This window comes from Mycobacterium sp. 852002-51971_SCH5477799-a (assembly GCF_001667145.1).
GTDB lineage: Bacteria > Actinomycetota > Actinomycetes > Mycobacteriales > Mycobacteriaceae > Mycobacterium.
The window spans coordinates 1-87,298 of sequence record NZ_LZIF01000102.1 but is presented as its reverse complement, the minus strand read 5'-3'; the positions used below and the strand labels follow the sequence as shown (position 1 = coordinate 87,298).

Here is an 87,298-nt window from a genome sequence, read left to right as displayed (position 1 = left end):
CTCGTCCTCAACGGTCTGGGCGTGCACCTCGAAGCGGCCCGCCATCGCCCGCATCTCGTGCGGGTCGGTCATAAAATGAGTAGGCACTGTATTCTCCGATCTCGAGTTGAGCTACTTTCACGGACAGGTCACTGATATTTGGCTGACTGAAATAGCCTTGTATGCAACGATGTTAGGTTGGAGTCGCTCCCGGCGACATGCGCTAACCGGCCACAATTGCGTTCGCGGCCTCGGTGGCCGCATATGATGCGGCGCTGGTACCCAGCGTGTTCACAAACATCTCATGCACCGCGGCGGCCTGAGCGACAATCGCCTGATACAACTGGGCATGCGCGGCGAAGTGCGTTGCTGTTAGGGCCGATACCTCATCGGCGGCCGCCGGGACGATACCGGTGGTCGGGGCCGCCGCCGCGGCATTCTGGGCGGACATGACAGCTCCGATGCCGCGCAGATTGCCGGCCGTCTCGGCCAGAACTTCCGGTTGGGTAGTGACGAAGGACATTTGGTTCTTCTTCCTCTGTTGGTTTCACCTATGTCGACTGTGGGTTCCGCGGTATGAGCTTGGGATTTGCGTTTTTCACGTGCACTGCGTGGGTGCCCGGTTTCTTTCGCAGCTCTGCGAGCAAGCCATCGAGGTTGTCAGGATCGGTATGCCAGTGCTGAACGCTGTCCGGATTTTTCGCCATGTCGGCCACAACACGTTGCAGGCTTTCGGGCGAATCGCTGTCTTTGAGGTTCGTTCCCCGGTTGCCTCTGACACCGCGCCCCTTGGCACCACCACCGGATACGGCGCGAGGGAGCGCGGCACCGAGCGCTCCGCCGGCCATACCTGCCATGGCCGATCCGCCGTAGAAGCTTCCCGCGCTTACGGCGGCAGCCCCAATAGCGTCCTCCGAGGTGCCCGACAGTACTGCGGCGGCGGTCCTGATCGCCGGGGTGGCCACGGCCCAACTAGGTGGAACCGCCAACCCGCCTACAAAACCGGCCTGGCCGACACTGGCTGCGACCGCAGATCCCGCGGCGCGTGCGCCCGAACCGAGCCCCGCCGCAAGGCTGGATGCCCCGGCCTTGACCGCGGCCGTCATATCGCCAAGATGCCGTCCTCCAATCACGAGCCCCATGATGGTGCTGATCAAGACATCATTAGCCGGCAGAATCATTTTCGGAACCAGCTCCACGTTCCCGGCAATCTTTGCCAGCGAAGATGAATTCAGATTGCTGAGAAAGCTCGCCAGCGATGAGCCCGACGCCGACGGATTTGCAGCGGCCGGTGCTGCCAGGCTTTGCAGAGTGCCTGGTGTTGCGGAGGTCAGCCGCGCCAATGCCGACTGGGTGCTCGCGCCCGTCGACGTTCCGGCGGCACGGGCGACCGAGGCAGCTTGTCCGGCCGAACCAGCCGGGTTGGTGTTTTGTGTAGGGGGCGCAAACGGCGTCACCGCGGCGGCGGCTGCCGACTGGCCGGCATAGCCGTACATCGCCGCCGAATCCTGGGCCCACATTCCCGCGTATCGGGCTTCATTGGCCGCGATTGCCGCGGTGTTCTGACCGAAAACGTTGGTGGAAGTCAGCGACGCCAGTTCCGCACGGTTCGCTTCGATCACCGTCGGGGGCACCGTGGCAGCAAATGCGGCCTCATAGGCGGCCGCCGCCGATCTGGCCTGGTTGCCGGTCTGCTCGGCCTGCGCCGCGGTGGTGTGGAGCCATGCCGCATACGGCGCGGCCGCTGCCGCCATGTTCGCCGATGAGGGACCCAGCCATGCTGTGGTCAGCCCCGAGATCAACGAGGAATAAGAGGCGGCGGTCGAACGCAGTTCGGCGGCCAGCGCATCCCATGCCGCACCGGCGGCCAGCATCGATCCCGACCCCGCGCCGGCATACATGCGAGCGGAATTTATCTCCGGAGGCATCGCGCCGTAATCCATTGCTAGGCTCCTCGATTGATTGCGCGGGCGTTGGCAGTTCCGATAGGCGACGATGGCGTGCCGGCGCCGGTCATTCGTCGGCCTCGGGTAGCAGACCCTCGGGTATCACAAAGATGTTGGCTGTGGTGGCTTCTCGCGCATCGGCAGCGCCGCCTGTACCCGTCGCTCGAGCAGCGGCACCACCGGTCCTGCCCATAGCGCGTCCGGCCAAGCCAGACAGCGCCATATTGCCGACAAGGCTTCCAGGTCGATCGGCCGCGAGTGCCACTGGAGCGGCGCTCAGGCTGCTCTCCGGCAATGTCGCTGCCATCGTCTTGATCGCCGGAGCGCTCGAAGCCCAGCCTTGCGGCACGGACAATCCCCCGACGACGCCCGCGCGGCCGATGCCCGCCGATACCGGTGCGCTGACTATCCGTGGGACGCCTGCGGTGGTCGCTTTGGCCAGCGCTTTGGAGTAATTCTCGGATGCGGTCGTCAAGTTCGCCGCGGCTTGAGGCGCTAGGTAACTCTGTATACCGAGAAGATAAGGGACACCCGGGATGGTGAACAACGACGCCGGCGATAGCGGCCCCGTGATGAAGCTGTCGAGCGACGACAGAAGCGACGGTGAAGCGGCGGCCGCGGCGGGCGGATCAGCGGCGGCCATGGGCGTGGCGAGGCTTTGCAATGCCTGCGGCGTCGCGGAGATTGTCTGCGGCAACATCTGAACGGGCGCGCCGGCCGCCATGCTGGTGGCCTGGGTCACCGCCGCAGCTTGACCCGCTGACCCGGCGGGATTTGTAGTCTGCGGAGCAGGGGTGAACGGCGTCACCTCCGATGCGGCCGCCGAGGAACCGGCATAGCCGTACATTGCCGCCGCATCCTGGGCCCACATCTCCATGTACTGCGCTTGAGTAGCCATGATTGCCGGGGTGTTTTGGCCAAACAGATTCGTCGCGATCAATGCCATCAATTGCGTCCGATTGGCCGCCACCACCGGCGGCGGAACGGTTCCCGCGAACGCGGTCTCATAGGCAGCTACGGCCGCCTTTGCCTGTAGGGCAGTCTGTTCGGCCTGCGCAGCGGTTGCGGTCATCCACGCCAGATATGGGGACGCTGCCGCCGCCATCGACGCCGACGATGGACCTTGCCATCCGAACGTCAGGTCGGAGATGACCGAAGAGTAGGACGCGGCGCTCGAGTGCAATTGCGCGGCCAGCTCATCCCATGCCGCTGCAGCAGCCAGCATCGGTCCCGGCCCAGGACCGGTGTACATGCGACCTGAGTTGATCTCGGGCGCAAGCAGTCCAAAGTCCATCTACCACCTCTTTTCTCGCTGGACCTCCGTTCGTGTTATTTCCCTGGGCTCGCTGGCTGAGTACGTGGAGAAAGCTGTCAGGACGCTGTCTACGGCTCGCGCTGGAGCAGCTGCCAATTCGCACTTCTCGTAAGTGCGCTTTCGGTGAACCCACGATGAGCCCCCTGGGCGCTGCCCTCCGTAGAGTCGAGATGCGTTTCCGCGCGGATCATTTCATCCGCGGTCGGCGTGGCAGCGCGAACGAGTCTCCAGCATCACCGGACAGTGCCGGACGTCAGGCATAGCCGCGCCACGGTCGAGATCATGAAGCAGGCGTAACGATCGGTGGCGAGCGCGTCTGCGCCCGTGGCGAATTGATGATCGGAGATTGTGGCTGTGGGATTGGTGGCCACAGGTGTGTTTAACGGGACCCTTTCCGTGATCGCCGACGCGGCACCCATGCTGGTCCCTCGATCGCGTCAGCGTTGAGCCAGAGCATTAAACCGGTGTTATACGCCACGAGCAACGCATATAGCAGCATGTCCCGGAGATCGAACCCGAGTGGACCTGGTACATGGTGAGTTGCGGCAACCGCGCATGTGATCGTCATCGCGAACCAGAGGGTGATCGCAAGAGCGGTAAACCACAGCGCGGCACGACGAGACATGCTCGCCAAACATGCGAGCATTGCGTATCCGAGCAACATGGCGCCGTGCAGCAGGCTGAATCGCAAGCCCAGCAGAGGTATTCGAGTCGGCTCGGCGAGAGGGCTAGCGATCGCCCAGCCCAGCGCGGCTGCGCCGAGGATTCCAGTCAGCACGCCTTGCAAAAGCAGAAAAATGCGACCTGATCGCCAATGCGAAGGATTGAGGCTGATTTTCTTCAGGTCCCCGGTCTCACCCGGAACCCGCCCCCTGGTGTAGCGGGCCATCATCAGCCGCTTCGACCCGATGTAGCCACAGTCGCCGCATCAAACTCGCTGCTGATTGGTGGCTCGATAAACACTCGCCGCCAGCGTCGAAACCCGCTACACCCGAAAGTCATTCGACATACCGCGATCTGGACAATAGAGCTCCCAGAGTCATGCGCTGAAAGCCGGCGCCGAACTGGAAGAGAAGGCGCATCCGACTTCCTGCTCGTCGCATCTGGTCATCCAGCGGTGCGAAGGCCCTCTCGTAATCTGCCGCCACTACCGTGCCGGTGGCCTCCAACGCTCGTATACCGGCGGGCATTCCCGAAATGTCGTTCAGCACAACGGCTCACTTCCCACTATCGACGAAGAATTCGACTCGCTGTGCGGTAGCCGGAGCCTTGTCAGATTACAGTTCCTACTGCAACTATTGCATAGTGCTATAGTTATTGCCAACTGACCTGCGGAGCGGCCCGCCCGGATGCACTCGTTCTTGTCAGGTGTAGGTCTCTCAGATCCGGTGTCATATCGCGACGCGTTAACCTCGCGATTGGACCCGTCTCACAGACTGTCATCTGACATCTGTCTCAAATTCGCGTCATTTTCCCAAACCACTCTGACGGCGGCTTCTGGGCCACCGTTGCTAGCGACCGACGAGTCCTACCTTGATACGTCACGCGACACGGACATTACTTCGTGGCGAAGTATTGAAAACGACTGGGACGTTGAGCGGTCCGCGGATGGCTGGCGTGTCTCGCCAGGTGGCGGGGGCGATGAGTTGCGGGCTGCGGCTTAGGATCTCGCGCAGCCGGTCGGGTTTCCAGTCGTGCCGGGGCCGCACCGAGGCAGTAGTGCGCTCCGTAGCCGAATGCCAGCGGTGCGGGGCCGTCGCGTCGTGGGTGAAGTTGGTTTGGTTGATCGAAAGACGGTCGGGTCGCGGTTGGCGGCCGCGAGTGACAACAAGGGCCTGGTGGCCGGCGGCGATCTGGAGTGGTCCCACTGCACCTCGGCCCGCGACGGAGAACACCGAATCGGTCGACTAGGGCGGCGGGGAGGTCGATCGCTGCTCACAGTAACGCATCTCGGTCATCATTGCGGCTAGGCCAACGCGGTGGCGTGGCGCTCACATCGGCCGCCACGGCGTCCGTCACGTCACTTGCTTGGTACCAGCGCTCTTAGCTGCGTCTGGGATGCTGTGCAGGTGTTGCGACGTCTGGAGGTGGCGGTCGAGGAATGACAGCAGGGTGTGCATTGTCTGTTCTGTGCTGTCGAGGAACCCCGCGTAGTGCCCGCCCGGGATGCGGGCCAGCTCGCCGAGTGGGGCTCGTTGTGCAGCGCGGATCGCGGGTCCGGGTGGGGCAACGCCGTCGTTGTCGTAAGCGACGACGAGCAGCGGGCAGGTGATGTGCGCGGCGATTCTGGCCGGACGGTAAAAGCCCACGCGCAGCGCTGATCGGGCGGCCACGGCCTGCTCCCATTGGGGATAGCGGTTCGCCGGGTTGAGCGCCCTGACGTAGTTTCGCGAGTCCGGTGTGGTCAGCGCTGCGACGGTGCCGCGTGCGCCGGCCAACGGAACGAGCAGCGGCTGGCGGCCGAGCCTGCCGCCGATAGCGTCTGCGGCCGCGCGGCTGACCGTGCGGGCGAACGACAGTGCGGTCATGTGCCGAAGCGCGTTGCGCATGGCATCAAGGCCGTCGGCGGCTGGGGCGTGCGCGATGGCTGCGGCGAGGTGAGGGTTGCGCGCGGCGAGGGTGAAGACGTGGCCACCAGAGATAGAGAAGCCCCAGATGGCGAGTTTGTCCACACCGGGCAGCGTTGAGGCGAAGTCGATCGCGGCTTGGAAGTCGTCGAGCTGGTCGCCAATCGTTACCAGTTGTCGTGGGCTGCCCTTGCTTTCGCCGAGACGGCGGTAGTCGAAAGCCAGGACGTTGTAACCCGCGGCGTGCAGTCGGTGTGCGATCGGGTCGGTGCCGGCTTCTTTGATCACCGCCAATCCGGCGGCCATGATGACGCACGCGCCGCCGGTGGCTGGATAGAACCACGCGGCGCACTGGCTGCCACCGCTGGTGAAGCTGACCTTCTGGCGTTGAGCGCTGCTCGGCATCTCTGTCTTCCCTTCTCTGCGTGCCCATTCATAACCGGCAGCTACCGGCGGGGCCTGCTCGCTGCGCTGTCGAGGTCTGACCGGTCGATACTGGTGGAACTCCGGACGCTGTAACTTACGTACATATCGTACGCATTAGCATACATACAGTATGTATGAAGGACAAGGAATGATGACTGCCGCTCGCCGCACGCAAGCCGAAAGAGCCGCCGTAACACGCACGGCGCTGATCGATGCGGCACGGCCATTGTTCGCCAACCACGGCTTCAGCGATGTCGCGCTGGAATCGATCGTGCGCGCGGCCGGCGTGACACGCGGGGCGCTATATCACCACTTCGCCGACAAGACCGAACTGTTCGCCGCGGTGTTCGAGCAAGTGGAACAGGAAGTGGCCAGCCGCATGGGCGAAGCGATCGCCGCCTCCCAAGCGAGTGACCCGGTAGAGATCATGCTGCTGGGAGCGAACTTCTGGCTCGACGCCTGCGCCGATCCGGAGATCCAGCGAATCGTGTTGGTCGATGCCCCGGCGGTTTTGGGTTGGACACGGTGGACCGAGATAGGAAATCGCTACAACATCGGATTGGTGCGCGCGCTGCTCACCAACGCGATCGACACCGGTCGCATCCCGCCGCAACCGGTGGAGGCCACCGCCCTGACGATGCTGGGCGCCATGCGTGAAGCCACCATCTTCGTGTCAAAAGCCCAAGACCATGACCGCGCCCGCCAAGAGGCAGGCAGGGTCATCAACCGGCTGATCCGCGCTCTCGAATAGCACAAACCGTCTCGGAGTCGTTCGCGGCGTCGGTCACTGGCCGCCAGGCGGCGACGAACGCTCGGCGGCGCTAGCTGCCACGGCAGCCTGCTGGAGACGTCGACGAAACGCGGCCCAACACTCGGCATCGCAGTCGGGAAGCCCTCTCCGATCAGGATGTAACCCCGCATCGCCGTCGACGAGTTCGCGCACGATGTCGGCGTGACCGGCGTGCCGTGAGGTTTCGGCGAGCATGTGCACGAGAATTTGATGCAGCGTCACCGAGCGCCTGCCGGGGGGCCAGGTAGGAACCATTCCGCGGTGTTGGAGTTCGAGGCTTTCGATCGTGGTGTCGGAATGTGCGCAGGCCCTTCGATACAGCTGGGTGATGTCGTGGCGGCTCTCATCGGCGGTGGCCCACATGTCCCCCATGGGCTCTGCTGGCTGGGTAAGCCACGGAGGCGGGTCAAGGAACGGCCTGTTGAAGACGTAGCCGAAATAGCCCATCTCACAACCGGTCAGGTGTTTCACCAAACCCAACAAGTTCGTGCCGTGTGGTGTCATCGGCTGGCGCGCCTGGTACTCGGACAAGCCGTCGAGCTTCCACAACAAGACCGCGCGGGCGTCGCGGAGATTACGGTGCAAGTCGTCTTTCAAGGCGTCACCACTCACAATCAACAACCTACGGAGCGAGCCGACGCGCTGCCTGCACCATCGAGCACCAAAAGCGTGTCGGCCAGCGGATCAAAGACATCGTCGATCCGTTCACCGCGACGGGGGTGCGGGAGACGGGCGATCACGTGTGGAGACGGGCCGGGGTTTCGCACCTAGCACGCCCGATTGGCTTGCCGTTCGATGTTGACACTGTACCGTTCCTGAATGAAACTAGAACGACACAGTTCCTGAAGGGCAGGCGTCATGACCATCGGCAAAGTGGTACTTGTGACCGGTGCCGGCAGCGGCATCGGCGCCAGTACCGCCGATGCGCTCGCTCGACGCGGCGCCAGGCTGATCCTGGTGGATATCGACGCGTCCTCGCTTACCGACGTGTCGAACCGCTTGGACGCCGATAAGTGCGTGGCTGTGCGAGGGGATGTCCGCGACTTCGACGCGATGCAGGCGGCCGTCGATACCGGCGTCGGCCGGTTGGGTCGTATCGATGCGGTGGTGGCCAACGCCGGTATCGGCTCGTGGGTTTCCGTTACAGCCATGGAGCCAGCCGAGTTCCGCCGGGTTGTCGACGTCAACCTGACGGGGCTGTTCCATACCGTGCGCGCGGCTGCGCCCGCACTGATTGATTCTCGCGGCTACGTGCTGGTCGTCGCGTCCGTCGCGTCCTACGTGGCCGCGCCGGGGTTAGCCGCCTACTGTGCCAGCAAGGCAGGCGCTGAGCAGTTCGCCCATGCCTTGCGACTCGAAGTCGCCTCACATGGTGTCGACGTCGGATGTGCTCACCTGTCGTGGGTCGACACTCCCCTACTGCAGCGGGCACTTTCGGAGTCCAGCGGCTTCGCCGCCATGCTCGACGCACTGCCGCGACCGCTGCGCCGTGTGCTCTCAGCCGACGATTGCGGCGAAAAGCTTGCGGCCGCAGTGGATCGGCGCGCCACGCGCATCGCCATGCCCGGATGGGTCGGACTCGCGCGCTGGGCCAAACCGCTGCTGTCGATGCCACCGGCCGAACACCACTTGCGCGCACGGATCGCGCGCGTTACGGAAAGCCAACCATGAACATTCGCCCGAGAGACCGAGCAGACAACGCCCCGGTTGCCGTTTCAGACGCGACGCGCGTCGACCATTCGCGGGTGCGAGCGCGGGCGGCGGTCGGCCACTACGCCGCGTTGCTGCACCCCGACGCCCTGTCTGCGGCACGCCTCCCGCTGCACCGCGACATCCGAGCACGCGTCAACCAACTCGTCGACGTCACACGATCGTCCCGTAAGCCCGGGTGCCGCCGCATGCGCGGCCTGATCGCCTCGCCGGGCGGCAAGCTGGGCTGGCGATCCATCCCGGCCCCGCAACGTCCCGGCCCACGCGCAGCGCTGGTGCGGCCCATCGCGGTCGCCACCTGTGACGTCGACAGGGCCATGATGCTAGGCCGCACCCCGTTCCCGCTCCCCCTGCATCTGGGCCACGAATGTGTCGCCGAGGTCACCGAAGTCGGCGACCAGGTCACCACTGTGCGCGCGGGCGACCGCGTGGTCGTGCCGTTTCAGATCAGCTGCGGGCAGTGCGCGGCGTGCCGGCGCGGCCACACCGCCAGCTGCCTCTCCGTCCCGCCGGCGTCGATGTACGGATTCGGCATCTCCGGCGGTCTGTGGGGTGGTGCCCTGGCCGACCTGATGGCCGTGCCCTACGCCGACGCCATGCTGGTGGCACTGCCTGAGGATGTCGACCCAGTGGCGGCAGCGGGTGTCGGCGACAACACCTGCGACGCGTACCGCCAAGTCGCCCCGCACCTTCCGGCGCTCCTGACCGCCGACCCCGACGCCGAGGTGCTCATCGTCGGACGCATGGGCAGCCGCGAGCCGATGACCTCGAGCACCCTGCTGTGCACCGCGCTGATCGCCCAAGCCCTGGGCGCGCGCCGAATCTATGTGGCCGACGGGCGTGAGGTCGTTCGTCAGCGCGCCGAGAGCTTAGGCTTTCACCCGCTCGATCCCCGGCGCCCGCGAGACTGGCCGACTGCGCCTTTGACCGTCGATGCCACCGGAACCCCGGCCGGACTACGGCACGTGTTGCGTCACACTGCGCCCGACGGCATCTGCACGTGCGTGTGGTCGCTGCACCGGCGGGCCAACATTCCGTTGGCAGCGTGCTACGTGCGCAACGTAACCCTGCACATCGGGCGTACCCACGTCCGCACCGTCATGCCGGACGTTCTGGCATTGATGGCAGCCGGCAAGCTGCGTCCGGAGTTGGTGCTCAGCTGCGTCGCACCATTCGACGAAGCTCCCGCCGCGTTGCGGGAACACTGCAACGACGACGCCCTCAAAACCGTTCTCACCGCCTGACATGACGACCAGCGCAGCGGCCCGCCGCCACGTCACCGCTCACCGCACCAGGACACGACGCGAGGACCCCGAGTCAGGAACCGGGGTGTGTCAATATCGGCTAATGCAACTGTCGCGAACGTATCGCGGGGCGACCCCGACCCAACGGGTAGAGCAGCGCCACACCCGGCTCGTCGACGCGGCCATCGACGTGTTCGGCACCGTCGGATACCGCGCTGCGACGGTCGACGACATCTGCACCGCCGCAGGACTGTCGAAACGCTACTTCTACGAATCATTTCCTGACAGCGAAGCGCTGCTGCTGGCCACCTACCAACGCTGCGCTGAAGAAATCCACGACGCGATGGTGATGGCAGTCGCCGAAGCCCCAGACACCATCCCGGCCCAACTGCGCGCCGCGCTCAAGGGATACTTCGAGGCCATCGACGCCGACCAGAAACGCGCCCGGATCACGCTGCTGGAGATCCTCGGCGTGAGCCTGGCCGTGGATTTGGCGTGGGTGGAACAAACGGAACGATTCGCCAGCTCGGTGGAAACCCTTGCCGGCGAGGCGTTCAGCAGCAGCACGTTGCCCACCGCGCAGCGGCACATCATCGCCGAGGGCATCATCGGCGCCATCACGACCGCGGCCACGCTGTGGCTTCTGCAAGACCTGCGTCGCCCTCGCAAACAACTCATCGACGCCATGCATGTCCATGTGCTGGCCGTCCTCGAAAGGTTGCCGCGCACCTAATGCGTACCGGGGTCTTGCGCTGTGGCACCGCCAGCTGCTTCACTGCAAGTAAGTACTTACTTCAGGAGCTGGCAGTGGTTGTGACCTCGCGACAGCGCATCATCGCGGAAGCGCTGCGGCTGTTCGGTGAGCGTGGCTTCGCAGCCACCACCATCGCCCAGATCGAGGAGGCCGCCGGCCTGTCCCCTGGTTCGGGGGCGCTGTATCGGCACTTCCCCTCCAAAGACCAACTGCTCTACGAGGCCGTCGGTGAGACCCTGGCCGACCGCGACCAATGGGCCCCCTACTACGAACCCGACTTCTCCGTCGTGGCGATGCTGGAGGACGCCGCGCCCGACGCCGACCTGATCGAGCGGTTGGTGCTCCTGTGCCAGGTCGGTCTGGGCCGGCTTGACCACAACCGCGACGTCACCCGCATCTTGATGCGAGACAGCTCAGCATCAGCCGAGGTGATGGAGGTCTTCCGCCGCAACGAGTACCTGCAGGTGCTATCGGTGATCTCCCGCGGCCTGGCCGAACTCGCCGGCCCCGACCACCCCGGCGACGACTGGGACGCCGCGGCGGTCGTCGTACTCAGTGCCGTGGCCCATTACTGGCTGATCCGCGACACCTTCGGTGGTCAACATCCCGCAGCCATCGACGAACAGCGTTATCTGCGCTCCACCGCCGAAATGCTCGCGGCCCGCTTGCAATGGCACCGACCACCACCCAACACCTCGGAAAGGAAACACGATGGCTGACCACATCAACGTCATCGGCGGTGGCCTCGGCGGTCTCACCGCCGCCATCGCCTGCGCTGAAAACGGTGCCGCAGTGCGCCTATTCGAAGCGCACGATCGCCTGGGCGGCCGGGGACGCGCCACTGCCCCTCCCTACGTCGCCCATGAAGGCGCACACGTTTTCTATGCCGACGGCCCGCACTACAAGTGGCTGAAAAAGCGCGGATTCGTCAAAGGGCTCGGCTGGCCGGGTCCCATCGCGATGGCCACCCTGCTGCACTTTCGAGTCGACGGACGCATCCGTGCCCTCCCACCAATGCGGATGCTGCGCGCCCAAGCACGCAAAGGACTCACCGCACCGATCGACATCGACTTTCACACCTGGGCATCGCAGCGGTGGGGCGAACAGACCGCCCGCCACATGGCCAACGCCATCAGCGTCGTCACCTACGACGCCGAGACCGGCCGTCTGTCCGCCGCGTTCGTGTGGGACCTTTTCCAACGCGTTCTGGGGCCCAACCCGCCCGCGATCCGCTGGGTAAGCGGTGGCTGGCAGACCGTCGTCAACCGAATGGTTGCCCGCGCAACAGAACTCGGCGTCCAGATAACCACCCGAGCGCGCATCGATTCCCTGCCCACCGACGGGCCGGTCATCGTGGCCACAGACATCGCCGCAGCCCGCCAACTCCTCAACGACACGGACCTGACCTGGACCAGCGGGCACGCCGCGCTCCTCGACATCGCCGTCACACGCGACCGCAAAGACACCAACCTGGTCTTCGACCTCGATGACGGCGGCTTCCACGAGAGCTATACCATGCAAGACGCCACCATCGCCCCCAAAGGCGAGTCGCTCTACCAACTGCAAATGCCCGTGCGGGCCAGCGAACCGCACGCCCAGGCCCACCGCCGGCTGGAATCCCTCGCCGACCAAGCGGTGCCGAATTGGCGCGACCGCACCACCTTTCACCGCACCGCGGTCGCCAAAGACCGCACCGGCGCACTGGACCTGCCCGGCTTGAGCTGGCGCGACCGGCCCGCCATCGAACGCGGAGACGACGTCTATCTCGTCGGCGACATGGTCGCCGCACCGGGCATGCGCGCAGAAATCTCCATCAACAGCGCCCTGACCGCCGCAGCGGCTGCCACCGCGGCGCTGCAAGCCACCCACACCTCGCGATGAAAACCGCCGTCATCACCGGTGCAAACCGCGGTCTCGGATTACACTGCGCCCGAATGCTTCTCGCCAGCGACGACGCATGGCATGTGGTGTTGGCCGTGCGCGACCCCGAACGCGGACAAGCCGCCGCGCAACACACCGGCCACCCAAAACGCTGCTCGGTGATCGAGCTCGACCTGGCGTCGCTGCAATCAGCGCGCGCGTTCCGCGCCCGGCTCACCGACGCTGCGCTGCCCCCGCTGCGCGCCCTGGTGTGCAACGCCGGCGTCCAAATCGTGTCAGGAACCAAGGTCTCGGCCGACGGCATCGAAATGACGTTCGCGGTCAACCACCTCGGCCACTTCGCCCTCGTCCACGACCTGCTGCACGAATTCGCCCGGCCCGCACGAATTGTCGTCGTCAGCAGCGGCACACACAATCCTGCCAAACACACCGGCATGCCCCACCCCCGCTACAGCTGCGCCGGCGAGTTGGCACATCCACCAGCCGCAGAAGGGGACTCGCGACTGGGGCGCCGCCGCTACACCACCTCCAAGCTGTGCAACGTGCTGTTCAGCTACGAACTGGACCGACGACTGCACCACGGCGCCAACGGCATCACTGTGAACGCCTTCGATCCCGGCATGATGCCAGGATCAGACTTGGCCCGGGACTACCCACCGCTGCAGCAGTTCGCGTGGCGGTTCCTGCTGCCAGCCCTTCGGATCTTGCCCGGCGTCCGTAGCACCCGTACCTCCGGTAAGGCGCTTGCCGCACTGGTCGCCGATTCACGCTTCGATGAGGTGTCCGGCCGCTATTTCGACGGGGCCAAGGCGGCTCAGTCTTCTCGTGACTCCTACGACCGGGCCAAGGCGCTCGACCTGTGGCAGACCAGCGAGCGGCTCGCCGGCATCACCAACAGCTGAGCACGCCACTGCCCAGTCGTGTGGCCCTGTGTCGCCGCCGCGCCGCCGACGATGTGGTGTGCAGTACTGCGATGATGTTGCGGTGGAGCAGCCGCTGACCGGATTCAACTACAGCTACTGGTTTGAATGCCCAGGCTGCCGGACACGGGTTAGCGTGGCCGCGTACCTCTACGAACTCCAAACAACAGCAACTGCGACCAGACGCCAAGCCGACTTCTCCCGATGCGGGAATTGTGACGCCGAGATCGATGTGACCGACCTACGCCCAGTTCTGCGCAACCTCAATGATGTTGCGCTGCGGCGGTAAGGACGTCGATCTGGTCGGCGGTCATGGCGACGATCCCCGATGTGAAATCGATTGGGAAATTGTGCCATTGTGCTGCGGCGTCACCCGTATGCGGATGGTTCCATCGTCGTCGGCGTCCACCGGGTAAGCGGTTGCGGCCGCACCGCCGTTGGTTACCTCGCATCCAGTTACCAGGTCGTAGGTGAAGCCGTGCAGCGGGCAGATGACGACCCGGTCATCCGCCAGTCCGTCCGCCAATGGGCCGCCTCGGTGCGGGCACATGGCGTCCAAGGCCCGCAGTGAGCCGTCCCGTAACCGGAACACTGCGACCTGCCGACCTTCGACGGCATAGGCGCGAGCCTCGCCTACCGGGATGTCGTCAATGGGGCCAAGCGGGTAGTGACTCATCGGCCGGGCACCTGCGGCAAGGCGATCAGCGGTAGGGATGTCTGGAATTGGCTGGGCGTGACCGGGTTTTGGCACTTGTCCCACGGGTCATGATATGCATCAACCGATTTCTGCATGTGGGCATCGAGATCGTCGGCAATGCCGTCGCTGTCCTCGACCACGATCTCGCGGATCCGATCGATGCCCACCCGCGGCACGAATGCGTACGTGCGCTCGAGCCAGTTCGCGTTTTCCCGGTAGTACTGCAGGAAACGGCCGGTCAAGGTGATCACCTCGGCAGTGGTGTCGACGGTGGCCAGCAGATCGCCTTTGCGTACATGCGCCCCGGCGGCGCCACCGACATAGATCTGCCAGGCGCCACCCTCGATCGCGACAACGCCGAGGTCCTTGCACAGCGCCTCGGCGCAGTTACGCGGACACCCGGTCACCGCCAGCTTCATCTTGGCGGGGCTGGCCAAGCCCTGATACCGCTCCTCTATCGCGATTCCCAGTGCGGTCGAGTCGCCCAGTCCGTAGCGGCAAAAGTCAGTTCCCACACACGTTTTCACGGTGCGGAAGCTCTTGCCGTACGCGTAACCGGACGGCATCCCGAGGTCGGACCACACTGCAGGGAGGTCCTCTTTGCGCACACCGAGCAGATCGATCCGCTGACCGCCGGTCAGCTTGATCATCGGGATCTCGTACTTGTCGGCGACGTCAGCGATCTTGCGTAGTTGCTCGGAGTTCGTGACCCCGCCCTTGACTTGCGGGATCACCGAGAAGGTGCCGTCTCGCTGGATGTTGGCATGTACTCGGTCGTTGATGAAACGGCTGTCGCGCTCATCCACGAACTCATTACCCCACATCATCTCCAGCAACGAGGCCAGCGCCATCTTCGAGCGAGCATCTTCTTTTCCATTCGGTGCAAGCGCGGCGAACACCGATGACACCGAATGCAATTCGAGCTCTCGCACCAGCCGCATCAGTTCTGGCTTCCCGTACGGGATGGCGGGCACATACCAGCCAGCTGCCGCGTCTTCAGAGACCTCGGCGCCGCCTTCTGATGCGGCCCACTCGACGATCTGGGTAACCAGGCCCTTGCACGATCCGCAGCCCTTGCCGGCGCGGGTCGCGTCCATCACGCCAGCGACCGAGGTCTGCCCGCTGTTGACGCAGCCGACGATGGCGGCCTTGGTCACCCCGTTGCAGTTGCACACCTGCGCGTCATCGGACAACTCGGCCGAACCCGTTGCCACGTCCGGTGTTCCGATGTCGAACATTAGCGCGATCCGTTCCGGCGGCAGCGGAAGTCCCCGGTCAAAGGCTTGCATCAGGAACGCCACCTTGCCGATATCACCGACCAGTGTGGCTCCGATCAGCTTGTCGTCGCGCACCACGACGGTCTTGTAGACACCGCGCTTGGGTTCGCTGAATTGGACGAATTCGTCGTCGTCACGTTCGGGCGCCTTTACCCCCATCGCCGCGACATCCACACCAGCAACTTTGAGTTTGGTCGCCGTGCGTGAACCGTGGTATGCGGCGCGAGGGTTGATGCCGGTCAGGTGGTCGGCGAGCACGGTGGTCTGCTCCCAGAGCGGGGCGACAAGGCCGTAGACCTGTCCGCGGTGCTGCGCGCATTCGCCCACCACGTAGATGTCGTCGTCGTCCACCGACCGCATCTGGTCATCGACGACGATGGCGCGTTCCACGGTGAGACCCGCGCGTTGGGCCAGACCGACGTTGGGTCGGATGCCGGCCGCCATCACCACCATGTCGCAGGTCACGCTGGAGCCGTCGGAGAATTCGATGGCCGAGGGCAGACCGTCCTGGGTGAGCATTCTGGTGGTCTGCTTGCCCGTGCACACCTCGATGCCCAGGGCCTCGACTGATCGGCGCAAGATCGCGCTGGCCTGGTCGTCGAGTTGGGTGTTCATCAGGGTGGGTCCGCCCTGAATGACTGTTGTCTGAAGTCCGCGATTCTGCAGTCCCCTGGCGGCCTCTAAGCCGAGCAGCCCGCCTCCGATGACGACGGCCTTCGATCGGTCTTTGGCGAACTCGATCATGGCGTCGCAGTCGTCGAGTGTCCGGAATCCGAATACACCTCGGGCGAGGGTCTTGTCGTCTTGCCAGATGCCTTCGACCGGCGGGAAGAACGACCTGCTGCCAGTGGCCACAATCAGCTTGTCGTAGTGCACGGTGGTGCCGTCGTCTGCATGCACCAGGTGCGCAAAGGGATCGATGCGCACGACCCGTACACCGGCGCGCAACTCAATGTTGTTGTCCGCGTACCAATCGAGCGGGTTGAGGTAAATCTCACGAGCGTCGTCGGACCCGGCCAGCACGTTGGACAGCAAGATCCGGTTGTAGTTCCCGTACGGTTCGTCACCGAAGACGGTGAGGGCGAACCGCTCGCCACCGCCGCGGGCCAGGATGTCTTCGACCGCTCGCGCGCCTGCCATGCCGTTACCGACCACCACCAGCCGTGCCAGCGTGGCCGGATTGTGGCCGTTTGTTTCGGGTTTGGCCAGTAAACTCATCGTTTCTCCCGCGCGGCTAGATTTCGACCAGGCCGATGTCGATGAACACCGTGCCGTTAACCCCATCGGGGGCGGCGATGAACACCTCGAGAACCGTGTCGGCGATCAGGTCCTCCACCACCCGAAGGGGCACATGCACGGCGTCTTTAGCGCCGATCGGGAAGTACCGCATGGGGGCACCGTCGCGCATCACCACCACCGCGATCAGCTCGTCGGTGCTGTTACCGCCGCGCAGGTAAACCGGCTGGCCTATCGTCCCGGCGGGCACCACGTAACGCAGCGACGAGTCGAGCAAAAACGGTGAATCGTAACCTTTTCCGTCGAACACGAACGCACCCTGCAGGAATCGGGGCTTGCTGTCGTCACCCATGCCTCAGATCTCCTTCCAGACAGTTAGCGTCATCGGCTGTCTTTGGTACATCGACGCGCGATACGGCGACCGCGCAGACCTTGAACGACGGCATCTTTGAATGCGGGTCCAACGCGGGGCTGGTCAGCCGGTTGATGCTGGCTGCACCACCCCAATGAAACGGCGCGAAGACGGTGTCCTGGCGGATACCGGTGACCGTGCGTGCCGTCATAACGACCTCCCCGCGGCGGGTCCGAAGCCGGATCTTGTCCCCGGCTTGCACACCGATGCGCTTGGCCAGCAACGGGTGCAGCTCGGCCACAGGCTCCGGCTGGTCTCCGGCAAGCCGGGCGACCCTTCGGGTTTGCGTGCCGGACTGGTATTGCTGCAGCACACGGCCAGTCGTGAGGTAGTACGGGAATTCATCATCGGGCACTTCGGCGGCGCGAGGTTGCTCGACAGGGTGGAAGTGTGCTCGCCGATCGGGTGTGGGAAAGTCCTCAGCAAACATTCGCGGGGTGTCGGGATAAAGAGGGGACGGGCAGGGCCAGAACACCCCTTTTTCGGCCGCGATCCGCTGATACGTGATCCCCCGGTAGTCGGCTTTGCCGCCGGCGCTGGCGCGGGTCAGCTCGCCGAACACCTCCTCGGGGTCGGCGGAAAACCCGTGTACCCCTAGGCGCTTTGCCAAGTCGGCCGTCACATCGAGATCGCTGCGGACTTCGCCGGGAGCTGTGATTGCCGCCCGCCGCAGAACCACTCGTCCTTCCAGGTTGGTCATCGTCCCTGACTCTTCGGCCCACTGTGTAGTGGGTAACACCACGTCGGCCAGCGCGGCCGTCTCGGATAGGAAGATGTCGGAGACCACCAGGAAGTCGAGGTCGCTGAGCCGCTCGGCGATATGCAGCGAGTTCGGCGCCGACACCGCGATGTTGGATGCCATCACCCACAACGCGTGCACTCCGTTGGGAGTCCCTATACCGGAAAGCATTTCGTACGCTGAGCGCCCAGCCATCGGTAGGTCGTCGGGGTCGATCCCCCAGACCTGCGCGACGTGCGCGCGAGCCGCGGGATCGTCAAGTTTGCGATAGCCCGGCAGCTGATCGCATTTGAGACCGTGCTCGCGACCACCTTGGCCGTTGCCCTGACCGGTAATCGTCGCGTAACCACAGTACGGGCGACCCGGTAACCCCAGCGCCAGAGCAAGATTGATGTAGGCCTGCACCGTGTCGGTTCCCCAGGCGTGCTGCTCTGCACCGCGGGCAGTCAAGATCATCGCGCGCTTGGCACCGGCCAGCAAGCGGGCCGCGGCCACAACGTCGGGTTCAGGCACACCGCAGATACGTTCAACACGGTCCGGCCAGTACAGTCGCACCGCGCGCCGCACCGCCTCGAAGCCCGTTGTTCGCTCGGCGACATATCGCCCGTCCGTAAGCCCCTCGCGGACAACCACGTTGAGCAGACCATTAGCCAACGCAAGATCCGTGCCCGGCACTGGCTGCAGGTGAATCTCGGCGCGGGCCGCCGTACCGGTGCGTCGCGGATCCACGACGATATGCTTGGCGCCGCGGGCACGGCCCTCGTCGAAATACTGCATCGCGGGGGGTTGCGTATCGGCCGGGTTGGCGCCCACGATCAGGATGACGTCGGCCTGCGCGAGATCGGCCAGCGGAAAAGGCATCCCGCGGTCTACTCCGAACGATCGGATCGACGCCGCGGCGGCCGAGGACATGCAGAAGCGCCCGTTGTAATCGATCGCTGATGTCCGCAGTGCCACCCGTGCGAATTTGCCCAACTGGTAGGCCTTCTCATTCGTCAACCCACCGCCGCCAAAACAACCCACCGAGTCTCTGCCATGTTCGCGTTGCGCCCTCTGGAATGCCGCGACAATCCGTTCGAGCGCCTCGTTCCAAGTCGCCGGACGCAACCGTTCGTCACGTCTGTCACGGATCAACGGCCGCGTCAGCCGGTCGGGGTGGCTGAGCAGATCCGCGGCAGTCCAACCCTTAGCACACAAGCCACCGCGGTTGGTCGGAAAGTCACTCTGCGGTGCAAGCGCAACCGAACCCCCGGACACCTCAAGGGTGATCCCGCATTGCAGCGAACAATACGGGCAATGTGTATTCGTCGGCACCGCCGCCATTGGCGATCACCGATCGGCTGATAAGCCGCCGGCCCTTCGGCCGGCTCGCCTGAATGAACCTCCCACTGACGCCTCCCGAGTGCCTCTCTCTTAAGGCCAAGCTACGGTCCGCGTGTTTCAGTGCTATTGCGATCCGTTATCCGGGCCACTACCACGCCCTCACGGCCCACCAGTCGGCGTGGGAGCGCAGGTGACACCGGACGGTGCCGAACGACCACGTTCCCAGCCTGCGGCGAGTCACAGGGCTTCCTCGGAAGAATTCGACAGCCCGCTGCTTCGGGCACGGCCGCCATCGACCACACGGGTGGGCGCACATCAACACCTCCCCGCCAGCGGCGGATCCAACCAACTTTGAGAACATGTTTGCCCGAAAAAGCGGCCCCGGCAGCCGCTTCATGACCACCAGGGTCAAGCGCATCGGCGGCCCCGGCGTCCGGCCCTAACACGCAAACGCCTCGCTGAACTCGCGCCCTCGCCCGGTAGCTTGTCCAGCGCGAACGCTGCTTTTCAAGAGGTTCGACGCAACCGTCGAACGTCGTGTTCGACGCAACCAACGCGATCGGCGGCCTCGGCGACCGATAACGCCGGGTTAAGCAGGACCCGCATCTCGTCAGCAGTGAATGTCGGTTCGACGTCCCAGGGCGCCTCATCCCACCCGGCTTCACTGAAGCCGTAGAATAATTCGTCACGCATAACTATCCTCACGAAAGATGAAGTAGGAGTGAATATTTCGGCGGGCAAGCGTGAAAGAATCAACCCCGACTCTCCGTGAGCTCGTCGCCCTGCCGGAATGATCGCTTGGGTCGATGGTAGCGGTGCCGCAGTCCGATTGCAGTCTTCCCACCGAGGTGAGACAGGATCGATTACTCCTTGTAACCGAGCGCTGCTGCCGTTAACCCAGCGCTACTGCCGCGTTTACAGGTTGCGTCTCGTCGACCAGGCCCTCCGGCCTGGCGCACCATCGCGATGCCATTCAGGCAGAGTTTGATTCCTGGACTTCGAACTCATCGACAACCGTGGCCGGTCATTGCATTTGGCTTTCAGCACCACTCGCGAGCGCGGGCACGAGATGGTCAAGGAAGCGATGTGGGAAGTCGACATCGTAGGGTCAACCGCATCCCCCGCTCGCAACAAAAGCTGCCATTGACCAATGTCACCATTTGGTGTTGACTGCGTTGTATGACGGACGGCGTTCCGGCTCGCGGGTCGTTGCGATCCCGCGGCGCGGCAGCGGTAAGTACGTACACCCTTCGGCCGATCACCAGCATGATCCCGCCCGAACGGGCTTGGGGTCTGTGGTTATCGCGCCAGATCGTCGCCCGGATCATGGGGACGTTCGGGCCCTCGCTCGCTGGTACCCGTGTCGACTCGGTGGACGTCTGGCTCCCCGACGGCCGGCGTGTCAAGGGCGAATGGGTCTATGGACCGCGAACACCGACAAGCGAGACTGAACGGTCCTCAATCAGCGATGGTGCGATCTACTATGTCCACGGCAGCGGATACGCCGTGTGTTCGCCAAAGACGCACCGGCGGTTGACATCCTGGCTATCGGCCCTGACCGGCCTCCCGGTGTTCTGCATCGATTACCGACTTGCACCGCGTCATCGCTTCCCCACCGCGGCCGACGACGTCCGCGCGGGCTGGGATTGGCTGGTCAACAGCTGCGGCGTGCCACCGAAACAGATTGTGATCGCCGGAGATTCGGCAGGCGGTCACCTGTCGGTGGACTTGCTGCTGCACCCGGAGGTAGAGCACCCCGCCGCCATGGTGCTGTTGTCTCCCCTGTACGACCTCACGTTCGAACTGGCACTGGCTCGTGAGCGCATTCGTCCCGATCCCGCCACCCGCGCTGCGAACGCGGTCCGCCTCGTCGGGCTTTACCACACCGGCATCGAGCTGACCCATGAACGGCTCACGCTCGACGTCGCCGGCGGCCGCGCGCTCCCTCCGACTCTGATCCAGGCGGGCGGAGCCGAGATGCTGCAGGAGGATGCGCGCCAGCTCGCCGCCGACATCCGCACCGCCGGTGGCAGATGCGAGCTGCAGATCTGGCCGCACCAGGTGCACGTTTTTCAGGCGTTGCCGCGCATGACACCGGAGGCCGCTAAGGCCATGGCGTACGTCGCGCGATTCATCGCTCATGCCCTGCAGGATGCGCGCGCCGTCACAGAGGAGGTCCACTGACCATGTCCGGCCCCCTGGACAGACTGCTCGACCGGTCGAAAACCAGTCGCGGCGCCTCGGCGGTGGTGACCGGCGCCGGAAGCGGCATCGGTGCCGCTTTCGCCCTCGAACTGGGCAAGCGCAGCGGCGCGGTGGTGTGCAGTGACATAGACGAGGCGGCCGCGCAGCGGACGGCCGACACGATCACGGAGCGCGGCGCGAAGGCCGTTGCAATCCGTTGCGACGTATCGCGATTCGAGGACGTACAAACGTTGGCCGAACAGTCGCAGTCCTGGTTCGCGGCGTCACCCACTCTGGTGATCAACAACGCCGGCGTCGGCGCGGGCGGTGCCGCCATCGGCGAAGCGCCGCTGGACGACTGGCTGTGGACCTTGGGCATCAACCTGTGGGGTCCCATTCACGGCTGCCACGTGTTCACGCCGATCCTGCGCGAGGCCGAACCGACGCACGCGCCGCGGGGCATCATCAACGTGGCCTCGGCGGCGGCATTCGGTGCGGCGCCTGGCATGGCCGCCTATAACGTCAGCAAGGCCGGTGTGCTCTCACTCTCGGAGACCCTCGCCGCCGAGTTGGCCGGCACCCCAGTGCGAGTCACCGTGTTGTGCCCGACCTTCGTCAAGACCAACATCCTCGAGTCCGGCCGCATTAGTGAGCAATCCAGCGAGCTGGCTGGAAAACTGATGCGCTGGACCGGATTATCCGCCGAAAAGGTCGCACGCGCCTGCTTGGACGCCCACGACCGCGGTGAGCTGTATTGCATGCCGCAGTTCGACGCGAAGATCGGCTGGAACATCAAACGCCTGGCCCCACAGACCTATACGCGTGCGGCCGGCCTGATTTCCCGAATCAACCTACCCTGATCACCGACGCAAAGGAGCGCTTGATGACCATCGACATGGAAGCCATGCTCGCCAAAATCAAGGATCGACAGTGGGCGCTCGCCGATATCGATTGGAATGCACCGGGTGCCGACACGATCAGCGATGAACAGCGGCCACAGCTCAAGGCGTTTATGGCCGACCTGTGCTGGATTGAGAACATCGGCGCCAGGGGCTTCGCGGCACTGGCGAAGAAGGCGCCCACACCGACCATCGCCGAGATCTACCGCTACTTCCACGCCGAGGAACAGCGCCACGCCAACGCTGAACTGGCGCTGATGAAGCGCTGGGGCATGCTCACCGACGGCGAGATCCCCGAGCCGAACGTGAACATCCGACTGGCGATCGACTGGTTGGACCGCTGGGCCGACGACATGCCGCTGTCTCTGCTCGGCACCGTCATTCCGATGCTCGAAGTCGCACTGGACGGCGCCCTGTTGAAATTCCTCCTCGACGAGGTGCACGACCCCGTATGCCACCAGGTTTTCGAGAAAATCAACAACGACGAATCACGCCATCTGGTCGTCGATTTCGAAGTGCTCGACATGATCGGACACGCGAAGATCCGACGACTGTTGATCGACTTCATCGGTCACAATGCCACTCCGGGTCTCATCATCGGTGCGATCATGGGCGCCCCGCTGATCAACAGGATCCGCAACGAAATCATCGCCATGGGTATGGAGCCAGAACGGCTTTACCGGGCTGTGAAACGCTTCAAAGAGCTTGGTGATCGCGGGGCACGTACCAAGCGGGTACCGACGTATCGTTTCCTGCGACGCTACGCCGGAGTGGTCACGAATCCACGCCACCCGTACCACTTGCTGGCGAATTCGATGGTGTGGCTTTCCGACCGATATCCGCGGCCCCTGCTTCCGTCGGTACCGACTTGGGTTGGCGAACTCACCCACGAGCCGGCGGCGTGACCATGGCGAACAACCGTGCCCATGCGGCGCTCATCATCGGGGCCGGCTTCACCGGGCTGGGGGCGGCAATCCGCCTGGCCGAAGCCGGCGTCGACGACATCGTCATGCTCGAGCGCGCCGACCGGGTCGGCGGAACTTGGCGCGACACAACGTATCCGGGCGCCAGCTGCGACGTCCCGTCGCTGCTGTACTCATACTCGTTCGTCAAGAACCCGACGTGGTCGCGCACCTATTCGCCCGCACCGGAGATCTGCCGGCATCTCGAGGACATGGCGAACAGGTTCGACATCCGCAGCCGAATCAAGTTCGGCCACGAAGTCAAGGACCTGACCTTCGACGAGGAAGCCGGCGTCTGGACGGCCTCCACCACGAACCGCAAGAAGTTTCGCGCCCGCACTGTCGTGCTGGCCTCCGGACCGCTGTCCGACGTCAGCTTCCCCGACATCCGCGGCCTGGACAGCTACCGTGGACACAAGATCCACAGCGCACGCTGGGACCATGATTACGACTTCACCGGCAAGCGCGTCGCGGTCATCGGAACCGGCGCCAGCGCCATCCAGATCATCCCCGAGCTGGTCCAGCAGGCCGGGTTCGTGAAGGTATTTCAGCGCACGCCGTGCTGGGTGCTGCCACGACTGGACGTCGCCACCCCGCCGGCGGTGCAATCCCTATTCACCAAAGTCCCTGCCACCCAACAGCTTGCGCGCCAGGCGCTGTATTGGGGCCACGAAGCCAGCGCCACGGCGCTGGTCTGGGACACGCCGCTGACGTCGCTGGTTGCCCGGCTCGGGCGAGTGCACCTGTGCGCTCAGGTGAAAGATCCATGGTTACGGCGTCAGCTGACGCCCGACTTCCGGCCGGGGTGTAAGCGCATGCTGGTCTCCAGCGACTATTACCCCGCGCTGCAACGCGACAACTGCAAGCTCATCGACTGGCCCATCGCCACGCTGAGCCCGGCCGGCATTCGCACCAGCGACGGCATCGAACACCACCTCGATTGCATCGTGTTCGCCACCGGTTACGACGTGCACCTGACCGGTCCACCCTTCCCGGTCACCGGACTCGGCGGCCGTTCGCTGGCCGCCGAATGGGCCAGCGGCGCACAGGCTTACAAGAGCATCAACGTTCACGGCTATCCCAACCTGTTCGTCATGACCGGTCCCAACTCCGGTCCCGGACACAATTCCCTGTTGGTTTACATCGAAGGCCAGTTGGACTACGCGGTGCGCGGGATCACGGCCGTCCTCAACAACGACCTGCGTTACCTCGATGTGCGCGAAGAGGTACAGCGCCGCCACAACGAGGGCCTGCAACGCCGGCTCACGAGGACGACTTGGATGTCGGGCTGCCGCAGTTGGTACCTCACCAAGGACGGATTCAACGGGTCGATGTACCCCGGCTTCGCCACGCAGTATCTTCGCCAGATGAGGGATTTCCGGTACGAGGACTATCGGGCGGTGGCACATCACGCCAAGACCCAGGCCATCGCGTCGGCCTGAGATGCCGCTCTGACATGGCAACCGAACGCGCCACGCGGCCCGAACCCGGCACCATCGCCAGTGTGCTGCACAACGTGCGGCGCGCACCGAAGCGGGTTCGGCGCCAATCGCGGGAATACCGCCAACTCATCGAGGGGGCGGTGTCACAGCTCTTCGATGCGGCCGCCCGGCATCCACACGGCACGGCGAACTCCGGCGAATACCGGATCGACGAGCTGGCCCGGCTGGCCGGTACCACCACCCGCAACATCCGCGTCTACCGCGATCGCGGACTACTGCCGCCTCCACTGCGGGTGGGCCGAATCGCGTTGTTCAACGACACCCACCTGACCCGGCTGCGGCTCATCACCTCGATGCTCGACCGCGGTTACAACATCGCACACGTGCGAGAAATGCTCAGCGCGTGGGAGGAAGGCAAGAACCTCGGCGACGTGCTGGGCCTCGAAACCGCCATCGTCGGCACCTGGACCACCGAAAAGCCGGAAACGATGACGCTGGCCGACGCCCAGCGACTGGTCGACGATGCCGACGCGTTCGAGCGCCTGGTGGCACTGCAGGTGATCCGTATCGATGGGACGCAAGCCACCATCACCCGACCGAAACTCATCGAAGCCTTCAACGAAATCCGCGACTACGGCGTCGAACTCGACAAGCTCATCGACCTCCACGAGCAGATCGTCCCGGAGATCGACAAGATCAGCGACATGCTGGTGCGTGCCGGAGCCGAACACGTGCTGGATCGCATCAAGCCCGGCGAACCGCTGCCGCCGGACGCCGAAATCGCCGAGCTGATCACCATGCTGGTGCGCTTCCGAACGCAAGCGGTGGCGACCGTCACCGCCACGCTCGCCTCTTCGATCGAGTCCAGTATCGAATCGCTCGTTGGCCGCATATTGGCCGACTACCTGGAATCGAGCGCTTCGGCCTGATCCAGGGAAACAGGCGGCAGAAATAGCGATCAAAACCTATTGGCGCGCAATCAGGTACGGCGCGAGCGTGGACAGCTTTTCGCAGGTCTCTTCGAACTCACGGTCGGGTGTGGACTCTTCGATGATGCCCGCGCCGGCCCGCAGCCAAGTCTTGCCGTCGCGTTCGTAGGCGGCCCGCAGCGTCAGCGCCGCATCGAGTCCGCCGTCGGCTGAAATCATTACTACCGCACCCGAATACAACCCGCGAGGCCCCTCGTCTAGGCGCATGATCGCTTCAACCCCATTCGCTTTCGGAATGCCCGACGCGGTGACGGCCGGAAATAGCGCTTCGAGCGCATCCATCCGGTCATATCCCGTACCCAGCCGACCGCTGACCGTGGAGCCGAGGTGCTGCACGCTTCCCCGTTCCCGCACCGTCATGAAATCGGTGACGACGGCGGTGCCTGGCTCGGCGATCTCGGCCATTTCGCCCAGCGAGCTTCGCACAGAAATCGCATGCTCGACAATTTCTTTGGAATTCGACTCCAAGTCTTCGCGGGCTTGACGGTCTCGGACCTGGCCACGGCCCAGCGCGCGGGTGCCCGCCAGCGGTTCGGTCACCACGAGACCGTCGTGCCGGACGGCCGCGACCAGTTCGGGGCTATACCCCACGGCGCGAATGCCGCCCAGCCACAGCAGGAACGATCTCACCGGGGTGTTGTGTCGACGGGCCAGCCGATAGGTGGACGGGAAATCCAGCGCGAAAGGCACTTCAAGAGAACGGGAAAGGATCACCTTGTGGTAGCGGCCCGCGGCGATCTCACCGACGGCCGACGCCACGCGATCGGGATAGTCGGACGGGTCAGCGACCACGTCAACCGCCGAGGCCTCGCGCACGTCGGGCACACCGGTTCCCAAGACGTCCAGGACTTCGTCCCGATCGCCCGCCGATGTACCGAACAGCCGGACTTCGTCCCGCGTCACCACGATGCGGCCATGCGGCCAAAACACCCGGGCCAGTGCGGTTCCCGGTGCCAGGCGCTGCTGCAGCCCGTAGCGGTACACGCCGAACTCAAAGGCGATCCAGCCAAAGAGCTGCTCGGTTTCCAGGAGCAGCCGATCGATGGCTTCACCGAGGACCGGCCCGGGCCTGCCCGACCACGGTTGACTTCGGGTCACGCCGTCGCGGCTCACCCGCAGCTCGTCGCTGTCCAGCTCGATCATCGCGCGCACACCCGTCGCCAGCACCCATTCACCGCCGCGCTCGTAGAGCAGATACTCGTCCCCGGCGCGCTCGGACAGCCTTACGACCAGCTCGGCCGCCAGGTCGGCCGGCTCGATACCCATGGGGAGCGGAATCGACGGCGACTCGGAGCCGGCGGAACTCGTCTCGACGCTGACCTCGGTCACGGTTAGTAAATGTAGCCTAACCTATGTAGTCACGCGCAACCATCCCGACGAACGGTGCACTCGATCCCCGCATCCAGCTGAAACTCCCGCGGAGTCAACGCGCCCAAGCCGGCGCAATCACGCGGAATGTTTCCCAACGTTTACGTCGCGGCCGCACAACGACCAACTCCGGCAGCCAGACTCTTGCTGACGGCGCGCTGATCCCGTATTTGCTCCACAGTAAAGACACAGCAGTTTCGCACCAAACTCGTGGCATCACCGGTGCGGATGCAGAACCTGATTTCGCAATGAAAATCCTACCTTCAGCAGCTGTTTTGCCCCTGGCGCCCGGCTTGTGAAGCGTCGGCTTCCCTGTGTGTTTTCAAGTGGCGGCGAGCCAGTGCCGGGGATAAGTTCTTGACGGTCGTCGGGATGTTTCATGGTTGCTCCGCTTGCGGACGGCGCTTCCCCAGATCAGCGCGCTAACCAACGGAGGCATCGATGCTGCAAGAGTTCTGGCACAACTTCACCCATAACTTGTTCAAACCGCTCCTGCTGTTCTTTTACTTCGGGTTCCTGATTCCCATTCTCAAGGTGCGGTTCGAATTTCCTTACGTCATCTATCAGGGACTGACCATGTACCTGTTGCTGGCCATCGGCTGGCATGGCGGGGAAGAACTCGCACAGGTCAGTGCGTCGAGCGTCGGGCCCATCGTCGGCTTCATGGTCCTGGGCTTCGTGCTGAACTGTCTGATCGGCGGCCTGGCCTACCTAGGTCTCAGCCGCCTCAAATCCCTTCGGAAAGTCGACCGCGCGACCATCGCCGGCTACTACGGATCGGACTCGGCGGGAACCTTTGCCACCTGCGTGGCCGTGCTGGCCGCGGTGAACGTCGCTTTCAATGCCTACATGCCGGTGATGCTGGCGGTGATGGAGATCCCGGGCTGCCTGGTGGCGCTGTATTTCGTTGCCCGACTGCGTCATCGGGGCATGGACTCCGCCGGCTACATGCCCGACGAGGGCGGCTACACGCCACCCGTCAAGGTCGGGGTCGGACCCGGTACCGCCGCGCGTCCTCCGCAGGGCCAGAGTCTCGAGAGCCAGGAGGAAGCCGCCATCAAGGAGGAGCTGGAGCTCTCGCTCGAAAAGCTGGACCACCCGGATTGGCAACCGGACCCGAGGCCCGCGCGCACCGCGCACAAGAGGGCGGCCATTTTCTCCAGGGAACTCTTCCAGGAGGTCTTCCTCAATCCCGGCCTTGTCCTGTTGATGGGCGGCATCATCATCGGCCTCGTCAGTGGGTTGCAGGGCCAGAAGGTCGTCGCCGACGACGACAAATTCTTCGTGCTGGCCTTCCAGGGTGTGCTGTGTCTGTTCCTGCTGGAAATGGGAATGACGGCGTCGCGCAAGCTGAAGGACCTTCGCACCGCCGGTCCCGGTTTCATCGTATTCGGCCTGGTGGCGCCGAATGTCTTTGCGACACTGGGCATCATCGTTGCCTGCAGCTACGCATCACTGACACACACCGACTTCAAGACCGGAACCTATGTGTTGTTCGCTGTGCTGTGTGGTGCAGCTTCTTACATCGCCGTCCCCGCGGTGCAGCGGCTGGCGATCCCCGAGGCGAGCCCGACCCTGCCGCTGGCCGCGTCTCTGGGCCTGACGTTCTCCTACAACGTCACCGTGGGGATCCCGCTCTACATCGAGATCGCCCGCGCCTTCGAGCATTGGTTCGGCGTCTGATCGTGCCGACAACGCCGCTATCCCAACAGCGTTCGCACCACCCCGTCGGCCAATAGCCGTCCGCGCGGAGTCAGGACAAGACTGTCTCCCTCGGGCACCAATAACCCGTCGGCAATAACGCCCCGAGCGCGGTCGCGCTCGGCAACGCTCAACAGATCAGCTGGAAGCCCCTGGCGCAGCCGGGTTTTCAGCAGCACGTCCTCGGTGTGCAAGGCGTCGGCATCAAGCTGCTCGAACCCGGCCGCCGGCAGCGCCGCGGCGCTCAACCTCTCCGCGTAAGCGTTGGGGTGCTTGACATTCCACCAGCGAGTCGCACCGACGTACCCGTGCGCACCCGGCCCCGCGCCCCACCACTGGCCACCATCCCAGTAACCGAGATTGTGCCGGCACTCACCGCCGGGCCGCGACCAGTTGGACACCTCGTACCAGGACAAGCCCGCCTGCGACAGCCGCGCATCGACCAATTCGTAGCGATGGGCCAACACGTCGTCATCGGGTGCGGCTAGTTCACCGCGTCGCACTCGCCGGGCCAGCGCGGTGCCTGCCTCAACCACCAGCGCGTAGGCGGACACGTGATCCACACCGGTCTCGATGGCGGTGTCGACCGAGCACAACAGGTCGTCGTCGGACTCCCCCGGAGTTCCGTAGATCAAATCGAGGCTGACGTGTTCGAAGCCGGCAGCCAACGCCTCGCGCGCCGAGGCCGCGGACCTGTTCGGCGTGTGGATGCGGTCGAGGACACCCAGCACCTTCGGCGCCACTGACTGCATCCCCAGTGATACCCGGGTATAGCCGGCAGCTCGGATGGCGTCGAAGAAATCAGGCCATGCCGACTCGGGGTTGGCCTCGGTGGTGACCTCGGCATCGGGGGCCAGCGTGAAATGCTGGCGCACCATGCCTAGCAGCGTCGCCATCCGCGGCCCCCCGAGCAGCGAGGGCGTCCCACCACCGACGAAGACGGTGTTCACCGGCGGCGCCTGCAACCTCGCGGCGGCCAGTTCCAGTTCCGACCCCAGCGCGTTGAGCCAGGCATCCGGATTGACGCCACCCAGCTCGGCCGGAGTGTAGGTGTTGAAATCGCAGTAGCCGCAACGCGTTATGCAAAAGGGCACGTGCACGTAGATGCCAAACGGCTGGCCGGCGACCACCCCGAAGTCGGGCAGGTCGACCGGTTCCTCACGAATGGCCATGCCAAATGATCCCACGACAAACGGGACGGCCCCGGGTCGTCGATTCGGCCGCGACGCCCGCTCGCGCACAGCGAGGGTCCCGCTGCACCGTATATGGGTTTGCGAGTGCGATTTACCGGAATTGCCCGGTATTTTTAATCACCGTGAGCCGAGATTTGACCTGCTCGCATGGCTCTTCGGCAGTCATGGCACAATGGTGGCGTGACTGTCGCCCAGCCCAGCCCGCACGTGGTGCTCGTGGCGCGACGGCACATTGACCTCAAGCGCGTTTGCAGCTGTATCTGTCTGCCTTGACGTGGTAGACCCAGCCCCCTGTGTCTCCAGCTGGCCGAGGTTCCGCGCCGCCCAAAAGTGCCGGTGAACTGTGCTGGCCGCGCTGGCGATCTTGTTGAAGGAGAGAACTTCCGATGACCACCGCCCGACCCGCGAAGCCCCGTAACGAGGGCCAATGGGCACTGGGAAATCGTGAGCCGCTGAATCCGAACGAAGAGATGAAGCAGGCCGGCGCCCCGCTGGACGTCCGGGAGCGCATCGAGACCATCTACGCGCGCGACGGCTTCGACAGCATCGACAAGAGCGACCTGCGAGGGCGCTTCCGCTGGTGGGGCCTGTACACCCAGCGCGAACAGGGCTACGACGGCACGTTCACCGGCGACGACAACGCGGAGTTGCTCGAAGCCAAGTACTTCATGATGCGGGTGCGCTGCGACGGCGGCGCGCTCTCGGCGGCCGCGCTGCGCACCGTGGGCCAGATTTCCACCGAATTCGCCCGCGACACCGCCGACGTCACCGACCGCGAGAATGTGCAGTACCACTGGATCGAGGTGGAGAACGTCCCCGAAATCTGGCGGCGGCTGGCCGAGGTCGGGCTGCAGACCGCCGAAGCCTGCGGTGACTGCCCCCGTGTGATCTTGGGCTCACCGCTGGCCGGGGAGTCGCTCGACGAGGTGCTCGACCCCAGCTGGGCGATCGAGGAGATCGCGCGCCGCTATATCGGTCAGCCCGACTTCGCCGACCTGCCGCGCAAGTACAAGACTGCGATCTCGGGCCTGCAGGACGTGGTGCACGAGGTCAATGACATCGCGTTCATCGGCGTCAACCACCCCGAGCATGGCCCCGGGCTGGACCTGTGGGTCGGTGGCGGGTTGTCGACCAACCCGATGCTGGCCCAGCGGGTGGGCGCCTGGGTGCCGCTCGAAGAGGTGCCCGAGGTGTGGAACGCGGTGACCTCGATCTTCCGCGATTACGGCTACCGACGGCTGCGGTCCAAGGCGCGGCTGAAGTTCCTCATCAAGGACTGGGGCGTCGAGAAATTCCGCGAAGTCCTGGAAACCGAATACCTCAAGCGTCCGCTGATCGACGGCCCGGCTCCCGAGCCGCTGAAGCGCCCGATCGACCACGTGGGCGTGCAGCGGCTCAAGAACGGACTCAACGCGGTGGGCGTCGCCTCGATCGCGGGACGGGTGTCGGGCACCATCCTCACCGCCGTGGCCGACCTCGCCGAGCGGGCCGGCTCGGACCGGATCCGGCTCACCCCCTACCAGAAGCTGGTCATCCTCGACGTGCCCGACGACAAGCTCGACGAGTTGATCGCCGGCCTCGAGGCGCTCGGCCTGCACACTCAGCCATCACATTGGCGCCGGAATGTGATGGCTTGCACAGGGATTGAGTTCTGCAAGCTTTCATTTGCCGAAACCCGGGTCAAGGCGCAGTCTTTGGTGCCCGACCTGGAACGCCGCCTTGCGGACGTCAACGAGCAACTCGACGTGCCGATCACCGTCAACCTCAACGGCTGTCCCAATTCATGCGCGCGCATTCAGGTCGCCGACATTGGACTGAAGGGTCAGATGGTCGACGACGGACAGGGCGGCTCGGTCGAGGCTTTCCAGGTTCATTTGGGCGGCAGCCTGGGCCTGGACAGCGGATTCGGTCGAAAGTTGCGTCAGCACAAGGTCACCAGCGACGAGCTCGGCGACTACATCGAGCGGGTCACACGCAACTTCCTGAAATATCGCGGCGAGGGTGAACGTTTCGCACAGTGGGCTATGAGGGCAGACGAGGACGATTTGCGATGAGCGAACGAACAACCAGACTCCCGGAAGCCGAACTGCGCGCGCTTGCCGCCCGCGGAGCGGCCGAGCTGGAGGGCGCCAGCGCCGCGGACGTGTTGCGGTGGACCGATAAAACATTCGGCGGCGTCAACGGGCCGCGCGGCTGGGCCACCTGCAACTACGTGGTGGCCTCCAGCATGCAGGAGGCCGTGTTGATCGATCTGGCGGCGAAGGCGCGCCCGGGTGTGCCGGTAGTGTTCCTGGACACCGGTTATCACTTCGTGGAAACCATCGGCACCCGGGACGCGATCGAGTCCGTGTATGACATCCGGGTGCTCAATGTCACTCCAGAGCAGAGCGTCGCCGAGCAGGACAAACTGTTGGGCAAGGACCTTTTTTCGCGCGACCCGGGAGAATGCTGCCGGTTGCGCAAGGTCGAGCCGCTCGGCAAGACGCTGCGCGGATACTCGGCGTGGGTGACCGGGCTGCGCCGGTCGGAGACGGCTACGCGCGCCAACGCGCCGGTGGTGGGGTTCGACGAGGGCTTCAAGCTGGTGAAAGTCAACCCGATGGCGACGTGGACCGACGAAGACGTGCAGAACTACATCGACGATCACGGTGTTCTGGTCAATCCGCTTATCTACGAAGGATATTCATCGATCGGCTGCGAGCCCTGCACGGCGAAGCCGCTGGCGGGCGCCGACCCGCGCAGCGGACGCTGGCAGGGGCGGGCCAAGACGGAATGCGGATTGCACGCCTCTTAGCGACGGCGCTAACTGACGAACCCGGCCGTCAGGCCGACGTCAACGTGTTTTCGTCCTCGTCGGCCCCGTCCGCGCGTCCGGCGTCGGTTGAATGCAGGGCGATCGGCGGAACGCGGGTGGCACGTACGTAGACGGTGTCGCCTTCGCGCAGGGCCAGCGCCTCGGCGTCGCCGCGGGTGATCTGGGCGGTGAAGAAGCCGCCGGTGGCGGCGCTGGTCAGCTCGACCCGTACCTCGAATCCCAGCGTGACCACCCGTTCGACGACGGCGCGCACCACACCGACGGAATCGGCGGTGCCGTCCCCGCCGGCGATCGCCATCTGGGGGTTGCGCCCCACCCGGATGTCGTGCGGGCGCACCAGGGTGCCGTTCAGGGTGGACACCGCACCGAGGAACGACATCACGAACGCGTTCGCTGGGGTGTCATAGACGTCGGTAGGGGAACCGATCTGCTCGATGCGGCCCTGGTTGAGCACCGCGATGCGGTCGGCGACGTCCAATGCCTCGGCCTGGTCGTGGGTGACCAGCACCGTGGTCACGTGCACCTCGTCGTGCAGGCGCCGCAGCCACGCTCGCAGATCCTCACGCACCTTGGCGTCCAGCGCGCCGAACGGCTCGTCGAGCAGCAGCACCTGCGGATCGACGGCCAGCGCCCGCGCCAATGCCATCCGCTGCCGTTGACCGCCGGACAGCTGGTTGGGGTAGCGGGCCGCAAGCCCGCTCAGGCCCACCACCTCCAGCAGATTGTCGACTTTCGCCTTGACCTCGGCTTTGGGCCGCTTGCGGACCTTGAGCCCATAGGCCACGTTGTCGCGGACAGTCAAGTGCTTGAACGCCGCATAGTGCTGAAACACGAAGCCGATGCCCCGGCGCTGCGGTGGCACCCGCGTCACGTCACGGCCGTAGATCGTGACGGTTCCGGTGTCGGGTTGGTCGAGGCCCGCGATGGCACGCAGCAGGGTCGATTTGCCCGACCCACTGGGACCCAGCAACGCCGTCAGCGAGCCGGTGGGCACCACGAAGTCCACATGGTCCAGGGCGACGTAATCGCCATAGCGTTTGTTGGCGTCGCGCACAATGATGGCAAGGTCGTCGCGGTTGGCGCCGTCGTCGGTCACGGTCATTCCCCTCGTCAGGCCTGTCTGGCCGCTCGTGCGCGGCGCGCGTCGAGCACCACCTGGAAAACCAACACCAGCACGGCAACTCCCATCAGCAGCGTGGACAGCGCATAGGCGCCGTACTCCGCGCCCCGGTTGTAGCGGTCGGAGACGAGCAATGTCAGTGTCTGCGACTTCCCGGGCAGGTTCGACGACACCATGAGCACGGCGCCGTATTCCCCCAGGGTACGTGCGATCGTCAACACGATGCCGTAGGTCAGACCCCACCGGATGGACGGCAAGGTGATCCGCCAGAAGGTCTGCCACCAGCCCGAACCCAGGGTGGCCGCCGCCTCCTCCTGGTCGGTTCCCAGCTCGTGCAGCACCGGCTCCACTTCGCGAACCACGAAAGGAAGCGTGACGAAGATGCTGGCAAGCACAATTCCCGGCAGGCCGAAGATGATCTTGAACCCTAGGTCCTGCTCCACGAAACCGAGCGCACCGGCCGACCCCCACAAAACGATCAACGCGACGCCCACGATAACGGGCGAGACGGCGAACGGAAGGTCGATGACGGCCTGCAGCACGCCCTTGCCACGAAACCTGTTGCGCGCGAGCACCAATGCCGTGGGAATACCAAAGACAACGTTGAGGGGCACCACGATGGCCACCACCAGCAGCGTCAGATTCAGCGCCGATATCGCGGCGGGGGTGCTCACCCAGGCGTAGAACTGGCCGAGCCCAGGTTCAAATGTCCGCCACAGGATCAGCGCGACCGGGACGACCAGCAGAACGAAAATGTATCCGAGCGCGATGAACCGCAGCCAATAGCGCACTCCCGCAGACGATGTCATGCGGACAGCTCCTCACGCTTGGCCGCGTGCCCGCCCACGATTCGCAGGATGAGCAGCACGACAAACGAAATGGCCAACAGCACAATCGATATTGCGGCCGCGCCGGTGCGGTCGTCGTTTTCGATCAGGGTGCGTATCCACTGCGATGACACTTCGGTCTTGCCCGGCACCGCACCCCCGATGAGCACCACGGATCCGAACTCGCCGATCGCCCGTGAGAACGCCAGGCCCGCACCGGATAACAACGCGGGCAGCAGCGACGGCAGCACCACGGAGGTGAAGATCTTCGGGCCGCTGGCACCCAGCGACGCCGCGGCCTCCTCGGTTTCACGATCCAATTCCAGGAGCACCGGCTGGACGGCGCGCACCACGAACGGCAACGTTACGAAGGCCAGCGCCACCGTCACACCCCATGACGTGTGCTGCAGATGCAGGCCGATGGGGCTGTGGTTGCCGTACAACGCCAGCATCACCAGGCTGGCGACGATCGTGGGCAACGCGAACGGCAGATCGATGATCGCGTCGACCAGCCGCTTGCCCGGAAAGTCATCACGCACCAGCACCCACGCGATCACCAGGCCGAAAACCAAGTTGAGCACCGTGACCCCGGCCGAGATCGTCAGGGTCACCCGGAACGACTGGACCGCGGCATTCGAGGAGACGGCCAGCCAGAACGCGTGCCAGCCGCCACCGGCGGATTGCCAGGCGATTGCCGCCAGCGGCAGCAGGACGATCACCGACAGCCACACCGTGGCCGCTCCGACCCGAAGGGCGGTGGTCCCGCGGCCGCTTCCGCCCAGCGGTCCCGGTGGTGCGTTACCGCTGAGCTCGGGCCGGATCGCCAGCGGGTCCGGCGTGATGGCCGTCATCCGGTGGCATTCGTGTAGATCTTGGTGATGCTGCCGGTGGTCTTGTCGAAGAGCTGCGGGTCCGCCGTGGCCCAACCACCGAGGTCGGCGATGGTCCACAGTTTCGCCGGTACCGGGTACTGGCTTCGGAAATCGGCGGCGACGGCCGGATCGACCGGACGGAAACCGGCCTGCGCCCAAACCTTTTGGGCCGCGGCCGTGTATTGGAAGTTCTTGAAGGCGACCGCGGCATCCAGGTGCGGGCTGGTGTTGACCACGGCCACCGGATTGTCGATCTTGAAGGTCTGCGGCAAATTGATGTGTTCGACCGGCTTTCCTGCCCGCTCGGTGGCGATCGCCTCGTTCTCGTAGCTGATCAACACATCACCGCTGCCCTGGACGAAGACATCGGTGGCTTCCCGCCCCGATCCGGGGCGCAGTTTGACGTGTTCGGTCACCAACTTCTTGATGAAATCCACTCCCGCATCACTATGGGCGCCGCCTTCACTCTTGACCGCGTACGGCGCGAGCAGATTCCACTTGGCCGACCCAGAACTCAGGGGGCTGGGGGTGATGACCTCGACACCAGGCCGCAACAGGTCATCCCAATCCTTGATGTTCTTCGGATTGCCCTTTCGCACCACGAGGGTGACCACCGAACCGAACGGAATTCCCTTGGTGGCGTCGACATTCCAGTCCTTGGAAACCTTGCCGGCCTTCACCAGACGAGCGATGTCGGGTTCGACGGAGAAATTCACGACGTCGGCCGGCTTGCCGTCGACGACGCCGCGGGACTGGTCACCGGATGCCCCATAGGAGGTGACGACTTGCACGTCCTTGCCCTCATCGGAGGCATTGAACGCCGGAATTATCTTGCTCCACCCCGGTTCTGGGACCGAGTACGCGACCAGGGTGATGCTGGTGCGCGCGTTGGCCAGCCCACCGCCACCGACGGCATCACTGGCACCGCCGTGGCAGCCGGCGATGACGCCGGCTATCAAAGCAAGGGCGAGGACGGGCCGCCACTGTGTTGCGGTCCTGATGTCCATTGAGGGCCTTCCGATGCAAAAACGTAGGGGATTCGGTCCCGATTCTGCGGATAGGCATAGAACTTGAGGAGAATTCGAAAACTCCAGACCAGACCGCGCACGGGGTTGGGAGTCAGCGACAACAATGCACGAAGGCATAGCAGCCCGGAAAGCCGATTGCCACGCGCATGGCGGGAAGCCTAACAGGAATTGACGTTGCCGCCAGCGCAACGGGGGGCGGGCAAACGCGCCATGCCCACTAGTGGTGGTGCATCAGGTGGGTTGCCAACCACGTGACGAGAACCAGCGCCACCAGGATGGCGAGAACCAGCGTCACGTGCGATCGAGGCATGGGCGTTACTCAGGAGTCCCGTCGGCGTGGCGGGCACGGCGCATCAGCTCGATGCCCCTACCGAGCAGGCCATCCAACACGCCCGCCGCGGCATAGGCCACCGCGAGCACGATCGGCATCACCACCATGGCCTGCAATACGAAAGGCAGCCCCGAAAGCCAAAGCTCGTTGCCGTCCCACCAATTGAGGAACGCGTTCACGCGGCCCACCCTATTCGGCCTGGCCGCCGAAAACCAATGCGTGGACATCGGCGCGTGACTGCCCGGGGCGCGCGCCACGCCACCTCCGCGAAACGTTGGACGCGCGATCGCTGAGCAGCGATGATGTCCAGATGGTTCTGCATGCCCAACCCGAAGACCAGCCGGCCGACGCCGCGCCCGAGGAAGCGTTTCCCGCGGCTGCCGCGGCGGCGATTTCTTCGTCCATCGACTTGCGCACGGCCGGCCCGCTCGCTCCCAGCGCGGCCCTGCGGAATCCATTTCCGCCGATCGCCGACTATGCGTTTCTGTCGGACTGGGAAACCACCTGCCTGATTTCGCCGGCCGGGTCGGTGGAATGGCTGTGCGTGCCGCGACCGGACTCGCCCAGCGTGTTCGGCGCGATCCTGGACCGCAGCGCCGGCCACTTCCGGCTGGGACCGTACGGCGTCTCGGTGCCCTCGGCCCGCCGGTACCTCCCCGGCAGCCTCATCATGGAGACCACCTGGCAGACCCACACCGGGTGGCTGATCGTGCGTGACGCGCTGGTCATGGGGCCCTGGCACGACCTGGAGCGGCGGTCGCGGACGCATCGCCGCACACCGATGGACTGGGATGCCGAGCACATTCTGCTGCGCACCGTTCGTTGCGTCAGCGGCACCGTCGAATTGATGATGAGCTGCGAGCCGGCGTTCGACTACCACCGCGTCGGCGCCGCCTGGGAGTACTCCGCCAACGCGTACGGCGAGACCGTCGCCCGCGCCACCAGGGACCCCGATGCCCACCCGACGCTGCGGCTCACCAGCAACCTGCGTATCGGGCTCGAAGGCCGGGAGGCACGCGCGCGCACCCGGATGAAAGAAGGCGACGACGTGTTCGTCGCGCTGAGCTGGACCAAGCACCCGGCGCCGCAGACGTACCAAGAGGCCGCCGACAAGATGTGGCAGACCACCGAGTGTTGGCGGCAGTGGATCAACATCGGCAACTTCCCCGACCACCCGTGGCGGGCGTACCTGCAGCGCAGCGCGCTGACTTTGAAGGGCCTGACCTACTCGCCTACCGGTGCGCTGCTCGCGGCCAGCACCACGTCGCTGCCGGAAACGCCTCAGGGCGAACGCAATTGGGATTACCGCTACGCCTGGGTGCGCGACTCGACGTTCGCGCTGTGGGGTCTGTACACGCTGGGGCTGGACCGTGAGGCCGACGATTTCTTCGCCTTTATCGCCGACGTGTCCGGCGCCAACCACAACGAGCGCCACCCGCTGCAGGTCATGTACGGCGTGGGCGGCGAGCGCAGCCTGGTCGAAGAAGAGCTGCATCACCTGTCCGGCTATGACCACGCCCGACCGGTGCGAATCGGCAACGGCGCCTACGACCAGATCCAGCACGACATCTGGGGCTCCATCCTGGATTCCTTCTACCTGCATGCCAAGTCGCGCGAGCAAGTGCCGGAGACGTTGTGGCCGGTGCTGAAGAAGCAGGTGGAGGAGGCGATCAAGCACTGGCGCGAACCGGACCGCGGCATCTGGGAGGTGCGCGGCGAACCGCAGCATTTCACGTCGTCGAAGGTGATGTGCTGGGTGGCGCTGGACCGCGGAGCCAAGCTCGCCGAGCGGCAGGGCGAGAAGAGCTATGCCCAGCAGTGGCGGTCGATCGCCGAGGAGATCAAGAACGACATCCTGCAGCACGGCGTGGACTCGCGCGGGGTGTTCACCCAGCGCTACGGCCATGACGCGCTGGACGCCTCGCTGCTGTTGGTGGTGCTGACGCGGTTCCTGCCCCCGGATGACCCGCGGGTGCGAAACACCGTCCTGGCGATCGCCGACGAACTCACCCAGGAAGGCCTGGTGCTGCGCTACCGGGTCGAGGAGACCGACGACGGGCTGTCCGGCGAGGAGGGCACCTTCACGATCTGCTCGTTCTGGTTGGTGTCGGCGCTGGTCGAAATCGGTGAGGTGCGGCGCGCCAAACGCCTGTGTGAGCGGCTGCTGTCCTACGCCAGCCCGCTGCATCTCTACGCCGAGGAGATCGAGCCGCGCACCGGCCGGCAGCTGGGCAACTTCCCGCAAGCGTTCACCCACCTGGCGCTGATCAACGCGGTGGTGCACGTCATTCGCGCCGAGGAGGAAGCCGACGGCTCCGGGATGTTCCAGCCGGCGAACGCGCCGATGTGACGTGGCGATCGCGAGCGCGGCGTAGCCGGGCGAAGCGGGTCGCCACCATCAGGTAGTGGCGATCGCGAGCGCGGCGTAGCCGGGCGAAGCGGGTCGAAGCGGGGACGCGGGTCGCGACCATGAGGCGCGGCGTCAGCCCAGAGCGCTGACCTTGTCCATCAGGGCATGCGCGACATCGATTGCGCTGGAGTCAATGTCCGCCGATCCCGGGTCGGAGGACCGTCGGCCCCCGAAGAACACCACCTGAACCTCGACGAGGCAATTCGACCGGATGCCGATGGCGCGCGCCTGCGGGGTGGGCCGCAGCGGCGGCATGTTGGGCAGTATCGATGTCGCGGTCTTGGTGGCCGCGAGTGTGGAATCGGTGGCGCGGACATCACTGATCACGTTCGTGGTGCTGATCGGACCGGACTGTTCGGACGTCGTCATCCCGTTGCACTGCTGCCACTGCTGGGAGAACTGCGCGAACAGCGCCTTGGCCTGCGTGGCCGACGGAAGCGCGACCACGCCTTCCTCGACCACGATCACCTGCGCCGGTTCGCCGTTGTTCCACCACGATTCCGACGCAACGTCTTTCACGTCAGCCGACCGGTACACGCCCTGCTGCAACATCGCCGTCACGCCCAGGCAGCCGGCCTGCGACGTCGATCGCTTGACCTGATAAAGCTTTTCGGGCCCGCCGAATGCGGCCGGATCACGCGCCACAAAGGTCTGGTTGAGCATCCGCGACAGCGTCGCACCATCGAGAAGCACCTGCTTGACCGTCGGGCCGCTGAGCGGTCCCGGCTTCAGGTTCGGCGCCGGCTTCGCCGTGCCCGCCACTACCCCACCGCAGCCCGTCGCCGCCGCGGCGACCGCCAGCAGCGCCGTCGCGATCCCCCGCATTCGCATGGCTATTTCTTGCCCTTGTCCCCCGCGGCGTCGGCGGACAGCGCCGCGACGAACGCCTCCTGCGGCACATCGACGCGCCCGATGGTCTTCATCCGCTTCTTGCCTTCCTTCTGCTTTTCGAGAAGCTTGCGTTTACGAGTGATGTCGCCGCCGTAGCACTTGGACAACACGTCCTTGCGGATCGCGCGAATGTTCTCGCGCGCAATGATTTTCGATCCGATGGCGGCCTGGATGGGCACCTCGAACTGCTGGCGCGGGATGAGCTCTTTGAGCTTGGTGGTCATCTTGTTGCCGTAGGCCGATGCCCCGTCCCTATGGACGATCGCGCTGAACGCGTCGACCGCCTCGCCTTGCAACAGGATGTCGACCTTGACCAGTTGAGCCTCCTGCTCGCCGGCCTCCTCGTAGTCGAGGCTGGCGTAGCCACGGGTACGTGACTTCAGCGAATCGAAGAAGTCGAAGATGATCTCGCCCAGCGGCATGGTGTAACGCAACTCGACCCGTTCGGGTGACAGGTAATCCATGCCGCCCAGCTCGCCGCGACGCGACTGGCACAGCTCCATGATGGTGCCGATGAATTCGCTCGGCGCGATGATCGTGGTCTTGACCACCGGCTCGTAGACCTCGCGGATCTTGCCCTCCGGCCAGTCCGACGGGTTGGTCACCCGGATCTCTGTGTTGTCTTCCTTGATCACGCGATAGACCACGTTGGGCGAGGTTGAGATCAGGTCCAGATTGAACTCGCGCTCCAGGCGCTCGCGGGTGATCTCCATGTGCAGCAAACCCAAGAAGCCGCAACGGAATCCGAAGCCCAGCGCCACCGACGTCTCCGGCTCGTAGGTCAGGGCGGCGTCGTTGAGTTGCAGGCGGTCCAGGGCGTCGCGCAGAACCGGGTAGTCCGAACCGTCCACGGGATACAGACCCGAATAGACCATCGGCTTGGGTTCGCGGTATCCGGTCAGCGCTTCGGCGGCACCGCGGCGTGCCGTCGTCACGGTGTCACCCACCTTGGATTGGCGGACGTCCTTGACGCCGGTGATCAGGTAGCCCACCTCCCCCACGCCCAGGCCGTCGCTGGCCTTCGGCTCCGGCGAGACGATGCCGACCTCGAGCAGTTCGTGGGTGGCGCCGGTGGACATCATCGCGATGCGCTCGCGTGGGGTGATCTTGCCGTCGACCACCCGCACGTAGGTCACCACGCCGCGGTAGATGTCGTAGACCGAGTCGAAGATCATCGCCCGCAGCGGCGCGTCGGCCTCGCCCTGTGGGGGCGGCACCTCGCGCACCACGTGATCGAGCAGGTCCGCGACGCCGTCTCCGGTCTTGCCGGAGACCCGCAGCACGTCGCCCGGCTCGCAACCGATGATGTGGGCTATCTCGGCGGCGTAGCGATCCGGGTCGGCGGCGGGCAGGTCGATCTTGTTAAGCACCGGGATGATGTGCAGGTCGCGGTCCAGCGCCAGGTAGAGGTTGGCCAGGGTCTGCGCCTCGATGCCCTGCGCGGCGTCGACCAGCAGCACCGCGCCCTCGCAGGCCTCCAGTGCGCGCGACACCTCATAGGTGAAGTCGACGTGGCCCGGGGTGTCGATCAGGTGCAGCACGTATTCGGTGTCGCCGACTTTCCACGGCAGGCGCACGTTCTGGGCCTTAATGGTGATCCCGCGCTCGCGCTCGATGTCCATCCGGTCCAGGTACTGGGCGCGCATCGAGCGCTCGTCGACGACGCCGGTGAACTGGAGCATCCGGTCGGCCAGCGTGGACTTGCCGTGGTCGATGTGGGCGATGATGCAGAAGTTCCGAATCTGCGCCGGCGCAGTGAAGGTCTTGTCGGCGAAACTGCTGATGGGAATCTCCTGGTGCGTGCAAGTTTGACGGATGCTCCGCCGCCGTTCCTGGGGCGGTTCGCGGGTATGTCCAGCGTATCCAGACAGTGCCGACGTGACCTACTTGGACACAATCGCGCCCCGCCCCTCGCGTCTATGCTGCGAATATGGCGTCCCCCCGGAAATCCCAGTGGAAGACGTTTCAGCGGTTTGCCGAGAATTTGGTGTTCAACAACGCCCCTCGCCTGGTCCGCCAGGTGCAGAATTCCCAGACCGTACTGCGTGAGCTGCAGCAGGCGGTGAGGATCACCGCGAACGTCATCGCCGCAGTGGCACCGCCACCCGCCGACGCGCCCGTCTCCGGCCGGCCGGTGACCAGCGGCAGCCTGCCGACGGCGCAGCGGGCCCGCAAGCTGGTGTACGCGCCGACCCTGGACGGCCGGGCCGACCCCGGCGAGATCGTCTGGACGTGGGTGGTCTACGAGGACGACCCCACCCGGGGCAAGGACCGTCCCGTCCTGGTCGTGGGACGGGAGCGCAGCGTCCTGCTGGGGTTGATGGTGTCCAGTCAGGAGCGCCACGCCGCGGATCGCGACTGGATCGGGATCGGTTCGGGCCCTTGGGATTACGAGGGCAGGCCGAGCTGGGTCCGGCTGGATCGGGTGCTCGACGTGCCCGAAGAGGGCATTCGCCGCGAAGGCGCCATCCTGGATCGCGAGATCTTCGACGTGGTGGCCGCGCGGCTGCGCGCCGAGTACTCCTGGCGCTAGTGCGCCGCCGAACGTGCATTCAGAGCGAGAAAACGCCGCCGACTTTTACGCCGTGAGTGCCCGTTCGGCGAGCGAAGCCGGGCGAATGCCCGCGCTCAGCCCTGGGTGATGTAGGACTGCAGCTGCCGCTGCCCGGCCTCGAGTTCTTCCAGCCGGGTTTTCACCACGTCACCGATGCTGACGATGCCGATCAGTTTCTTGCCGTCCAGCACCGGCACATGTCGCACCCGGTTTTTCGTCATCAAGACGCTGATGGCGTCGACCTCGTCGGTCTTGGTGCACGTGGCCAGCATCGACGTCATGATCTTGGACACCGGGCGAGACAGCACACTGGCGCCGTGCGTATGCAGCTGGCGCACCACATCGCGCTCCGACACGATGCCGACCACACCCTCGTCGCCGACCACGACCATGGCGCCGATGTTTTGGTCGCTCAGACCCGCAAGCAGCTCGCGAACAGTCGCGTCCGGGTTGATGGTCACCACCGCCGCGCCCTTGTTCCGCAAGACGTCCGCTATCCGCATCGAGGCCTCCAGCCGGGTTGTGATCCGCTTCACATCAGGCTACGGCTTCCTTGCGCGCCGGAAAAGCCACCAAGAGAACCTGCAAACAGATCGTGTCCAAATCGGTCAAAGCCCCCGGTGATCGGCCGATCGGACCACTGCAGGCCCCGCGGGCTTGCAAGATGGGGCCATGATCGAGGTCACGCTGCTGGGCACCGGAAGTCCGATCCCCGATCCGAACCGCGCCGGGCCGTCAACCCTGGTGCGTGCCGGCGGGCAAGTGTTCCTGGTCGATTGCGGGCGTGGCGTGCTCCAGCGCGCGGCCGCGGTAGGGGTGGGCGCGGCCGGATTGTCGGCGTTGCTGCTCACCCACCTGCACAGCGACCACATCGCAGACCTCGGCGATGTCCTGATCACCCGGTGGATCAGCACCTTCACCCCCGATGCCGCGCCGCTACCGATCATCGGACCGCCCGGGACCGCCGCGGCGGTCGCGGCGACGCTGAACGCGTTCCGCCACGACATCGGCTATCGAATAGCCCATCACGCCGACCTCAATGAGCCGCCGGCGGTGGACGTCCACGAATACACCGACGGCCCAGTCTGGGACCGCGACGGCGTATCCATCCAGGCGGCCCCCACCGACCACCGGCCGGTGGCCCCGACCATCGGGTTCCGGGTCGATTACCACGACGCCTCGGTGGTGCTCGCCGGTGACACCGTCCCGTGCGCCGGCCTGGACGGGCTGGCGGCCGGCGCCGACGCGCTGGTGCACACGGTAATCCGCAAGGACATTGTGGCCACGATCCCCCAGCAGCGGCTGCAGGACATCTGCGACTACCACTCGTCGGTGGAGGAGGCGGCGGCCACCGCGGCCCGCGCGGGGGTGGCCACCCTTGTCATGACGCATTACGTGCCGGCACTGGTGCCCGGCCAGGAAGAACAGTGGCGGGCGCTGGCGGCCACGCAGTTCAACGGGCGCATCGAACTCGGTGACGATCTGCATCGGGTCCAGATCGACACACGCATCTGACGGCGCTGTTTATCGGGCCGCCGAACCTCGTTGCGCCGCAGGCGATAAAGCAATGCTCGCCACCATCAGCCAGGTCAGCGCCAGGACCCGCGCGACCGGGAGGATGACGCCCAGCGCCGGCCAGATCAGCACCACCGCCGCCGCTTCGGCGAGGACGGCCGTCGCCAGACCGATCCAGGCGACCGGTCTGGGCAGCACTGTCGTGCCGGACGCCGCAATCGCGCCGACCAGCAGCCCCAACGCCACAATGTGCCCCGGGCCGCCGGTGAGGAACACCAGCAAGTAGAGCGCCCTGACCAACGCCGCGTTCGCGCCGACGTCCGGTATCGACAACGTCCAGCCCAGCAGCCCGGCCAGGCCGAGCGCACCGGCGGCCAGGGCGCCGCCGGCCAGCGCGACCGAGGCGGACCCGGACCTCGTCTCGAGTCGCCGCAATTGGGCAGCCGCGATTGCCGCGTAGAGGGCCAGCGGCACCGAGGACGCAAAGGTCGCGACGGCGATGATCCGCACGGCCACCGGCTGGGCGCGGACGTAGCTCGTGACGGCGCTTGCCGGGCCGTATGGCAACGGCATGACGCCGCCCATGGCGACCCCGATGGCGATGCCGCCGACGAGCAGCCCTATGCAGGCCAGGGACAGCGGCGCCAGGGGCCACCCGGCACGCCGGGGTCGATTCCCGTCGCGCCGAGCCGCGCCTCCGGCTGAATCGTTCATTCCCGCAACGGTATCCCGGCGTCTGGTCTATTGCCTCGGCTATGCGAGCCGGGTCACCTCCACGATCACGTCGAGGTCGGTGGCGCCCTCCCCGGAGTAAATGCCCTTCAGCGGGGAAACGTCGGCGTAGTCGCGGCCCGCGCCGACGCCGACGTACTGCTCGGTGATCTCGGTGTCGTTGGTGGGGTCATAGCTCCACCAGGCACCCGTCCACGCCTCGATCCAGGCGTGGCTTCGCCCGTCAACGGTGTCCCCCACTACGGCGTCGCGTTTGGGATGCAGGTAGCCCGAGACATAGTGTGCCGGAATTCCCATGCTGCGCAACAACATCAGCGATAAATGCACGAAATCCTGGCAGACGCCCGTGCCCGCTTTCAACGCGTCCAGCCCTGACGAGTGCACGCTGGTGGTCCCCGGAAGGTATTCCAATTCGTTGCGTACCCAATCGGCTGCCGCCACAACGGCTTCGGCCGGCTTGCGGGTCTTGCTGATCTTCCTTGCCACCGAGGCCACCCGCTTGCTGGCCGGGGCATGCTCGGTGGGGCGAAGCAGGTCATCGTAGCGATCGATCACCGCCTCCGATTGCAGGTCGCTCCAGTCCACCTCCGTCGAGAGTGGCTCGGCCCGCTCGGTTTCGACGACCGATGATGACATCACCGTGAGATCGGTGTGCGGCGCATGCAGATCGAACGCGGTGACCGCGGTGCCCCAGTAGTCGATGTAGCGGTAGGACCGGGTCGCCGGGATGGTTTCGACGCGGTTGAGGATGACGTTCTGTCGGTTGTTCGACCGCGGGGTCAGCCGGGCCTCGTTGTAGGAGGCGGTCACCGGCGACTGGTAGGCGTATCCCGTGGTGTGCACCACCCGCAGCCGCCACATCAGCCGTCGCCCTTCCTGCTGACCAGGCGGCCACGCTGGCCCGCGTCCGACCACGCCACCCAGGGCGTCACGTGAAAGTACTGCAGCGCCAATGCTTCTCCGACGTCATGGCAGGTCCGCTGTAGCCCGGCCAGCCGGCTTTCCAATGATTCCAGCAGGACGCCGGGCTGAACGAACTCCAATTCGCTGCGCGCCTGGCCGAGTAGCCGCTGCGCCTCGGCGGTGGCCCCGATCCGGCTCTGCCGGTTGCGGACCAGTTCGTCCAGGTTGTGTTCGGCCAATCGCAGCGAGTAGAACACCGAACGCGGAAACAGCCGGTCCAGCAACATGAATTCGACCACCCGGCCGGCGTCCAGCACGCCACGGTAGGTGCGCAGGTAGGTGTCGTGGGCGCCCGCCGATCGCAACAGCGTCACCCACGCCGGGGATGAGGCGCTGTCACCGACCCGCGACAGCAACAGCCGCACCGTCATGTCGACCCGTTCGATCGCCCTACCCAGCACCATGAACCGGTAGCCGTCGTCGCGGGACAGCGTTGAGTCGGCCAGCCCGGCGAACATCGCCGCGCGACGCTCGATGAACGACAAGAAGTCGTGCGGCCCAAGGCGTTTGGCGGATCGTTCCCGCTCGGGCAGGGCGTGATAGGTGGTGTTGAGGCACTCCCAAATCTCGATGGAGGTCACTTCGCGCGCCGATTTCGCGTTTTCTCGTGCCGAGGTGATGGCGTCGACGATCGAGCAGCCACCCTGGGCGTTGGCGCTGTAGGCCACTAGGTCGGTCAACGACCACACGTCCAGGTGGTGATCCGGCGGGTCGATGCCGAGCACCCGCAGCAGCAGGCGCGAGGCCTGGTCCGGGTCGACGCTGGAATCCTCGAGCAACTGGTGCAGCGCCACATCCAGGATGCGGGCAGTGTCGTCGGCGCGCTCGACGTAGCGGCCGATCCAGTACAGCGCCTCGGCGTTACGTGCCAGCATCGCGCACCGCCCTCTGTTGCTGCTGTTGTTTGGGTTTCTCGCGCTGAGGCTGGTCGGTGGGCTGCGGCTGCTGAGAGGTCTGCGACGTCAGCCGCTGCGCGTCTTCCAACGGGTCGGGCATCGAGGTGGGCAACGAGCGCACCACCTCCGCCGCCTCGAGCTCATGGTCACCGGCCGCCGCACGCGACGCCAACACCCAGGTGTCCTTAGAGCCCCCACCCTGGCTGGAGTTGACTACCCGGGACCCCTCGACCAGGGCCACCCGGCTCAGCCCGCCGGGCAGCACCCACACGTCGTTGCCGTCGTTGACCGCGAACGGTCGCAGATCCACATAGCGGGGCGCCAGGGTGTTGCCGATCTGCGTCGGGACCGTCGACAGCTCCATCATCGGCTGCGCGATCCAGCTTCGGGGATCGTCGCGCACCTTCTTGGCGGTGGCGGCCAACTCCTTCTCCGAGGCCTCCGGGCCGAACACGATGCCGTAACCCCCGGACCCCTCCACCGGCTTGAGCACCAACTCGTCGATGCGGTCCAGCACCTCTTCACGCTCGTCGTCGAGCCAGCAGCGCAACGTCTCCACGTTGGCCAGCAAGGGTTTTTCGCCCAGGTAGTACTCGATCATCGTAGGGACGTAGGTGTAGACGAGTTTGTCGTCGCCGACGCCGTTGCCGATGGCGCTGGAGATGGAGACGTTGCCGGCGCGGGCGGCGTTGACCAGGCCGGCCACGCCCAGCACCGAGTCGGCGCGGAATTGCAGTGGATCCAGGAAGGCGTCGTCGATGCGCCGATAGATGACGTCGACGTGACGCTCGCCATCGGTGGTGCGCATGTACACCTGGTTGTCGCGGCAGAACAGGTCGCGCCCTTCGACCAGCTCGACACCCATCTGGCGGGCCAGCAGCGAATGCTCGAAATAGGCCGAGTTGTAGACACCCGGGGTCAGCACCACCACGGTCGGGTCCGCCTCGTTGGTGGCGGCGGAGTTGCGCAGGGCCCGTAGCAGGTGCGAGGCGTAGTCGTCGACCGCGCGCACCCGGTGGGTGGCGAACAGGTTAGGAAAGACGCGCGCCATGGTGCGCCGGTTCTCCATGACGTAGGAGACACCGGACGGCGAGCGCAGGTTGTCCTCGAGAACCCGCCAAATGCCCTTTTCATCGCGGATTAGATCGATGCCGGCGACGTGGATCCGCACCCCGTTGGGCGGGACGATGCCCATCGCCTGGCGGTGGAAATGTTCGCAGGAGGTGATCAGCCGGCGCGGGATGACTCCGTCATTCAAGATTTCCTGGTCACCGTAAATGTCATCGAGGTACTTCTCGAGCGCCTTGACCCGTTGGGTGATGCCGCGCTCCAGGCGCATCCACTCGGCCGCCGAGATGACCCGCGGCACGAGGTCCAGGGGAAACGGCCGCTCCTGGCCCGATAGCGAGAAGGTGATGCCCTGGTCGAGGAAGGCGCGGGAGAGCGCCTCAGCGCGAGCCTTGAGCTCCGAGGCGTCCGACGGCGCAAGCTCGGCGTAAATGCCTTTGTAGGGGCCGCGGACGGCGCCCTGGGCATCGAACATCTCGTCAAACGCCAGCTCGTAGGCGTCCGAAGACCCGTTGTATCCACCGAAAATGCGCTCAGAACGGGCAGCGCGAAAACCCCGCTTGGTGTCGTCAAGCTGGTTCGTAAGACTCACTGTTCAGATGCTGCCTCAAGTCGACGTTCTGGCAGCCCACGTGTTCCCGTTTTGGGAGAAAACGTAACTCACTGATAACCTGGGCAATCGCTGTGGTGATATCCGGCGCCCCACAAAACGTCTAATCGAAGAAGGAACTCCAGCGTGGCCAACATCAAGTCGCAGCAGAAGCGCAACAAGACCAACGAGCGCGCTCGGCTGCGCAACAAGTCGGTCAAGTCGTCGCTGCGTACCGCTGTCCGCGCTTTCCGCGAGGCCGCCGGCGCCGGTGACAAAGAGAAGGCCGCCGAGCTGTTGGTGTCGACCAACCGCAAGCTGGACAAGGCCGCCAGCAAGGGCGTGATCCACAAGAACCAGGCCGCGAACAAGAAGTCGGCGCTGGCGCAGGCCCTCAACAAGATCTGAGGTTCGCCCGGTCGAGACGCCCTCCCCCTCTAGCGGCCGCGTTGGGCGGCTAGTTCGGCCACCTGTCTGACGGCGGATTCCAGGGCGTAGTCGGCGTCCACCACCGCCCCCTTGACGTTCGCGTTGAGCGCCGCCACCACTTTCATCGCCGAGGCCACCGAGTCCCGCGACCAACGCCGGGCCTGTTTCTGGGCCTTCTGCACTCGCCAGGGCGGCATCCCGAGCTGTGACGCGAGCCGGTAGGGATCACCCGAGAGGGGGCCTATCCGGCCGATCGTGTGGATCGCCTCGGCCAGCGCATCGGCCAGCACCACCAGCGGCTCCCCCCGCATCATCGCCCACCGCAACGCCTCGGCGGCGCCCTCGACGTCGCCGGCCACCGCCTTGTCCGCGATGTCGAATCCCTTCACCTCGGCCTTGCCGCTGTGATAGCGGCGCACCGCGGCGGCGTCGACCGCCCCGCCGGTGTCGGCCACCAACTGGGAGCAGGCAGAGGCCAACTCCCGCAGATCGGAACCGACCGAATCCAGCATCGCGGTCACCGTCTGCTCGTCGGCCCTGACCCGCAGGGCGCGAAACTCGTTGCGGATGAAGTCGATGCGCTCGCTGGGCTTGGTGATCCGCGCGCAGGCATGCACCTCGGCGCCGAGGGCCTGCAGCTCGGTGGCCAGCGCCTTGGCTCGCCCACCACCCGAGTGCACCACGACCAGCACCACACCCGTCGGCATGTCACTCGCGGCCGAAACAATCACCGCCGCAGCATCTTTGCCGGCTTCCCCGGCGGCCTCCAGCACGACAATGCGCTCGTCGGCGAACAATGACGGACTCAGCAGCTCGGCGAGCTCATAAGTGCTGACGTCGCCGGCACGCATCCGGTTGACCGGAACGTCGTCGGTCCCGGCGCGCTTCCGCGCCGACCGGAGGACGTTGGCTACCGCTCGCTCGACGAGCAGTTCCTCGTCTCCCAGGACCAGGTGCAACGGCGAAAGCTCGCTCACCCCTCGATCGTGTCACGCCCCACCGACGGCGCCGCCCTGGACCCATCGGCTCGGCAACCGGTCCTACCCCAGCCCGGACACCGCCCAAGCCAGCCCGGCCAGCGCCGCGACTCCCCCCGCGACGCGGAACGGCCGCCATCGCCACAACACCACCGCCACCACCGTGGCACCGCCGACGATCAGGGTGCCGGGCATACCCTGCGGGACCGGCAGGGTCGCGCCCGGCATGTTGGCCGCCCAGCGGGCCACACCGTCCACCCACCACAACTCGGGACCGGTGAACCGGATCAGCAGCCGCGCCGCGGCCGGCCATATCCCGCAGAGCGCGGCCGCCGCGGTGCCCGCCACCGTGATCGGCGCGATGACGGCCGCCACGACGAGGTTCGCAAGCGCGGCGACCACACTGAATCGGCCCGAGATCGCCGCCACCAGAGGCGCGGTCACCACCTGAGCGGCCCAGGCGACGGCCAGCGCGTCGGCCAGCGGCTTGGGCCATCCCTTCTCAACCAGGCGCCGCGACCACACCGGCGCGATGACGATCAGGGCGGCGGTGGCGACCACCGACAGCGCGAAGCCCACGTCGACGGCCAGCGCGGGGGCGATGGCCAGCAGCACCAGCACCGTGGCGGCCAGGGCCGGAATGGCTTGGCGCCGACGCGAAGACAACATGGCCGCCAGTGCGATGGCACTCATCACCGCCGCCCGCAACACACTCGCCGTCGGCTGCACGACGATGACGAAGGCCACCAGCGCCAGCGCCGCAAGCGCGACGGCCGCCCGGGGGCCGATCAACCGCGCCGAGAACAGCACGGCGGCACACACGATCATCACGTTGGCCCCCGACACGGCCATCAGGTGCGTCATGCCGGCCGCGCGAAAGTCGCGGCTGACGTCGCCGGGCACCGCCGAGGTGTCGCCCAGCACCAGCGCGGGCAGCATCACTGCCTGCTCGCCGGGCAGCGCGTCGCGGGCGGCGGCGGCGAATCGGCTGCGTACCCCGTGCGCAGCCCGCTGCACGGCGCTTGCGGTGCCCATGGTCGGCCGTCCCGACGCGTTGAGCACCGCGACCGTCAGGTCCCGGCGGGCCGGCCGGGTGATGCGCGCGGTGAACTGCACCGGCTGGCCCACCATCACGGCGCCGAAGTCCGCGGCGCGCGCGAAAACGACCACCGGGCCGGATGTTTGGGCGGCGCGCAACCGTTGCAGGGTGGCCCGAAACATCAACCGGCTGCTACCCAGCGACACCGTGCTTTCGGTGGGGGTGACCGTGACCGGAGCGCTGCTGCCGAAGGCCGCGGTGATGGGGTGGTGAACGACAGCGTCGGTGCGCAGCGCGATGGCGAAGCCGTACCCCGTCCCCACCACGCCGACCGCCGCGAGGGTGGCGCTGATCGCACGGAGTCGCGTGTTTCCACCGGGCCGGTGCAGCGCACGCCACGCCAGCGCGCCGGACGCGGCGATCAACGCGACGCAGCACCAGGCGAGGATCGGGCCGGCCTGCCACCAGATCCCGCCGGCCGTCACCGCCCAGCAGGTCAACGCGGCCGGCACCAGGCGCACATCGACATGCCCGGAAGGCGAGCCATCCGGCCCGGGATGAACCACCGGGGTCAGACACGGACCAGGGCGCGCAACTTCTCCAACCGCGCCGGCCCGATGCCCTCGACGTCGGCAAGCTGGTCGACGCTGGTGAATTTGCCGTTGGATTGCCGCCACGCCACGATCGCTGCCGCCGTGACCGGGCCGACGCCGGGGAGAGCGTCGAGCTCCTGAACGGTCGCGGTGTTCAGGTCGACGGCCTGGCCAGGCTTCGGCTTGACCGATCCAGGCGCGGGTAGCGGGGCCTTCGATGTGGTGGTCGTTCCGCTGGCCACCGAGCTGCCCAGCGCGGTCGGCTGCCCGGGCGCGGGGGCGAGACCCACCACGATCTGTTCGCCGTCACCGAGCGGCCGGGCCATGTTCAATCCGATGGTATCCGCGCCGTTCACCGCGCCGCCGGCGGCCGACAGCGCATCGGCGATGCGCGCGCCCGGTGCCAGGGTCACCAGACCGGGCGAGTGCACCAGGCCGACCACGCTGACCACCACCGGGCGGTCGGGACTCGGCGGCGATGCGGCACCCGGGCTAGCCGATGACCTGGGGCCGGCCGTCGACACCTTCTCCACCGGTGGCAGCTTGGCCGACATCACCGGCGCCGGCCGGTCGCGCAGCAACGTGAACACCGTGACCAGCACGGCCAGCGCCGCGACGATGGCCAACCCGATGGCGCCGGCTCGTCCGGGGTCGGCACGCACCCTGGCCACCCAGCCGCGGTCCTGCGACGCGTCGGGAAGCCACCGCGGTAACAGCGAATTCTGGTCGTCATCCCGGGTGTCCTCCGTCGATGCTGAGGCTGAGTCCTCGGGCTCGGCGTGCGCATCGGGCTCCGGTTCCGCGTTGAGCCGTCGCTGCAGGCGCTCCGCCGGAAGTTCTGTTCGCATGGGCCGACGGTAGGTCCGCGCACCACCGCGATGGCGTCGCTCAACGGCGCCGCCGGGCCGATCTGTGGATTAACCCGAGGCTGTGCACAGGGTCCGCGAGGGATGGGTCAAGATGGAAGTCGAGCGAACGACCGGCATCGCCAGGAAACAGCTCGGGGCGCTGCGTGGTCACGGTCACCCAAAAACGACAGGAGGCTGCCAATGCAACTGGCGCTGACACCCGAGGAAGCCGCGTTCCGCGACGAGCTTCGCAACATCTACACGACCAAGATTCCGGAGGAGCTGCGCGAGCGGGTGCGCCAGGGCTCGGCGGCAGTGATCCACGACGACATCGTCACCAGCCACAAGATCTTGCACGAGCACGGCTTGGCGGTACCGAACTGGCCGGTCGAGTGGGGCGGCAAGGACTGGACGCCGACCCAGCACCAGATCTGGGCCGACGAGATGCAGCTGGCGTGCGTCCCCGAGCCGCTGAACTTCAACACCAAAATGGTGGGCCCGGTGATCGCCGAATTCGGTTCGGAAGAGGTCAAACAACGCTTCCTGCCCCCGACGGCCAGCCTCGACATCTGGTGGTGCCAGGGCTTCTCGGAGCCCGAGGCCGGCTCCGACCTGGCGTCCCTTCGCACCACCGCGGTCCGCGACGGCGACAACTACGTCGTCAACGGCCAGAAGACCTGGACCACGCTCGGCCAGTACGCGGACTGGATCTTCTGCCTGGTCCGCACCGATCCTCAGGCGCCCAAGCGCCAGGCCGGCATCTCCTTCCTGCTGTTCGACATGGATACGCCGGGCATCACGCTGCGGCCGATCAAAACGATCGACGGCGGGCAAGAGATCAACGAAGTTTTCTTCGAGGACGTCCGGGTGCCGGCCAATCAGCTTGTCGGAGAAGAGAATCAGGGCTGGACATACGCGAAGTTCCTGCTGGGCAACGAGCGCACCGGCATCGCCGGCGTGGGGCGGACCAAGGTGCGCCTCGCCGAGGTGAAGAAGCACGCCGAGGCAACCGGGGTGCTCAACGACCCACTGTTCGCGGCGCGGCTGACCGAGGCCGAAAACGAGCTGCTGGCACTGGAACTCACGCAGTCGCGAGTGGTGACTGACTCCACGGACGGGCAGCCCAACCCGGCGTCGTCGGTGCTCAAGCTGCGCGGCAGCCAACTGCAACAGGTTGCAACCGAACTCCTGGTCGAGGTGGCCGGCCCGGATGCGCTGCCGGCCGACGGCGAAGACATCTCATCGCCGCCCTGGGCGCAACACAGTGCGCCGCACTACCTCAACTACCGCAAGACCTCGATCTACGGCGGTAGCAGTGAGGTGCAGCGCAACATCATCGCGTCGACGATTCTGGGATTGTGAGGCAGCCATGGACTTTCAGTTGAGCGACGAGCAAGCCCTGCTCCGCGACACCACCCGCGACTTGTTGTCGCGCACCTATGACCCGGAAACCCGCAACAAGGTTCTCGGCTCCGATCTCGGCTGGAGCCGCGAGGTCTGGAGTCAGCTCGCCGACACCGGAATTCTCGGTCTCGGCTTCGAGCCCGAGGAGTCCGGCCAGATCGAGATCATGGTGGTGCTTCACGAGATCGGGCGCCGGCTGGCCCCCGAACCGGTGCTGCATGCCGCGCTGGGGCCCGGTGCGCTGATCGCCGAGCTGGGCAGCGCCGAGCAGAAGCAACTGCTCGACGAGGTCGCGGGCGGACAGCGGCTGCTGGCGTTCGCCCACCTCGAGCCGGGCCAGCGTAAGCCGTCCGCCGAGGTGAGCACGAAGGCTGCGCAGCAAGGTGATTCGTGGGCGCTGACCGGTCGGAAGAACCCGGTTCTCGCCGGGGACTGCGCCGACACGTTGGTGGTCAGCGCAAGCTTGCCGAACGGCGGCACCGGGCTCTTTCTGGTCGATGCGGCATCGGTGAGCAGATCTCCGTACCGGACGTTCGACGGGCAGCGCGGCGCCCAGATCGAACTCGATTCCACTGCCGCCGAACCCCTGGGCGAGGCGGACGACGCATCGGGCGCCATCCGCGACGCCGTCGTGCGCATCCAGTCGGCGCTGTGCGCCGAAGCGCTTGGGGCGATGGAGGAATCGCTGCGCCTGACCACCGATTACCTCAAGACCCGCAAGCAGTTCGGCGTCACGCTCAACAAGTTCCAGGCGCTCACGCAGCGCGCGGCGGACATGTACGTGTCGCTGGAAATGGCGCGCAGCATGACGCTGTACGCGGCCATGTCGATCGCCGACGGCAACATCGACCCGTTGATCGCCTCGCGGGCCAAGCTGCAGATCGGCCGCTCGGGCCGGCACATCGCGCAAGAGTCGGTCCAGATGCACGGCGGCATCGGCGTGACGGCGGAATACCCGGTCAGCCACTACGCCGCCCGGCTCACCGCGATCGAAAACACCCTGGGCACCTCGGGCGAGCACCTGCACAACCTGATTGACCACGTCGGCGACTACGACCTGGCCCGTCTTTAAGGCATGGCCGAACCCGCGGAACTGAGCCGAAAGGTCATCGAGTTCCTCTCGGCCGGCACCCGGACCGGGATGCTGGGCTACGTCGCCGCCGACGGGCGACCGCTGGTCGCGCCGGTGTGGTTCGTGGTCGACGTCGGCCGAGACGGCGCTCGACTGGCGTTTAACACCGGGCGCGACACATCGAAAGGCCGTGCCCTGGCCAGGGATCCGCGAGTGGTGATCTGCGTCGACGACCCTCATCCGCCGTACTCGTTCGTACAGGTGCAGGGCGTGGCCACGATCAGCGAGGATGCGCACGACGTGCTCGACATCGCCACCCGCACCGGTCGCCGCTACATGGGCGCCGACCGCGCCGACGAATTCGGCCGTCGCAACGCCGTTCCCGGTGAGTTGGTGGTGTGGGTGCGCCCAACCAAGGTCAACGCGGGATTCGATATCAGCAACTAGGTTCGCCCACGGCAAAGGAGCCGCGATGAGCAAGGCAAGCACACACCGTCCGCTGCGGGTGATCCAGTGGACGACCGGGAACATCGGCCGCCGTTCGCTGCACGCCATCATCGGGCGGCCTGACTTGGAACTGGCCGGGGTGTATGCGCATGGCGCCGACAAGGTCGGCGTCGATGCCGCCGACCTGGCGGGCTGGCCGGACCCGACCGGTGTGCACGCGACCAATGACATCGACGCGCTGCTGGCACTGGGCGCCGACGCGTGTTGCTATAACCCGTTGTGGCCCAGCGTCGATGAGTTGGTGCGGCTGCTGGAATCGGGAGTCAACGTGTGCACCAGCGCCGCGTGGATCACCGGTGGCAAGCAGACGCCGCAGGACCGTAAACGCATCGAAAATGCCTGCCAGAAGGGCAATTCGACGATCTTCGGCAGCGGCGCGCACCCGGGCATGACGAACATGGTGGGCATGGTGCTGTCCGCCTCGTGCGAGCGCGTCGACGAGATCCGGATCACCGAGTCGGTCGACTGCTCGACCTACGAGTCGGCGGAAACCCAGACGGCCATGGGGTTTTCGCAAGATCCCGATACCCCAGGGCTGGCCGAAAACGTCCGGCGGGAAAGCGAGGTCTTCGCGGAATCGGCGGCGATGATGGCCGACGCGATCGGGGCCCAGCTGGACAAGATGACCTTCGACGTCACCTTCACCGCGGCCACCGATGACTCCGATCTGGGCTTCATGAAGATTCCCGCCGGAACGGTCGGCAGCGTCTACGGGTACCACCGCGGCTGGGTCGGCGATCGCAACGTCATCAGCGTCGGGTTCAACTGGACCATGGGCAGCCACGTGGTGCCCCCCAAGCCGCTCGAGCACGGCCACGTCATTCAAGTCTTCGGTTTGCCCAACATGCGCACCGTATTGCACTGCCTGCCGCCCAAGGATTGGACGGAGCCAGGGTTCATGGGACTGGGAATGATTTACACCGCGATGCCGGTTACCAATGCCGTCCCGGCGGTGGTGGCCGCCCCGCCCGGGATCGTGACACTGGCTGATTTGCCACCGGTCACCGGTCGGCTGGCCCATTAGCGGTTATGCCGTTCGCCACAACTGGCGGCCCCCGGGAGGAACGCTTGCGTGCACTAAGGTTAGTATCCCTAACTGAGCAAATGGTCCGTTGACAGTGGTGTCGTCGGCGACGGTTGGTGAGCTTTGCGGAAGGTGGTCAGGTGGTGACTAGTCCAGACTCGGATTCCCGCCCCGGCCTCTTGACCCGCGCGCTGAGGCGCGGGTGGATCCCGCTGGTGCTGGTGGTCGTTCTGGCGACCTCGGCGCTGATCGTGTCGCGGCTGCACAGAATCTTCGGTTCGGAGGATCTGAACGCGAACGCCGGCAAGGGGATCGACATCGTGCAGTTCAACCCAAAGGTCGTCGTTTACGAGATCTCCGGCTCCCCGGGTACGACGGCCAACATCAACTACTGGGACGAAAACGCCAACACGCACCAGGTCAACAACGCCCCGCTGCCGTGGTCGACCACGATCTCGACGACGCTGCCGTCGGTGAGCGCCAACATCATGGCGCAAAGCGACGGCAGCACGATCAGCTGCAAGATCACCGTGGACGGCGTTGTCCGAGACAACCAGAACTCCGATGGCCATAACGCCCAGACCTTCTGCCTGGTGAAGTCCGCATGAGCGATGTGAACAGCAAGACCGAGCCCGACCTGAGCGCCGCAGACACCGGCCCGATCAAGACGGGTGGCCTGTCTAAGGCCGAGCGGGGCCACCGGCCTTACCTGCCCCATGCGATCCGTATCTTCGCGATACCGATCATCCTTGGGTGGGTGGCGGTCACCGTATTGGTGAACGTCATCGTTCCCACCCTGGAGAAGGTCGGCGAGGCCCACTCGGCGCCGATGACGCCGCTGGATGCGCCGTCGATGAAGGCGATGATGCGCCTGGGCCACAACTTCCACGAGTTCGACTCCAACAGCACCGTCATGATCGTCCTGGAGGGTCAGCACCCGCTCGGCCCGGACGCGCACCAGTACTACGACAAGCTGATTCGGCAACTCCGCCAAGACCCCAAGCACATTCAGCACATCCAGGACTTCTGGGGCGACCGGCTCACCGCCGCCGGCGCTCAGAGCGCCGATGCCAAGAGTGCCTATGTGCAGGTGAACCTCGCCGGTAACCAGGGCACGACCCTGGCCAACGAGTCCGTGGACGCCGTCCGCAAGGTCATCGACGAGAACAAGGCGCCACCTGGCGTCAAGGCCTACGTCACCGGTCCCGCCGCATTGTCCGACGACATGCACATCATCGGCAACGCCAGCCTGGCCACGATCACGCTGTTCACCCTGGGCGCCATCGCGATCATGTTGCTGCTGGTCTATCGCTCCATCGTCACCACCCTCGTTCAGCTTTTCATGACCTTTGTGGCACTGGCCTGTTCGCGCGGAGTCGTCGCTGTTCTCGCGTATCACAACGCATTCGGGCTCACGACCTTCGCCGCCAACATCCTCACCATGCTGGCGATCGCCGCTGGAACCGACTACGGCATCTTCCTCGTCGGCCGCTATCAGGAGGCGTTGGCCGCGGGCGAGGACCGAGAAACCGCGTACTACACCACATTCAAGGGCGTCGCCCCGGTCGTGTTGGGATCGGGCCTGACGATCGCGGGCGCGACCTATTGCCTGAGTTTTTCGCGGCTGCCGTGGTTCAACACCATGGGCGCGCCCGTCGCCATCGGCATGCTGGTGGTGGTGCTGGCCGGCATCACGCTGGGCCCCGCGGTGGTCTTCGTCGGAAGTCGCTTCCACCTCTTCGAACGGCAGGCCAAGCGTGGTCGGCTGTGGCGACGGGTCGGCACCGCCGTAGTGCGTTGGCCCGCACCGATTTTGGCCGTCAGCGCCGCGATCGTGCTGGTCGGCATGATCGCCCTGCCGAGCTTCCACACGAGCTACAACGACCGCCATTACCTGCCGTTGTCAGCCCCGTCCAATCAGGGGCAGGAGGCCGCGAATCGGCATTTCTCCGAGGCACGGATGAACCCCGACCTGTTGATGGTCGAGTCTGACCATGACATGCGTAACCCGGCGGACATGCTGGTGTTGGACCGGGTGGCCAAGAACGAGATGCGCACGCTCGGCATCGCCATGGTCCAGGACATCACGCGGCCACTGGGGATCCCGATCCAGCACAGTTCCATCCCATTCCAGAACAGCGTCCAAAGCCAGACCACGATGCAGAACATGGGCTTTCTCAAGGAGCGCATGAACGACATCCTTAAGATGGCCGACGACCTGCAGACCCAGATCGACACCACACAACGCCAATACGAGGTGTCGCTCGATCTGGCCAATGCCGCCGACGACAGCGCAAAGACCACGGCGGTGACGGCCCAGATCACCGACAGCCTGCGCGACCACATCGCCGATTTCGATGACACCTTCCGGCCCGTGCGCACGTACTTCTACTGGGAGAAGCACTGCTACGACATTCCCGTGTGCATCGGGCTGCGGTCCCTGTTCGACACGTTCGACGGGTTCGACCAACTGGCCGAGCAATTCCACTATCTGACAACCGACATCGCGCACACCGCCAAAGCGTCACGCGACCTGACCGCGCTGTTCCCCACGTTGATCACCACGCTGAAGACGACCCGGGGCATCACGCTGACGCTCTACCAGACATTCAAGGCGATGATCGACCAGATGGAGGCGATGAGCAACACCTCCATCGTGATGGGCCAGAGCTTCGACAACTCCAAGAACGACGACTTCTTCTACCTCCCGCCGGAAGCCTTCGATAACCCGGACTTTCAAACGGGTCTTCGCATGTTCCTGTCGCCGGACGGCAAGTCGGCGCGGTTCTTCATCACCCATCAGGGCGACCCGATGTCGCCGGAAGGCATCGCGCGCGTCGACGCCGAACGCACCGCCGCGCAGGAGGGTTTGAAGCAGTCCTCGTTGTCGGATGCCCGGGTGTATCTCGGCGGAACCGCCGCAACCTTCAAGGACATGGCCGACGGCGAGAAGTACGACCTGATGATCGCCGTGGTGTCGGCCCTGACCCTGATCTTCATGATCATGCTGCTGCTGACTCGAAGTGTGGTGGCCGCGCTGGTGATCGTCGGCACGGCGGCCAGCTCGATCGCGGCGTCGTTCGGTCTGTCCGTGTTGATTTGGCAGGACTTGTTCGGCATCCGGATCCACTGGATCGTGATGGCGCTGTCGGTCATCATCCTGCTGGCCGTCGGGTCCGACTACAACCTGCTACTGGTTTCCCGGTTCCGCGAAGAAATCCATCGCGGGCTCAAAACGGGAATCATCCGGTCGATGGCCGGCACCGGCGGCGTCGTGACTGCGGCGGGTCTGGTGTTCGCCTTCACCATGGCGTCCATGCTGGGCAGCGATCTGCGCGTGCTCGGTCAGTTCGGGTCGACGGTGTGCATCGGTCTGTTGCTCGACACGCTGATCGTGCGCACGCTGCTGATGCCCTCGATCGCCACCCTGCTCGGACGGTGGTTCTGGTGGCCGCAAGTCGTGCACCCGCGCGGTGACAACGCGCGACGGCCGGTGAACGCTTAAGCCGTTGGCGCGAGCGCCACGCTGACCGCGACGGCGCCCGCGCCCACGTGCAGCGCGAGCACCGGCCCCAGTTCGGTGATGATCGCCGGCTCGCACGCCGGCAGCCGTTCGCCCAGCGCCGTCGCCACCTCGCGTGCCCCGTCCGGATTGTTGACGTGGTGCACCGCCAGTGCGGCGCCATGGTCGCCGACGACCTGGCAGACCCGCTCGATCATCGTCTCCGTCGCATGGCTCACAGTGCGCACCCGTTGGGCCAGAACAAGTTTGCCGTCATCCATACGCAACAGGGGCTTGAGCGCAAGCGCGGTGCCCAGCCAGGCCTTCGCCCCGCCGATGCGCCCGCTGCGGCGCAAGTTGTCCAGCCGGTGCACCACGATGAAGGCATGCCCGCGGTCCACGGCCGCGCGCGCCGCGGCCGCGACGGTGTCGACGTCCCCGCCGTCGGCCGCGGCCCGCGCCGCGGCCAGCGCGACGAACCCGGTGCCCATCGCGGCCGATTTGGAGTCGACGACGCGCACGTTCGGATCGAGATCGGCCGCGGTGCGTTCGGCGGCGCGACACGTTCCCGACAGCGCCGACGAAATGTGCACGGCCACTACGCCGTCGGCGCCGCTGTCGGCCAGCGCCTGCTGGTAGGCGTCGGCGAGTTCGGCGGGGGTGGCCGCCGCGGTGGTAGCCGCGAGTTTGTAGATGTCGTCGGGAACGTCGTCCACACCGTCACGCAGATCGCCGCCGTCGAGCAAGATGTGCAGCGGGACAACGCGTATCCCCCACTTTTCGAGCAGGTCGGCCGGCAGACGTGCCGACGAGTCGGTCACCACCACGACGGTCACGAGCGCTACCCGCGGGGCTTCTCGTTCGGCACCCCGGCCTCGGCGAGCGCCTTGAGCATCAACTCAGCGACCGCCTGGTGAGCCTCGAAATTCCAGTGAATCCCGTCGGGGTTTCCCCGTCCGCTCATCACCTGTTCGGCGACAGCGGCTTTGAGATCGACCAGGGGCACGTTGTGGTCTTGCGCCCATCCGGTGATGGCGGCCACCGTCCCCGCGCGGCCGTGGTGGGCGCGGCCGTAGGTGTCTGCGATGTGCACGGATGGCAGCGAGGCCACGATCGGGATGCCGGGGCGGTTGAAATCGATTGCGCCACGGGTCTGTTCGAGGTAGTCGGCGCTGAGCCGCGGAGGCAGGGCCGGCCTGGCGATCGGTGAGAACCTGGGCTGCAGCCAGCCATAGCCGTCACGTACCCAGCGGCGCAGCCACGGCGGCCGGACATAACGGATCAGCTCGCGCAGCGCGGTGGGCAGCACAGACGGCAGCGAATCCATGCCGCCGGTGGCGAAGATGACCGCTCCTGCCCGCGGGAGCGCCGCCCAGGCCCGTGGGTCCTGGGTCGCAGCCCACCAGATGTCGCGGCACGTCCAACCGATGCGACCGATCAGCTCAACATCCCAACCTAGTTGGGCGGCAACAATGTTCGGCCAGATGCGGGGATCGTCTGCGGGAAGGCCCCCGGTGGGCCCGTAATAAGCCAACGAGTCTGCGAAGATCAGCAGTGTGGGCTTCGGCCGCTGCTCAGAGGACATCGTTGGACACCTGCGCCGAAGCGTTCCACACGTCGAGACGCCAACGGATGCTGTCGAATTCGTCGGCGGGATCGTCGTTGTGTCCCGACAGTTGCACCCAGCTGGCATTGCCCATGCCGCCCAGAATCGGCCAGTTGGCGACCGGAAGATTCAGCAGCGCCGCCGACAGCGCGGCGATCAGGCCGCCGTGGGCCACCAGCACCACGGGGCGGTCCGGGCCGTCGGGATCACCCCATTCCGGCTCGCCGGACACCAATTCGGCAACCAACGGCACGCTGCGCGCCGCGACGTCGACCCTGCTCTCGCCACCATGCGGCGCCCAGGTGGCGTTTTCGCGCCAGGCTAGGCGCGCCCCCGGGGCCTGCGCGTCGACTTCGCTGTGGGTCAACCCCTGCCAGTCGCCGAGATGGGTTTCGCGCAACCGTTGGTCCACCCGGATCGGCACCCCGGTAACCTCCCCCAGCCTGATCGCGGTGTCGTAGGCGCGATGCAGATCCGACGACACGATCAGCAACGGCTGCAGCTTGCCCAGCACCTCGGCGGCCGCAACCGCCTGCGCCCGCCCGAGTTCGCTGAGTTCGGAATCCAGCTGGCCCTGCATTCGGCTACCGGCGTTGAACTCGGTTTGCCCGTGCCGCAACATGATCAGGCGACGTATTCTCATTGCGCGCCCGGCTCTTCGGAGTTCTCACGGCCCTCGTCGAGGTCTACCGGCACCACCGGGCAGTCGCCCCACAATCTGTCCAGGGCATAGAAGTCCCGGTCTTCCTGGTGCTGGATGTGGACGACGATGTCGCGATAGTCCAGCAGCGTCCAGCGGCCTTCCCGGGCGCCCTCACGACGGGCCGGCTTGTAGCCGGCCTTGCGCATCTTCTCCTCGACCTCGTCGACGATGGCGTTGACCTGCCGCTCGTTGGACGCCGAGGCGATCACAAAGCAGTCGGTGATGGCGAGCTGTGCCGAGACGTCGATGACGATTACGTCGTCGGCCAGCTTCGCGGCGGCGGCGCCGGCGGCCACGGTCGCCATGTCGATAGCCTCGTCTGTGGCGCTCATGGGAATTCCCCTGTGGTCAGGCGTGTTTCGTTCACGATCACTGGCGGCCCCTCGTCGCGGTAGAGCCGGCGTTTGGAGACGTACTGCACGACGCCGTCGGGCATCAGGTACCACAGCGGCCGGCGCTGCGCCGCGCGGCGACGGCAATCGGTCGAAGAGATGGCCAGCGCCGGAATCTCGACCAGGGTCAGTGCGTGATCTGGCAGCTCGCCCAGCACGCCGGTGATGTGTTCGCGCCGCAGCTCGTAACCGGGCCGGCTGACGCCGATGAAGCGCGCCAGCTCGAACGCCGTCTCCCAGCCCTGCCACGACAGGATGGAGGCCAGCGCGTCGGCACCGGTGATGAAGTACAACTCGGAGTCCGGGTTGAGGGCGTGCAGGTCGCGCAGAGTGTCCTTGGTGTAGGTGGGGCCGGCGCGGTCGATGTCGACCCGGCTGACCGAGAAGCGGGGGTTGGACGCCGTGGCAATCACCGTCATCAGATAGCGGTCCTCGGCAGGAGAAACGTGGCGCTCCTTCTGCCAGGGCTGGCCGCTGGGCACGAACACCACTTGATCGAGGTCGAACAGGTCGGCGACCTCACTGGCGGCAACCAGGTGGCCGTAATGGATGGGGTCGAAAGTCCCACCCATCACTCCTAACCTGCGAAGCTGCTTTTGCACGATTTGCCAGCTTACTTGAGCCGGCGTTACGGCTGGATTTCCCAGGCGATGGTCACATGGGTCACACCAGCCTCTGCTTCGGGCGGCAGGTGTTGTGCCCGCCTCACAGCGACAAATGCCGCCGTGGCACCCCCCGTGACCAGGTTGTCGCTGCGAGGTGGGCACGAACGGCATAGCCGCCGATCCGGACGGCTGGGGCGGATGTGAAACGACAGGCAAATGTGAAACGGGCGTGCGCCCGCAACCCCTACACCGGCAGCAGCTGGTCGATCACCGCGGCCAACTGCTTGGCCGACCTGCACTCGTGCATCGGGATGACGTCTTGGTAGCGCGGCACCGCAGAGTCGCCGCTGCCCCACAGATGCTTGGGCTCGGGATTCAGCCAGTGCGCGTGCCTGCTGGCGGTCACCATGTGGGACAGCAGCTCGGTCTCCGGGTTGCGGTAATTGGTGCGGCCGTCCCCGAGCACCAGCAGCGAGGTACGCGGTGACAGCACATTGGGGAACGCCTGAATGAACGACGCGAACGCGTTGCCGTAATCGGAATGGCCGTCGCGACTGTAAACGCCCGACTCCCGGGTGATCCGCTGGATGGCCACCGCCAGGTCGGCTTCCGGGCCGAACATGTGGGTCACCTCGTCGGTGGTGTCGATGAAGGCGAACACGCGAACGCGCGAGAACTGTTGGCGCAGAGCATGTACCAGGAGCAGGGTGAAGTGGCTGAACCCGGCGACCGAGCCGGACACGTCGCACAGCACCACCAGTTCCGGCCGTGCCGGACGCGGCTTGGCCAGCACGACGTCGATCGGGACCCCACCGGTGGACATCGACTTGCGCAGCGTCTTGCGCATATCGATCGACCCGGCCCGGGCGCGTCGCCGGCGGGCCGCCAGCCGGGTCGCCAGAGTTCGCGCCAGCGGGGCCACCACGCGGCGCATCTGGCGCAGCTGCTCACCGGAGGCGCGCAGGAATTCCACGTTCTCGGAAAGCTGTGGTATGCCGTACATCTGGACGTGATCGCGACCCAGCTGCTCCGCGGTGCGCCGTTTGGTCTCGGAATCGACCATCTTGCGTAATTGGGTGATCCGCTGCGCAGCAAGCGCTTTGGCGATCTCCTCCTGGCTGGGAGTGGGCTCGTCGCCGTACGAGGCGAGCAGCCCGGCCAGCAGCTTGCCCTCGAGCTCATCGAGCGCCATCGCCTTGAGCGCCTGGTACGACGAAAAGGACGGGCCGCGACTGGAGTTGTATTTGCCGTAGGCCTCGACGATCCGGGCGATCATCGCGACCAGGCGCTCGTCCATGTCGGCGAGGTCGGGGTTCTCGGTCAGCAGGTCGACCAGCATCTGGCGCATCGCCTCGACGTCGTCGGGCGGCAACGCGCTGTCGTCTGGCGAGTCGTTGGCCTCGTCGTCGGTGACCACCGCGCGCGTGCCCAGCGCGGCGGGGAACCATAAGTCGAACAGGGCGTCATAGGTCTCGCGGTGATCGGATCGGCGCAACACGGCGCAGGCCAAGCCCTCCCGCAGCACCTTCCGGTCACCCAGGCCGAGCGTCGCCATCACCCGTCCGGCATCCACCGTCTCCGACGGACCGACCGAAATCCCTGCCCCGCGAAGCGCTTCCACGAAGCCCACCAAATGGCCTGGCAGCCCGTGCGGGGCGAGCGGCCGGGAGGGTCGGGTGCGGCGGGTGGCCATCAGTCGTCCTAATTCAGCCGCAGCTCGCCGGTTGCGCGCTGCTGGTCGGACTGATGTTTGAGCACCACGCCGAGCGTGGCTGCGACGACCGCGTCGTCGATGGTGTCCAGGCCCAGCGCGAGCAGCGTGCGGCCCCAGTCGATGGTCTCGGCGATGGATGGCACTTTCTTGAGTTGCATCCCGCGCAGCACGCCGATGATGCGAACGAGCTCCTCGGCCAGATGCGCGGGCAACTCCGGGACGCGGGACAACAAGATGCGGCGTTCCAGGTCGGGACTGGGAAAGTCGATGTGCAGGTACAGGCAGCGACGCTTGAGCGCCTCGGACAACTCACGGGTGGCGTTCGAGGTCAGCACCACCAGCGGCGTCCGCTCGGCGGTGATGGTGCCCAGTTCGGGAACGGTCACCGCGAAGTCGGACAGCACCTCCAGCAGCAGGCCCTCGATTTCGATATCGGCCTTGTCGGTCTCGTCGATGAGCAGCACCGTTGGCTCGGTGCGCCGGATGGCGGTCAGCAACGGACGCTGCAGCAAGAACTCCTCGCTGAACACGTCGTCCTTGGTCTGATCCCAGTCCCCCGACCCGGCCTGGATGCGCAGGATCTGCTTGGCGTGGTTCCACTCGTAGAGCGCACGAGCCTCGTCGACGCCCTCGTAGCACTGCAAGCGCACCAGTCCCGAGCCGGTGGCCTGCGCGACGGCGCGGGCCAGCTCGGTCTTGCCGACGCCGGCCGGGCCTTCCACCAACAGCGGCTTACCGAGCCGATCGGCCAAGAACACGGCCGTCGCGGTGGCGGTGTCCGGCAGGTAGCCGGTCTCGGCCAGCCGCCGCGACACGTCGTCGATGTCGTCGAACAACGGCTTGGACCGGGCGGGCACACTCACAATCGGTTCTCCTAAAACGCTTACGCCACGCGGGTATCAGGCCGGACGAGTTTGTCCGTCTCCCCACGCAATCCATTTGGTCGAGGTCAATTCGGGCAGCCCCATCGGACCGCGGGCATGCAGTTTCTGGGTAGAGATCCCGATTTCGGCCCCGAAGCCGAACTGCTCACCGTCGGTGAATGCCGTCGACGCGTTGACCATCACCGCGGCCGCGTCCACACCATCTGTAAACTTCTGCGCCGCAGCCATATTGGTGGTCACGATGGCCTCGGTGTGCCCGGTGCCGTACTCGTTGATGTGAGCGATCGCGGCGTCGATACCGTCGACCACCGCCACCGCGATGTCCATCGACAGGTACTCGCGACGCAGGTCGTCCTCGTGCGCATCCTTGGAAAAGCCGCCGTGCACGGTCACACCGGCGTCTTGCAGGGCGGTGACCAGCCGGGGCAGCGCGTCTTCGGCGATCGCGACGTCGACCAGCAGTGTCTCGGCGGCATTGCAGACGCTGGGCCGACGGGTCTTGGAATTCAGCAGGATTCGCTCCGCCACATCCAGGTCGGCGCCTTCGTGCACATAGACGTGACAGTTGCCGACGCCGGTCTCGATGGCGGGCACCTGCGCGTCGCGGACCACCGCGTTGATCAGGCTTGCCCCGCCACGCGGAATCACCACGTCGACCAAACCCCGGGCCTGGATCAGATGCGTCACCGTGGAGCGGTCATCTGCCGAAAGCAGTTGCACCGCATCGGCCGGCAGGTCCTCGCTGACCAGCGACGCCCGCAGCACCTGGACCAGCGCCTGATTGGACCGCGTCGCCGACGAACTTCCGCGCAGCAGTACGGCATTGCCGGACTTGAGCGCGAGCCCGAACGCGTCAACGGTCACGTTGGGCCGTCCCTCGTAGATCATGCCGACGACGCCCAGCGGCACCCGCTGCTGACGCAGCTGCAGCCCGTTGGGCAACGTGTAACCGCGCAGCACCTCCCCGACCGGGTCGGGCAGCCCGGCGACCTGACGCAGGCCGGCGGCGATGCCCTCAACACGTTTGGAGTCCAACGCCAACCGGTCGAGCATCGCTGACGGCGTGCCGCCGGCCCGGGCGGCGTCGAGGTCTTCGGCATTGGCCGACAGGATCAGCTCGCTGTGGGCGGCTATCGCGTCAGCCGCAGATCGCAGTGCTTGGTCCTTGGCAACCGTCGGCAACAATGCCAGGACACGTGACGCAACGCGGGCGCGACGAGCCGCGTTGTGCACCTCCTGGCGCAAGTCAGGAAGCGATGGTGCTTGCAGACTCATCAAACCAGGGTATCGGGCGGCAAAACCGCGGGTTAGGCGGCCCGATCGCCGCTACCCCGATGGCGGCGACCCACTTCGCCCGGCACCGCCGCGCTCGCGATCGCCACTACCCCGATGGCGGCGACCCACTTCGCTATTCGGTGTTTGTCATGAAGCGATTCGGCGTCGAAAGTGCCGTCCCCGTGGTGTGCTTTGCCATCCCGTCACGACTAACGTCGCCGTCATGGCGGGCGTCTGTGTTGTGGGCAGTGTGAATCTCGATCTATCCCTGAGTGTCGATGCCCTTCCGCGGCCCGGCGAAACGGTTTTGGCGTCATCGTTGACGCATGCCCCCGGTGGCAAGGGCGGCAATCAGGCGGTTGCGGCGGCGCGCGCGGGCGCGCAGGTGCAATTCGTCGGAGCGGTGGGCGATGACGCGGCCGCCGGACAACTGCGCGCGCACCTCGAAGCCAACGGCGTCAGGTTGGATGGAGCCATTGAAATCCCCGGCCTCAGCGGCACGGCGATCGTGGTGGTCGATGCGAAGGCCGAGAACACGATCGTGGTCGCGCCGGGTGCCAACGGTCGTTTCACGCTGACCGACGACCGGGCCCGCACGGTTGTCGCAAACTGCGATGTGCTGTTGACGCAGTTAGAGATTCCGGTGGCCACCGCGGTCGCGGCGGCCCAACACGCGCGTTCGGCCGGAGCGGTCGTCGTTGTGAACGCATCGCCGGCCGGTCAGGACCCCGGATCGTTGGGCGACTTGGCGGCCGCCGCGGACGTGGTGATCACCAACGAAGAGGAAGCCGACGAATGGCCGTGGCGCCCGGAGCATTTGGTGGTGACTTTGGGCGCGAACGGCGCCCGTTACGTTGGCGCGGACGGCGAGTACACCGTGCCGGCCCCGGCGGTGGATCCGGTGGACACCACCGGCGCAGGCGACGTCTTCGCCGGTGTGCTGGCCGCGAATTGGCCACTCAATCCCGGCTCGCCGGATCAGCGGCGCCTCGCGTTGCGGCGTGCCTGCGCGGCGGGTGCGCTGGCGACATTGGTGGCCGGTGCGGGCGATTGCGCACCGGACGCCACAGCGATCGACAAGGCGCTGCGAGAGGCTTCCTAGCCGCTGCGCCCACCGGGGCATGCTGACCGGATCCTACGAGCGGTGACGGACGGGCCACCGCGCTGACCTGCGGTTGGCAGTGTTTGGCAGCGGCTGGCGTCGATCTGGCAGTGGTTTGTGAGCAGCGTCGGTGGTGATCGCAGTCCGCCACGAGAAAGGAACATCATGTCCGCTATCACGATCGACCGCACGGGCACGCGGGACGGCTTGCTTCGCCTTGCCATGCGCGCCGACGCCGGCATCAGCGCGCTGGTCGGCCTGGCCGGTATTCCGGTGGCCGGCTGGCTCGCCGACCTCTCTGGCACCACGAAAGGGTTCGAGTACGGCATGGCCGCGTTCTTGATCGCGTACGGCGTGGTGGTGTTCGGGCTGGCTGCCTTGCCGTCGGTGCGCCGCGCCGGCATGACCGTCATCATCGCGAACGTGGCATACACGGTGGCCGCAATAGTTCTTGTGCTCGCCGACATCTTCCCGTTGACGTCGACGGGCGTGGTGCTCAACCTGGCGGCGGGCGTTTACACGCTGGTGTTCGCCGAGTTGCAGTACCAGGGCTGGCGCCGCGCGAGGGTTTGAGCCCGAATTGCTCAGGGCCCGTCCGGTGCTGCCGGGCGGGCCCCCGAGTGTGGGAACTAGTCCTCCGGGATTTCGCGTTCGATCTCGTCGAGCCAGATGCGCGCCGACATATCGGACGGGGCGCGCCAATCCCCCCGCGGCGACAGTGAACCTCCGTGCGACACCTTGGGCCCGTTGGGCAACGCCGAGCGCTTGAACTGGCTGAATGAGTAGAACCGCTGCACGAAAACCTGCAGCCAGTGCCGAATTTCCTTCAGCGAGTACGACGGCCGTTTGTCCTCGGGGAAGCCGGGCGGCCAGATGCCGTGATCGGGATCGCTCCACGCGTGCCAGGCCAGGAAAGCGATTTTCGATGGCCGGAATCCGAAGCGCAGCACGTGGAACAGCGAAAAGTCCTGCAGCGCAAACGGACCCACTTTCGCCTCGCTGCTCTGCAGCTCTTCCTCCTCGCCGCTGGGAACCAGCTCCGGGGTGATCTCGGTGTCGAGCACCGACTGCAACACCTCGCTGACCTCCGGCTCGAACTGTTCCGACGAGATCACCCAGCGGATCAGGTGCTGGACCAGCGTTTTGGGCACGCCCGCATTGACGTTGTAATGCGACATCTGATCGCCGACACCGTATGTCGACCAACCCAGCCCGAGCTCGGACAAGTCACCGGTGCCCAGCACTATCCCGCCACGCTGATTTGCCAGCCGGAACAGGTAGTCGGTGCGCAAACCGGCCTGGACGTTTTCGAAGGTGACGTCATACACCTTCTCGCCGCGCGCGAACGGGTGGTCCATCTCCTTGAGCATCAGTTCGGCGCTCTGACGAATATCGATTTCGGCGAACGTCACGCCCAGCGTGCGGCACAGCTCGGCCGCGTTGCGCTTGGTGCGGTCGCCGGTCGCGAAGCCGGGCAGCGTGAACGCCAAAATGTCACTGCGCGGGCGTTGTTCGCGATCCATCGCGCGTGCGGCAACGATCAGCGCATGCGTCGAGTCCAGCCCACCGGAGATGCCGATGACGATTTTCGGGAAATCCAGCGCGCGCAGCCGTTGCTCGAGACCGGCAACCTGGATGTTGTAACCCTCGAAGCAATCCTGTTCCAGCCGTGCCGGATCGGCGGGAACGAAGGGAAAACGCTCGACCTCACGCCGCAGTCCGATGTCGCCGCCCGGCGGATCCAGCCGGAACTCGATGCGCCGGTAGGTGTCCGTCGTCGTCCGGTGGTGGCGCCGGTTGTCGTCGAACGTGCCCATCCGGAGCCGTTCAGAGCGAAGCAGTTCGATGTCGACGTCGGCGACGCTGAGCCGCTCCCCCTTGGGGAAGCGCTCGGACTGAGCCAGCATCACGCCGTTCTCGAACACCATGGTTTGACCGTCCCACGCCAGGTCGGTCGTCGATTCGCCTTCCCCGGCAGCCGAATACACGTAGGCGGCCAGGCATCGCGACGAGGCCGAGCGGGCCAGCAGGCAGCGGTCCTCGGCGCGGCCGATCGTGATCGGACTGCCGGACAGGTTGGCCAGCACCGTCGCGCCCGCGAGCGCGGCCTCCGCGCTGGGCGGAATCGGCACGAACATGTCCTCGCAGATCTCCACGTGCAGCACCAAGCCGGGGACGTCGGACGCCTCGAAAAGCAGGTCGGGGCCGAACGGCACCTCGACGCCGGCGACGCGGATGGTGCCGCGCTCGTCGTCGCCCGGTGCGATCTGGCGGCGCTCGTAGAACTCCCGATAGGTGGGCAGGTAAGACTTCGGCGCCACCCCGAGCACCTCGCCGCGGTGGATGACCACGGCGGCGTTGTAGATCCGGTGCCGATGACGCAGGGGGGCACCCACGACGAGCACTGGCAACAACTCGGCCGAGGCCGCGACGATCTCCGCGACGGCCTTGTCGACATCGTCAAGCAACAGGTCCTGCAGCACGATATCTTCGATGGAGTACCCGGACAGCGTCAGTTCCGGGAAGACGGCCAGTGCGACGGCATCGTCGTGGCACTCCCGGGCCATTCGCAGGACTGATTCGGCATTCGCGGCCGGGTCGCCGATGACCGTGCCGTGCGTGCATGCGGCGACGCGGGCAAAGCCTTGGCTGTAAGCGTTGTAAAAATCCATCGCTCTTCCATTGTCGTCCCGTGCGTGTCAACTCGGGGTCGCCGGGTATTCCCGACTCCATGAGCGACACGGCTGTCTTGGTGGTCGACATGATGAACACGTATCAGCATCCCGACGCTGAGAATCTAATACCCAATGTCGAGAAGATCATCGAGCCTTTGGCCGATTTGGTTCGCCGGGCACGTGTGCGCGACGGCGTCGACCTGGTGTACGTCAACGACAACTATGGCGATTTCACAGCGCAGTTCTCCGACATCGTCCGTGCTGCATCCGACGGGGCCCGGCCTGACCTGGTGAAGCCGATCCTGCCAACCGGGGAGTGCCGCGTGATGACGAAGGTCCGGCACAGCGCGTTTTACGCGACGGCGCTGGCGTATCTGCTCAACCGTTTGGAGACCAAACGGTTGATCATCACCGGTCAGGTCACCGAGCAGTGCATCCTGTACACGGCCCTGGATGCCTACGTGCGGCACTTTCCCGTCGTGATTCCGACCGATGCCGTCGCACACATCGACCCCGACCTGGGCGAGGCGGCGTGCAAGATGATGCACCAGAACATGTCTGCCGAGCTCACGACGGCGGCCGACTGCCTGGGCTGATCTCCTACTCTGGATACGTGACCGTCGGCTGTGCAGAATCGCCTGAACTGGTCACTGTGCTGGCCGACCGCCGGGTCGCGGTGCTCACGGGCGCGGGCATCTCCACCGATTCGGGCATCCCCGACTACCGCGGGCCCGATTCACCGCCGAGCAACCCCATGACGATCCGCCAGTTCACCAGCGATCCGGTTTTTCGGCAGCGGTACTGGGCGCGCAACCACGTCGGTTGGCGGCACATGGAGGACACGCTGCCCAATGCGGGCCACCGGGCACTCGCCGCGCTCGAGGCCGCATCGGTGGTCACCGGCGTGATCACCCAGAACGTTGATCTGCTGCACACCAAGGCCGGCAGCCGAAACGTCATCAACCTGCACGGCACCTACGCGCAGGTGACTTGCCTGGACTGCGGATCAACCATGACGCGGGCCGCGTTGGCCGAGCGGCTGGAGGCGCTCAACCCCGGCTTCATCGAGCGCGCCGAAGCGATAGGTGGTCTGGCGGTGGCTCCCGACGCCGATGCCGTGGTCGCCGATACCGCGTCGTTCCATTACCTGGATTGCGAGTGCTGCGGCGGGATGCTGAAGCCAGACATCGTCTACTTCGGCGAAAGCGTCCCCAAAGAGGTTGTGGCGGAAGCGTATACGCTGGTGGACGGGGCGGATGTGCTGCTGGTCGCCGGCTCGTCGCTGACCGTATTCTCCGGCTACCGGTTCGTGCGGCACGCCGCGGCGCGGGGCATTCCTGTGGCCATCGTCAACCGTGGCAGTACCCGCGGCGACGACCTGGCCACCGTCAAGGTCGACGGCGGGTGCTCGGAGTTGCTGGCGCTGCTCGCCGACGAGTTGGCGCCCCTGTCAACGCGTTAGAAGGTGCACGGCATGCAGCGACGGCGTGCACGAAATCGCCGGCCAAGTAGGTGGGCTCGCCCGCACGTCGGGCAGCTACGAAACAGCTCGCCGAAGATGGCCGGCAGCTGGGCGCGGGCATGGCCGCCATGCTGGCCGAAATCGTCTGGCGCGCACTGTATTTCAAGCCGACATCGGAGCGCTGACCCGACCGTCGCACATGCGCCGACTCGTTCGGGAAGGTCGTAATGGTCCCACGGCGCATCCGCTGGGAACCTCCTACACCGCCACCAGGTCGTCGGCGTGCACTGCGGGCCTGCGCAACTCGCCGGGCAGCTCAGAGGTCGAGCGGCCCATCATGGTGGTCAGCTCCGTCGCGTCGTAAGCGACCACGCCACGGGCCACCATCACCGCGTCCGGGCCGCGCAATTCGACGACATCGCCGGCGTAAAATCGCCCGGCCACCGCGGTGATCCCGGCGGGCAGTAGCGAGCGACGCTGCCGCACCACCGCGCGCACGGCTCCGTCGTCCAGGGCCAGCGCGCCGGCCGCCTCGGCGGCGTAACGCACCCAGAACCGGCGTGCCGACATCCGCACCGGACGTGCCGCGAACACCGTGCCCACCGAGGCGTCGGTGAGCGCGGTCGCGGCGTCGGCGGCGGCCGACAGCAGCACCGGCACACCGGCGTCGGCGGCCAGCAGTGCCGAGGACATTTTCGAGGTCATCCCACCGGTACCCAAATCGCTTCCAGGCCCGGCGATTACACCGATCAGATCGGCGGAGCTGGACACCTCCGGGATGAACCTCGCGCCTTCGGTCTTTCGGGGATCCGAGTCGTAGAGTCCGTCGATGTCGGACAGCAGCACCAGGGCCTCGGCGCCGACCAGGTGAGCCACCAGCGCCGAAAGCCGGTCGTTGTCACCGAACCGGATCTCGTTGGTGGCCACCGTATCGTTTTCGTTGACGATCGCCACCGCATGCAGGGCGCGCAGCCGATCCAGCGTGCGCTGGGCGTTGGTGTGCTGGGCCCGCATCGAGATGTCGTGCGCGGTCAGCAGCACCTGGCCGACCGTGCGGCCATAGCGGGCGAACGCGGCGCTCCACGAATTCACCAACGCGACCTGACCGACGCTGGCCGCGGCCTGCTTGGTCGCTAAATCCCTAGGGCGACGGGATAATCCGAGCGGCTCGATGCCGGCCGCGATGGCTCCCGACGACACGATGACGACGTCTGTACCCGCCTTCATCCGCGCCTCGATAGCGTCGGCGAGCCCGGCCAGCCGGCCGGCGTCGAACACCCCCGCCGGTGTGGTCAGCGCGTTGGTCCCCACCTTGACCACCAGGCTGCGCGCGTTGCGGATGACGTCGCGGTGCTCGCTCACGACTCCTCACCGCGTTCGCGCCGCTGGCGCCGGGCGGCCTTGCGTTCGGCGGCGCCGACGCGCTCGGTGCGTTCCAACCGCGCATCGGTTCCGCGACCCGACATCGGGGCCTTCATCGCAACCTGTTGGCCGGCGGGCGTTTGCGGCTCCCAATCAAAGGTCATGTCTCCGATGGTCACTTCGCAACCCGGCCGAGCACCCAGCCGCAGCAACTCCTCTTCGACACCGAGGCGCGCCAGCCGGTCGGCGAGATATCCCACGGCCTCGTCGTTGTCGAAGTTGGTCTGTCGGATCCACCGTTCGGGGCGCGCGCCGCTGACCACGAAGGCGCCCGGCTGCCCCGGATCGGGCTCGACGCTGAAACCGCTGTCATCGACGGGGACCGGACGGATCACCGGACGGCGCGGCACGATCGCCGGCTGTGCGGCTTTGTACTCCGAGATCACTTTCCACAACCCAAAGATCAACGGCTGCAGACCTTCTCGCGCAACCGTCGAGACCAGGAACACCGGCCAGCCACGCTGGGCGATCTCATCACAGACGAACTCGGCGAGCTCGCGCGCCTCGGGGACGTCGATCTTGTTGAGTACCACCGCGCGGGGCCGCTCGGTGAGATCACCCAGCGTCGCATCCCCTTGCAGGGTGGGCGTATACGCGGCGAGCTCGGCCTCCAACGCGTCGATGTCGGAGATCGGATCACGGCCGGGTTCCGCCGTGGCGCAGTCGATGACGTGCACCAGCACGGCGCATCGCTCGATATGCCGGAGGAAGTCCAGCCCCAGGCCGCGGCCCTGTGATGCACCCGGGATCAGGCCCGGCACATCGGCGACAGTGAACGTGTGCTCACCCGCCGACACCACGCCGAGGTTGGGCACCAGCGTGGTGAACGGGTAGTCGGCGATCTTGGGCTTGGCCGCCGAGATGGTCGACACCAGTGAGGACTTGCCGGCCGACGGGAAGCCGATCAAGCCGGCGTCGGCGACGGTCTTGAGTTCCAGCGTCAGGTCGCGTGTTTGGCCCTGCTCGCCCAGCAGCGCGAAACCGGGAGCCTTGCGCGCACGCGACGCGAGAGCGGCGTTGCCCAGCCCGCCGCGACCGCCCGCGGCGGCTTCAAAGCGGGTGCCGGCGCCGACCAGGTCGGCCAGCAGCCGCCCGTTTTCGTCGAGGACGACGGTGCCGTCGGGCACTTTAACTTCCAGGTCGGCGCCCGCGGCGCCGTCACGGTTGTTGCCCATCCCCTGCTTGCCCGAAGGCGCGGTGACGTGCGGATGGAAATGGAAGTCGAGCAGGGTGTGCACCTGCGGATCGACGACGAAGACGATGCTGCCGCCGCGGCCGCCGTTGCCACCGTCGGGGCCGCCGAGCGGCTTGAACTTCTCGCGATGGACCGAGGCACAGCCGTTACCCCCAGCACCGGCGCGCGCATGGATGACGACGCGGTCGACGAACCGAGGCATCGTGGGTCCTCTCACCTACCACCGGGCCGCCGAAATCACCGGGCTGGGCCCGGAAACGCACCTCAGTCGGTGGCTTGTCCGGCGGCCACGATGTTGATGGTCTTGCGGCCGCGCTTGATGCCGAATTCGACGGCGCCGGCTTCCTTGGCGAACAGCGTGTCGTCCCCGCCGCGACCGACTCCCACGCCCGGGTGGAACTTGGTGCCGCGCTGCCGAACGATGATCTCGCCCGCCTTGACTACCTGGCCGCCGAATCGCTTCACGCCCAGCCGCTGCGCGGCGGAGTCGCGACCGTTGCGCGAGCTGGAAGCGCCCTTCTTGTGTGCCATGTCTGTCGCCTCTGCTATTTGATTCCGGTGACCTTCAGGACCGTCAGCTGCTGACGGTGACCCTGACGCTTGTGGTAGCCGGTCTTGTTCCTGAACTTGTGGATACGGATCTTGGGGCCCTTGGTGTGCTCGAGCACCTCGCCGGTCACCGTGACCTTGGCCAGCGCGGCCGCATCGGTGGTCACCTTGGCGCCGTCCACCACCAGGGCGACGGGCAGCGACACGTTCGAGCCGGGCTCGGATTCGAGCTTCTCGACCTTGACCACGTCCCCGACGGCGACCTTGTATTGCTTGCCGCCCGTCTTCACGATTGCGTAGGTCGCCATCGTTGCTGTTGCTCCTTCTTCTAACCGCTGCTCTGCGCGCCGCGCGCGAACCAACCGCGGTGCACGTGGTGGGTCTGGGTTGCGGGCCTGCGCCGATTCCCGGGAGTCCCGCTGCCGCCGGCCGAAGTTTCTCGCCCGGCCTGACGACAACTGTCTAAGGGTACGTGACCAGCGGCTACAGGGTCAAACCGGACACGACCGGCGCCTTCGGCGTCAGCCGGCTCAGTCCGCGTGGATGGGCGGTCCGGCCGGCCTCCCCGCAGCGCGCCTGCGCCGGGGCCGTCCGGCGCCGGCCTGGTCGGCTTCAGCGGAGCCCGACCCGCTGTCATCGGAGTCGTCGTCCTCGGTGTCCAGGTCGTCGTCCTCGAGCTCGAGATCCTCGTCATCGTCGGCGAGGTCATCTTCGTCGTCGATGTCTTCGTCATCGTCGTCCAGGTCGTCGTCATCGTCCGAATCGTCGTCCTCGTCGGAATCGTCGTCATCGTCCGAATCGTCGTCCGAGTCCTCGTCGTCGTCCGAGTCCTCGTCGTCGGTGTCGTCGAAGTCCCCGGCGTCGGTGCCCTCGCCGGCGCGGCCCGCCTGCTCCTGGTCGAGCTCGTCGATGGTGTCTTCGCTGACCTCATCGGAGTCGTCGTCCTCGGACTGCGCGGAGGAGCCGGCGGCCATCGCCTTGAACATCGGGTGCTCGCCGGGAGCGTGGGCGGGCACCTTCGCCACCACCTGCTCTTCGGCTTTGTTCTTCTTGCGCCTGCCCCGGCGACCACCACCGCCGGAGTCGGACTTGCGCCCGTTCGACGAGGCCGAATCCACCGGGTCGTTGTGCAGCAGGATTCCGCGCCCGCCGCAGTTCGAGCACGACGTGGAGAACGCCTCGATCAGGCCGGTGCCCAACTTCTTGCGGGTCAGCTGGACCAAACCGAGCGACGTCACCTCGGACACCTGATGACGGGTGCGGTCGCGGGCCAGCGCTTCGGTCAGCCGCCGCAGCACCAGATCGCGGTTGGACTCCAGCACCATGTCGATGAAGTCGATGACCACGATCCCGCCGATGTCGCGCAGCCGCAGCTGGCGCACGATCTCCTCGGCAGCCTCGAGGTTGTTCTTAGTCACCGTCTGCTCGAGGTTGCCCCCGGACCCGGTGAACTTGCCGGTGTTGACATCGACCACCGTCATGGCCTCGGTCCGGTCGATCACCAGCGTGCCGCCCGACGGCAGCCACACCTTGCGCTCCATGGCCTTGGCGAGCTGCTCATCGATGCGATGCACCGCGAACACATCCGGCCCGGCCTGCCCTTCCGGACCGGCGGGCGCCTCGTACTTGGTCAGCTTCGAAACCAGATCGGGGGCAACCGAATTCACGTAGTCGTTGATGGTGGCCCAGGCCTCGTCACCCGAGACGATGAGGCCGGCGAAGTCCTCGTTGAACAGGTCGCGGATGACCTTGACCAGCACGTCGGGCTCTTCGTAGAGGGCCACCGCGGCGCCGGCGGCCTTCTCCTTGATCTCGATCGCCTTGGCCTCGATCTGTTTCCAGCGCTCCTGCAGCCGGGTGACATCGCTGCGGATGTCCTCTTCTTTCACGCCCTCGGACGCGGTACGGATGATCACCCCGGCGTCCGACGGCACCACTTCCCGCAGGATCTCTTTGAGCCGCTGGCGTTCGGTGTCGGGCAGCTTGCGGCTGATCCCGGTCGACGACGCCCCCGGCACGTAGACCAGGTAGCGACCCGCCAGCGACACCTGGGTGGTGAGCCGCGCTCCCTTGTGCCCGACGGGGTCCTTGCTGACCTGGACGACGACGTAGTCGCCGGGTTTGAGCGCCTGTTCGATCTTGCGATCCGATCCGCCGAGCCCGGCGGCCTCCCAGTTGACCTCGCCGGCGTAGAGCACACCGTTGCGGCCGCGGCCGATGTCGACGAACGCCGCCTCCATCGACGGCAGCACGTTTTGCACGATGCCTAGGTAGATGTTGCCCACCAAGGAGGCCGACGCGGCCGAGGTGACGAAGTGCTCGACGACGATGCCGTCCTCGAGCACCGCGATCTGGGTGTAGCGCGAGCCCTGATGCGGCTGCTCGGTGCGGACCCGGTCGCGCACCACCATCATCCGCTCAACGGCCTCGCGGCGGGCCAGGAATTCGGCCTCGGTCAGCACCGGGGGCCGGCGCCGGCCGGCGTCGCGGCCGTCCCGGCGGCGTTGCCGCTTGGCCTCCAGTCGAGTGGAGCCGTTGATGCCCTTGATCTCGTTGTTCGAGCCGGCGGAGTCATCTCCGCCGCCCTTGCCGTTCCGGGGCGACCGCTCGTGCACCACCGTGTTGGGCGGGTCATCCGGCGAAGACCCCTCGTCGTCGCCGTCGCTCGATCCGGATTTGCGCCGCCGCCGCCGGCGCCGGCGGCGATTACCGCCGTCTGCCGAACCGTCGTCACCGTTGTCCGAGTCGTCGGAGTCATCGGAGTCGTCCGAATCCTGACCGTCGGAGTCCTCGGAGTCGGCCGAGTCCGCTTGACCGCCCTTCTTGCCCCGCGGTGGCCCCTCGTCGTCATCGCCGTCGTCGCCCTGGCCGTCGGGTCCGCCCTGCTCACCGCGCCCGCGGCCGCGACCACGACGGCCGCGACGCCGCCGCCGGTTCGACGGCCGGTCGACCTCCTCGTCGTCGTCGCTGTCGGACTCGTCGGAGTCCGCACTGTCGTCCGTGTCGGCCTCTTCCTCGCGGGCATCGATCGGCTGCGGCGCGACGAACAGCGGCATGTAATGCGGCCGCTCGGCGGCCATGTCCGGGCTCTCGAGCAGCAGGCGGGATTCGGGTTCGTCGGCGGCGCTTGCTTCGGCGGACGGCGTGCCGACCTCGTCCTCCGCGCTTGCCGGGGGCTCCGCGGACGCCAGCAGGTCCCGTACCCGGACGGCGTCATCGCGGTCCACGGTGGAATGTGCACTGCGGATCCGCCCGTCCAGTTCGCTCAGTGCGTCCAGCACCCGCTTGCTGGTGGTTCCCAGCGTTCGGGCCAGCGAATGAACTCTCAAGCGGTCCGGCAGTTCGCCCGGCCGAGTCGATTCTTCTGATGGGTCTGCAGTCGGTGCACCGTCTACCACGTATTCTCCTCAAGCCCCCGGGCGCGTCATTGCGACGCGGCCACGCGAGGGCTTCGCTATGGACCCGGGTCACTTCACCCGGGCTTGTGATGGTCTCGCCCCGAGCGGCCCAGGATCGCAGACCCACTCGGCGCCGTGCTGAATGACGGCCTGACATGCAGCGAACCAAGGCGACGGGGCTATGGTCGCGCTTGTCTAAGTCTTCATTCGGGTGTCCGACGCCGGTCCGGCGACGTTCACCCGAGACCAGTATCCCACATCACGTCGCCGCCCCAGCCACACATGATGCAGCGGCTTGCGCAAAGTTGCCCAGGACCATGCCGCGACCGCTATCGCCGCAGGTCTAACCCTCGGGAAACCAGAGCGCGATCTCACGCTTCGCGGACTCGGCCGAATCCGACCCGTGCACCAGGTTGAACTGGGTCTCCAGCCCGAAATCGCCGCGGATGGTGCCGGGGATCGCCTTCTCCACCGGATCGGTACCGCCTGCGAGCTGCCGGAATGCGGCGACAGCCCGGGGCCCCTCCACGATGGCCGCCACCACCGGTCCCGACGTGATGAACTCCAGCAGCGACTCGAAGAAGGGCTTGCCGTCGTGTTCCGCGTAGTGCTGGGCGGCGAGGTCGCGGCCGACGGGCCGAAGCTTCAGCGCGGCGATGGTGAGGCCTTTGCGCTCGATGCGGCCGATGATCTCCCCCACCAGCTGGCGCTGCACGGCGTCGGGCTTGATCAGTACCAATGTCCGTTCGGTCACGGCGGACAGCGTACATAATCGGTCGCCGCGGGGCCGGGTGACCGCAGTGGGGGCTGCTCGGGCCGTCTACGCCGCCCTGACTGCCGCCCTACCCCTGCCTGCGTCGGACCTCGGCGCGGAAGTAGGCGATCAGCCCCCACAGCCCGGTGAACAGCACGCCGATGAAACCCACCCCGGGGTAGACCGCGAAGCCGGCGAGCAGGATCACCTGCACGCCGAGGTTGGCCCAAATCGCCCAGGGCTTGCGCTGCACACCGGCCATCAGGATCAGCAGGACGGCCAGCCCGATCAGGTAGACCAGCGACGCCGTCGTCAGTCCGCCGCCGACCGCGCCCACCACCGGGATCGCGAGCAGCACCACGATCGCTTCCAGAAACAGGGTCAAGGCCATCACCGCGCCGAAGCTCCGCCACGGGTCGGCCTGCGGCACCGGGGCCTGCTCCTCGGGGTTCTCGGGCACGTCGGTCATTGCGGATCACGACCGAACAGCGTGCGCGCTGCGCCGGCGGTGACCACCGAGCCGGTGATGACGATGCCGGTGCCGGCGAAGGCTTCCGCCGGTCCGTGCGCCGCGGCGTCATCCACCAGCGCCGTCGCGACGTCGATGGCATCGCGCAGGTTTCCCGCGGTGCTCACCCGGTCGGGCCCGAACCGCTCGCGCGCCGCCAAGGCCAGCGACTCGACGTCGACGGCCCGCGGGGATCCGTTGTGGGTCACCACGACAGCGTCGAAGACCGGTTGCAGGGCGGCCAGGATGCCGTCGACGTCCTTGTCGGCGAGCACGCTGAGCACCCCGACCAGATAGCGGAAGTCGAATTCACCGGCCAGGGTCTGCGCGAGCGCGGCCGCACCGGCGGGATTGTGCGCGGCGTCGATGAACACCGTGGGCGCGCTGCGCATCCGCTCCAGCCGGCCGGGGCTGGAGACGGCGGCGAAACCGGCGCGAACCGCCTCGACGTCGAGCTGACGTTGCGCCCCGGCACCGAAGAACGCCTCAACCGCGGCGAGGGCCAGCGCGGCGTTGTGCGCCTGATGTTCGCCATGCAGCGGCAAATAGACATCCGAATACACCCCGCCCAGACCCTGCAGCTGCAGCACCTGCCCGCCGATCGCGACCTGACGGCCGAGGACGGCGAACTCCGAATCCTCCCGGGCCACCGCGGCATCGGCTTGGACGGTCTGGGCCAACAGCACTTCCATCGCCTCCGGGGCCTGACGCGCGATGACCGCGACGGTATCGGGCGCGCCTTCGGGCGCGCGGGTGATGATGCCGGCCTTTTCCCCTGCGATGCCGGCGAGATCGTCGCCGAGGTATTCGACATGGTCGATGGAGACCGGGGTGATGACCGCGACCGGGGCGTTGATCACGTTGGTGGCATCCCAGCGCCCGCCCATCCCCACCTCGACCACCGCGACGTCGACGGGGGCGTCCGCGAACGCGGCGAACGCCATCGCGGTCAGCACCTCGAACTTGCTCATCGCGGGGCCGCCGTCGGCCTGAGATTGCGCGTCGACCATTTGCACGAACGGCTCGATCTCGCGATACGTGGCCACGTACTGCGCCGGAGTGATCGGCTTGGAGTCGATCGAGATGCGTTCCACGGCCGATTGCAGGTGCGGGCTGGTGGTGCGCCCGGTGCGCCGGTGCAGCGCGGTGATCAGTGCATCGATCATCCGCGCCACCGAGGTCTTGCCGTTGGTGCCCGCCACATGGATTGACGGGTAGGCCAGTTGCGGCGAGCCCAGCAGATCTAGCAGCGCGCTGATCCGCGTCAGGCTCGGCTCGATCTTGGTCTCCGGCCAGCGTTGGTCCAGCAGGTGCTCGACCTGTAACAGCGATGCGATCTCGTCGGGCGTGGGGGCCGGGTCGGGAATCTCGCTCGGACCCTCGTCCCGCGGCCAACCGGGCTCAGTCATCGGGCGCTCATTGCAGTCCGGCTAGCCGCGCGTTGATCCGCTCGGTTTCCTCCTGGGCCAGGCGCTGACGGTCCCGGATCTTGGTGACGACCTGTTCGGGCGCTTTGGCCAAAAAGTCCGCGTTGCCCAATTTGGCTGCGGTGGAGGCCAATTCCTTCTGCGCCGCGGCCAGGTCCTTTTCCAACCGGCGACGTTCGGCGGCGACGTCGATGGTGCCCGACGTGTCGAGCTCGACGACGACGGTGCCGCCACTGAGCCGCACCTCGACCGACGCCGACGGGCGAAAGTCCGGGCCGGCGGCGGTGAGCCACGCCAGCGACGTCACCGCACTCACCTGGGTGCCCAGATCGGATTCGTCGACACCGGTCAGCCGGGCCGGCACCTTCTGGCGGTCCGCCAGGCCCTGATCGCTGCGGAACCGCCGCACCTCGGTCACCAGCTTCTGTATGTCGGTAATCCGCTGCGCGGCAACGGGATTCGGGCTGATTCCGGACGGCTGCGGCCAATCCGCGATCACCAGCGACTCGTGGTGGGCCGCGTCGCCGGTCAGCGCCTGCCACAAGGCCTCGGTGATGAATGGGATCACCGGGTGCAGCAACCGCAGCAGGGTGTCCAGCGTGGCCGCCAACACGGCCGTGGTGTGGATGATCCCTTCAGCCAGTTGCGTCTTGGCCAATTCGACGTACCAGTCGCAGAATTCGTCCCACGCGAAGTGATAGAGCGCCTCGCAAGCGCGACTGAACTCGTAGCTGTCGAACGCCGAGTCGACCTCCGCGCGAACCTCTTCCAATCGCCCGAGAATCCATCGGTCGGCATCGGTGAGCTCGGCCGGCTCGGGCACCGGGGCCAGCTTCGCGCCGTTGAGCAGCGCGTAGCGGGTGGCATTGAACAGCTTGGTACAGAAGTTGCGCGACGACCGGACGTGGTCCTCACCGATCGCCAGGTCACCACCAGGACTGGCGCCGCGGGCCAGGGTGAACCGCAAGGCGTCGGCCCCGAAGACTTCCACCCACTCCAGCGGGTCGATGACATTGCCCTTGGACTTGCTCATTTTGCGACCGGACTCGTCGCGGATCAGCCCGTGCAGGAAGACATCAGTGAACGGCACCTGCGGACCGCGGCGGCCGTCCAGCGTGATGGACTCGTCGTCACCGACAAAGGTGCCGAACATCATCATCCTGGCTACCCAGAAAAACAGGATGTCATAACCGGTAACGAGAACGCTTGTGGGATAGAACTTTTCGATTTCTGGAGTCTTTTCCGGCCAGCCCAGCGTGGAAAACGGCCACAGGCCCGAGGAGAACCACGTGTCCAGCACATCGGGGTCCTGCTCCCAACCTTCCGGTGGGGTTTCGTCGGGGCCAACGCAACGCTGTTCGCCGTTGGGGCCGTACCAGATCGGGATGCGGTGACCCCACCACAGCTGGCGCGAGATGCACCAGTCGTGCATGTCATCGACCCAGCCGAACCACCGCGGCTCCAGACTGGCGGGGTGAATCACGGTGTCCCCGCTGCGCACCGCGTCGCCTGCGGCCTTGGCAAGCGATTCCACCCGGACCCACCACTGCAGGGAAAGGCGTGGTTCGATCGGCTCGCCGCTGCGCTCGGAGTGCCCGACACTGTGTAGGTACGGCCGCTTCTCCTCAACGATCCGGCCCTCGTCCGCCAGCGCCTCGCGCACCGCAACCCTGGCCTGAAATCTGTCCATGCCGTCGAATTGCGTTCCGGTGTCGGCGATTCGGCCCTTCGTGTCCATGATCGAAATCATCGGCAGCTGATGCCGCAGGCCGATCTCGAAGTCATTGGGGTCGTGCGCGGGCGTGACTTTGACTGCGCCGGTGCCGAATTCGGGGTCCACATGCTCGTCGGCGACCACCAACAGCTGGCGATCCACGAAAGGATGCGGCAGGCTGGTGCCGACCAGGTGTCGGTAGCGCTCGTCGTCGGGATGCACCGCGATCGCGGAGTCACCGAGCATCGTTTCCATCCGGGTGGTGGCCACCACGATGTGCGGCTGCGAGTCGTCCATCGACCCGTACCGGAACGACACCAGCTCGCCTTCGACTTCTTGATAGTCGACCTCGATATCCGAGATCGCTGTCTGCAGCACCGGCGACCAATTGACCAGCCGCTCGGCCCGATAGATCAGTCCGGCGTCGTAGAGGCGCTTGAAGATCGCCCGGACCGCCCGCGACAGACCCTCGTCCATGGTGAAGCGTTCGCGGCTCCAGTCCACGCCGTCGCCGAGGCGGCGCATCTGGGCGCCGATGGCGCCGCCGGACTCACGCTTCCAGTCCCAGACCTTTTCGATGAACAGTTCTCGGCCGAAGTCCTCTTTGGTCTTGCCGTCGACCGACAGCTGCTTTTCCACCACGCTCTGCGTCGCGATGCCGGCGTGATCCATTCCCGGCTGCCACAGGACCTCGTAACCCTGCATCCGCTTGCGGCGGGTCAAGGCGTCCATCATCGTGTGTTCGAGTGCGTGGCCCATGTGCAGGCTGCCGGTCACGTTCGGCGGCGGCAGCACAATCGAATACCCGGGCTTGGCGCTGTTCGGGTCGGCGACGAAGTACCCCGCGTCCACCCATTTCTGGTAGATGGCGCTTTCGGCCGCAGCCGGATCCCACGACTTGGGCAGGTCGGTGGCGGGGCTGCGGCTGGCGGTCACCCGTCAATTCTAGGGAGCGGTGTTTGCTCTCATGTAAGCGCCCAAATGCGCAGGCGGGGGGGTCTGTTGTTCAGCTATCGGGGAATCGTGAGTACCTGGCCGGGCTGAATCAGGTCCGGATTGGAGATGCCGCTGGCGTCGGCGATCGCCTGATATCTGTTGCCGTCGCCGTAGAAGCGCTCGGCAATCGCCCACAGAGTGTCGCCGGATTCGACGGTGTAGGTCCGGGCGGCCGGCCCCGGCTCGGGCTCAGCGTCCGCCGCTGCGGCGGGCTCCGCGACGGCTTCCTCGACGGGGGCCTCGGGTTCTTCGGCAGCGGGCTCTTCGGCAGCGGGGTCCGCGGCGGCCTCAGGTGGCGGCGGGTTGTCGGTCTCGGTGTGCGTCGACCATGCCGGTCCGTCGGCGGCATAGAGCACCAGGTTGCGGTCGTCTTGAAGTACGAGCTTGACGTCCTTCTTGCCCTTGGTGTCGGTGTGCCAGACCGGTTTGTCCGCCGTGTACAGGACGAAGTTCCCGTCGGGCTGCACTTCGGCGCGCACCACATCCTGACCGACGGTCGACGTGGACCAGAGGGCCTGGCCGCGCGAGGCGAGCACCAGGTTGCCGTCGTCTTGCAGGGTCAGGGTGTAGGCCCCGTTGTTGGAGGCGAGGGATTCCCCGCGCCAGCTCCTGACCACCAGTAAGCGTGTCTGACATGGCATTACCTCTCTCGTACTTCTTTGATCAGCGTCCGGCCCGGCCGGGGTCGAACGTCGCCTATGCCCACTGCGGGCGGGCCCGTACTTTTTGATTTTCGTCAGCTCCGGACATCCCTCCCTCGACGCAATCAAAACCGATCGAGAACTGCTGATGAAAACTCCGCGCGAGGTGCGGCGCCGGGTTATTTTTTGCCGCTGAGCAGGCCGCCGAGGATGTCGCCCAGCGCACCGCCCTTGCCGCCCAACACATTTCCGAGGATGCCGCCAAGGGACTTGTCGCCGGAGCCCGCCCCAAGAATGCTGCCCAACACCTAGCCCAGGGCGCCACCGGAGGTGGCTTGCGTTGTCCGAGGGGCCGTTTCCGGCGACCCCGCACCGGAGTTCAACTGTCTTCCGATGTATGCCAACACGATCGGTACCAAGACCGGCAGCAACTGCTTCAGCAAGTCGCTGTTGCCGGCGCCTCCCTTGGCCAGCGCCGAGGCAACCTGATCGGCGTCATTGACGCCGAAGATCGTAGCGATCGCCTGGTGCCCGTCCGTCACGCCAACCTGGTCGACACCCCACCGGCGTCGAGCAGACCACTGGCGGCGTGACTGGTGGCGGCGGACTCGATCCTGTCGGCCCCCTGCGGATCCTGCGCGTTCTGGTGAATGCCGCTCAGCAGCACCGGCACCAGCGTGTGAACCGCGCTTACGACTTCGTCTTCGTCTACGCCGAGCTTTACCGCGATTTCGGACGTCGGAATCTGTCCGTAAAGATCATCGAGACCGGCCATCGGGGTGCCCGCCTTTGCGGATGGGAAGTTTCAGGCGCGTCAGTTACGACACTAGACTCATGCGGCCCCCGGCAACACCCCCTGCGGGCGCGGTCCGACAGTTCGATCAGGCCAGTCGTTCAGTTTCCAACGAGACACCCGCGGCGGGGAATCGGTCCAGCAGCGCGTCACCCATCGCGGCCGCCGGAGTGAGAACGCCATGCAGATCTGGGAGCTTGTCGCGGTCCAGCGCGAGAGCGAGGCCACACTCCCCCAACAGCACCGACGTCGCCTTGTAGCCCGGGTCGCCGCGCTGCTCCATGCGCGCCACGTATCGCGCGCCGGTGGTCGTAGTGGTAAAGGTCTCGATCCGGTAGTAGCCGCGTTCCCGGGCGGCGTCACTCGGGCCGGTTCCGGGCTTGGGCACGATGCGCTCCACCAGTTTGCGCGGCAGCAGCCGGAAATACCGGCTGCCCAATCCGAAGGTCGCCGCGCCGACCCCGCCCACCACAGCGGATGCCACCGGCGCCAGCGGCGACGAGCCCAGGCTCATGCTTTCGGTGTAACGCAACTGGCGTCCGTAGGCCCAGTCCAGCAATGCATTGCTGCGCCGCACGATTCGGGTGTTATAGGGCGCCATCAAGAAGCCCGACGTCCATAAACCGGTCAGCTCCGGCGCGATCTGACGCCCCCGACGCCATGGCAGATCGGGCTGCGGGCCGATTTCGGGTTCGGCCCCGCGGTCCGTGGTCAGCGTGTACGGGTCGGCGAGCTGGCGGCGGGCGTCCGGATCGCGGGAGGCGGTATCGAGCACTTCCAGCATCGACGCGACCGTCCCCCCGGACACGCCACCGGAGAAGGACCGGACCACCAGATCGGTGTCACCGAGTTCTCCGGCGCCATCGTCCCGCGCCGCCCGGTAGAGCGCATAGACGCTGAGGTCCGAAGGGACCGAATCAAATCCGCAGGCGTGCACGATTCGGGCGCCGGTGTCCGCGGCCTGCTTGTGGTACAGGTCGATGCTTTCGCGGACGAACATCGCCTCGCCGGTCAGGTCGGCGTAGTCGGTGCCCGCGGCGGCGCATGCGGCCACCAGTGGCAGCCCGTAGCGGGTGTAGGGGCCGACCGTGGTGATGACGACCTGGGTACGGGCCGCCATCTCATCGAGTGTCGAGGGCGACGAGGCGTCGGCGTTCAGAATGGCCCACGACTGCGCGGCGTCGCCCAGCGTGTCGCGGACGGCGCGCAACTTGTCCGTCGATCTGCCGGCGAGCGCGATCCGCTGGTCCGGTGCCGAGCTGGCCAGGTATTCGGCGGTGAGCTTCCCGACGAAGCCGGTCGCCCCGTACAACACAATGTCGAATTCGCGCGGCGTTGCGGTCACGGGCCCGACGGTACCCGACGGTATCGGCCACAGCCCCCGAAGATAAGAAGTGCCGGGCCCAAGGCCCGGCCGTGGTTTATGTTAGCCCGCGCAGCCGGGGGGTGCCGGGCTGCGGCCTAGCCGCGGCGTCCGCAGACCGGCCAGCGCCGCGGCCCGGGGGGGGGGGCCCGGTGTCGGG

At 66.1% G+C, this 87,298-nt stretch carries 76 protein-coding genes and 4 pseudogenes; 30 read left to right on the top strand and 50 right to left on the bottom strand.

The annotated features are described in order from the left end of the window. From A5753_RS23900 to A5753_RS14740, 6 genes and pseudogenes are all read right to left on the bottom strand, one after another. Positions 1-87, bottom strand: a pseudogene (locus A5753_RS23900) (WXG100 family type VII secretion target); the annotation flags it as partial. 115 nt (positions 88-202) lie between these two features. Next, positions 203-502, bottom strand: a complete 300-nt coding sequence (locus A5753_RS14765; protein WP_067129221.1) for a PE family protein — start codon at positions 500-502, stop codon at positions 203-205. A 28-nt stretch (positions 503-530) separates the two neighbouring features. After that, positions 531-1,922, bottom strand: coding sequence for a PPE family protein (locus A5753_RS14760; RefSeq protein WP_067129218.1), 1,392 nt, complete (start codon positions 1,920-1,922; stop codon positions 531-533). A gap of 70 nt (positions 1,923-1,992) precedes the next feature. Next, positions 1,993-3,219, bottom strand: a complete 1,227-nt coding sequence (locus A5753_RS14755; protein ID WP_067129215.1) for a PPE family protein — start codon at positions 3,217-3,219, stop codon at positions 1,993-1,995. A 400-nt stretch (positions 3,220-3,619) separates the two neighbouring features. Beyond that, entirely contained in the window at positions 3,620-4,129 is a 510-nt protein-coding gene (locus tag A5753_RS14750; protein WP_067129241.1) for a hypothetical protein, read from the bottom strand. 1,126 nt (positions 4,130-5,255) lie between these two features. Further along, positions 5,256-6,281, bottom strand: a pseudogene (locus tag A5753_RS14740) (alpha/beta hydrolase); the annotation flags it as partial. Positions 6,282-6,381: 100 nt separating this feature from the next. Here A5753_RS14740 and A5753_RS14735 point away from each other — a divergent pair. Continuing rightward, positions 6,382-6,984, top strand: a complete 603-nt coding sequence (locus tag A5753_RS14735) for a TetR/AcrR family transcriptional regulator (RefSeq protein ID WP_067129206.1) — start codon at positions 6,382-6,384, stop codon at positions 6,982-6,984. A gap of 33 nt (positions 6,985-7,017) precedes the next feature. Here the strand turns inward: A5753_RS14735 and A5753_RS14730 are convergent, their stop codons facing one another. After that, the gene (locus A5753_RS14730; protein WP_067129204.1) at positions 7,018-7,635 is read right to left on the bottom strand and encodes a DinB family protein; all 618 of its coding nucleotides are present in this window, start codon (positions 7,633-7,635) and stop codon (positions 7,018-7,020) included. 246 nt (positions 7,636-7,881) lie between these two features. Between A5753_RS14730 and A5753_RS14725 the strand changes: the two genes are divergently transcribed. The 6 genes from A5753_RS14725 to A5753_RS14700 all read left to right on the top strand — a co-directional run bounded on the left by A5753_RS14725 (position 7,882) and on the right by A5753_RS14700 (position 13,514). Then, positions 7,882-8,694 (top strand): SDR family oxidoreductase, encoded by an 813-nt coding sequence (locus tag A5753_RS14725; RefSeq protein WP_067129201.1) that lies wholly within the window; start codon positions 7,882-7,884, stop codon positions 8,692-8,694. A 74-nt stretch (positions 8,695-8,768) separates the two neighbouring features. Next, positions 8,769-9,977, top strand: coding sequence for a zinc-binding dehydrogenase (locus tag A5753_RS14720; protein ID WP_197694696.1), 1,209 nt, complete (start codon positions 8,769-8,771; stop codon positions 9,975-9,977). A 103-nt stretch (positions 9,978-10,080) separates the two neighbouring features. Then, a complete protein-coding gene (locus A5753_RS14715) occupies positions 10,081-10,710 on the top strand; it encodes a TetR/AcrR family transcriptional regulator (RefSeq protein WP_067129199.1) in 630 nt (209 codons plus the stop codon). Positions 10,711-10,784: 74 nt separating this feature from the next. Next, a complete protein-coding gene (locus A5753_RS14710; RefSeq protein ID WP_067129196.1) occupies positions 10,785-11,450 on the top strand; it encodes a TetR/AcrR family transcriptional regulator in 666 nt (221 codons plus the stop codon). Next, complete coding sequence (locus A5753_RS14705; protein WP_067129193.1) at positions 11,443-12,612, top strand: NAD(P)-binding protein; 1,170 nt, start codon at positions 11,443-11,445, stop codon at positions 12,610-12,612. Before A5753_RS14710 ends, A5753_RS14705 begins: the two co-directional genes overlap by 8 nt. Further along, positions 12,609-13,514, top strand: coding sequence for an SDR family NAD(P)-dependent oxidoreductase (locus A5753_RS14700; RefSeq protein ID WP_067129190.1), 906 nt, complete (start codon positions 12,609-12,611; stop codon positions 13,512-13,514). Before A5753_RS14705 ends, A5753_RS14700 begins: the two co-directional genes overlap by 4 nt. Before the next feature lie 328 nt (positions 13,515-13,842). Here the strand turns inward: A5753_RS14700 and A5753_RS14695 are convergent, their stop codons facing one another. The 5 genes from A5753_RS14695 to A5753_RS24880 form a co-directional block, all read right to left on the bottom strand. After that, entirely contained in the window at positions 13,843-14,208 is a 366-nt protein-coding gene (locus A5753_RS14695) for a Rieske (2Fe-2S) protein (RefSeq protein WP_067129188.1), read from the bottom strand. Beyond that, positions 14,205-16,724, bottom strand: coding sequence for a nitrite reductase large subunit NirB (gene nirB, locus A5753_RS14690; protein ID WP_067129185.1), 2,520 nt, complete (start codon positions 16,722-16,724; stop codon positions 14,205-14,207). The genes A5753_RS14695 and nirB overlap by 4 nt, the downstream gene beginning before the upstream one ends. 16 nt (positions 16,725-16,740) lie before the next feature. Then, a complete protein-coding gene (locus A5753_RS14685; RefSeq protein WP_067129182.1) occupies positions 16,741-17,094 on the bottom strand; it encodes a molybdopterin oxidoreductase in 354 nt (117 codons plus the stop codon). Continuing rightward, complete coding sequence (locus A5753_RS14680; protein ID WP_067129179.1) at positions 17,087-19,216, bottom strand: molybdopterin oxidoreductase family protein; 2,130 nt, start codon at positions 19,214-19,216, stop codon at positions 17,087-17,089. The genes A5753_RS14685 and A5753_RS14680 overlap by 8 nt, the downstream gene beginning before the upstream one ends. 507 nt (positions 19,217-19,723) lie before the next feature. Continuing rightward, positions 19,724-19,909 (bottom strand): hypothetical protein, encoded by a 186-nt coding sequence (locus A5753_RS24880; protein ID WP_067129176.1) that lies wholly within the window; start codon positions 19,907-19,909, stop codon positions 19,724-19,726. 486 nt (positions 19,910-20,395) lie between these two features. On the opposite strand from A5753_RS24880, the gene A5753_RS14670 reads away from it, so the two are divergent. Genes A5753_RS14670 through A5753_RS14650 form a run of 5 tightly spaced genes read left to right on the top strand, consistent with a single transcriptional unit; the run spans position 20,396 to position 25,632 of the window. After that, positions 20,396-21,400, top strand: coding sequence for an alpha/beta hydrolase (locus A5753_RS14670; protein ID WP_156656109.1), 1,005 nt, complete (start codon positions 20,396-20,398; stop codon positions 21,398-21,400). Positions 21,401-21,402: 2 nt separating this feature from the next. Then, positions 21,403-22,260 (top strand): SDR family oxidoreductase, encoded by an 858-nt coding sequence (locus A5753_RS14665; protein ID WP_067129171.1) that lies wholly within the window; start codon positions 21,403-21,405, stop codon positions 22,258-22,260. 23 nt (positions 22,261-22,283) lie between these two features. After that, on the top strand, positions 22,284-23,204 hold the full coding sequence (locus A5753_RS14660) for a reductase (RefSeq protein WP_067129168.1): 921 nt from the start codon (positions 22,284-22,286) through the stop codon (positions 23,202-23,204). 2 nt (positions 23,205-23,206) lie between these two features. After that, positions 23,207-24,703, top strand: a complete 1,497-nt coding sequence (locus A5753_RS14655) for a flavin-containing monooxygenase (protein ID WP_369829320.1) — start codon at positions 23,207-23,209, stop codon at positions 24,701-24,703. Positions 24,704-24,717: 14 nt separating this feature from the next. Further along, the gene (locus A5753_RS14650) at positions 24,718-25,632 is read left to right on the top strand and encodes a MerR family transcriptional regulator (RefSeq protein ID WP_067129161.1); all 915 of its coding nucleotides are present in this window, start codon (positions 24,718-24,720) and stop codon (positions 25,630-25,632) included. Positions 25,633-25,668: 36 nt separating this feature from the next. Here A5753_RS14650 and A5753_RS14645 read toward each other — a convergent pair whose 3' ends face one another. Next, positions 25,669-27,021 (bottom strand): salicylate synthase, encoded by a 1,353-nt coding sequence (locus A5753_RS14645; RefSeq protein ID WP_067129158.1) that lies wholly within the window; start codon positions 27,019-27,021, stop codon positions 25,669-25,671. 480 nt (positions 27,022-27,501) lie between these two features. Between A5753_RS14645 and A5753_RS14640 the strand changes: the two genes are divergently transcribed. Next, the gene (locus A5753_RS14640; protein ID WP_067129155.1) at positions 27,502-28,743 is read left to right on the top strand and encodes a sodium-dependent bicarbonate transport family permease; all 1,242 of its coding nucleotides are present in this window, start codon (positions 27,502-27,504) and stop codon (positions 28,741-28,743) included. Positions 28,744-28,760: 17 nt separating this feature from the next. On the opposite strand, the gene hemW is transcribed toward A5753_RS14640, so the two are convergent. Further along, positions 28,761-29,933, bottom strand: coding sequence for a radical SAM family heme chaperone HemW (gene hemW, locus A5753_RS14635; RefSeq protein ID WP_067129152.1), 1,173 nt, complete (start codon positions 29,931-29,933; stop codon positions 28,761-28,763). A gap of 168 nt (positions 29,934-30,101) precedes the next feature. Here hemW and A5753_RS25205 point away from each other — a divergent pair, with 168 nt between their 5' ends. The 3 genes from A5753_RS25205 to A5753_RS14625 all read left to right on the top strand — a co-directional run bounded on the left by A5753_RS25205 (position 30,102) and on the right by A5753_RS14625 (position 32,748). Beyond that, entirely contained in the window at positions 30,102-30,227 is a 126-nt protein-coding gene (locus A5753_RS25205) for an Ms4527A family Cys-rich leader peptide (protein ID WP_369829319.1), read from the top strand. A gap of 113 nt (positions 30,228-30,340) precedes the next feature. Continuing rightward, positions 30,341-32,008: a nitrite/sulfite reductase gene (locus tag A5753_RS14630; RefSeq protein ID WP_067129149.1), complete on the top strand. Its 1,668-nt coding sequence runs from the start codon at positions 30,341-30,343 to the stop codon at positions 32,006-32,008. Beyond that, the gene (locus tag A5753_RS14625; RefSeq protein WP_067129146.1) at positions 32,005-32,748 is read left to right on the top strand and encodes a phosphoadenylyl-sulfate reductase; all 744 of its coding nucleotides are present in this window, start codon (positions 32,005-32,007) and stop codon (positions 32,746-32,748) included. Before A5753_RS14630 ends, A5753_RS14625 begins: the two co-directional genes overlap by 4 nt. 28 nt (positions 32,749-32,776) lie before the next feature. Here the strand turns inward: A5753_RS14625 and A5753_RS14620 are convergent, their stop codons facing one another. From A5753_RS14620 to A5753_RS14600, 5 genes are all read right to left on the bottom strand, one after another. Beyond that, entirely contained in the window at positions 32,777-33,871 is a 1,095-nt protein-coding gene (locus tag A5753_RS14620; protein WP_156656108.1) for a sulfate/molybdate ABC transporter ATP-binding protein, read from the bottom strand. A gap of 8 nt (positions 33,872-33,879) precedes the next feature. Beyond that, positions 33,880-34,698: a sulfate ABC transporter permease subunit CysW gene (gene cysW, locus A5753_RS14615; RefSeq protein WP_067129143.1), complete on the bottom strand. Its 819-nt coding sequence runs from the start codon at positions 34,696-34,698 to the stop codon at positions 33,880-33,882. After that, complete coding sequence (cysT, locus tag A5753_RS14610; protein ID WP_067129140.1) at positions 34,695-35,567, bottom strand: sulfate ABC transporter permease subunit CysT; 873 nt, start codon at positions 35,565-35,567, stop codon at positions 34,695-34,697. Before cysT ends, cysW begins: the two co-directional genes overlap by 4 nt. Continuing rightward, positions 35,564-36,595: a sulfate ABC transporter substrate-binding protein gene (locus A5753_RS14605; RefSeq protein WP_067129137.1), complete on the bottom strand. Its 1,032-nt coding sequence runs from the start codon at positions 36,593-36,595 to the stop codon at positions 35,564-35,566. Before A5753_RS14605 ends, cysT begins: the two co-directional genes overlap by 4 nt. Positions 36,596-36,931: 336 nt before the next feature. After that, a complete protein-coding gene (locus A5753_RS14600) occupies positions 36,932-37,126 on the bottom strand; it encodes a hypothetical protein (RefSeq protein ID WP_067129135.1) in 195 nt (64 codons plus the stop codon). Positions 37,127-37,257: 131 nt separating this feature from the next. Here A5753_RS14600 and A5753_RS14595 point away from each other — a divergent pair, with 131 nt between their 5' ends. Further along, the gene (locus A5753_RS14595) at positions 37,258-39,297 is read left to right on the top strand and encodes a glycoside hydrolase family 15 protein (protein ID WP_067129133.1); all 2,040 of its coding nucleotides are present in this window, start codon (positions 37,258-37,260) and stop codon (positions 39,295-39,297) included. Between the two features lie 132 nt (positions 39,298-39,429). Here A5753_RS14595 and A5753_RS14590 read toward each other — a convergent pair whose 3' ends face one another. Both A5753_RS14590 and lepA read right to left on the bottom strand, forming a co-directional pair. Continuing rightward, a complete protein-coding gene (locus A5753_RS14590; RefSeq protein WP_067129129.1) occupies positions 39,430-40,188 on the bottom strand; it encodes a sensor domain-containing protein in 759 nt (252 codons plus the stop codon). Positions 40,189-40,190: 2 nt separating this feature from the next. Then, positions 40,191-42,065 (bottom strand): translation elongation factor 4, encoded by a 1,875-nt coding sequence (gene lepA / locus A5753_RS14585; RefSeq protein ID WP_082971323.1) that lies wholly within the window; start codon positions 42,063-42,065, stop codon positions 40,191-40,193. A gap of 113 nt (positions 42,066-42,178) precedes the next feature. On the opposite strand from lepA, the gene A5753_RS14580 reads away from it, so the two are divergent. Further along, on the top strand, positions 42,179-42,781 hold the full coding sequence (locus A5753_RS14580; RefSeq protein WP_067129123.1) for a type II toxin-antitoxin system PemK/MazF family toxin: 603 nt from the start codon (positions 42,179-42,181) through the stop codon (positions 42,779-42,781). A gap of 95 nt (positions 42,782-42,876) precedes the next feature. Here the strand turns inward: A5753_RS14580 and A5753_RS14575 are convergent, their stop codons facing one another. Further along, positions 42,877-43,305, bottom strand: coding sequence for a CBS domain-containing protein (locus A5753_RS14575; protein WP_067129233.1), 429 nt, complete (start codon positions 43,303-43,305; stop codon positions 42,877-42,879). A gap of 169 nt (positions 43,306-43,474) precedes the next feature. Here A5753_RS14575 and A5753_RS14570 point away from each other — a divergent pair, with 169 nt between their 5' ends. Beyond that, the gene (locus A5753_RS14570) at positions 43,475-44,317 is read left to right on the top strand and encodes a ribonuclease Z (RefSeq protein WP_067129230.1); all 843 of its coding nucleotides are present in this window, start codon (positions 43,475-43,477) and stop codon (positions 44,315-44,317) included. A 9-nt stretch (positions 44,318-44,326) separates the two neighbouring features. Here A5753_RS14570 and A5753_RS14565 read toward each other — a convergent pair whose 3' ends face one another. From A5753_RS14565 to A5753_RS14550, 4 genes are read right to left on the bottom strand one after another with little or no spacing between them, the layout of a single operon-like run. After that, a complete protein-coding gene (locus tag A5753_RS14565; protein ID WP_067129120.1) occupies positions 44,327-45,031 on the bottom strand; it encodes a hypothetical protein in 705 nt (234 codons plus the stop codon). A 39-nt stretch (positions 45,032-45,070) separates the two neighbouring features. Continuing rightward, positions 45,071-45,910 (bottom strand): transglutaminase family protein, encoded by an 840-nt coding sequence (locus A5753_RS14560; RefSeq protein WP_067129116.1) that lies wholly within the window; start codon positions 45,908-45,910, stop codon positions 45,071-45,073. After that, entirely contained in the window at positions 45,910-46,887 is a 978-nt protein-coding gene (locus A5753_RS14555) for an alpha-E domain-containing protein (protein ID WP_067129113.1), read from the bottom strand. The genes A5753_RS14560 and A5753_RS14555 overlap by 1 nt, the downstream gene beginning before the upstream one ends. After that, on the bottom strand, positions 46,874-48,568 hold the full coding sequence (locus tag A5753_RS14550) for a circularly permuted type 2 ATP-grasp protein (RefSeq protein WP_067129110.1): 1,695 nt from the start codon (positions 48,566-48,568) through the stop codon (positions 46,874-46,876). Before A5753_RS14550 ends, A5753_RS14555 begins: the two co-directional genes overlap by 14 nt. Before the next feature lie 144 nt (positions 48,569-48,712). Between A5753_RS14550 and rpsT the strand changes: the two genes are divergently transcribed. Further along, on the top strand, positions 48,713-48,973 hold the full coding sequence (rpsT, locus tag A5753_RS14545) for a 30S ribosomal protein S20 (protein WP_067129107.1): 261 nt from the start codon (positions 48,713-48,715) through the stop codon (positions 48,971-48,973). Positions 48,974-49,002: 29 nt separating this feature from the next. Here the strand turns inward: rpsT and holA are convergent, their stop codons facing one another. The 3 genes from holA to A5753_RS14530 all read right to left on the bottom strand — a co-directional run bounded on the left by holA (position 49,003) and on the right by A5753_RS14530 (position 52,451). Next, the gene (gene holA, locus A5753_RS14540; RefSeq protein ID WP_156656111.1) at positions 49,003-49,953 is read right to left on the bottom strand and encodes a DNA polymerase III subunit delta; all 951 of its coding nucleotides are present in this window, start codon (positions 49,951-49,953) and stop codon (positions 49,003-49,005) included. Positions 49,954-50,034: 81 nt separating this feature from the next. Continuing rightward, on the bottom strand, positions 50,035-51,531 hold the full coding sequence (locus A5753_RS14535) for a ComEC/Rec2 family competence protein (protein ID WP_067129098.1): 1,497 nt from the start codon (positions 51,529-51,531) through the stop codon (positions 50,035-50,037). A 50-nt stretch (positions 51,532-51,581) separates the two neighbouring features. Further along, entirely contained in the window at positions 51,582-52,451 is an 870-nt protein-coding gene (locus A5753_RS14530; RefSeq protein ID WP_067129095.1) for a ComEA family DNA-binding protein, read from the bottom strand. Positions 52,452-52,652: 201 nt separating this feature from the next. On the opposite strand from A5753_RS14530, the gene A5753_RS14525 reads away from it, so the two are divergent. From A5753_RS14525 to A5753_RS14500, 6 genes are all read left to right on the top strand, one after another. Then, positions 52,653-53,813 carry an acyl-CoA dehydrogenase family protein gene (locus A5753_RS14525; RefSeq protein ID WP_067129093.1) on the top strand — a complete coding sequence of 387 codons (1,161 nt, stop codon included), beginning with the start codon at positions 52,653-52,655 and terminating at the stop codon, positions 53,811-53,813. Between the two features lie 7 nt (positions 53,814-53,820). Beyond that, positions 53,821-54,927, top strand: a complete 1,107-nt coding sequence (locus A5753_RS14520; protein WP_067129090.1) for an acyl-CoA dehydrogenase family protein — start codon at positions 53,821-53,823, stop codon at positions 54,925-54,927. A gap of 3 nt (positions 54,928-54,930) precedes the next feature. Further along, complete coding sequence (locus A5753_RS14515; RefSeq protein ID WP_067129087.1) at positions 54,931-55,374, top strand: PPOX class F420-dependent oxidoreductase; 444 nt, start codon at positions 54,931-54,933, stop codon at positions 55,372-55,374. A gap of 25 nt (positions 55,375-55,399) precedes the next feature. Next, complete coding sequence (locus A5753_RS14510) at positions 55,400-56,458, top strand: dihydrodipicolinate reductase (RefSeq protein WP_067129085.1); 1,059 nt, start codon at positions 55,400-55,402, stop codon at positions 56,456-56,458. A 179-nt stretch (positions 56,459-56,637) separates the two neighbouring features. Next, on the top strand, positions 56,638-57,066 hold the full coding sequence (locus A5753_RS14505; protein WP_082971322.1) for an MmpS family transport accessory protein: 429 nt from the start codon (positions 56,638-56,640) through the stop codon (positions 57,064-57,066). Then, the gene (locus A5753_RS14500) at positions 57,063-59,963 is read left to right on the top strand and encodes an RND family transporter (protein ID WP_067129082.1); all 2,901 of its coding nucleotides are present in this window, start codon (positions 57,063-57,065) and stop codon (positions 59,961-59,963) included. Before A5753_RS14505 ends, A5753_RS14500 begins: the two co-directional genes overlap by 4 nt. On the opposite strand, the gene A5753_RS14495 is transcribed toward A5753_RS14500, so the two are convergent. From A5753_RS14495 to A5753_RS14460, 8 genes are all read right to left on the bottom strand, one after another. After that, entirely contained in the window at positions 59,960-60,796 is an 837-nt protein-coding gene (locus A5753_RS14495) for a DegV family protein (RefSeq protein WP_067129080.1), read from the bottom strand. The two genes, A5753_RS14500 and A5753_RS14495, sit on opposite strands and share 4 nt — an antisense overlap. Before the next feature lie 5 nt (positions 60,797-60,801). Further along, the gene (octT, locus tag A5753_RS14490) at positions 60,802-61,545 is read right to left on the bottom strand and encodes a diglucosylglycerate octanoyltransferase (protein ID WP_067129077.1); all 744 of its coding nucleotides are present in this window, start codon (positions 61,543-61,545) and stop codon (positions 60,802-60,804) included. After that, on the bottom strand, positions 61,535-62,209 hold the full coding sequence (gpgP, locus tag A5753_RS14485; protein ID WP_067129074.1) for a glucosyl-3-phosphoglycerate phosphatase: 675 nt from the start codon (positions 62,207-62,209) through the stop codon (positions 61,535-61,537). Before gpgP ends, octT begins: the two co-directional genes overlap by 11 nt. Then, a complete protein-coding gene (rsfS, locus tag A5753_RS14480; protein WP_067129071.1) occupies positions 62,206-62,601 on the bottom strand; it encodes a ribosome silencing factor in 396 nt (131 codons plus the stop codon). Before rsfS ends, gpgP begins: the two co-directional genes overlap by 4 nt. Then, positions 62,598-63,263 carry a nicotinate-nucleotide adenylyltransferase gene (gene nadD, locus A5753_RS14475; RefSeq protein WP_082971321.1) on the bottom strand — a complete coding sequence of 222 codons (666 nt, stop codon included), beginning with the start codon at positions 63,261-63,263 and terminating at the stop codon, positions 62,598-62,600. Before nadD ends, rsfS begins: the two co-directional genes overlap by 4 nt. Positions 63,264-63,510: 247 nt before the next feature. After that, entirely contained in the window at positions 63,511-64,959 is a 1,449-nt protein-coding gene (locus A5753_RS14470) for a VWA domain-containing protein (RefSeq protein WP_067129065.1), read from the bottom strand. A gap of 8 nt (positions 64,960-64,967) precedes the next feature. Beyond that, a complete protein-coding gene (locus tag A5753_RS14465) occupies positions 64,968-65,843 on the bottom strand; it encodes a MoxR family ATPase (protein ID WP_067129062.1) in 876 nt (291 codons plus the stop codon). Positions 65,844-65,879: 36 nt separating this feature from the next. After that, on the bottom strand, positions 65,880-67,139 hold the full coding sequence (locus A5753_RS14460) for a glutamate-5-semialdehyde dehydrogenase (RefSeq protein ID WP_067129058.1): 1,260 nt from the start codon (positions 67,137-67,139) through the stop codon (positions 65,880-65,882). A gap of 223 nt (positions 67,140-67,362) precedes the next feature. Here A5753_RS14460 and A5753_RS14455 point away from each other — a divergent pair, with 223 nt between their 5' ends. Both A5753_RS14455 and A5753_RS14450 read left to right on the top strand, forming a co-directional pair. Next, positions 67,363-68,241, top strand: a complete 879-nt coding sequence (locus A5753_RS14455; protein WP_082971320.1) for a ribokinase — start codon at positions 67,363-67,365, stop codon at positions 68,239-68,241. A 165-nt stretch (positions 68,242-68,406) separates the two neighbouring features. Continuing rightward, on the top strand, positions 68,407-68,814 hold the full coding sequence (locus A5753_RS14450) for a hypothetical protein (protein ID WP_067129053.1): 408 nt from the start codon (positions 68,407-68,409) through the stop codon (positions 68,812-68,814). Between the two features lie 56 nt (positions 68,815-68,870). Here the strand turns inward: A5753_RS14450 and A5753_RS14445 are convergent, their stop codons facing one another. Beyond that, positions 68,871-70,913 carry an NAD(+) synthase gene (locus A5753_RS14445; RefSeq protein ID WP_067129050.1) on the bottom strand — a complete coding sequence of 681 codons (2,043 nt, stop codon included), beginning with the start codon at positions 70,911-70,913 and terminating at the stop codon, positions 68,871-68,873. Between the two features lie 59 nt (positions 70,914-70,972). Between A5753_RS14445 and A5753_RS14440 the strand changes: the two genes are divergently transcribed. Together A5753_RS14440 and A5753_RS14435 are read left to right on the top strand one after the other, a co-directional pair. Next, positions 70,973-71,512: a cysteine hydrolase family protein gene (locus tag A5753_RS14440; protein WP_067129047.1), complete on the top strand. Its 540-nt coding sequence runs from the start codon at positions 70,973-70,975 to the stop codon at positions 71,510-71,512. A gap of 17 nt (positions 71,513-71,529) precedes the next feature. Beyond that, positions 71,530-72,378, top strand: a complete 849-nt coding sequence (locus A5753_RS14435) for an NAD-dependent protein deacetylase (RefSeq protein WP_067129043.1) — start codon at positions 71,530-71,532, stop codon at positions 72,376-72,378. Positions 72,379-72,636: 258 nt separating this feature from the next. On the opposite strand, the gene proB is transcribed toward A5753_RS14435, so the two are convergent. From proB to A5753_RS14375, 12 genes and pseudogenes are all read right to left on the bottom strand, one after another. After that, a complete protein-coding gene (gene proB, locus A5753_RS14430) occupies positions 72,637-73,740 on the bottom strand; it encodes a glutamate 5-kinase (protein ID WP_067129040.1) in 1,104 nt (367 codons plus the stop codon). After that, positions 73,737-75,197, bottom strand: a complete 1,461-nt coding sequence (gene obgE / locus A5753_RS14425; protein ID WP_067129037.1) for a GTPase ObgE — start codon at positions 75,195-75,197, stop codon at positions 73,737-73,739. The genes proB and obgE overlap by 4 nt, the downstream gene beginning before the upstream one ends. Positions 75,198-75,259: 62 nt before the next feature. After that, complete coding sequence (gene rpmA, locus A5753_RS14420; RefSeq protein ID WP_067129034.1) at positions 75,260-75,526, bottom strand: 50S ribosomal protein L27; 267 nt, start codon at positions 75,524-75,526, stop codon at positions 75,260-75,262. A gap of 14 nt (positions 75,527-75,540) precedes the next feature. Next, a complete protein-coding gene (gene rplU, locus A5753_RS14415; protein WP_067129031.1) occupies positions 75,541-75,852 on the bottom strand; it encodes a 50S ribosomal protein L21 in 312 nt (103 codons plus the stop codon). Positions 75,853-76,074: 222 nt separating this feature from the next. Continuing rightward, positions 76,075-78,942, bottom strand: coding sequence for an Rne/Rng family ribonuclease (locus A5753_RS14410; protein ID WP_082971319.1), 2,868 nt, complete (start codon positions 78,940-78,942; stop codon positions 76,075-76,077). Between the two features lie 343 nt (positions 78,943-79,285). Continuing rightward, positions 79,286-79,696 carry a nucleoside-diphosphate kinase gene (gene ndk, locus A5753_RS14405; protein WP_067129028.1) on the bottom strand — a complete coding sequence of 137 codons (411 nt, stop codon included), beginning with the start codon at positions 79,694-79,696 and terminating at the stop codon, positions 79,286-79,288. A gap of 88 nt (positions 79,697-79,784) precedes the next feature. After that, positions 79,785-80,165: a DUF4233 domain-containing protein gene (locus A5753_RS14400; protein WP_067129024.1), complete on the bottom strand. Its 381-nt coding sequence runs from the start codon at positions 80,163-80,165 to the stop codon at positions 79,785-79,787. Next, complete coding sequence (locus A5753_RS14395; protein WP_067129021.1) at positions 80,162-81,613, bottom strand: folylpolyglutamate synthase/dihydrofolate synthase family protein; 1,452 nt, start codon at positions 81,611-81,613, stop codon at positions 80,162-80,164. Before A5753_RS14395 ends, A5753_RS14400 begins: the two co-directional genes overlap by 4 nt. A 7-nt stretch (positions 81,614-81,620) precedes the next feature. Further along, a complete protein-coding gene (locus A5753_RS14390) occupies positions 81,621-84,281 on the bottom strand; it encodes a valine--tRNA ligase (RefSeq protein ID WP_067129018.1) in 2,661 nt (886 codons plus the stop codon). Between the two features lie 74 nt (positions 84,282-84,355). Further along, positions 84,356-84,977: pseudogene (locus tag A5753_RS14385) on the bottom strand (LysM peptidoglycan-binding domain-containing protein). A gap of 184 nt (positions 84,978-85,161) precedes the next feature. Beyond that, positions 85,162-85,757, bottom strand: a pseudogene (locus tag A5753_RS14380) (DUF937 domain-containing protein). Between the two features lie 106 nt (positions 85,758-85,863). After that, a complete protein-coding gene (locus A5753_RS14375) occupies positions 85,864-87,120 on the bottom strand; it encodes a trans-acting enoyl reductase family protein (RefSeq protein WP_067129013.1) in 1,257 nt (418 codons plus the stop codon). Positions 87,121-87,298: the final 178 nt, after the last annotated feature.

Excerpts from the sequence above, each read along its gene's own strand:
- octT (WP_067129077.1), bottom strand. The coding sequence starts at position 61,545 with ATGTCCTCTGAGCAGCGGCCGAAGCCCACACTGCTGATCTTCGCAGAC.
- rsfS (WP_067129071.1), bottom strand. The coding sequence starts at position 62,601 with ATGAGCGCCACAGACGAGGCTATCGACATGGCGACCGTGGCCGCCGGC.
- A5753_RS14520 (WP_067129090.1), top strand. The coding sequence starts at position 53,821 with ATGGACTTTCAGTTGAGCGACGAGCAAGCCCTGCTCCGCGACACCACC.
- A5753_RS14685 (WP_067129182.1), bottom strand. The coding sequence starts at position 17,094 with ATGGGTGACGACAGCAAGCCCCGATTCCTGCAGGGTGCGTTCGTGTTC.
- A5753_RS14655 (WP_369829320.1), top strand. The coding sequence starts at position 23,207 with ATGGCGAACAACCGTGCCCATGCGGCGCTCATCATCGGGGCCGGCTTC.
- cysW (WP_067129143.1), bottom strand. The coding sequence starts at position 34,698 with ATGACATCGTCTGCGGGAGTGCGCTATTGGCTGCGGTTCATCGCGCTC.
- A5753_RS14765 (WP_067129221.1), bottom strand. The coding sequence starts at position 502 with ATGTCCTTCGTCACTACCCAACCGGAAGTTCTGGCCGAGACGGCCGGC.
- A5753_RS14670 (WP_156656109.1), top strand. The coding sequence starts at position 20,396 with ATGACGGACGGCGTTCCGGCTCGCGGGTCGTTGCGATCCCGCGGCGCG.
- A5753_RS14530 (WP_067129095.1), bottom strand. The coding sequence starts at position 52,451 with ATGCGAACAGAACTTCCGGCGGAGCGCCTGCAGCGACGGCTCAACGCG.
- A5753_RS14510 (WP_067129085.1), top strand. The coding sequence starts at position 55,400 with ATGAGCAAGGCAAGCACACACCGTCCGCTGCGGGTGATCCAGTGGACG.
- A5753_RS14565 (WP_067129120.1), bottom strand. The coding sequence starts at position 45,031 with ATGAACGATTCAGCCGGAGGCGCGGCTCGGCGCGACGGGAATCGACCC.
- A5753_RS24880 (WP_067129176.1), bottom strand. The coding sequence starts at position 19,909 with ATGCGTGACGAATTATTCTACGGCTTCAGTGAAGCCGGGTGGGATGAG.
- A5753_RS14440 (WP_067129047.1), top strand. The coding sequence starts at position 70,973 with ATGAGCGACACGGCTGTCTTGGTGGTCGACATGATGAACACGTATCAG.
- A5753_RS14500 (WP_067129082.1), top strand. The coding sequence starts at position 57,063 with ATGAGCGATGTGAACAGCAAGACCGAGCCCGACCTGAGCGCCGCAGAC.
- A5753_RS14395 (WP_067129021.1), bottom strand. The coding sequence starts at position 81,613 with ATGACTGAGCCCGGTTGGCCGCGGGACGAGGGTCCGAGCGAGATTCCC.
- A5753_RS14460 (WP_067129058.1), bottom strand. The coding sequence starts at position 67,139 with ATGAGTCTGCAAGCACCATCGCTTCCTGACTTGCGCCAGGAGGTGCAC.
- A5753_RS14660 (WP_067129168.1), top strand. The coding sequence starts at position 22,284 with ATGACCATCGACATGGAAGCCATGCTCGCCAAAATCAAGGATCGACAG.
- A5753_RS14555 (WP_067129113.1), bottom strand. The coding sequence starts at position 46,887 with ATGCTGGCACGTAACGCCGAGGCGCTGTACTGGATCGGCCGCTACGTC.
- A5753_RS14455 (WP_082971320.1), top strand. The coding sequence starts at position 67,363 with ATGGCGGGCGTCTGTGTTGTGGGCAGTGTGAATCTCGATCTATCCCTG.
- A5753_RS14630 (WP_067129149.1), top strand. The coding sequence starts at position 30,341 with ATGACCACCGCCCGACCCGCGAAGCCCCGTAACGAGGGCCAATGGGCA.
- A5753_RS14665 (WP_067129171.1), top strand. The coding sequence starts at position 21,403 with ATGTCCGGCCCCCTGGACAGACTGCTCGACCGGTCGAAAACCAGTCGC.
- A5753_RS14700 (WP_067129190.1), top strand. The coding sequence starts at position 12,609 with ATGAAAACCGCCGTCATCACCGGTGCAAACCGCGGTCTCGGATTACAC.
- rplU (WP_067129031.1), bottom strand. The coding sequence starts at position 75,852 with ATGGCGACCTACGCAATCGTGAAGACGGGCGGCAAGCAATACAAGGTC.
- A5753_RS14515 (WP_067129087.1), top strand. The coding sequence starts at position 54,931 with ATGGCCGAACCCGCGGAACTGAGCCGAAAGGTCATCGAGTTCCTCTCG.
- A5753_RS14590 (WP_067129129.1), bottom strand. The coding sequence starts at position 40,188 with ATGCGAATGCGGGGGATCGCGACGGCGCTGCTGGCGGTCGCCGCGGCG.
- A5753_RS14525 (WP_067129093.1), top strand. The coding sequence starts at position 52,653 with ATGCAACTGGCGCTGACACCCGAGGAAGCCGCGTTCCGCGACGAGCTT.
- A5753_RS14705 (WP_067129193.1), top strand. The coding sequence starts at position 11,443 with ATGGCTGACCACATCAACGTCATCGGCGGTGGCCTCGGCGGTCTCACC.
- A5753_RS14575 (WP_067129233.1), bottom strand. The coding sequence starts at position 43,305 with ATGCGGATAGCGGACGTCTTGCGGAACAAGGGCGCGGCGGTGGTGACC.
- A5753_RS14470 (WP_067129065.1), bottom strand. The coding sequence starts at position 64,959 with ATGGCCACCCGCCGCACCCGACCCTCCCGGCCGCTCGCCCCGCACGGG.
- A5753_RS14560 (WP_067129116.1), bottom strand. The coding sequence starts at position 45,910 with ATGTGGCGGCTGCGGGTGGTGCACACCACGGGATACGCCTACCAGTCG.
- A5753_RS14735 (WP_067129206.1), top strand. The coding sequence starts at position 6,382 with ATGATGACTGCCGCTCGCCGCACGCAAGCCGAAAGAGCCGCCGTAACA.
- rpmA (WP_067129034.1), bottom strand. The coding sequence starts at position 75,526 with ATGGCACACAAGAAGGGCGCTTCCAGCTCGCGCAACGGTCGCGACTCC.
- hemW (WP_067129152.1), bottom strand. The coding sequence starts at position 29,933 with ATGGCCATTCGTGAGGAACCGGTCGACCTGCCCGACTTCGGGGTGGTC.
- A5753_RS14680 (WP_067129179.1), bottom strand. The coding sequence starts at position 19,216 with ATGGCGGCGGTGCCGACGAATACACATTGCCCGTATTGTTCGCTGCAA.
- A5753_RS14445 (WP_067129050.1), bottom strand. The coding sequence starts at position 70,913 with ATGGATTTTTACAACGCTTACAGCCAAGGCTTTGCCCGCGTCGCCGCA.
- A5753_RS14450 (WP_067129053.1), top strand. The coding sequence starts at position 68,407 with ATGTCCGCTATCACGATCGACCGCACGGGCACGCGGGACGGCTTGCTT.
- A5753_RS14715 (WP_067129199.1), top strand. The coding sequence starts at position 10,081 with ATGCAACTGTCGCGAACGTATCGCGGGGCGACCCCGACCCAACGGGTA.
- A5753_RS14625 (WP_067129146.1), top strand. The coding sequence starts at position 32,005 with ATGAGCGAACGAACAACCAGACTCCCGGAAGCCGAACTGCGCGCGCTT.
- gpgP (WP_067129074.1), bottom strand. The coding sequence starts at position 62,209 with ATGAGAATACGTCGCCTGATCATGTTGCGGCACGGGCAAACCGAGTTC.
- A5753_RS14695 (WP_067129188.1), bottom strand. The coding sequence starts at position 14,208 with ATGAGTCACTACCCGCTTGGCCCCATTGACGACATCCCGGTAGGCGAG.
- nirB (WP_067129185.1), bottom strand. The coding sequence starts at position 16,724 with ATGAGTTTACTGGCCAAACCCGAAACAAACGGCCACAATCCGGCCACG.
- obgE (WP_067129037.1), bottom strand. The coding sequence starts at position 75,197 with ATGCCTCGGTTCGTCGACCGCGTCGTCATCCATGCGCGCGCCGGTGCT.
- A5753_RS14650 (WP_067129161.1), top strand. The coding sequence starts at position 24,718 with ATGGCAACCGAACGCGCCACGCGGCCCGAACCCGGCACCATCGCCAGT.
- A5753_RS14750 (WP_067129241.1), bottom strand. The coding sequence starts at position 4,129 with ATGGCCCGCTACACCAGGGGGCGGGTTCCGGGTGAGACCGGGGACCTG.
- A5753_RS14620 (WP_156656108.1), bottom strand. The coding sequence starts at position 33,871 with ATGACCGTGACCGACGACGGCGCCAACCGCGACGACCTTGCCATCATT.
- cysT (WP_067129140.1), bottom strand. The coding sequence starts at position 35,567 with ATGACGGCCATCACGCCGGACCCGCTGGCGATCCGGCCCGAGCTCAGC.
- A5753_RS14725 (WP_067129201.1), top strand. The coding sequence starts at position 7,882 with ATGACCATCGGCAAAGTGGTACTTGTGACCGGTGCCGGCAGCGGCATC.
- A5753_RS14570 (WP_067129230.1), top strand. The coding sequence starts at position 43,475 with ATGATCGAGGTCACGCTGCTGGGCACCGGAAGTCCGATCCCCGATCCG.
- A5753_RS14755 (WP_067129215.1), bottom strand. The coding sequence starts at position 3,219 with ATGGACTTTGGACTGCTTGCGCCCGAGATCAACTCAGGTCGCATGTAC.
- A5753_RS14595 (WP_067129133.1), top strand. The coding sequence starts at position 37,258 with ATGGTTCTGCATGCCCAACCCGAAGACCAGCCGGCCGACGCCGCGCCC.
- A5753_RS14580 (WP_067129123.1), top strand. The coding sequence starts at position 42,179 with ATGGCGTCCCCCCGGAAATCCCAGTGGAAGACGTTTCAGCGGTTTGCC.
- A5753_RS14760 (WP_067129218.1), bottom strand. The coding sequence starts at position 1,922 with ATGGATTACGGCGCGATGCCTCCGGAGATAAATTCCGCTCGCATGTAT.
- A5753_RS14640 (WP_067129155.1), top strand. The coding sequence starts at position 27,502 with ATGCTGCAAGAGTTCTGGCACAACTTCACCCATAACTTGTTCAAACCG.
- A5753_RS14400 (WP_067129024.1), bottom strand. The coding sequence starts at position 80,165 with ATGACCGACGTGCCCGAGAACCCCGAGGAGCAGGCCCCGGTGCCGCAG.
- A5753_RS25205 (WP_369829319.1), top strand. The coding sequence starts at position 30,102 with ATGGCTCTTCGGCAGTCATGGCACAATGGTGGCGTGACTGTCGCCCAG.
- A5753_RS14605 (WP_067129137.1), bottom strand. The coding sequence starts at position 36,595 with ATGGACATCAGGACCGCAACACAGTGGCGGCCCGTCCTCGCCCTTGCT.